The organism is Achromobacter sp. JUb104, from assembly GCF_024806975.1.
Taxonomy (GTDB): domain Bacteria; phylum Pseudomonadota; class Gammaproteobacteria; order Burkholderiales; family Burkholderiaceae_B; genus Achromobacter; species Achromobacter spanius.
Map to the genome: position 1 here is coordinate 1700436 of NZ_JANUEY010000001.1, position 115343 is coordinate 1815778.

Here is a 115343-nt window from a genome sequence, read left to right on the forward strand (position 1 = left end):
TCACGTCCATCCAGAACCCGCTTACCGCCACCTTGTGCGCGGGCATTTCATTGGGTTGCGCCAGCTTGTGGCTGCTGCCCATCAGGAATTCGCGCCCTGGCACCCATGCCATGCCAGGCGGGCCATTCTTGCCGTCGCCCAACACCACCTTGACGGCTTGTGGCTTGCCGTCGTCGGCCATCACCAGAAAAGCCGTGCTTGCCGCCACCCCCAGCACCACGCCGCCCAATAGCAGCGCGCCAACCAGGCGGGATTTGTTTTTCACTTGCTTCGTCGCCATATCGAGTCACCCGAAGTCAAAGAAATTCATAGGGCCGCCCGGAAGAGGCAGGTTCGACCAATGCGGGTCGGGAATACCAACGTGACGGTGCATCGGATCGACGCCGACGACCCTGCGCGCCGCATACCCGGACTTTCGGAAAATCACGAGAAATAAAATGCCTTTCGCAATATTCTCACAGAGTTTTGCATCGCCCAAGCCTGGCGTTATCCGGGGAATCAGGAAAAGCGCCCGGCATTACTCTTGCGTCCCCGGTTGGTTTTCCGGTCGGGCATGCACTTGATGGATGCGCAGGCCGTCGCGGCGCGTGACCTCGAAATTCCAATCATGCAGGCGGATCATGTCGCCGGCGTCGGGCAGTCGGCCCACCGCGCGCAGCAGGCAACCCGCCAGCGTGGCGTCCGGGGTGTCCGCAACCAAGCCGGGCGTGTCCAGCAAACGGGCGGCTTCGCCTACCGACAAACCGCCTTCCAGCAACCATGAACCGTCCGACAACTGCAACGCTTCAGGCTGGTCTTCGCTGTGTTCGGGCAGCTCGCCACCCACGGCGGTCAGCACATCCATTGGTGTAACCAGGCCCTCGCAGACACCGTGTTCGTCCACCACGATCAGCATGTGGTCGCGCGTGGCGCGCAGTTCTTCCAGCACCTTCAACACCGGCGTCGTCTCCATGACGTAGCGCGGTTCGCGCGCCAGGTCCACCAGGTCGATGGGACCAGGGTTGCTCAACAGCGGCAGCACGTCCTTGAAGTGCAACACGCCCAGCACGTTGGACGCATCACCCGCGCAGAGCGGCAAGCGCGAGTGGCCGCTGGCGAACTTGCGCACAACGGCTTCGGACGAATCCGCCACATCCAGCCAGACCATGTCGCCGCGCGGCACCATGATGGAGCGGACGTCGTGCCCGCCCACGGAAAGCACGCGCTCGATCATGGAGCTTTCTTCGGGCGCGAAGGCGGGCTCATCGCCCGCGCTGTCCACCAGCGCCACCATTTCGTCGGCCTGTTGGCCGGGTTGGCCGGCGCGTCCCGTATGCAGCAGGCGCAACACGGCCTGCGCGGTGCGCTGGCGGCGGCCCAGGGCGTGCGTGCCCTTGGCGCGGTTACGACGAGCCAACTGGTTGCACAGCTCGATCAAAATCGAGAAGCCGATCGCGGCATACAGATAACCCTTGGGCACATCGAAGCCCAGGCCTTCGGCAACCAGGCTGAAACCGATCATCAGCAGCAGGCCCAGGCACAGGATCACCACGGTGGGGTGGCGACCCACGAACGCCATCAACGGACGGCTGGCCACCATCATGACGGCCATCGCCACCACCACGGCGATCATCATGATGCTGAGTTCCTGCACCATACCGACCGCGGTGATGACCGAGTCCAGCGAGAACACGGCGTCCAGCACCACGATCTGCAAGATGACCTGCCAGAAGATTGCGTGCTGTGGCTTCTGACCGGACTCGTGGCCGGCGCTGCCTTCCACGCGCTCGTGCAATTCCATCGTGCCCTTGAAGAGCAGGAACATACCCCCCAGGATCAAGATCAGGTCCCGCCCGGATATCTCGCTACCCCAAACGGTAAAGAGCGGCGCCGTCAGCGTCACCACCCAGGCGATACTGGCCAGCAGGCCCAAGCGCATCACCAGCGCCAGGCTCAGGCCGATCATCCGCGCCCGGTTGCGCTGCTCGGGCGGCAGCTTGTCCGCAAGAATCGCGATGAACACCAGGTTGTCGATGCCCAGCACAATTTCAAGAATCACCAGGGTCGCCAGGCCGAGCCAGGCGGTGGGGTGGTACATCCAGTCGAAAATCATTGTGGGTCCGCGAATGTCGGGCGTGCGCGCGCAGCGGCGCCGCCTTGCTGAAGGAGGAAAGCGTGGGGATTCAAGGGGGAATGGTCAAAGCCGGGCGGCGCGCGGCACGCGAGTTGCGGCGGCACAGTGGCGATGCAGATTGAAACCGCGCGTCGTGTTGATGCCACGGCGCGCCGGCGGATAGAGAGAAAAGTTGGGCGCCGGGGCGCCCTGCTAGGAGGGGGGTCTTGAGTCATAAAAGGCCGTGTTCACGGGGTTGCCTTCGCAACCTCAGGACGCAAACACCGCCGGGCTCTCGTTCTTACAGGAAACTGAATAATACCTGAAAGCGATATCGCCCCATTTTGCCGGGGGCCAGGCCTCAGCGCGTATCCGCCCCACCTCCAGAGCCGGACGATGCACCCGACCCAGGCATGCCCGTGTTATCCGGCGCCCCCGTCTTGCTGCCACCACTTTTGCCGCCACCGCGCGTATCCGTATCCGGGGCTTTCTGGCGCGGATTTGCATCGCCCTTGGGCGGAGCATTGGAGTCGACAGGCCGGGGCTTCGACGTCCCGGTCTTTTCTTCAGTGGCAGGCATTTTTTGCTTGTCGGGATTTTGCGTTCCCGGCACGGGCTCGCGAATGACATTGGGCGGCGCCATCTTGTCGTCCGCCGTGGGCATGGGCGTGGAAGGCGGCGGCGCGGCTTGCGCGACCAGCGTGGTCTGGCTGGTCTGCGCCGTGGTCGCATGCCAAGGCAACACCGCCAACATGGCGGATATCAGTAGCAGTTTGTGGCTTTTCATCGTTGTCTCCCAATTAAAAACAGTGACAAACTAATTGCCAGCGGATAACGAGTTGTTGCGGGGTCTCTATCAACTGCGGGGCAAGTAGCGTGCCTGCCCCAAAACTGGAGCGATGCATGGACGATCAATCCTCGAATGACGGTTCCGGATCAGGCCAGCCCGTCGCAGGCCGGCGTGGGCTGCTCAAGGCGCTGGCGGTGGGCGTGCCCGGCGCCGCCTGGGCCGCCCGCGCGGCAGCTGCTCCCTCTGCGCCCGCCCCCGCCGCCGGCAACCCGGAAGGCCAGGCGGCCATAGCGCCCTCCGCCGACCGCACCCTTCGATTCTTCAACGCCCAGGAAGCCCAGGCGATGGACGCCATCGCGGCACGCTTGATTCCCGCCGACGACTTAGGCCCCGGCGCAAAAGAAGCCGGCGTCACCTATTTCCTGGATGGCCAGTTGGCGGGCGCCTGGGGCGCGGGCAGCCAGTTCTATCGACAAGGTCCGTTTGAAAAAGGCACGCCCGAGCAGGGCTACCAGTTGTCATTCACGCCGGCCGAGATGATCCGGCGCGGTTTGGCCGCGCTGGACGCCGCGACCCGCAAGCAAGACGGCAAACCCTTTGCAGAACTAGATGAAGCCAGGCAGGACGCCTGGCTTCATGACTTGCAGGCGGGCAAAGTCGATTTTTCTCCGCTGCCGTCCGACATCTTCTTTCAGGCCTTGCTGGACGGCACGATCGAAGGCTTCTTTTCCGACCCGCTCTACGGTGGCAACGTCGACATGGTGGGATGGAAGCTGGTGGGATTTCCCGGCGCCTATGCGTCCTTCTCCAACGATATCGAACGCCATGGCGTGATTTGGGCGGGCAAGCCCGTGTCCATCGCCAATGCGGTGGGCCACAAGATGAAACCGGGAGACGGACATGGCTAAAACGCTACCCCCCGTGGACGTCGCGATCATCGGCGGCGGCTGGACGGGTTCCATCATCGGCAAGGAGTTGGCTGCGGCCAAGCAACGGGTGGTGGTGCTGGAACGCGGCCAGGCGCGTTGGCCCTCCCCTGATTTCCAGGGCCCTAACGTCCACGACGAATTGAAGTACGCCCGCCGCCACGAACTGCACCAGGACGCGGCCACCGAAACCTTCACGTTTCGCAACAGTACGGACCAGAAGGCGCTGCCCATGCGCCGCTGGCAGTTTGCGTATCCGGGCACGCACCTGGGCGGCGCGGGCAACCACTGGTCGGGCGCGTACTACCGCTTCGATCCCACCGACTTTCGCATCCGCAGCCACTACACCGAGCGCTATGGCGCGAAGATTTTCGACAAGGAACTGAGCTGCCAGGACTGGCCCGTCAGCTATGACGAGCTGGAGCCCTATTTCGACCGGTACGACTATTTGATCGGCGCCTCCGGCCAGGCCGGCAACATCAAGGGGCAAAAGCAGGAAGGTGGCAACCCCTTTGAACCCTGGCGCTCGCGGCCCTATCCGAATCCGCCCATGAAGGTGCCCTACGCGCCCGCGCTGTTCGGCGAAGCCGCGCGCAAACTGGGCTATCACCCCTATGTGCAGCCCTCGGCCCTCTGTACGCGCCCTTATGTGAATTCCGAGGGCCTGCACATGAGCGCCTGTGTGTACTGCGGGTTCTGTTCCAACTTTGGCTGTGAGCATTTCGCCAAGGCCTCGCCGCAGGTCTGCATCTTGCCCGTGGCCATGAAGATGGAGAACTTCGAGATCCGCACGGGCGCGCACGTGCTGCGTGTGGAACTGACGCCGGACAAGAAGCGCGCGCGCGGCGTGACCTATGTGGACGCGGCGGGCGAAGAGGTTTTCCAACCGGCCGAGGTTGTGGTGCTGTGCGCCTTTGGCATCAACAACGTGCGCCTGCTGCTGCTCTCGGGCATCGGCAAGCCTTACGACCCCGCAACCGATACCGGCGTCGTGGGCCGCAACTACACCCACCAGACCACGTCGGGCGTGAACCTGTTTTTCGACGAGTCGATCAATATCAACCCATTCATGGGCGCGGGCGCGGTCGCCGTGACCATGGACGATTTCAGCGCCGACAATTTCGACCACGGGCCACTGGGGTTTGTGGGCGGCGGGTATCTGCAGATCCAGGTGGTCAGCGGCGCGCCCATCGGCTTTCATCCCACGCCCAAAGGCACGCCCACCTGGGGCGCCGACTGGAAGAAGGCCGTCAAGCGTTACTACAACCATTCGGCGTCCATCACCATCACCGGGTCCGCCCAGCCCTGGCGCGGCGGCTATCTGAGCCTGGACCCCACCTACAAGGACGCCTGGGGCCTGCCGCTGCTGCGCATCACCTACGACTTTCCGGACAACGACATCCGCATGTCGGCGTTCCTAACCACCAAGGGTGACGAGATCGGCCGCGCCATGAAGGGCATCGTGCGGACCGAGCCCGGCCCGCGCAAACGGCCTTTTTCGGCAACAGCCTATCAGTCCACCCACCTGACCGGCGGCGCGGCCATGGGCGACAACCCCGACACCAGCGTCGTCAACCGTTACGGGCAAAGCTGGGACGTGCCGAATGTGTTTGTGACCGGCGCGGCCTTATTCCCGCAAAACTCGGGCTACAACCCGACAGGCACCGTGGGCGCCACCGCCTACTGGATCGTCGAAAAAATCAAGGCGGACTATCTGCGTTCGCCGGGACCGCTGGTGTGATCATGATTGAACATCGCAAAGGCATATCCGTCGCCATCCTGCTGATCATGGCGCCGCCGCTGGTCACGTTGATCGCCACGGCGCACCAGATGATCGGCACCGGTGGCGACGGCCTGATCCGCGCCAGGGCCGTCACGGCATCGGCGCCACCCGCGACCGCGTCACCCGCAGCGCCAGCAGCAGCTGGCCCGGCCGCGCCGCCCCAGGCCGCGGCGCCCACGTCCGCGCCACCACCGTCCGCGCCGCCCAAACCCGCCACCCCCGTACCCGGCCGCAGCGCACAGGACTTCAGCGCGTCGCGTCCGGAATGGGAGAACTTCCTGCGCGATGCCGACCCACAAGCCGGCAAGCAGCTTGCCGCCAATGGCAAGCCCGCGGCGGGCGTGCAGGCTTGCGTGGCCTGTCACGGGCAAGCCGGCATCACACCCACTGGCGGCATCTTTCCGAATCTGGCGGGCCTGAGCAGCGAGTATCTGGCCAAGCAACTGGCCGACTTCCGCAGCGGCACGCGCGTTCAACCACTGATGAATACGGTGGCGCGCGCGCTGACCGAGCAGGAAATCGGGCAGCTGGCGGCGTACTACGGCACCCTGGCCGGCCCGCCGATGCATGTGGGCGAATTCGGCGGCGAAGCGGCACGCAAGCTGGATGTGCAAGGCGACGGCACGCGCGCCCTGCCCGCTTGCGCGAATTGCCACGGCCTGCGCGGCATGGGCGAAGGCCCGCTGTTGCCGCGCCTGGCGGGGCAGTCGCGGGAGTACTTCGTCGACCAGATGAATGCCTTTCGCAGCGGCTCGCGGCAGAACGATGACGTCGGCGTCATGCGCGCGTTTGCGCAGCGTCTGACCGATAGCGAGATCCAGGCATTGGCGGCCTACTACGCGGGGCCCGCGCCCAAGCCGCAATAAGCGGCGTCACTGGCTAGGGCTTAGCAAGTCCGACAACGCGTCGCCCAGTTCCTTGACCGCACCGGTCACGCCTTGGGCGGCGCCTTCCGCGCCCACACCGATCGCGCGGCCGAAGCCCTGCGCCACTTGCGCGGCGAAACCGCGCGTGACCGAGAACTTGGGGTTGTCCAGGCTGCCGCGCAACGCGAACTCGAATCGCAGTGCGCCGGTCTTGTCCTTCATGGCGGCCAGCACCGCCTTGCGGGGTAGCGAAAACACCGAACCATCACCGCTGAATTTCAGCCCACGCAGCGCCACAACGCCCGACGCCCGCAAATCTTGCTTGGCGATGGCGGTGCTCATGTCCAGGTCCATCGCGCCGCCCGTCAGCGTGCCGGCGCCGTTTTCCGCCAGGTACGGCGCCGCGTGTCGGATATCCATATTGCGCACCGCGACCTTCATTTCTGAATCGGTGCCGCCGATTTCCACCCAGCCCTGGGCCCGCACCGTCGATTCGCCATTGCGGTTGTCTTCCACGTCGCCGGCGAATTCAATGTTGCTGCGCACGCTATCGCCCGGAATCATCACGGGGCTCAGCCGCGCCCGCACGTTCTTGAAAGGGATACGGTGCGCGGGCGTGGCTACGGCGGCGTCAACAAAGTCCAGCCGCCCGTCGCGCAGCACCAGTTGCGCGATGTCGATTGGCATGCGGCCGCGCGTGCGCCCTTCGCCCGCTTGCAGCGCCGTCTTCAAGGCGGGCGCAATCTGCATATCGCCGTTGTCGGTGCGCACGACGGCAAAGTCAAAGCCCTCGACGGTGACGGTGTTGAACACCGCTTCATGCCGCAGGAAGCCGGACCACTTGGGCTCCAGCACGATCCGCTTGGCGCGCGCCTCCGCCTGACCGGACGCACCCGGTACCACGACGTCGGTCAACACCACTTGCCGGAACCCGACCTGTACGTCGCCGACCTGGCTGCGCGGCCCAAGCAGGCTTGAAACGCGCTGTTCAACAATACGGACGGCGGCAAACGCAAGAATCGCCGCCAGCGCCATCAGCATCAACAGCACCGCCAGGGTCGACCCCAAGGCGGAGCGCTGGCGCGATGCGGGAGCAAGCGAATTCATGAGCAATCCTGGATAGAGCCAACGGGAGCGCATGACCAAAGTGCATGGTCAGAGCGCATGGTCGAAGATACGGCCACATATTTCAATGGCCGGAAAGGATGATGGCAGCAAACCGGGGGCCCAAGCAAATGGCCCCGGCCGCGCCTGTCAGGGGCGAGGCCGGGGCCGTCGGGATACGCGCTGCCGGTATGCGGTCTCAAGGCGCGATCAAGGCGCTAGCGCTGCGTCTTGTTTTGCTGGCCGGGGTTCTGGCCTTGCTGGCCTTGACCCTTGTCGATCTGCTGGCCGGGTTGTTGCCCCGACTGCTGACCAGGTTGTTGGCCCGATTGTTGGTTGCGGTCCTTGGGGTTTTCCTGGGCCTGTTGTTTTTGCGGCTGCTTTTGCTGGTCGGGCTGGTTCTGATTGGACATTACAAGTCTCCTAGAGGGCGGAACAACTCCGCTGGACTTGCTGTCGCAACTGACGTGCCCAAACGCCCTGCGCGTGGGGTTTAGGTGCGGGAGGCGGTCGGGGACGGGACGATTCCGGTAAGAATTACCGCTCCTGCGGGGCTACTGCGTGGTCACACGCACAGGCGGACCGGGCTCGGCATCGGCGCCGTCGAACGCCTCGATCCAGGACGACGCATAGGTAGCGGAGGCGGCCAGCGGCGCTATCCCGTCGCGTTGCGTGCGCAGCCGCAGCATCAACTCGTCCAGCGTCATGGGTCGGCCCAACGCGAAGCCTTGGCCGTAGCGGCAACCCGCTGCCCGCAAGGCGGGGATGTCGGCCACGTTCTCGACCCCCTCGGCCACCACCCGCCACCCCATGCGGGTGGCCAGCTCGGCGGCGCTGCGCAGCACTTCGAACGCCACGGCGCTGCGCCGCATGCGCGTCACGAAATACTGGTCGATCTTGACTTCGGAAAGCGGAATGGCCGACAGCAGCTTCAATGAGGCGTGCCCGGTGCCAAAATCGTCCAGGCTGACCTCGCAGCCCGCGTCCTCCAGCTTCATGAGCGACGCGCGCAAGACGTCAAGGTCCTTGATGGGCTGGTCTTCGGTGAGTTCGACGCGCACCAGCGAGGCCGGCAGTTCCGCCGCGCGGATACGGTCAAGCAGGAAGGCGACCGAGCGGTCGTCGGCAAGCGTCGTGGCCGGCGCGTTGATCGCGATCGGCACCGCGACGCCCATTCGGCGCATGGTCAGCAGCACATCGATCACGCGCAGGCAAACGCGTTCGAACAGTTGCTTGTCCATACCCATGCGATTGACGGCAGGAATGAATTCGGCAGGCATGACCAGCCCAAGCCGGGGATGCTGCCATCGCGCCAGCGCCTCGGCCGACACGATTTTCCCCGTGAGCAAATCCATTTGGGGCTGCAACAACACGCGCAGCCCATCTTTTCCTGCAACCATGGCGGCGATTTCATCATCGCTGACCACCGAGCTGGTTGAAGCCTCGTGATTCGGCGTCATGTCAACGCTCCTCGCATGTCCCTGGATAACGCCTGCGCTGTCCGGGCGCAGATAGGGACACATTGGGACATGAGTTCACTCTTGGCTTGCCGCTATTGCGTCACCCACATAACCGGTGACGCCATCGCAAATGTTTTTTTATGCCATTTCGCGCAATTGTTCCAGGCAAATTTGCGTGTTTCAGTCCATTAATTCACATTAATGTAACCAGCCGTATATGCCAACGCCCTTGTCGACATGCTAGGGTTTGCGTCCTGCGCATTCTCTGCCTGACTTCTGCCGTATTCCCAGCGTGACAAAACTGCTTTCCCTCTGGCGCGCCTCGCTGCGCAACGTGCTGTGGCTGGACGCCCTGCAAGCCGCCGCGATCAGCGCGGCCCCCGTCATCCTGGCCGTGCTGGTTCACGAGCCGCGCCTGGGCTGGACCGCCATCGCCGCCTTCTGGGCCTGCTTCGGCGACCCCGGCGGGCCGCTGCGCCAACGCGCGGGCTCCATGCTCGCGCTGGGACTGATCGGCGCCCTCTTCTGTTTCCTGGCCAGCGCCAGCGCCAGCCACCTTTGGCTGCTGCTGCCGCTGACCTTCGCCTGCTGCACCTTCGGCGGACTGCTGCGGGTGCTGGGGCCGGCCGCCGCCATTGTCGGCACACTGCTGTCGGCTGGCTTCGTGGTGGCGGCGGAATTGCCCGCGCCCACGCTGGCCGAGAGCCTGTCGTACACCCTGTTCTTCCTGGCCGGCGCGGTGTGGGCCATGTTGATGACGGCCCTGGTCTGGCGCCGACGCCCCTGGAAAGACGCGACCCATGCCGTTGCGCACTGCTATCGCGGCCTGGCGGACTTCGCCGATGCCTTGGCGCGCATGTATTCGGGCCTGACGGTGTCGGGCGTGACCCCAGCCGGCGGGCCGCAGGCCTGGACGGCGGTCACCAAACCGCAACGCAGCGCACAGCGGGCGGCGTTGGAAGCCGCCCGCGTGCGTATCCGCGAAGTGCAGGACACCCGCCCGTCGCGCCGTGCACGGGCGCATCAATTGACGTATCTGCTGGACAGCGCCGAAGACAGTTTCATTGCGCTGGTCGCCGCGGCCGACCTGCTGGAATCCAACGCGCCACGCTGGCTGGGCCGCAGCGCCGGCGCGCATCTGTCCCATGCGCTGCACCGCTACGCCAGCGTCTGCAACGCCATCGCCAGCACCTCGGACGTCAGTGACGCCAAGCAGGCGCAATGCCTGCGGGAACGGCTGGCGCACTTCAGCGCCGGCCTGCACGACCTGCGCGGCGGCGCCATGGCGTATGCGCCTGATCTGGCCTCGGTGGTGCCGGTGCTGGACCGCATGCTGCAAACGGCCCAATCGGTCATGCAAGCCATGTTCGACCAAGGCGACGCGCCGACAGCGCCGGTTCAAGTCCCCAGCCTGGCAAGCCGCGCGCGCCAGGCCGCACGCACCCTGCGCCAGAATCTGGGCGTGGAATCGGATGCCTTCCGCCATGCCTTGCGCGTGGGCGTGGGCGCCACCATCGCCGTGGCGCTGTCCAAGACCTTCGCCGTCAATCACGGCTACTGGATGTCGCTGACCCTGGTCTTCATCCTGCAACCCTACTTCGCCACCACCTGGCAGCGCACGCTGGAACGGGTGATCGGCAGCGTGGCGGGCGCCATCGGTGCGTCCTTGCTGGGGCTGTTGCTGAGCACGCCGCTGTCCGTGGCCTTGGCGGTGCTGCCCATCGCCCTGGGCACCTTCGCCGCCCGCACCATCCATTACGCGCTGTTCACCTTTTTCCTGACCTCGCAGTTCGTGCTGGTCAGCCACATCCAGCAACCCGACATCTACGAACCCATGCTGGCCGCGCTGCGCGCCTTCAACAGCGTGCTGGGTGGCATTCTGGCTCTGCTGGTGGGATTTCTGGTGTGGCCGGAAAAAGAGCCGCGCCAATTGGCCGACGCCTTGACCCGCGCGCTGGAACGGCACGCCGCCTATGCCCTGGCGTTGATCCGGCTGAAGAGCAATGCCAAGACGGATACCGCCGCCCTCGACATTGTTGGCCTGCGTCGCCTGGCCTGCCTGTCGGCCGACAACGCCGAAGCATCCTTGCAGCGGCTGCAACAAAACCCCGTGCACCGTGACCGCAAGGTCGACACCGCCGTGAACCTCTTGAACGCGATGCGGCGCATCACCGCCGCCGGCACTGTGCTGGAAATTCAACCGCCCTTGCCGCCCGACGCCTCGACGGCCGCCACGGCGCTGCAAGATTACGGGCTGGTGCTGGCGCATGCCTTGCACCCGCAGGACAACGCACCGGCGGCGTCCCCACGCCAATTCGCGGTACCGGCCGCCGTGCTGTCGGCCGACCCCGCGCTGGCCGGTCCGCTGGACCGCATTGCCCAGCAGGCGCGCCAGGTACGGCAACTGCGCGACCGCGTTGAAAAGGAAGCGCCGCGTTAACAACGCGATCGCGCAGTCGACATAGTTGATACCGGCTTGATGCGCATCAAGGGTCGGCCCGCCGGAACGCGCAACCATGGCGACATGGGACGCTAATCAAGGAGGCCCGCCATGTACCGACGCATTTCCGTCCACCTGGACCACGGATTCGATTGCAACCGCCGCACCGCCTTGGCGCTGGCGCTTGCCAAACAGCATCAGGCGGATCTGGTGGGCATTTATGCCAGCGCCGCGCCGCCGCAGTATTACTACGGCGAATCCGTGCTGATGTCGCGCACGCTGAACGTCATGAAGGAATTGCAGGCGCAGAATCGGGGCGCGGTACAGAACGCCTTTCTGGAGGCGGCCGCCGCCGCCGACGTGCCCGCCTTCGTACGCGCGGGCGACGCCGCGCCCAGCGCCACCGTTGCCCTGCACGCCCGCAGCAGCGACCTGGTCATCGTCAGCCAATACAACCGCGACGACGTCGAAGCCGCGCACGAAACTGAATTCGTGGAACAGATACTGCTGACCGCCGGCCGGCCCGTGCTGGTGTTGCCGTCAAGCGGTGATTTTTCCGGGGTAGGCAGCCGCGTGCTCTATTGCTGGGACGGCAGCCGGGAAGCCGCCCGCGCGCTGGCCGACGCCACGCCCGCCCTGCGCCTGGCGTCGCATCTGGTAGTGCTGACCATGGACGAAGGCGCAAGTGTTGCGAAGCACGAAGGCGTGCCCTTTGAAGATCTGGCTACCTATTGCGTGGCGCACGGCATGCCCGCGCCGGACCATGTGAACCGCGTCATCAAGGGAGTGGGCGTGGGCAGCACCATCCTGAATGCCGCCGCCGACTACAGCGCGGATTTGATCGTGATGGGCGCTTACGGCCACAGCAAGTTCCGCGAATGGGCCATGGGCGGCGCCACCGCGTCCATCCTGAAAAGCATGACCGTGCCGATCATGTTTTCGCACTGAAGCGGGTGCGACGCGGGCGGGGTGCTCAGGCGGGGTGTTCAGGCCGCTTCCGCGTGCGCGTCCAGCACCGGGGTCAACACAGGCTTGCCGCCAAAATGCGCCGTGGCGTTTTCCAAAAACAGCGCCACGGTTGCGGCCACGGCTTCGGGCGAACGCCCCGCGCTATGCGGGGTCAGCACCACGTTGTTCAAGCGCTTGAGCGCATCGGGAATATGCGGCTCGCCGTCCACCACATCCAAGCCCGCGCCGGCGATACCGCCACTGGCCAGCGCGGCGATCAGCGCGTCCGTGTCGACCACGCTGCCGCGTGCAATGTTCACCAGATAGCCCTCCGGCCCCAGGGCTTGCAACACCTGGGCATCCACCAGATGTCGCGTGCCCGCGCCGCCCGGCGTGGCGATGACCAGGAAGTCCGACGCGGCGGCAAGCTCGCGCGGGTTGTCGAAATAGGTGTAGCCCGATTCCGGGCGCGGCCGCCGGTTGTAATAGCCCACGCGCATGCCGAACCCGTTCGCACCCCGGCGTGCGATTTCAAGGCCGATGGTGCCCAGGCCCAGAATACCCAGGCGCTTGCCGGTCACCTGCGGCCCCATGAACCCGTTCCAATTTCCTTGGCGGACCCAGGCATCGGCCTGCGGCAGATGGCGGGCGGCGCCCAACAGCAGCGCCATCGCGTGGTCGGCCACCGACACAGCGTTGGCGCCCGGCCCGTTGGTCACCACGATGCCGCGCGCGGCGGCCGCGGCCAGATCAATGTTCTCGTAGCCCACGCCAAGCGAACAGACCAATTCCAGCTTCGGCATGGCGGCCATTTCGTCGGCGCGCAGGCCGGTGGCGCCGCGCGTCAAGACGACGCGAATGTCGTCGGCGTGGTCCAGGATGGCTTGTTCACGGGCTTTGTCGGTGGGCGCGTAGACGGGCTGAAAGCCGCGCGCCTGGATCTCGGGCAGGTAGTCCTGCACGCTGTCGATCAAAATCAATAAGGGAATGGTCATGTTGCTGCTGCGGGGTGGCGGATCGATGTCGGCGAAATCTTACGCCTGGGGACCCGCACGCGCCACTCGCCGTCCAGGCAGCGGCCATTCCTTGCAAAAGCGGGCGGCCCAGCTCAGCGCGGTGGCGCCGCGCTGGGCCGGGGTAGCCATCAGAACGCTATATGCGCCCCATCAGTAGCATCACGATCAGCACGATCACGACAATGCCAAGCAGGCCGCTGGGGTAGTAGCCCCAGCCTTTACTGTGCGGCCACGCCGGTACAGCGCCGATAAGCAGCAGGATCAGAATGATCAGCAGGATGGTCGACATGATGACTCCTCGTCGTTATTGATTCGAATTCTTGGGTGGCAAGCGGGCATCAGCGCTTAGGCGGCTCAATTTCCCTGACCGGCGGCGATAGCGGCGGCAGATCCACTTCGGGCTGGTCGGTATCCGGGTCCACCGGCAAATCCCCGGGCGGCGAGCCAGGCGGAATCGGCTCGGGCTTGGGCGGCACGTGTAGATACTGTGTGGCTTGCATGGCACTCTCCTGTAGAGATCATTCGCGGATCCCGCAATACGGCACGGATCCGAAACAATCGATTCGCGGACATTTGTCGCTGGCCTTCTTTCAGCAAGCGCCGTGCCCAAACTTTCAGCTTGCCGCAAGCGCCGCCCGGGCACGGCGTTTGCTTGGGTCACACGCCAGTTGCACGCGCCAGTTCCCGGAGACCGCATGGACACCCGCACCCCGCTTGCCGACGCGGCGCCTGCCGCCGTTGATCCCCCCTTGGTCTATGTGGATGACACCCTTCCCGGCTATCGCCGTGTGCGGGTCAACGGCAGCACCTTTCATTACCTGGACGCGGACGGCAAACGCATTACCGATGACGCCGAGATCGCACGCATCAACAAGCTTGCGATACCGCCCGCGTACGAAGACGTTTGGATCTGCCCCCTGCCCCATGGCCATCTGCAAGCCACCGGCCGCGATGCGCGCGGACGCAAGCAATACCGGTATCACCCTTCGTGGGCGGCGTTGCGCGATGCGGGTAAATACCAGAACCTGCTTGCCTTCGGGCAAGCGTTGCCCCGCATCCGGCGGCGCGTGGCGCTTGACATGCAGGCGCGCGGGCTGACGCAGGACAAGGTGGTGGCCACGCTGGTGCGGCTGCTGGAAACGACCTTGATCCGTATTGGCGCGCGCGAATACGCGCGGTCCAACAAATCGTATGGGCTGACCACGCTGACGCGCCGCCACGCCACCGTGGCAGGCAGCAGCTTCCGCTTCCGGTTCGTGGGCAAGAGCGGTGTGCCCCACGACGTCACGGTGCGGGACCGCCGGGTCGCGCGCATCATCAAGCGCTGCCTGGAAATCCCGGGGCAGCAATTGTTCCAATACCTGGACGAAGACGGAGACAAGCATCCGGTGGACTCGGGCGCGGTGAACGCCTATCTGCGCGCGGCGGGCGACGGCGACTTCACCGCCAAGCACTACCGCACCTGGGCCGGTTCAGTCATGGCCTATGCCGCCTTGCAAGACCTGCCCGCCGAAAGCGCAACGCAGGCACGTCAAAACGTGGTTGACGTGATCAAGCAAGTATCCAAGCGGCTGGCCAACACGCCCGCCGTGTGCCGCGCCTGCTACGTGCACCCGGCCCTGCTTGAAGCCTATCTACAGGGGGTGTTGCCGGCAAAGGGACGCGCACCGGACGGCCCGCGCGGCCTGCACGCCGACGAACGGCGGCTGCTGGCATTCCTGCGGGATTTGCCGCCGATGGATGCGCCCGCGCCGCCTCAACCGTCAGAACAAGTGTGAGCGGGCGTTCTTCGCGCGCGGTTGCGGCGCGTCGCCATCCGCCCAATTTGATTCGGTCTGGTTGTCGACCACGGCGCGCTTGTCGCGTGCGGCTTCGTCGGGGGTCGAGGCGTCTGGTTTGACCGGTTGTTTCGGCACATCGACGGGGCCGCGCGGCGGCAGTATCTTTGCGGTGTCATCGGTGCCGGCCGCCTTGCGAGTGGCGGTGGCGGGTTTCGAAGCGGATCGGGATTTCATGACGCTGCCTCCTGTCTGGTTTCGAACTTTCATCCTACGGCCGCCAACGACGCGAAACCGCGGTCAGTATCTTCAAATTGCAAGCGGATGTGCCCGGCGCAGGCCCGGCGCGCCTTTGCCAAGCACCCTGGGCACTCACAAGGAGATGCAATGCGAGACCCAAACTTCGAGCAATGTGTGCAAGCCTGCTACGAATGCGCGGTGGCTTGCGACCAGTGTGCCGCGGGGTGTTTGGAAACCAACGCCACGCGGATGAAGCGCTGCATCAGCCTGGCCACGGATTGCGCCAGCGTTTGCCGTCTTTGCGCGTCCATGTTGGCGCGCAACGGCGAATTTTCTACCGCGCTTTGTACGCTATGCGCTTTGGTTTGCGATGCTTGCGCCCGCGCTTGTGCGCCATACCAGGACGTAGAGCATTGCCAGATCTGCGCCGGGGCTTGCCTGGCGTGCACGCTGGCATGCCAGGACATGCTCGAGGCTTGACGCTTCGACACGCCACGCGGCCGCACGGGCAGGCCAGCGTTGGCGCCTAACCAGCCCGATTGCCAGGAGCTTTTCGATGGCCTCTACGAACACCCCTTTGCCTTCCGACTTTCCCGAGAGCGGCCCGGACAATCGTGGGTCGCGCAGCCGCGCGCGCCATCCGGAAAGTTGGATCGACGAAATCGAAGCGACCTTGCGCGATGCCGACCCGAGCGACCTGGATGCGCTCAAGGCGCGCTTGGCGGATCAGTTGGCGGCCACCCGGCGCAGCCTGCGCGACGCCTCTGACAACGCCGGCGACCTGATGCGCGAAACCATTGACTGCACGGAAGAATATATCCACGCGCGCCCGTGGCAAGCCATCGGGCTGGTGGCCGGCGCGGCGTTCTTGTTCGGCGTCGTTGTCGGACGCCAATAAGAAACCACCCGCACCGCGCCAACAAGGTCCGGGCCGGCTTGTAGCCGGGTCCGGACCTTGCCTTCAAACCCGATTTCAGGCTTTGCCCTTAGCCCGGTCCTCGGCGTTCTCCTTTGCATCGCCGTAAGCCGCTTGCGTCTTGCCGGCAACCTTCTGCGCCGTGCCCTTCGCCTCGGTGGATGCACTGCCCGTGGCCTTCCCGGCTACTTCCTTCACCTTGCCGGTGGCTTCCTCGACTCTGCCCTTCACCTGGTCTTTGTTCATGGCTGTCTCACTTTCATCGCGTTGATGGATTGGATTGCCGGCGCAGGGTCTGCGCCGTATGAGCTGCTTCGCAAGCGACGTGCCCAAACCCGCACAAGGCCGCACAAGGCCGCTAAGCAGTCTCCCCGACGTCTCCTTGACGCCTGCACACAGGAACAAGGTTTGCTCCCTGCCCTGTCAAGGCGCGCGTTCCGCGCCAAGTCACAAGGAGCCTGACCATGAGCCAACCGAAGAACACCGACACGGGCGCCCGCCCGCATCCCACCCCGCCCATGCCCGGCCAGCATCTGGACAAGCCCGGCAATGAATCGGACATGGTGCTCAAGCCGCAGTACCAGGCGCCGGGTTACGCAGGCAGCGGCAAGCTCAAGGGCATGGCCGCCATCGTCACGGGCGGTGATTCCGGCATCGGCCGCGCCGTCAGCGTATTGTTCGCGCGTGAAGGCGCCGACATCGCCGTTGTGTACCTGGACGAGCATGAAGACGCCGACGAAACCCGCCGCGTGGTCGAAGCCGAAGGCCGGCGCTGCGTGCTGATTCCGGGCGACGTGCAAGACCCCGCCTTTTGCAAGAATGTAGTGGCGCAAACCGTCAAAGAATTTGGCAAGCTCGACATCCTGGTGAACAACGCCGCCTATCAGCAGCACACCGAGAAACTTACCGAGATCAGCGACGACAAGTGGGACAAGACCCTGCGCACCAACATCACCGGGTACTTCTACATGGCGCGCGCGGCGCTGCCACACTTGAGGACCGGGGCATCCATCATCAACACCGGTTCCGTGACCGGCCTGCGCGGCAGCGCCAAGCTGCTGGACTATTCATCGACCAAAGGCGCTATCCATGCATTCACGCGCTCGCTGGCAGCCAACCTTGCGGCTGACGGCATACGGGTGAACGCGGTGGCGCCAGGCCCTGTCTGGACGCCGCTGAACCCGGCCGACCAAAGCGCCGAGGCCATCAAGGAATTCGGCAAGAAGACGGACTTGGGCCGGCCCGCGCAACCCGAAGAGATCGCGCCCGCCTACGTGTTCCTGGCGGCGCCGGTCTGCGCCAGCTACATCACCGGCATCGTGCTGCCCATTACCGGCAGCGCGGGCGACTGATCAGGACGGTATCAAGACAGCATCAAGCGACATCAAGGCGTGGGCGTGGGCGCCTCGACGGTTTGGGGCGGTGTCAGCGGATCAAAGTCCTGCCACTTACCGTCACGCCAACGCCCTTGTGCGCGTTCGATGTCATGTCCGCCGGACTCTCGCAGCACACGCCGCGCCCGCGCCTCCTGCTCGGGCGAAACATGCAGCGCCAACATGACGCCGGCCTGTCGAACGGCCGGGTGGGAATCCTGCATCACCGGCGACGCCGCGCTTTTGCGCCGGCCACGACCCACAATCCACATGGCCCCGGCCAATGCGCCGATGTATGCACCCACGCCCGCGGCGGCGATAACGATGAACACCGAGGCCGCTATCTGAGCGGCGATTGCCCCGCCTATCAGCGCAAACAGCAACCCCAAGGCGGATGCGCCAGCCACCGCGCCGATGTGCCCGCCTTTCGCGTCCGGGTCCGCCAGGCGGTCTCCCCCAAGCGGATAGCGGGAATGCCCCCCTGCCGTATTGATATAGAACGTATGGACGTCGTCTTCGGTAAACCCTTCCTTGAATAGATTCTGGGTGGCCACGGAGGCCTGGTCGAAAGTGTCGAACCTTGCGGCAACGATCAAAGACATAGCGCTCTCCCGTATGCGGACACAAGCCAATGCAGCAACTTGCATACCCAAGCGCGTCGGCACGGCGCTTGCTGTAGCACCGGTGCCAGCGCACCGATGCGCAGCGCTGCCCCAGCGCGGCTCTGCCACTGGGCTTGCCTGTTCACGCCATCCCTGGAGACTGCCATGCCCCACACTACACCCCCCGACATTCGCTCCCCTGACGACAGCGGCCGCCCCGATCTGGGCCCCAGTGATTCGTCCGATTCGGCCAGCGACCTGCCGCCCGGACGGGCCCACACCGATAGCGACTCGCAGGCCACCGGCGAACGGGAAAGCGTTGATCCCGACCTGCGCGAGGACGATGGCGACGACATTGCGCCCGACCACGTCACCGACGCGGACGACGCTGGCGTGTCCCATTCGCCGCCCGATCCGGTCCGCAACGGCGGTTGATTCCCCACGGCCATTCGCGGGCAGCGCGCAGAGGCGCCGCCCGAGGCCGGCCATCATTGGAGCGAGCCAATCATGAGCATGTCGGGCGAAAGTGAAAATATTTCAGAACATCAAGAAGATTTTTCCGCGCGTCCCGCACCCCGTGCGCGCGAACTTTCCTGGCTGGATTGGACCGCGCTGATCCTGGTGGTGGCGGGCGGTTTGAATTGCGGCTTGATGGCCGCCGTCAATCTGGACGTCTTCGCCAAGGTGTTTCCCGCGACCGCGGTGCGCGGCATTCAGGGCCTGATCGGCTTGGCCGCCCTGCATTGCGTGGTCATGCTGTTTCGATGGGGCGAGGAGCCGGGCTGAACGCCCGGCCCGGTTCAGTTGTTTGCCTTGCGCGTGCCCGGATACTGGCCGCCCTCTTCGAATTCCGGCCCCTTGGTGTTGGGCTTTTTATCCGCCGGCCGCTTGGCGGGCTGGACGGCCTCTCCATACCCAGGCTTGTCCGCGCCAAACTGCCCGCTGTCGCGCGCGGCTTCCGCTTCGTCCTTGGGTTCGTTTGCCTTGGTTTTGCCTGGATCCTGCTCGCTATTTTGTGTCATCTCGTTCTCCGTATCGCGTCATGCGCGGCCTTGTTGCGCAAGCGCCGTGCCCGACGACATGGGCACGCCACTTGCTTAAGCGGGTGTACGTCCACCGCAGTGTGGGCACTACCCGAGGAGTCAGCCATGAATCTGTCCAGAACCGTTTGCCCCGCTATTGCCTTGTGCTTGTCCGCCCTTGCATTCCAGGCGGGCGCGCAAACGCCCCAAGGTGGCTCCGCACCGTTGCGCACGGATGACCAGATCGACAACCAGTACAAGATGGACAAGAAGGCGTGCGACGCCATGAAGGGCGACCAGAAGGACGTGTGCGTAAAACAGGCCGACGCCACCCGCGACAAGGCGCGCGCCGACGCCCGGGCGGGCAAGGAAAAGGCTGAAGCCAACCATGAAGCGGCCAAGGCCAAGAACGACGCTGATTACAAGGTGGGCAAGGCGAAGTGCGATGCGCTGTCAGGCAACGCAGAAGATGCCTGCATGGCGGACCTGAAGACCCGCCACGGCAAGTAGACCGCTGGCGCGGTCAGGCGGCATTGCGGGAATCGCGCGATCCGGCGTCTTCGCCGGGCAGCACGATTCCGGCGGCCGCGTATTCCTCAAGACGGTTGTAGAGCGTCTTGGGGCTGATGCCGAGCATCAGCGCGGCCTGCTTCTTCACGCCATTGCAACGTTCGAGCGTGGCCAGGATCAAGCGCCGGTCAGCCTCCGCCAGCGTTTCGCCAACCGGCACGCTGACTTCACTGGACGCCGCATCACCGGCCGGCGACACCTGCGGGGCCAACATGTCCACGCCCAGCACATCGCCGTCGGCCATGATGAAGGCGCGGCGCACAAAGTTCTTCAGTTCGCGCACGTTGCCAGGCCATTCATACTGCTTGAGCGCTTCGGCCGCCTCGGGTGAAAAGGCCTTGTTCTTGCCGGACTCCTGGTTTTGCGCCTGCAGGAAACGGCGCGCCAGGAACAGGATGTCGTCGCCGCGTTCACGCAAGGGCGGCAACTCGATCGGGAATACGCTCAGACGGTAATAAAGGTCTTCGCGCAGCTTGCCTTCCTGCACCGCCTGTTCGGGATTGCGGTTGGTGGCCGCCACGATGCGGATGTTGCAGTTGATCTCGCGATTCGTCCCCACGCGCATGAACTGGCCCGTTTCAAGCACGCGCAGCAGCTTGACTTGCAGGTCCAGTGGCATCTCGGTCACTTCGTCCAGGAACAGCGTGCCGCCGTCCGCGCGTTCGAAGTAGCCCTTGTGCTGGCGGTCGGCGCCGGTAAAGCTGCCGCGCTCGTGCCCGAACATTTCGCTTTCAATCAGGTTCGGTGAAATCGCGCCGCAATTGACGGCAATGAACGGGCGCTGGCGGCGCGTGCTGAGTTCGTGAATGGCATGCGCGGCCAGTTCCTTGCCGGTGCCGCTTTCGCCGATCAACAGCGTCGTGACGTTCGTGGGCGCGACCCGCCCGATCTGGCGATAGAGCTCGACCATGCGCGGCGATTCGCCGTACAGCTTGCCGAAGCGGCCAGGTTCCTCGAACGGCATGCCAGGCAGTTCACCGCCGGCATTGGTCACCACGCGCGTCAGAATTTCATTCAGCCGTTCCATGCAGATCGGCTTGACCAGGAAATCGCTCGCGCCCAGGCGCAGGGCCTGAACCGCGTAGTCGACCGTGCCATGGCCGGTCATCACGACAACTTCGGCGCTGGCCACGGCCGCATTCTTGAAGATGTCCAAGCCGTTGCCACCCGGCAAGCGGACATCGGTCAACACCAGATCCGGCGCTTGCCGTTCCAGCTGTATCAGCGCATCTTTGATGCTGCCTGCCACTGCAACCGAAAAACCGCTGTCGCGGCCCATTTCGGCCAGTGTTTCCCGGATCGCGTCGTCGTCATCGACGACAAGCAGATGAGGCATAGCTTCTCCGTGTAGACGTGCGAATTGGTGGTGGATATATCGTCACGCATTTATCGATACGAGGATAGACAGTCTCGCCGCATAATGCGTAAACAATCGATACTGTCCACTAAAGTTTTCGAATACTTGCAACTGGTCGCAATCGCGCGACGGACGCCCCACTACGATTATGCAGTCGCGTTAGGCCCCGGCGGCCCGAGGTAAAAGTATGGCAAATCGCACCACCGCGCGGCGTGACAATGCGCCCGTGTCCCCGGTTACTCGCATGGACGTAACCGGCATGTCTGCCGTCATGCAAAAGTTGGCATCCCAATTACAACTGGCGGCGGCAACCGATGCCAGCGTCTTCATTGTGGGCGAAAGCGGCTCGGGTAAAGAGATCATCGCCCGCGCCATCCATGACGCCAGTGACCGGCGCGGCGCGCCGTTCGTCGCCGTGAACTGCGGCGCAATCAGCGGCACCCTGGCCCATGCCGAACTCTTCGGCCACGAAAAAGGCAGTTTTACCGGCGCGGTCGCGCAGAACGCAGGCTACTTCGAATACGCCAGCGGCGGCACCCTGTTCCTGGACGAAGTCACGGAAATGCCGCCGGACATGCAGGTGCACTTCTTGCGCGTGCTGGAAGTCGGCACCTATCAGCGCGTGGGCGGCACAGACTTGCTGCGCGCCAATGTGCGCATCATCTGCGCCAGCAACCGCGACCCCGCGGCGTCCGTTGCCGACGGCAGGCTGCGCCAGGATTTCCTGCATCGCCTCTTGGTCATTCCCCTGCGTGTGCCGCCGCTGCGCGAGCGCGGCGACGACGCCGTGATCCTGGCGCAGCAGTTCCTGGATACCCTCAACGCACGGCACGACACGCAGAAGACATTCTCCAAGCGCATGCTGGAGGCCATCGCCCAACATGACTGGCCGGGCAATGTACGGGAACTGCGCAACGTCGTGCAGCGCGCCTACATCCTGGCGGATGCGCAGCTGGAGGCCAACCTGCACACCCGTCCCCCGGCCACCCAACATGCCGAGATGCGTGAAGGCGCCATGAGTTTCCCCGTAGGCATGCCGCTGGACCAGGCGCAGCGCGCCTTCATCCTGGCCACCCTGGCGCATCATGGCGGCGACAAGCGGCGCACGGCCGACACCTTGGGCGTCAGCTTGAAAACCTTGTACAACCGCTTGGACGTCTACGAAAAAGAAGGCTTGGCCGGCGGCTGAGCAGTTCTTACATCCCGCTTGTAATACGGTCGCTGTCCCAGGCGGCTGCCCCGTGTCCGCCCGCCCGCAAAACGGGCTGGCACGGATCTTGCATGAGTCTTGAGAGGTACCGCCCTTTGGCGGCTTTCATTCAGGAGACTCGATTGGGCCACCCCTCGCAAGAATTGCGCCTGCGCCAACAAATGACGCTAGCGCCTCGCTTGCAGCAGTCTGTCAAGCTGCTGCAGATGTCGGCGCTTGAGTTCACGACCGCGGTGGAACACGCGCTTGCCACGAACCCTTTTCTTGAAGACGGCGACGAGCAGGACAGCGAACCGTTTTCAAACGGCGATTCCATCAAGCCCGGCAACTATGCCGACGCTACCGAGTCCGCCGCCGAGCCTGCCGCGGCTACGCCCCCGTCGGAAGCCGACGACCCCATCCCCGACGCGCCCGCCTATTCCGGCGACTACCCGACCCAACTGTCCAGCGGTGGCGACGGCAAGGACATGGGGCAATGGGTGTGCGCCACCGTCTCCATGCGGGAAAGGCTCTCGGCGGATCTGGGCAACTACCATCTGGAACCGCGCGACCGCCTGTTGGCCGAATTCATCATCGACGCCCTGGACGACGACGGCTACCTGCGGGCGCCCTTGACCAGCCTGTGCGACCCCGCCCATTCCGCGTTCAGCCCCCCGCCTGATGAAGGCGAATGGCTCGCCGCGCTGCGCCTGGTGCAGCAATTGGACGCGCCGGGCCTGGCGGCGCGCGATTTGACCGAATGCCTGTCGCTGCAATTGGCCGCCGCGCAATCGGTGGAACCGGCGGTGCGTGATCTGGCGCTGCGCATCGTGCGCGAACATCTTGATCGCTTGGGTAAAAACGATTCCGCGGGTCTACGACGCCTGTTGGGCGCTTCCGAGGATGCGATCCGCGAGGCCTGCGCCCTGATCCGCAGCCTGAACCCCAAGCCGGGCTCGCGCTATAGCGCCGAGGCGCCGGTGTATGTGGTGCCGGACGTGTTCGTGGACAAGTGGCATTCGCGCTGGCGCGTCCTGCCCAACCGCAACGCCATGCCGCAAGCGCGGCTGCACCGCACTTACGCAGACCTGTTTCGTCGCGCGCGCCTGGATGACCGCAGCCCGATGGCGCAAGAGCTGCAAGAAGCCCGCTGGCTGGTGCGCAATGTAGAGCAGCGCTATACGACGATCCAGCGCGTGGCGGAAGCCATCGTCAAACGTCAGCAGACTTTCTTTGAATACGGTGAAGTGGCGTTGCGTCCGCTGATGCTGCGTGAAGTGGCTGACGATCTGGACATGCACGAATCGACCGTGTCGCGCGCCACCGTCGGCAAATACATGGTGACCCCGCGCGGCGTGTTCGAGTTTCGCCATTTCTTTTCGCGTGAATTGGCGACGGAATCGGGTGGCTCGTGTTCGGCCGCCGCGGTGCGCGCGCTGATCAAGGAAATGGTCGAAGCCGAAGATCCGACCATGCCCTTGTCGGACGTGGCCCTGACCCAGCAACTGGCGGCCAGCGGCATTCTGCTGGCGCGGCGCACCGTGTCCAAGTATCGCGGGCAATTGCGCGTGCCGCCGGCTGAACTACGCAGGCAGCATTAAAACTGCATCGCGGATGCAACCCTGGCGGCCTGGGTTCCTTTCATGAATCCAGGCACGTAAAAAAGGCTTCCCAAGGGAAGCCTTTTGCTTGGCGCTTACTTCGAGCCGCCCGTGTTCGGATATCCGGGAGGCGGCGTCGCGCCCGATGCAGGCGTGCGCGGCACGTTGTCATTCGCCTCGGGTTTCTTATTCGGCATCTGGCCCGAATGCTTGTCCGTAGACATGGTGCCGCTCTTGTTCATATGAGACGGCGTGGTCCCGCTGGGGGGCGTCTGGTTGGGCGCCGGCGCCATTTGGCCAGCAGGCAACGGGCGATTGGGCGGCGCGGCGGTGGTGTCGTTAGGCGTATTGGACGGCGACGTCGACGGGGCCGTTTGGGCCATTGCCGCGCCAGCGGACAAACCGGCAGCCAATGCGAGAGCGCAAGTCAAAGGACGGAATTTCATAGTCAGACTCCTTAGTGGGAAGTGCACAGATCCATAAGCAATCGCCGTTCCCGGCCTGTGCACTGCCCTCCTTGCGCGATATGCCTGTCTGACATGCTGGGCCGGGTATTTTTTACCTGCCTTTGCAACACCGTCACCCCCCGCCCGTCTACCCCGCGCGGCCGCCGTCCCTTTCCAGCTCGGACTCATCCAGCATGCGCTGCACGCGCTCGCCCAGGACTTCCAGCGAGAACGGCTTCACGATCAGTTCAATCCCGTGTTCCAGAAAGCCCGCTCCACGCGCCGCGCTCTCGGCGTAGCCCGTCATCAGCAGCACCTTCAGGCCAGGGTGAGCGGCCCGAGCCGCATCGGCCAGTTGCCGGCCGTTCAAGGCGGGCAGGCCCACATCGGTGACCAGCAGGTCGATATCGGTCGTGCGCAACACGAGTTCCAAGCCGGCTTCGCCATCGGACGCAGTCAACACCTGCATGCCCAGTTCAGCCAGGCATTCGTTAACCATGTCGCGCACATTGTCGTCATCTTCCACCAGCACGACCACCGACGGCTTCGCATTGTCTTGCGCGCGGTGGGCAGCGGGTTCGGGTCGTTGCGCGGCGTCCGGGGCGCCGTCATAACGCGGCAGCAGCAGCCTGACCGTGGTGCCCTGGCCCACCACGCTTTCCAATACCGCCATGCCGCCCGCCTGCTTGGCGAACCCGTAGATCATCGACAGGCCCAGCCCCGTGCCCTCGCCCAAGGGCTTGGTGGTGAAGAAGGGATCGAAGGCATGGGCCAGCACGTCCGGCGACATCCCGCAGCCCACGTCCGTGACGGAGACTTCAACGAACTCTCCTGGGCTGACGCCGGGATAAGGACGCAGCGTGGTCTCATCCAGTTGCGTATTCAATGCCGCAACGGTCAGCTCGCCGCCATTGGGCATGGCGTCGCAAGCGTTGATGACCAGGTTCAGCAGCGCATTTTCAAACTGGTTGCGGTCGCACCGCACGGTCCACAGGTCCGGCGCCAGCTTGAACTGCAGGCGCACACCCTCGCCCGTGTAGCGATGAAACAGGTCGCCCATGGATTGCAGCGTGGGCGCCACGCTGAACGGCTTTGGGTCGATGGGTTGGCGCCGTGAGAACGTCAGCAGACGTTGGGTCAGATGCGCGGCGCGGTTCGCGGAATCCATGGCGACGTTGATGAAGCGCTGCGCCTGCTCCGGCGCGCCGGCCGCCAGCTTGCGCTGAATCAGGTACAGGGCGCCCGTGATGCCCTGAAGCATATTGTTGAAGTCATGCGCGATGCCGCCCGTCAGCCGACCCACGGCTTCCATTTTTTGCGACTGCCGCAACGCCTGCTCGGTATCGCGCAAGGTCTCGGCCTGGACCTTCAGGTCGGTGTCGTCGCGGCCGGTCATGTACAGATTGTCTTGCGACCAGGACATGCTCCAGGTGATCCAGCGGTAGGCGCCATCATGTGTCAACAACCGGTTTTCCATATGGCGGACGGTCTGCGCCGGATTGCCCTCCGCGGCCAGCGCAATCGTTGCGCGCGTGGCGGCCAGGTCATCGGGATGGATCAGTTCGTTCAGGCCCATCGACAGGAATTGTTCCGGGCTCCAGCCCAGGATCGGCCGCACCGCTGGGTTGACGCTCACAAAGCGGTCCTGGCCGTCGACCACGGCCAACAGTTCCGGCGACAGGCGCCAGATGCGATCGCGTTCCGCAATGGCATCTTCCACCCGCTGTTCCAGCGTGCGGGCATATTGCGAGCGCTCGACGGCATCGCACAAGCGTTCGCAGACCTCTTCCAGAAACGCCACGTCGCCCGCCTTGAGGCGGCTGGTGGCCAGCGGCCGCACCAGCAAGGCGCCGCCCTGCCGGCCCCAGCGGCGCATCGGCACCACGATCGCGGACGGCCGGACCTCACCGCCCTGCTCCGCCACCATGGGTTGCAGATACGCCGTGCGGCCCTTGCGCATCGCGGCGTGAAAATCCTCGCCTAGCTGTTCGGGGACCAGCGCCTGCTGCGTCGCCATGTCGACCTCGGACCGCCAACTGGCCGACAGCGTGGTCGGTTGGCCTTCACCCGGCCAGTCCAGCACCGCGGCCAGCCCCAGGGCAAGATGCTGGCCCAGGCCCGCGCAGGCGGCGTGTTCGATCTCGCTTTGATGATGCAAGGCGCGCATGCGGTCAACCAGCGACAACAGGAAATTCTTGCGATGCTGCCCTTCCCACAATTCCGTCTCGGCCACCTTGCGGGCAGTAACGTCCAGGAACAAGGCCATCATCCGGTCATCGCCGTCTTTGCGGGCGCGGGCCTCGTACCACGCTTCTTTCGGCCCAGGCACCGCGAATTCGAACTGGGTGGGTTCGCCGGTTTCGACCACTTGGGCAAACGCATCCATGATCTGCCCCGGAACGCCGGGGATCATTTCGCGCAGCGTATGGCCCAGCGTGTCGCCCTCTTTCATGCCGCTTTGCCGTTCGAAGGCGGGGTTCACTTCCAGAAAGCGGAAATCCACGATACGGCCATCATCGTCGCGCAAGGCCTCGCTAAGAAAGAAGGCCTCTTGCATGCCGTCGAACATGGCGCGCCAGCGCTCACCGCTCGCGCGCAGCGCGGCATCCGTCAGGTGGCGTTCGATGGCCAAGGCGGCGCTGCGCGTCACCATCGCCAGTGCGTCGATATCGTGGTCGGATGGCGATCGAACGACGCCGTAGTAGTTCGAGAACACGCCCAGCAAGCGGCCGTCGGGCGCTTTGATCGGGGTGGACCAGCAGGCTCGCAAGCCATGCGCCAGCGCCAGGTCGCGCCAGTTCTTCCAGTCGGGGTGCGAGGCAATATCTTCCACATAAACCGGCTTGCCGGTGTAGGCGGCCGTGCCCCAAGAGGCCACGTTGGGTCCGATGGCCGTGCGTTGCAGTGCCGCGCTGAACTCCAGGGGCAGGCTCGGCGCGGCGTTGTGGATAAGATAGTGTCCCGTTTCGTCGATCAGCGCGATCGCCGCGCGCAGCTCAGTACTGGACTGCGCTTCGATGGCGTGCAAGACGTGTTCGAACACGTGCGCCAGCGGCATACCCGCCGCTATGCGCTGCAACATGATCCGTTCTTCCTCCAGACGGGCCAGCGTATCCGTCCACGGATGGGATACGCGATCCTGCTTTTTCAACATGTCTGCCCCTTTTCCTGCGTGTACTGTATTGCGGGGTCTCGTCTCGATGCCGAAACGCAAGGTAACGCGACGCTACCGATCCTGCCCCGTCTCCACCTGCAAGGCGCCACGCGCCTCGGGCTTGTCCACCCGCACGCATTGCTTGCCCGTGCGTGTGCAGTTGGTCCTTGACCCGCCAGTATGCGCCATGGCTGACGCAACCTGTCTGGCAGATGACCTAATGAGCACGCTTCGCTTTTAAGTGGCGAGGGTCCGGCCCCATCGCGCACAGGGAAATCCATTACTGACGTGCCTGCGTCGCTTAAATATGATCCACAAACATATCGGCACGCCAGCCCGTCCCGGGCCTGAAATAGACGTTCCCCCGAGAACGCCGCGCGCCTTTCGCCCCGGTCTCGGCCGGCTGGCGGACTCTACGCAGTGGAGTGCCCGATGCCGAATCCCACCGAACTTCTGCGCGATATCCACGAAGCCAACCTCATGTATTTGCTACTGCTGCAGCGCATCGCGCGCAGCGGCGATGCCGTTGAGCTAAGTCGCCTGCAAATGTCGCCCAAGGCAAGCCAGTGGTTGGCAGACCTGGAACCGGCGGCGTTGACCCGCCTGGCGCGCAGCAGCGTGCTGCTGGCGCAACTGAAGCTGGCGCCTCATGTGCTGTTGTCGGCATTGAGCCAAGGCATGGACGCCACGTTGGCCGAGCGCAACCCGTTAGCGTCGCCCGCGCCGCCATCCCTCGTGCGGCGTTAAGCCGTAGGCGTTTCTTCCGGGCCGTGGCAACACACGCAGATCTTGTTGCCGTCGGCATCCCGGAAATAAGCCCCGTAATAATTCGCGTGGTAATCGGGCCGCAACCCGGGCGGGCCTTCACACGTGCCGCCCAACGACAAGGCCAGCGCGTGGCAGCGGTCCACGGTTGCCCGGTCCTCCGCCAGAAATGCCGTCATCGGCCCGTTGCCCGGTTCAGCGGCTTTTCCGTCATAGGGCGCGGTGATTACGAATAACGGCCGGCCCCCACCTGTGGGTTGCCAGCCCGCCCAGGGCACCTTGCGATCGATAAATCGAAGATCAAGTCCAAGCGCCTCGGCCTGCGCCGCGTAGAAGGAAAACGCGCGGTCGAAGTCTCGGATGCCAATGCAAACATGGGAAAACATGTGGGACTCGCTGTAAGGGATAGAAGCTGAATTATGTCTGGCTTCGGACGTGGTTTGCCAGGCGGCGTTCCGCGCCACGCGCTGGCCCGGGCCAGATTTGGCCCGATCAGGCCAAATTTGACCCACCGCAAGCCATTGATTCTTAAAGGCTTATTTTTAATCGGGTCAGATCTGGCTCGTTTCCTCTGGAAAAACGGCTATTTCTAGGAAATCAGCGTTGGAAAGCCGTATCGGAATCGTCCTATTTTTCTTTCAAGCTATTGATATATATACGTTTATTTTTCAATTTCAATACCTGGCACGGATGTTGCATTAGTCCCTCGTAGCGCTTCCCTCGGGAAGTATCCGGCCGCAACGGCCATGTACTACGACGACTAAGGAAACATCATGCCTACTCCCGCCTATATCAGCATTTCGGGCAAAACCCAGGGCAACATCACTGAAGGCGCCTTCACCGCTGATTCGGTCGGCAACGTATATGTCGAAGGGCACGAAGACCAGATCCTGGTCCAGGAAATTGAGCACCGCGTCAACACCCCGACCGACCCGCAAAGTGGCCAGCCGTCGGGCCAGCGTGTGCACAAGCCCTTCATCTTCACCAGCGCGCTGAACAAGGCTACGCCCTTGCTGTATCACGCGCTGGCCTCCGGTGAAATGCTGCCCGAGGTGGAAGTGAAGTGGTACCGCACGTCTATCGACGGCAAGCAGGAACACTTCTTCACCACCGCGTTGGAAGACGCCACCATTGTGGACATCACCAGCGTGCTGCCGCACGCGCAAGACCCCAGCAAGTCGGACTTCACGCAGCTGATCAAGGTGGCCATGGCCTACCGCAAGATCACGTGGACGCACGAGATCGCGGGCACGGAAGCCTCGGACGACTGGCGTAAACCGCTGGAAAGCTAAGGCACGCCGCCGCGGCTGCGCAGGTAGATGCCTGCGCAACCGCGGTTTTTTCTTGCCCGTCTGCCTAGTGACCCCACCATGCCCCACTCATCCGATCTGCGCTTTACCTTTGTGTCGTCCGCGCGCGGCGTCGAATTCGACGTCATTGAATTCACGCTGGACGAAGCCCTGTCCGAGACCTATCGGCTGGAACTGGACTTGTCCAGCTTCAACCCCGCCATCGACTTCGGCGCCATGCTGGACCAGACGGCGCTCTTCACGCTGTGGCGGGGCGATACGGCGGTACGTCACGTCCATGGCATCGTCACCGCCTTCGAGCAAGGCGACACGGGCTTTCGGCGCACGCGCTACCGCGCCGTGCTGGAACCCTCGCTGTCTCGCCTGGCGCTGTGTTCGGACTGGCGCATCTATCAGCAACTGTCCGTGCCGGAAATCCTGGCCGATGTCTTCAAGCGCCACCACATCACCGACTATGAACAGGTCACCACGAACCCGCACCTGCCGCGCGAATACTGCGTGCAAGCCGGTGAAACCGACCTGGACTTCGTCACCCGGCTGGCGGCCGAGGAAGGCTATTTCCATCGCTATGTGCATACCGAACAAAGCCACGGCCTGATCCACGGCGACCGCATCTACATCCATGGCGAAATCGCCGGCGGCCCGGTCGTCTACCAACCATTAGCCGGCGGCGACCCTGCTCAGCCCGCGCTGCGCCGCTTCACCTACACCGAGCAACTGCGCACCGCGCGCCAAACCCAGCGCGACTACACCTACACCCACCCGCAGTACGACCAGGAACACACGCACGTTGCCAGCGACTTGCAGCATCAAGACCGCCGCTACGAACGCTACGACTATCCCGGCCGCTACAAGCGCGACGAGGCCGGCAAGCCCTTCACACAAAGCCGCTTGCTGGGCCTGCGCCGCGACGCGCGCATGGCGCAGGTGCAGGGTGACGACGCCCGCCTGATTCCCGGCGTGGCCTTCGACCTGACCGGCCACCCGCGCGAAGATTGGAACCAGGGCTGGCGGCCGGTACGCATGCGTCATCACGGCGTGCAGCACACCAGCCAGGAAGAAGACAGCGCGGGCGCGGAACACGGCACGCGCTACAGCTACACCGCCGACATCGTGCCCGACAAGGTCGACTGGAAGCCCGCGCCCAGCCGCAAGCCCGTGGTCGACGGCCCGCAGATCGCCAGCGTGGTCGGCCCGCCCAACGAAGAAATCTATTGCGACGAATACGGCCGCATCAAGGTGCAGTTTCCGTGGGACCGGCTGGGCAGGAACAACGAACACAGCTCGTGCTGGATTCGCGTATCGCAGAACTGGGCGGGCGCCGGCTGGGGCCACATGGCCATTCCGCGCATCGGCCAGGAAGTGATCGTCAGCTTTCTGGACGGTGATAGTTCGCAGCCGATCGTCACGGGTCGAACCCACCGGTCGATCAACCCGCCGCCCTACGAACTGCCGCGCCACAAAACGCGCATGACGATCAAGAGCCAGACGCATAAGGGCGAGGGCTATAACGAACTGCGCTTCGAGGACGAACGCGATCAGGAAGAGATCTACGTCCATGCCCAGAAAGACCAGAACATCCATGTGAACCACAACGAAACCACCTTCGTCGGCAACGACCGTGGTGAACAGGTCGAGCATGATGAAACCATCACCATCGGTCACGACCGCCGTGAAACGGTGGGCAACGACGAACAGGTCAACATCGGGCAAGACCGGCGCCACGCCATCGGGCAAAACGACTTCCTGACCATCGACCGCAACCACACCATTGCCACCGGGCGCGACCGCACGGAAGACGTGGGCAACAATCGCCGCGACAAGACGGCCGCGAATCACTGGATAGAAACCGGCGGTCATGTTGAACACAAGGTGCAAGGCCATTTCCAGGTGCATGCCGGCGAGCGGATCGAAGGCAAGACGGTCACGCTGGTATTGCAGGCGGCGCAAAGCGTGGTGATCAAGGGGCCGGGTGGCACGATCACGATTGATGGGTCCGGTATCACCCTGGACGCCAGCGCAATCGTCTTCAAGGGCCCGCTCAGCCAGCAAGCGGGCGCGGCCAGCGCCCCATCGATGGCGGGTTCCCCTGCCCCCGGGCTTGCCATGGACCTGCTTTGTGCACTGCGCGCGGACGGTACCTGCCCACGTGTGCCCTGCCCCTGTGGCATGCGAGGCGCGTGATGATGTCCGACCTTGAACATGCCGGCTGGCCCCGCCGGACCGTGCGCGTCGTGCAAGCGCCCAGCATGGAGAGCCTGACCGGGCTTGATACCAGTACGGGCATCGGATCCGGCACTGCCTGGCTTTGGCTTGATGGCGCACGTTCCGACACCTTGGAGCTCGAAGTGTCCGCGCTGAAACCCGGATTCGATCATCACTGGTTATGGCGCGGCACTAACTGGGAGTACCAGCCGCCCGGCTTTCGCCATGGTCCGCTGTTGACGCCTGTCACCGCGCCCTTGTTGCAGGCCTTCGTTGACGATTGGGCTCCCCGGCAGTTGGGTGTGCTGTTGTTTGCCGGCGATGACGCGCCGGCCAGCGCGCACCTGAAGCAGCTGCATCGGATGCAAGCACCCGACGGCTTGGCGATGCGCTTCAACCTGACGGCCACCCGCCAGTTGGAAGAGCTTTGCGAAGGTTTATCAACGCATCGCCTGGCGGATTTGATGGGGCCCATCCGGGGGCTGATCTGGCGCAGCGCCGACGAGGCGGGCGCGCAATGGTTGCAAGCGGATATCCCTGCGTCCAGTGACGCGGCGTTCGACCATGAAGGCTTCGCGCTGTCTTCGGATGATGAAGATGCGGTCAACCGCGCCAGCTTCGATTACTTCATGCGAGAGACAGCGCGCCGCCACGTGCCCGCCGATCTGGCGACCCGCAACCCGACAGCCCACGCCAAGCTGCTGCACCAGATCGCGCTGTTTGCCGATGAGGCCGGGCAGATCAACCTGCAACTTGAGCGCGACGTCCGCCACTACATCACGCTGCGCCTGCGCTTTCCCCAATCGCCCTTTGAGAACGATGCCGAATTGCGCGCGAACCTCGCACGCCGCGAGGTCTCCGGACAACTGCGCCTGAATCAAGCCCAGCTCCGGCTGAACAAGATCACCGCCGGCCTCGCATCAGGAAACCGACCATGATTCACCTGCAATGCCCCAAGGCGCTGCAACCGCCCCACCCCAGCGCCAAGCGGCTGGGCAAGGCGATATCCCCGCCACCTTGCCAGCGCGGCATCCCCTTGTATCCCCTGCGCTATGGCATCACGGACGAACCCTTCGATGCGAAGGTGTTCCCCACGCTGAGTACCGCCGCCTATCCGGCGTTGAGCAACGGCAAAGCCTACGGCTTGCGGGTACTGCGGCCGCGCAGCTATGTGTATCTGCTCTCGCGCGAAGAAGGTCGGATGTGGACACGCCATTACCAAGTCACCGACAACATCCGCTTCGCGCCGATCTGGTGGACGGAAGCGGACTACGACGGTGACGTGCCCGGACGCAAAGCCGTGCCCGACGAAGCGGGCGCGGCGCGCTTTCTGCTGGCGCCGCCCGATCTGCAAGACGACACCCTGCACGTGCTGGTCAGCGACACCCTGCTCAGCCACGCCGTGCTATGGGACATCGAGAACGACACATCAAGTTGGCAAACCCTGCTGGCCACCCCGGTCAAACCCATCGGCGGCAAACAACAGCACGCCTTCCCGGCGGCATTGCTTGCGCACGTGCGCGAACTGGCCCCAAGCGCGCTGCGCAACTATGACTGGAGCGAAAGCCAACCCCACACGGACAGCATTCCATCCATCCTGAACGCCATGACCGCCGCCACACGGCCCCGCACCGACGTCGAGCCGCAAGCCGTGGTCGTGCGCGATCTGGCGGGACTGTTAAGCGAACTGAACGTGTTGGTCGGCAGCCGGCTGGCGGACCTGCAAACGTACAGCGCGGACGCGGCGCGCAAGTTGCGGGTGTCGGAAATGATTGACCAGTTGGGCGATTTGGCGGGCCAGGCGGCGGGCAGTCAGGTGGCGCGTAACGATCCAATCGGAAGCGCCATGCCCTCGGGCGCAACGGGGCCTGCCGTAATGGCCGCCAACGAACGTGCCAACCGCGCGCGCTTGGCCGCGCACCGCAAACGTATCGCCCACGCGCGCAACACTGAGCGCGTGGAGTTCATCAAGCAGCATCCGCGACGGCTGCAAGACTACACAGACCAGGTTGTACTGGCCGCCGCCGACCTTTGGACCCTGTTCAACACCCATCAAAAGGTCTACGACGTACTCGTCGAATCGCATGCGCCCGATGCCACGGGCTACCTGGACCTGCGCTGCCTGGCCGGACACACCTTGCCCGGGCTCATCCACTGCAAAGCCGGCCACGATTTCCTGCTCAAGCAAGTGGAACCCAGCGGCCCGATCGGCCTGCTCAAGAAAGCAGTACTGGGCGCACCGGAAGTGCTTGGTTATACCAAGCGAGTCGCGCAAACCATGCTCGACCACACCGAGCTGGGCACAGTCATCGTCGCCAAGGCAGCGGTCGATGCACCATTGGCCGCGCTGCAAAAAGTACTAACGACAATACCGGCCGACGGAGCGTCCCATCAACTGAGCGTGATGCTGGGCGCACTGGTCGCGCACGGGCAATTGACCTCGCCCGGCGCATACTGGACCAGCGTCTACCGGCCCATCATGGAAGTGCTGGACGGCAATCTGGCGCGCGCCCACGAAGTACCGCTGCGCGAGGTAGGCAATTGGATGCGCGCAAGCCTGGGCCTCACAGGCGTCAACGGTTTTCGCCCACAGACAGTGGACCGCGCCGCGCAAACCCTGGTCACCTTGTATGACACCGAAGACGTGCAGGAGCGGCTGGCGCAAGGCCAAAGACTACCGGAGCGCTTGCGCTTCTGGCACAACGCCAGACTGGCACTAGGCGGCGTCGCGGCGTTCGCCACGGTATACAGCGCGGGGGAAGCGTTCAAGGCGCTGGGGCAGGAAGATGGCATGAATTTGGGGAACGCGCTTAATGCCACCGGAAAGGTTCTGGGGGTCGGTGCGGCGGGCGCCACGATGACGAGGTTCCGGTTTGAGAAACAGCGGGATCTGGCGAAGGTGCGGGGGGAGATGGAGCTGGCGCGAGAGCTAAACAGCGCAGCTGGAAAATGGGAGCTGCGAGCGATTGGAGCTGCCGCGGTGGCGGCAATTGCAATTGGGGCGAAGGATTGGTGGGATGCGGCGCAAAAGGACACAGGCGTAGCCGCTCGCATCAGCTTCGCCAGCGGCTCGTTGCAAATGGCGGCGGGCGGAGTGGGCGTGTTGCACTTGCTTGGAAAGCTGAACGCCCGCTTCCTTGAACGATGGGCTGAATCTCCCTTAGCAATAGTTCGCGGCGGCGAAGCCATTGCTCGCATGAGCGCCGGATCAATCGGCTGGATCCTGCTTGCTACCGAAGGCCTTTACCACGTCCTCCGCCTGTTTCATAAAAGTGCCGCCGAGGAAGCCAAAATCACCACATGGATCGCCCGAAGCGTATGGGGCATACGCGGAAACGAGGCGCCGTTTTCCAATGACGAGGAAGAGCTGCGCGAATTCCACCGACTGTTTCAACAACCCAGCATCGAATCCGACGTAGCACTGCTCAAGCTCTTGGACCGTTCACCACAAGTCACGATCGCTGCAGCTGTGGGCATGTCAAACGATCTCCGAACCATTACCGTTCGGCTGCCAGGGTGGCGGCCGGAAGTCAGCCACTATGCGATAAGCCAACAGCAAGCCGCAAGAATTGGAGAGATTTCCGGCACAACCATTTACTACGAAGATCCCGAACTGGTAGCAGTGGAGGACAAGATGGGCGTCGTCCGGATCAGCACGAACACTGTCTTCGGTACCACGAACGTCGAGTATCGACCTAACGGCTTCACTGACGCCGACTTCGTGATGAAGGAGAACCGGCTATGGTGAAAAAGCTCCGCACTATCGACCCCACAACAATCCCGGATGCCGCAGGCGAGTTCAAGCGCCAATGCGAATACCTTGATCAGAAGACGGATCATGGTGCATTGCCCGACATCCGCTACGCAATGGATCCTGAGCAGGTATGGCTATTCGATGATGTATCGGACGTCGACCAGTTCAACGATCGCTACATTGAACCTAGGGTCGAAGGACAGATAACGTTCTTGATGCAGCTATCCACGATGGGCGTTCCTATGTCCTTGATCATCGTATTTATACTAGCTCCGCTATTTGGAGAGTTTCACGTCAAAGGCATATTAATCTGCATCCCGTTCTTTCTATTCGCATCGTTCTTTTTGTGGTTGGGAACCAGCATAGCGCAGTGCCGTATTCGCTTTAATCGGCAGGCGCAGCTAGTACATGTGACCTATGGAGATGCAGTCATGCACGTCCCGTGGCGTGACGTCCGACCCTATACCGTATTCGGCCATGACTATCGTTTGCGGCTTTACTTCCCTGTTCCCTATCTGGAGATAATGCAGCAGCCCTCCGCGGATCCGGAACGCGTTCGAAAGAGAAAGATGCCTTTTATCGTCGAAGGTGACTTCGACATTCATGACCACTTGTTCTTCGACAACAACCTTCAGCGTCTAGAGTTCATACGTCGTTACATGGAGCACGGCCTGGAGGCAATCCAACCTGGCCGCGAGTTCGTCGAAAAGGGCTTAGTCCGCAAACCCACTGGCGACAACACGGTAACCAAAACCGGCAGATTGAGCGATATCTTCAATATCTTCGATATCCTCTTCAACTTCATCAGCCTAAAACCCCTCCTTGACCGCTGGATCAAGCACAAAGCCAACTCCTTCCGCTGGCCGGAAGAAGTCGAACGCCTATGCGCCCCCGGCGCCGATCTATCCGCCTACGACACCCGGCCCGTCAAATCCAGCACCCGCTACTTCTATCGTTATGCCGGCATGGACAAGGGCGTGATCTTTGTTGATCACAAAGGCAAACAGGTTCATCTGCGCAGCAAGCCCGGGTGATTGACATCCGAGCCGCGCACGCCACTCGTCCGCCACGCCAAGCCCGCGCTGATGGCCAGCGCGATCGCCAATAGGCCGCCGGCCATCGCGGCCACGCCTGGCCATTGGCTGGCGGCCCAGAAGTGTCCGCCCCAGGCGCCCAGCACGCTGGACCCCACGTAATACACCAGCAAGTACAGCGATGCGCCCAGCGCCTTGTAGCCGCGAGCCATCTGGCCGACCCAGCCGCTGGCCACCGCGTGTGCGGCGAAGAAGCCGAAGGTGAACACCACGATGCCGGCAATCAGGATGGCCAGCGTGTCCGACAGCGTCAGCAGCAGCCCGGCCAATGCCAAGCCGGTGGCGGCGGTCAGCATGGCGCCTCGGCCGTGGCGGTCGGCCAGGCGGCCGAAGAAGGTGGACGCGAATATGCCCACCAAGTACACGACGAAGATGAAGCCGATGAAGGTTTGGCTTAGCGAAAACGGCGGTAGCAACAGGCGAAAGCCCACGTAGTTGTAGACCGTGACGAAGGCGCCCATCAGCAGTCCGCCCATGGCGAACAGCGCGCACAGTGGGCCGTTTTTCATGTGTGCGCCGACTCCCGCCCGCACGTCGCCCCACACGCCAGCCCAGCCGCGCCCGCGTTGCGGGGTGAAGCGGCGTGAGGCCGGCAACAGCCACATGAACAGCGCGGCGGCAACGATGCCCACGACGCCCAGCGTGCCCAGGGCGGCGCGCCAGCCAAAATGGTCGGACACCAGGCCGGTGATGACGCGGCCGGACAGTCCGCCGAATGCGCTGCCGCTGATGTACAGGCCCATCACAAAGCCCAGCGTGTCGGGTTCTACTTCTTCCGCCAGGTACGCCATGGCGACGGCGGGCACGCCGCCCATCGCCACGCCTTGCAGCGCGCGCAAGGCCAGCAGGCTGTGCCAGTCGGGCGCCACGGCGGCGATGGTGCCTAGTACGGCCGAGGCCAGCAAGGACCAGGCCATGATGCGCTTGCGCGGCAGCGCCTGCGAAAACAGGCCCACAAAGAAGATCGCAATGGCCAAGAGGCCCGTGCATAGCGACAGCACCAGGCTGCTTTGCGCGGGCGATACGCCGAACGCGCCGGTGAACAGGGGCATCAGCGGCTGCACGCAATATAAAAGCGAAAACGTGGAAAAGCCGGCGGCAAACAAGGCCCATTGGGCGCGGCGCAGTTCGGGGGTGCCACGCGCCAGATACTCGGTGGGCGTGGGCGTGGAAGAACTGGCGGAGGGGGTAGACATCTGGAATCTCGAAGGGCAAACGGGCTCGTGACCCGTATAGGAAAAGTAGACTTTTCGCCTTCATATGTCCAATATATGAAACTTGCACCCACCATATTTTTAAACGATGGAACTTCGACACCTGCGCTATTTCACTGCTGTGGCCGAAGAGCTGCATTTCACCCGGGCGGCGGCCCGGTTGGGTATCGGCCAGCCGCCGTTAAGCCAGCAGATTCAACAGCTTGAGCGCGAAATCGGCACGCCGCTTTTTCTACGGCTGCCCCGAGGCGTGGACCTGACCGAGGCCGGCGCCCAGTTCCTGGAAGATGCGCGCGCCATTCTGGCCAGTGCCGACCGCGCCATCGACACGGCTCGTCGGCTGGGGCGCGGCGAGCGCGGCGCCATCACGGTCGGCTTCACGGCGTCCGCCGTCTTCCACCCTTACCTGCCCCGCGCCATCCGCGCTTACCGCGACCGCTACCCCGACGTGCGCGTCACGCTGACCGAAAGCAACACCATTTCCCTGTTGCGCGGCCTGCGGCTGGGCGAGGTGGACGTGGCCTTTGTACGGCCGCCTTATCTGTTGGACCCGGAGTTCGAGTCCGAGCGCGTGCTGGACGAACCCATGCTGGTGGCCCTGCCCCCGGACCACGCGCTGAGCCGCCGCCGCAGCGTGCCGATTGCCGCGCTGGCCGATGAGGACTTTGTGCTGTATCCACGGCCGATTGGCGCGGGCTTGTATGACGCCATCCAATCGGCTTGCCAGCGTGCGGGCTTTGCGCCGCGCGTGATTCAGGAAGCGCCGCAGATGGCGTCCATCGTCAGCTTGGTTGCCGCTGGTGTCGGCATTTCGGTGGTACCGGCCGCCATGCGGCACATGGGCGCGGAAGGCATTGAATATCGGCCCATCAAGGGAGACGCGCCGCACGCGCTGCTGGACATGGCGTATCGCCGCCACGACCGCTCCATTGCCGCCGTCAACGCCGTGGCGATGCTGCGCCAGCTTGCTCATCCGGAGCGCCCGGCCGCCAACGAATAGGCCGACGAATAAGCCGACGAATAAGCCGACAAATAGGCCGACGAATAGGCCGAAGATCAGGCCGCGTATTGCCCTGTCGCGTTTGTCATGTTCTGTTAACCCTGGCCCACGGCAGAAGAGTACATTGCGCTACCGGCGATCCGTCCCTGAGAGATGGATGGATGCTTTGATACCTCCTCTTGATACCCCTGTTAATAGGTGACTCCGTGCGACGTACCCTTCTGGCCTTGGCCCTAGCAACCCTTCCCGGCTTGGGCGCCGCCGCCGCGCTCAGCTCGTCCATCGGCGCGGTCACCGTGTATCAGGACCGCGCGGTGGTGACTCGTTCCGCCAGCAGCGAGCTCGCGGCGGGCGAACATGAACTGGTGCTGGAAAACCTGCCGGCGTCATTGCAGGAAAATTCCCTGCAAGTGTCCGCCAAGAGCACCGGTCAAGCGTCCTTGCTTGACGTCAAGGTGCGCGACGCCTTTCGGGCAGACGCCACCAACGAGCGCGTTCGCACCCTGCAAGAGCAAGTCCGCAAACTGGAAGGCCAGTTGGCCGGGCTGGACGACGAGGCCGCCGTGTTGGAGAACCAGCGCGAACTGGTGCTGATGATGCAGCGAGGCGCCACCGAGCCGTCCAAGGACAGTGCCCGCCTGACGCTGGACGAATTGAAAGCCATCCAGACCCTTAGCGCCGACAGTTTGGGCAAGACGCTGGCGGGGCTGCGCCAGGTTGCCGAACGTAAAGAAGCGCTGGAACGGGAATTGTCCGCGCTGCAAAGCCAAATGAACATCGTGCGAGGCCAATTGAGCCGGCGCAGCAAGACCGTCACGCTGCGCGTGAACCTGGCGCGCGCGGGCAAGGTGGACCTGGCGGTGTCGTATGCAGTAGGCGGCGCGCGTTGGACGCCCGCTTACGACGCACGCTTGCGTCCGTCCGACCGCAGCGTGGACCTGGGTTATTTCGGCGTCGTCCGGCAAAACACGGGCGAAGACTGGAACAACGTGAAGCTGACGCTGTCGACCGCGCGCCCGGCGCTGGGCGGCGGTGCACCGACCTTGACGCCATGGATCATCGATGTGGCGGCGCCCCCGCCACCGCCCCGCCCCGTGGCCGCGCCGGCTCCCGCCGTGAGCAGCGAGATGATGAGAAAGCGTGCCCCGCTCGCAGGCAGCCAGGCGTATGCCGACGCCGCCATGGACGAAGCGGTGCCGGAGCCCATCGACGTGCAGACCGCGCAAGTGCAGAACGACGCCACCAGCGCGTCGTTCCAGATCAAGACCCCGGCCACGCTGGCGTCCGACAACACCTCGCAGCGCGTGGCCATCACCACGGCCAAGCTGCCCGCCACCTTGCAGTACCAGTCCACGCCCGCGCTGCGCGAAGCGGTGTTCCTGACCGCGCTAGCCAGCAACAGCACCGACTTTCCGTTCCTGGCCGGCACGCTCAATACCTTCCTGGATGACGCCTTCGTCGCGTCCGGGTCGCTCAAGGCGGTGATGCCGGGCGAAAAGGTCGAGCTGGCGATGGGCGCCGACGACGGCATCTCGATCAAGCGCCAGTTGGTCAACCGCTTTACCGAAAGCACGGGGTTTTCCGGCAGCGGCAAGCGCGTGACCTACGAATACAAGATCACCGTGAAGAACAACAAGGCCACCAAGGAACAGGTGGTGTTCAAGGACCGGCTGCCGGTGTCTCGCAACGAGAAAATCGTGGTCAAGCTGCTGTCGCCCGCCGACCGCGACATCAAGCGCGAGGAAGACGGCAAGCTGGCCTGGGAATGGGAGCTGGAGCCGGGCAAGTCCCGCGACACCGTGCTGAAGTTCTCGGTGGACTATCCCGGCGACATTGACGTGTCGGGTATTTGAAGCCTTGAAGTGAAGCCTTGAAGTGAAGCCTTGCAGCCGCCGCCGCCCGCTCAATGGCGGCGGCAGAAATCGATGAATGCGTCGGGCTCCAAGGGCATGGACAAGCCATAGCCTTGCGCCACGTCGCAACCCAGTTCGCGCAGCAGTTGCACGTCGCGCTCTTGTTCGACGCCTTCGGCCACCACGCGCCGGCCCAGCACACGGCCCATTTCAATGGCGGCGGCCACCACGGCACGCGACGCGGCTTCGCGGTGCATGTGCACGATGAAGTCGCGGTCGATCTTCAATTCGGTAAACGGCATGGCAGAGAACAGCCGCATCGACGCGATGCCGGCCCCAAAATCGTCCATCGCCAATTCAAAGCCGCGTACCCGCAGCAGGTTCAAGACCGACGACAAGGCCAGCCAATCGTTGACCGGCTCGTCCTCGGTCAGTTCCACCTTCACCAAGCGCGCCGGCAGGCCGGCCCGCGCGACCCGCTTTTCCAGCACGGCGGGCATGTCGCGCGAACACAGCGTGGAAGACGACGCATTGATGGCGATGGGCACGGCGATATCTTCGGCGTGCAAGGTTTGCAGCACTTCCAGCACGCGATCCGTCACCCGCAGGAACAACATCCGGTCCATGCCCAGGCGATGCGCGGCGGGCACGAAATCAGCGGCGGCAATGGACCCAAGCTCGGGATGGTCCCAGCGCGACAAGGCCTCGGCGGCCACCACCTTCCCCGTCGACAGGCTCATCTGCGGCTGCAACACCACGCTCATGCCCTCGCCCGTGATCAGGGCGCGGCCCAATTCGGCTTCGATGACTTCGCGGCGTATCGATTGCTGCTGGGGCGTCGTCATGTCCTCGGCCGCCAGGCCCGCCTTGACGGCCTGATGCATGGACGTGCGCGACACCGGCTTGGACAGCGCCTGCGCCGAGGGGCAGCCCGCCTGCAGCGCCAGCCGCACGTGAGACTCCAGCAATTCGTCGCTTAGGCTGCTGATCCAGATGATGGGCGGCATGCTTTTCAGGCGGCCCGCGTCGACCAGGCGCCGCAGCTCGTTGGGCAGATGCGTGCCGTCGCCGTCGCTCATGACGATGTCGCTGATCACCAGATCGTAGAACTGGCGGCCCAGTGCGCTGATGGCTTCCGTGCTGCTGCCCACGCCGGCAACGCGCCGGTATCCCAACGCCAGCAGCATGTTCTGCAGGTAAGCGCGTTCAACGGGGTGATCTTCGACCAGAAGAATCCGCCGCGCGGCGCCGGCGTCTGTTTTGGGCATTGCGTTCCGTCCTAATTCATAGGGCGTTATTCATAGGGCGGGCCGTTGCCGGCCACCGCTGGTTTTATCGGGGTTCATGCTACGGCATTCGCGCGCGATCTGTCGTTGTGAAGAAAGGGCTACGGCGATTTCCCCGCCGATAGGCGTAGGTTTGGGAACACCTGCCCGGTCCTGCCTCGGTCCGTTGTCGATACGCAACGCGACCGGCTCCGCCAGACGGTGGCAGCCCTCCGGCGGCGGGGCTACGCGGCCAGTGCGATAATGGCGACCATCACGCATCCAGCGCATTGGCGCATCTACGGCACGGAGCCCCCCCTTGACCCGCATTGACGACCCCCAGCACGACCGCGAGGTCGGCACGGCCGACTCCACCCAGGACAACACGCGCACCGACGACACCCGCATCAGCGCCGTGCGTCCGTTGATTTCGCCCGCGCTCCTGCAGGACGAGTTACCCGTATCCCCCACCATTCAGAACCTGGTCGAGCAAAGCCGCGCCGAAATCGCCGACGTGCTGCATGGCCGCGACGACCGCCTGCTGATCGTGGTCGGCCCCTGCTCCATCCACGACCATGGTCAGGCCATGGACTACGCGCGCCAGTTGCGCACGGCGGTTGACCAGCACAAGAAAGACCTGCTGATCGTCATGCGCGTGTACTTCGAAAAGCCGCGCACCACCGTGGGCTGGAAGGGCTACATCAACGACCCCCGCCTTGACGGCAGCTTCCGTATCAACGAAGGCTTGCGCCGCGCCCGCGAATTGTTGCTGGACATCAGCGGCCTGGGCCTGCCCATTGCCACCGAATTCCTGGACCTGCTCAGCCCGCAGTACATCGCGGACCTGATCGCCTGGGGCGCCATCGGCGCGCGCACCACCGAAAGCCCCAGCCACCGCCAACTGAGCTCTGGCCTGAGCTGCCCGCTGGGTTTCAAGAACGGCACCGACGGCGGCGTGCAGATTGCGGCCGACGCCATGGTGGCCGCCAGCGCCAAGCACGCCTTCATGGGCATGACGAAGATGGGCATGGCCGCCATTTTTGAAACGCGCGGCAATCAGGACACGCACGTGATCCTGCGCGGCGGCAAGCAAGGCCCGAACTATGACGCGGCCAGCGTTGACGCCTGTTGCGCCGCCCTGCGCGCCGCCGGCCAGCGCGAGCAGGTCATGATCGATTGCTCGCACGCCAACTCCAACAAGTCGCATCTGCGCCAGATCGACGTGGCCCAGGACATCGCCGCGCAGCTTTCGCGGGGCGACGCCCGCATCACCGGCGTCATGATCGAAAGCCATCTGGAAGAAGGCCGCCAGGACCTGAAGCCCGGCCAGCCCCTGCGCCGTGGTGTATCGATTACCGACGCCTGCCTGGGCTGGACCCAGACGGAACCGGTGCTGGACACCCTGGCGCAGGCCGTGCGTCAGCGCCGCGCCATCGCCGCCAAGCGCTAAGGAAATTTCTTAGCGGTAGAGGGCATACGGCGCCGGATCCACGTCCGGCGCCTGGCCCGTGATCAGGCTGGCAAGCAGCTTGCCGGTCACCGGGCCCAGCGTGAAGCCGTGATGCGCGTGGCCAAACGCCATCCATAATCCGGTATGCCGAGGCGCGGGCCCGATCACCGGCCGCATATCAGGCATGCAGGGGCGGCATCCCATCCAGGGTTCTTTTTCAACCGCCGCGCCCAAGGGCAGCAATTGGCTGGCCAGTGCGCGCGTACGCTGAATCTGAATCGGCGAAGGCGGCGCATCGCGCGCCGCGAATTCCGCCCCGGTGGTCAGCCGCACACCCAACGTCATTGGCGTTACGACAAAGCCGCTGTCGATGTCCGCCACCGGGTGCGTCAGCGTGGCGCCGTCTTCCAGCGCGAAGTGCTGGTGATAGCCGCGCTTGACCGCCATGGGAATGCGGTAGCCCAAGGGCCGCAACACATCGGGTGACCAAGGCCCCATCGCCACGACCACGTCGCGGGCGTCGATGCGGCCGTCATCGCCTTGCACCTGCCATCCCTGGCTGCCGGCCGATTTCAGGGTGCGCGCATCGCCTCGCAGCAATCGCCCCCCGCGCTGCTGGAACAGGGCCGCATACCCCCGCGTCACCGCGCCGGGGTCAGACACGTTGACAGGGTCCAGCCAGTGCACGGCGCCCACCATGCGGTCGGACAGCGACGGCTCAAGCGCCGTCAGCGCCTGCCGGTCCAGCACTCGGTAGTTCAGCCCGTACGGCGCCAGCGACTCGGCTTCCGCAACAGCGCGCGCCAGGCCCGCCTGGGACCGCACGCCATCGATCCAGCCTGTGCGGCGGAACAAGGGCGAGAGGTTCGCATCGTCTTTCAGCGCGTCGTGCTCGGCCACGCTGCGCTCGATCAGCGGCAGCATCGCTTCGGCCGCGCGCGCCAGCCGCGTGGGAGATGAATGCCACCAGTAGCGCAGCAGCCAGGGCGCCACGCGCGGCAGAAAGCGCACGTGATAGCTCACGTCGGGCGTGTTGTTGCGCGCATAGCGCCACAGGCTGCGCCAATCACGCGGAAACGCATAGGGAATGACGCTGGCCCGTTCGATCAGCCCCGCGTTGCCGTAGCTGGTTTCTTCGCCGGGGCCACGGCGGTCAAGCAGCACCACGGAACGTCCGCGCGCCAATAAATGCAGCGCCGTGCTGACGCCGACGATGCCCGCACCCAGAACCACAACGTCTGTTTTCATGCGCCGCATTCTGCGCCTTGCCCCCCGTGTTCGGCAAGGGAGCGCCAGCGTAGAATCGCCGCTCCCGCGGTGTGCTTTCCCGCCCTTGCCCGCCCTTCGGACCCCGCCATGCCCCTACCGCCCTTGCACCCCGTCACGCTCCATGGCGACATCGTTCGCCTGGAACCCATGGCCGCGCAGCATGCCGATGCGCTGGCGCAAGTGGGCCTGCATCCCGAACTCTGGCGTTTGCAGCCGGAACCCATCGCGACGGTCGACGACATGCGGCGCTATGTGACGCGCGCCTTGGAAGACGCGCAGGCGGGCGCCTGCCTGCCCTTTGTCATCGTGCAGCAAAGCACCGGGCAGATCATTGGCGCCACACGCTACATGGACATTGCGCTGGCGCACAAGCGGCTTGAGATCGGCGCTACCTGGTTGACGCCGGCCTGCCAACGTTCGGGCGCCAACAGCGAAGCCAAGTTCTTATTACTTCGGCACGCTTTTGAAACAATTGGTATCATACGCATCGTTTTCAAGACGGAACTGAGCAATGCCCAGTCTCGCGCGGCCATTTTGCGCCTTGGGGCAATCGAGGAAGGCGTGTTTCGCAAGCATCTGATTTCACAGTCGGGGCGCACGCGCGACATGGTCTATTTCGCGATCCTCGACGACGACTGGCCATCGGTCAAATCACGCCTGCTGGCGCGACTGGCCTGGCCGCGCTAGGGCTACGCCCCAAGTTCCTTTTCATCGCCGGACTGCGTTGTCCGGTACGCCCTTTTCAAGTCAGGTATGGATAGCACTCCCCTCATTCCCGCCGCAGTCTCCGCTGCGCGGCACAGCATTTTCATCTACACGGAAGAACAGCGCGGCAACCAACTGGTTGAATCGCCCGTCATTGGCATGCTTTCCGATGTTTCGGGCTCGGACAAGCTTATCGTGGCGCAAGATCCACACAGCGGCTTGAAGTTCATCTATCGGGTGGACCACGAAAGCAGCAACCTGGATGCCGCCGCCATTACCGAGCAGGAACCGGCCGCGTTCGACGGTAAGACCTCGGTCCAGATCAACGCCATGTCTTACCGCCTGGGCAACGCCGAGAATGCGATGAAATTGCTGCGCGGCAAAAAACAATGGATCCAGGACAAGGGCGCGGTGCTGTCGGTGTTGCTGCAAAACGCGGCCGCGCGCAAGACGCGCTTTGCCTCGGCGCGTATCGAACGCGACCGCATGCGCAAGGTGCCGGCCGGCGTGCCCATCGAATATCTGCCTACATAAATCGGATGGAACCAGACGCGGGGGTCTTATCCACAATTTCTGTGGATAAGGCGCGCGACGATGCGCGTCCTGCGGCCCTTGCCAGCACGCTGTACGGCCTGCGCAATGTTTGATCAGGCACAATTTGGCACTGGCCTGGATGGCATCCAGGCGGCATGCTGCACCGCCGCGACATCGATGATGATATTCTCCGCAGGCATCAACGATACGAAACGTTTCATGCGTTCCGCCGCCTGGCTTGTGCCCACGCTAGCGGACGCTGATCTCAAACAGAACCCGTAGCATGTCAGGAGCGAAAAGCGTGTTTGCCCTTGAATCGCGTCGCGTGCAAACGCGAGCGGAGACCGCGCCGTGACGATTATCGTTGTCGATGATCACGGCGACTGGCGCGACACGATCGTCGAGTACATCCAGGATCTGGGGCTGGACAAAGCCATCCTCACGGCCGGATCGCTGGCCGAACTGGATCAACTGATGCTGTCCGTGACGCCGGGCATCCTGGTGCTGGACGCCATGCTGCCCGACGGCGACGCGCTGACCCGCATCTCGCAATTGCGCACCCGCTATCCGTCGATGGGCATCGTGATGCTGACCGGCCGCCTGCTCAGCGAAGACAAGGTCTCGGGCCTGAGCCTGGGCGCCGATCACTACCTGACCAAACCCGTGAATCTGGCCGAATTGGGCGCCACGTTGGTGTCGCTGTCGCGACGACTGCGCGTGGTGCCGGCAGAGGCCGACGACGCCGGTGGCAACACCTGGCGATTCGATCCCGCACGGCGCACGCTGGTGTCGCCCGGGCAAGTGTGCGTGGACATCACCGACACCGAAAGCCGGCTGATCGGCGCGCTGATCCAGGCCGCGCCGCTGCCCTTGTCGCGCGGCCGCCTGGTCGAGGCGCTGGGCGCCAGCATCGACGCCTACGACACGCATCGGCTGGACGCGCACATGCATCGGCTGCGCCGCAAACTGCGCGCGCAGGCTGCGGGCGACCTGGGCATACGCACCGTGTATGGTGTCGGCTATGTGTGCACCACGCCCGTCCAGGTCGTGGGCAGCGCCAAACCCTGATATTTGTTAACAGGCTCTCTCCTTCCATGCGCCCTGCCCTCCGTCCCCGCCGCTCCGTTCTCTACATGCCCGGCGCCAACGCGCGCGCCTTGGACAAGGCCCGTGGGCTGGACGCCGATGCCCTGATTCTTGACCTGGAAGACGCCGTGGCGCCCGAGGCCAAGGCACAGGCCCGCGCGCAGGTCGCCGCGGCCTTGAAGCAAGGCGGCTACGGACGCCGCGAGTGCATCGTGCGCATCAATGCGCTGGACACGCCGTGGGGCCACGACGACGTCGTCGCCATTGCGCAGGCCGGCGCCGACGCCGTGCTGCTGCCCAAGGTGCAATCCGCCGCCCAACTGGGCGCGCTGGCCCAGGCGCTGGACGCCGCCGGCGCGCCGCCCGACCTGCCCTTATGGGCCATGGCGGAAACGCCGCTGGGTTTTCTGCGGCTGGACGCCATTGCGGGCGGCCACCCCCGGCTGGCCGCCATCGTGGTGGGCACGTCCGACCTGGTCAAGGACCTGCACGCGCGCCACACGCCCGGCCGTGAAGAAACCCTGTTAGCGCGATCGCTTGCCGTCATGGCCGCGCGCGCCCACGGCTTGGCGGTCCTGGACGGCGTGCACCTGGACTTGAACGACGACGCGGGCTACGCGGCTGCCTGCGAGCAAGGGCGCGACCAGGGCTTTGACGGCAAGACGCTGATCCATCCCAAGCAGATCGCCGCCGCCAACGCCGCGTTCGCACCCACCGACAGCGAACTGGCCCTGGCGCGCAAGCGTCTGGATGCCTGGCGCCAGGCACAGGCCGCTGGCCAGGGCGTGGCCGTGGTAGACGGCGCGTTGGTCGAAAACCTGCACGCCGAAGAGGCCGAGCGCGTGCTTGCCCTGGCCGCCGCTATCTCGGGCACGGCTTCCCAGGCATAGGCCGCTGCCACTGCGGGCAGCAACCCCGCGCCTACGCCGCCATCTCGCGCACTGCCCCCACGCATAAGCGGCCGTCGCGGCCGCGAAACCCGCTCGAACGCCGCCCCTAAAACGCGCTTCATCTGCGCCGATGCGCGCGGCCCGGTACAATACTGCCCACGATTGGACGACGCCCCTTGCCTGGGGCGTGTCTCTTCACCTTTTCGCGCTGATGTCCGCCTGCTGTGTCATGGCTGAGCGCGCGAACCACCCGGTTCCCTTTTTTGCGCCGCGTCTTGTGGCGGGAGCCTCGCCGCGCGCCTGCCGCGCCACCCCCTGCCCCAAGATTCATGATCCGCTTCCAACAAGTTTCACTCATGCGCGGCGTCAAGCCCTTGCTCGACAAGGTCGACCTGCTCTTGAACCCCGGCGACAAGATCGGCCTCATCGGCGCCAACGGCGCCGGCAAGTCCAGCCTGTTCGGCCTTTTGCGCGGCACGCTGCACGCGGACCAGGGCGACCTTGACTACCCTTCAAGCTGGCGCATGGCCTACGTGGCGCAGGAAACCCCCGCGCTGGACCGCCCCGCCATCGAATACGCGATTGACGGCGACGTCACCTTGCGCAAGCTGGAAGCGGAACTGGCGGCATTGGAAGCCGAACCCGAAAGCGCCGAAAACGGCCTGCGCATGGGCGACATCTACGCCGCGCTGGCCGATGCCGACGCCTACACGGTGCATTCGCGCGCCGAACAATTGCTGACCGGCCTGGGCTTCACGCAAGAGCAGATGCATCTGCCGCTGACCAGCTTTTCCGGCGGCTGGCGCATGCGCCTGAACCTGGCGCAAGCGCTGATGTGCCCGTCCGACCTGCTGCTGCTGGACGAGCCCACCAACCACTTGGACCTGGACGCCATCATCTGGCTGGAAGACTGGCTCAAGCGCTACCCGGGCACGCTCATCGTCATCTCGCACGATCGCGACTTCCTGGATGGCGTGGTCAACGTCATCGTCCATATCGACGAACGCAAGCTCAAGCGTTATTCGGGCAATTACTCGTCGTTCGAACGCCAACGTGCCGCCCAGTTGGAACTGGCGCAAGGCATGATGGAAAAGCAGATGCGGCAACGTTCGCACCTGCAATCGTTCATTGACCGCTTCAAGGCCCAGGCCAGCAAGGCGCGTCAGGCGCAAAGCCGCATCAAGGCGCTGGCCCGCATGGAAGAAGTGGCGCCGCTGCGCGCCGCCGCCGAATTCTCGTTTGAATTTCGCGAGCCCCTGCGCGCGCCCAACCCCTTGCTGACCATGGACAAGGTCAGTGCCGGTTACCGCGTGGAAGACGAAGAGACGCAGGCCGTGTCCGACAAGATCATTGTGTCGGGCATCAATTTTTCGCTTCAGGCCGGCCAGCGCATCGGACTCTTGGGCATCAACGGCGCGGGCAAGTCCACGTTCATCAAGACCATCGCGGGCGACCTGGCTACGTTGGGCGGCGATACGCAGTTCAACAAGGGCCTGTCCATCGGCTACTTTGCCCAGCACCAGGTGGAAATGCTGCGTCACGACGAATCTCCGTTGTGGCACATGATGAAGCTTGCACCCACCGTGCGCGAGCAAGAGTTGCGTAACTTCCTGGGCAGCTTCAACTTCAACGGCAACATGGCCACCAGTTCCATCGCGCCTTTCTCCGGCGGCGAAAAAGCGCGCCTGGCGCTGGCGCTGATTGTCTGGCAGCGCCCCAACCTGCTGTTGCTGGATGAGCCCACCAACCACTTGGACCTGGAAACGCGTGAGGCGCTGACCACGGCGCTGGCGCAGTTCGAAGGCACCTTGATGCTGGTCTCGCACGACCGTCACCTGCTGCGCGCCACCACCGACGAGTTCATCATCGTGGCCGACGGCGTCGTCAAACCGTTCGATGGCGACCTGGACGACTACAAAGACTGGCTCTACAAAACCAAACTGGCCGCCAAAGCCGCCTGATCGCGTTACAATCCCGCGAATTGCCGGCAGGCGCCTTCGATGCGTCGCTTGCACGGCAACCTTCAACCCCGTCCCGCTGTACGCGGGACGAGTTTTTTCAGCGCTCGTAGATGACGATCAAAGACCAACTATTTCTCGCCAGCCAGTATCTTGCGCCGCATCACCTGGTGTCGCGCTTCTTCGGATACGCCTCAGACTGCCGGGAACCCGCGGTCAAGAATTGGATGATTTCGCGCTTTGTCCGCAAGTACGGCGTGGACATGCGCGAGGCCTTGCAAGAAGACCCGTTGGCCTACGACTGCTTCAATGACTTCTTCACCCGCGCGCTGAAAGACGACGCGCGCCCGCTCGACGATGAACCCGGTTCGGTGCTCTGTCCGGCCGACGGCGCCATCAGCCAATTGGGCGCCATCGAGCAAGGGCGCATCTTCCAGGCCAAGGGCCACAGCTACGGCCTGGTTGACCTGCTGGGCGGCGACGTGGAACGTGCCGCGCCGTTCCAGGGTGGCGAATTCGCCACCGTCTACCTGTCGCCCAAGGACTACCACCGCGTCCACATGCCGGTGGCCGGCACGCTGCGCGAAATGGTGCATGTGCCGGGCCGGTTGTTCTCGGTCAACCCGCTGACCGCGCGCAACGTGCCGCGCCTGTTCGCACGCAACGAGCGCGTGGTCTGCATATTCGATACCGAGCTCGGCCCCATGGCGGTGGTGCTGGTGGGCGCGATGATCGTCGCGTCGATTGAAACGGTCTGGGCCGGCCTGGTGACGCCGTTCAAGCGTCGCGTGAAGTCGGTGCGCTATGACGCCACGGCGCGCGCGCCGATCCATCTGGAGAAAGGCGCGGAGATGGGCCGCTTCAAGCTGGGTTCGACCGCGATCGTGCTGTTTGGCCCGGACAAGATCCGCTGGGCCGACACGCCGTCGGTGCTGGGTCCCGTGCGCATGGGCGAACTGCTGGCCTTGCCCACGGCGCGGCCCTGACCGCCTTGGAAGATGCTTGCACGCCGCTTGCACCCCGCTTGTACGCCGCCTGCAAGTTGATTCCAAAAAGCGAATAAACATTTAGCAATCTATTCGCTTTCATCGATAAAGCAGGGTTGTTAGATTACGGGCTTTTAGCGGCCCGCCATGACTTCCAACGCCCTGCCCGTTCCTACGCCTGCCAGCACGCCGACCACCAGCGCAGCCGCCCCCGTGCCGCGCGCGCTTGCCCGCATGCTTAGCCTGGATGACTTTGAAGCCGCCGCGCGCAAGCGCTTGCCCCGGCCTATCTTCGGCTACGTGGCGGGTGCCGCGGAAGACAACCAGTCGCTGCACGACAACCGCCGCGCCTTCGCCCAATACAGCTTCGCGCCCCGCGTGCTGGTCGACGTGTCACGCCGCACGCAAAGCACGGAAATTTTCGGACGCCGCTACGCCTCGCCGTTCGGTATTGCCCCCATGGGCATCAGCGCCTTGTCGGCGTACCGGGGCGACGTGGTGCTGGCCCGCGCCGCGCGAGACGAAGGCATCCCCGCCATCCTCAGCGGCACGTCGCTCATTGCGCTGGAAGACGTGATCCGCGAAGCGCCCGGCACCTGGTTCCAGGCCTATCTGCCGGGCGATCCCGCAAAAATCGACGCCTTGGTCGACCGGGCACGCCGCGCCGGTTATGAAACCTTGGTATTGACCGTCGACATCCCCGTGTCCGCCAATCGCGAAAACAATGTGCGTACCGGCTTTTCAACGCCGCTCAAACCCAGCCTGCGCCTGGCGTGGGACGGCTTGACCCGGCCGCGCTGGCTGGCGGGTACCTTCCTGCGCACCTTGCTGGCCCACGGCATGCCGCATTTTGAAAATTCATTCGCCACGCGCGGCGCGCCCATTGTGTCCGCGTCCGTGCTGCGCGACTTCACCGCGCGCGATCACCTGAACTGGGAACACGTGGCGCGCATACGCCGCCAGTGGCCGGGCGCCTTGATCATCAAGGGCATCCTGCATCCGCAAGACGCGGCGCTGGCGCGCCAGCACGGCGCCGATGGCGTCATCGTGTCCAACCACGGCGGCCGCCAACTGGATGGCGCCATCTCGCCGCTGCGTGCCCTGCCCCGCGTGGTCGACGCGGCGGGCAGCATGACCGTGATGATGGACAGCGGCGTGCGGCGAGGTGGCGACGTCTTGAAGGCGCTGGCGCTGGGCGCGCGCTTTGTGTTCGTGGGCCGGCCGTTCAACTATGCGGCGGCGGTCGGCGGGCAGGCAGGCGTGGCCCACGCCATCCACCTGCTGCGGGCGGAAGTCGACCGCAACATGGCAATGCTGGGCATCAACAGCCTGCGGGAAATGAATGCGGACTTGCTCTGGCGTGACGGGCCCGGCGGCCACTGAACGGCCTGTTGCCGAACCGGACACGGCCAGGCAGCGCGACGCGGCATAGAATGGCGGTTCCCTGGCCTGCCCCCTTCCCGCCGTGTCCCTACGCCAATCCTCGTTCTTCCTGCGCTTTCTGACACTGGGTGCGCTGGCCCACGTCTATGTCGGCGCGCGCTTGATCCCGGACGCGCAGTTGCCCGCCGCTGGTGCGGCCGCCGCCATCATCGCCCTGCTGCTGTCGTGCATCCTGATTCCGATGGGTATGCTGGCCCGTTCCTCGGTGAACCCGCCGTGGGGTGATCGCATCGCGTGGGTCGGCCTGATCGCGATGGGGCTGTTTTCGTCCCTGTTCGTCTTGACCGTCATCCGCGACGCCGCCCTGCTCTTGACGTGGCTGGTCACGCTGCTGGCCAACGCCAGCCTGCCCTGGCTGGACCTGCGCCGCTACAGCGCCTGGGCGGTTGCCGCGCTGGCATTGGCGGGCACGCTGGTCGGCTTCTACAACGCGCGCAGCCGGGCCCGGGTGGTGGATGTGGACGTGCCCATCGCCGGTTTGCCGCAAGATCTGGACGGCTTCACCATCGTGCAGATCAGTGATGTCCACGTCGGCCCGACCATCAAGAAGCAATACGTGCAGGCCATTGTCGATGCCGTGAACGAACTGCTGCCCGACGTCATCGCCATCACCGGCGACGTGGTCGACGGCAGCGTCGAGCATCTGGCCGAGCAAGCCAGCCCGCTGGGTTCGCTGCGCGCGACTTACGGCGTGTACCTGGTGACGGGCAACCATGAATATTATTCAGGCGCCACGCCCTGGATCGCCGAATTCCGCCGCATGGGCCTACGCGTGCTGTTGAACGAGCATGCGGTCATTCACCCGTCGGGCTTGCCGGTGGTGGTGGCGGGCGTCACGGATTTCAGCGCCGGCGCGTTTGATCCGCAGCATCGCAGCAATCCCAAGGCGGCGCTGGCCGGCGCCCCCGCCGACGCCTGCGCCAAGATTCTGCTGGCGCACCAACCGCGCAGCGCGGCGGCGGCGGAACCGCTGGGCTACAGCTTGCAGTTGTCGGGCCATACGCATGGCGGGCAGTTTTTTCCGTGGGGGTTCTTCGTGCGCTTCCAGCAGCCCTTCACGGCGGGCCTGCATCGGCTAGGCAAGATGTGGGTCTATACCAGCCGGGGTACCGGCTACTGGGGGCCGCCCAAGCGCTTGGGCGCGCCGTCTGAAATCACGCGCCTGCGCTTGCGCACGGCGTCGGGGCGCGCCTGAATGGCAACGCGCCGACGCGCTTAGTCCGCCTGCGGCGCGTTGTCGGGCAAGGGGCCGCGCTCCAGGTAGCTGGTCAGCGCGATGTCGCTGGTGGTGTTGGTGATGCCGTCAATCTGGTGGATGCGGGCCAGCAGCAGCTCAAGCGCCTGCGTGTCACGCACCCGCACTTTCAGCAGCATGGCGCTTTTGCCGGTGATGGTGTGAATCTCTTCCACCTCGGTCAGCTCGGCCAGGCCCAGCACCTGTTGCGTGATCGTCCAGTTGGCGGTGTCCACATGCACGAAGGCCAGCAAGGGCCGGCCGATGCGCGCGCCATCCAGCCGGGCGGCAATGCCTTTGATCAGCCCGTCGCGCTTCAAGCGCTTGACCCGTTCATGCACCGCGGGAGCCGACAGGTTCAGTAATTTGCCTAGCTCGGCGTAGCTGGGCGTGGCGTCGTCCGCCAGCAACGTTAATAGTTTTCGGTCGCGATCGTCTAGGTCTGGCATCGGAATCAAGTTCTGCCTTACGGCATTCGGACTTTGATGGAATAAGGAAATATCGGCGTAATCCCTTATTTTATTCCAATAAAATTCGCGGCATGCAGAACCGTAGCAAGCGACAATCCCACCCCGCGTCCGCCGTGCCCGCCTTGATGTTTGCCGTCAGCGTCGTGGGGTCCAATGGCTTGGCGCTAAGCCCCATCTTGACCGACGTAGCGCGCTCGTTTTCAACGTCGGCGCTGACCATCAGCACCGCCATTTCGGCCTACGGCGCAGCCACTGCCGCAAGCGCCTTTTTCCTGGCCGCGCGCATCGACCGCATCGGCATCCGCCGCTCGCTCTTGGGCGCCATGCTGGTGCTGATCGCGGCCCTGGTCCTGTCCGCCACCGCGCCGCACTGGATCGTGCTGACCTTGGCGCAAGCCTTGGCCGGCGCGGCGGCGGGCGTCATCCTGCCCGCGGCCTATGGCTCGGCATCGCTGGTGGCGCCTGCCGGGCAAGAGACGCGCACGCTGGGGCGCGTGATTGCCGGGTGGTCGGTGTCCTTGGTGGCGGGCGTGCCCTTGTCCGCCCTGATCTCGGACGCCGTCGGCTGGCGCGCCACCTACGGCACCCTGGCCCTGTGCGCCGCGATTGCGCTGCTGGGCCTGCGCAAGCTGCCCGAACGCCGCGCGGAAAATCCCGCGCCGCTGCGCCTGTCGCGCTTGCTTGCCCCGCTTTCCTATCGCGACGTGCCCGTGCTGTTGCTGGCGTGCCTGGCATTCTCGTCCGCGTTCTACGGCGTCTACGCCTTCCTGGCCGACCACGTTCGCACGCTGTTGGCGCTAAGCGCCGGCAAGGTGGGCTTTATTGCCTTTGCCTATGGCGCGGGCTTCATGCTGGCGGGGTTTGCCGGCGCGCCGCTGATTGAACGCCTGGGGCCGCGGCGTGCCTTGCCACTGGCCTTGGCGACCATCGCCACGGTGTATCTGGTGTTGTTGCCCGCTACGCACGCCTTGGCGGCGGTGCTCGCCATTGCCGTGCTGTGGGGCGCCGCGTCACAGATCAGCCTGAACCTGCTGGTGTTGCTGCTATCGCGCGCACGGCCCGATGAACGTGGCGCGGTGCTGGGCTTGAATACCTGCACGACGTATCTGGGCGCCAGCGTGGGCACGGCGGTCGCCGGCACGCTGTACACGCATGCGGGCTTTGAAGCCTTGGGCGTGTGCGCGTCGGCCGTCGTGGGCCTGGCCGCGCTGGGCCTGCATTGGCGCTTGAACGGCCGCCGCGCCGAACGGCGCGAGGCGGCGGCGTAACGTCTTCTGACCTACCAGGGGAACGTGATCAGGTCGCCGTACAAACGCTTCAAGGTCGCTTTGACCTCGGGCGAGTTCTGGTAGATGGCAATGAACTTCAGCAAGCGCGGGTCTTGCGCCTTGTCCGGCGTGGTCACCCAGCGGATGGCGTAGCGGCGGATGCTGGCGGGGTCGGTATTGTCGAACGCCAGCCCATCCTTTTCATTCAAGCCCGCCTGCTTGGCAAAGGTGGTGTAGGTGACCGACGCCGTCACGTCATCAAAGGTGCGCGCGGATTGCGAGCCTTCAATCTGCACGAACTTCAGCTTCTTGGGGTTGGACACCACGTCTTGCAGCGTGGCCTGGTGGGCCACGCCGGGCTTCAGTTTGATCAGCCCGATCGATTCCAGCAGCAGCAAGGCGCGGCCCGTGTTGACCGGGTCGTTGGGCACGGCGATGGTCGCGCCGTCCGGCACCGTATCGCCCTTCTTCAGCTTCTTGGAAAACAGGCCGATGGTGGTGGAATAACCATAGGCGATGGGGGTCAGGTTTGCGCCCCGGCGCTGGTTGAACAGTTGCAGAAACGGTTCGTGCTGGAAGAAATTGGCGTCGACCGAGCCATCGGCCACGGCGATGTTGGGCAGCACCCAATCATTGAATTCCACCAGTTGCACCTCCAGGCCCTCTTTCTTGGCTTGGGCAATGGCTTGCTCGGTGGCTTCGTTGGCCACGCTGGCAATCACGCCGATGCGCAAGGGCTTGTCTTGCGCGGTGGCCGTGGCGCAGGCCGCCACGCTCAGGGCCAGCACGGCCGCGCCGCGCGTCAGGGTGGAAAACAACGAATGCAAGTGCATGAAAGCCATCCAAAGGGAATGCAAGCCGGCGCGCGAACGATAGGTGATCAGGGCAAGCGGGTGGGTTGATCGGCGCGCAGCCGCTATTGTGCAGCAGCAGGCTCGCGTGTCCGGCAATAGCCATTGTTGCGCAATGGCGATGATTGACCCAGCACGTAAGCAAACGGCCGGGGTACTATCCGCCCAATGATGAACCCCACCGGAGCCCGCAGCGTGCAGAACCCTGTTGCCTTGCCTACCCAAATCTCCCTGATCGGCGCACCCACGGATATCGGCGCGGGCGCTCGCGGCGCGTCGATGGGCCCGGAAGCCTTGCGCGTGGCGGATCTGGGTCCCGTGATCGAGGCGCAGGGGTTTGAAGTGATAGACCGCGGCAACCTCTACGGCCCCGCCAACCCTTGGCTGCCGCCCCACAACGGCTATCGCCATCTGGCGGAAGTGGCCGCGTGGAACCAGGCCGTGCATGACGCCGTCTACGCCGAACTCAGCCAGGGCCGTCTACCCATCCTGCTGGGCGGCGACCACTGCCTGGGCATCGGCTCCATCAGCGCCGTGGCGCGCCATTGCCGCGAAGCCGGCAAGAAGCTGCGCGTGCTGTGGCTGGACGCGCATGCGGACTTCAACACCCATGCGCTGACCCCCACCGGCAATATCCACGGCATGCCCGTGGCCTGCCTGTGCGGCTACGGCCCGGCCGAGATCACCGGCATGTCTGGCCAGACGCCCGACATCGAACCCGGCTGGGTACGCCAGATCGGCATCCGCAGCGTGGACCAAGGTGAAAAGCAGTTGGTGCACCAGGCCGGCCTGGAAGTGTTCGACATGCGCTATCTGGATGAAATGGGCATGCGCGCCACAATGGACGCCGCGCTGGCGGGCCTGGATGCCGGCACGCACCTGCATGTGAGCTTCGACGTGGACTTCCTGGACCCCGACATCGCGCCCGGCGTCGGCACCACCGTACCCGGCGGCCCCACTTACCGCGAAGCGCAGTTGTGCATGGAAATGATTGCCGACACGGGCTTGATGCGCTCGCTGGACGTGGTGGAACTGAACCCCGCGCTGGACGTGCGCAACAAAACGGCGGAAGTGGCCGTGGACCTGATCGAAAGCCTGTTCGGCAAATCGACGTTGATGCGCCGGGGCAGTTGAGCGCTACAGCGGTTTCACCTTTGCGCTTTCCCCTCTGCCGCCCGCTACCCCTCGCGGGCGCGCCGGATGGCTTGCGCGGCATTCTGCAAATGCGCCAGGTTTCGATCCCGCGCTTCCCACACGCGCGGCGTCGGCCCGGCCATGCATAGCGCGTACCATTCCCCGCCCAAATCCAGCGCCACCGCCAGGCCGGTCAGGTCCGCCACGCTTTCGCCCACGTTCGCCGCCCAACCCCGCGCCTCTACCCGCGCCACCTCGGCCAGCAAGGCCTCGCGCGTCGTCAGCGTGCGCTCGGTATGTCGGGTGTAGTCGGCGGCCGCCAACACGCTATCCCGTTCCGCCGCCGGCAACCGCGCCAGCACCGCCTTGGCCACCGCACTGGTGTGCAAGGGCCGCCGCTCGCCCGGCCGCGCGGCGTAATGCACGGGTTGCGTGGACTCCACCACGTCTAGAAACACCACGGCGCCGTCCTGGATCTTGCCCAGCATGACGGTTTCATTGGCCGCATCGCGCAAGGCCAGCAGATGCGGGCGAACCTGTTCCAGCCAGGGGTCGCCAGACTGGATCAGCGCGCTTAGCGCTTGCAGCCGCGCGGTGGGGTAATAACCGCCGCGCCGCCGCACCTCATACAAATAGCCGCGTGCAACCAGCGTGCGCACCAGCGCCAGGCAACTGGACATGGGCGCGCCCAAGCCCTGGGCCAATTCGGTCAGCGGCATCGGCCGCCGCGCCTGCGCAAAAAGTTCGATCAGATCCAACGTTCGGGCGACGAGCTTCACTTCCATGGTGGCGACCTTTTTCGCGGCGCTACCTGAGCAAAAATGACGAATCTGCTAGGTAATCCACTATGTTGACTTTTCATATGGGCGAACCTAAATTCTTGCACAGGAATTTAATTTCACATACAAGAATTCCACTTCAGCCGGCAGGATTCCGGCTGCCCCCTCGGCGGTTCCGCGTCATCACCAAGAACTCAAACAATCGGCTCGTTTCCGGGCCGGGGAGACAGACAGATGCGTATCAAACCCCTGTTGGCGGCTGCGGCCGCCACGATGGCCGCCTGCGCGGCGCAAGCTCAATCGGATGTGGTGCGCCTGGGCGTATCCAATGACCGATCGGGCATCTACTCGGATTTAGGCGGACAAGGTTCCGAGATGTCGGTGCGCATGGCCGTCGAGGACTTCGGCGGCAAGGTGGCGGGCAAGACCGTGGAAGTGGTGGGCGCCGACAACCAGAACAAGGCGGACGTGGCCTCGGCGCTGGTGCGGCGCTGGTTCGACACGCAAGGCCTGGTTGCCGTGGTGGACGGCGGCGCCAGTTCGGCCGGGCTGGCCGCGCAAGGCGTTGCCCGGGAAAAAGGCGGCACGGCGTTGATCAGCGGCGGCTTTGCGGGCGACTTCAGCGGCAAGCAATGCAGCACGCTCAGCACGCAGTGGGCGCCCGACACCTACGCCTTGTCGAACGCCGTCGTGAAAAGCGTGGTGCAAGCCGGCGGCAAGTCCTGGTACTTCATCACCACCGATTACGTATTCGGCAAATCGCTGGAAAGCAATGCCACCCGTTTCGTGCAAGAAGCGGGCGGCAAGGTGCTGGGCAGCACGCGCCATCCGCTAGGCGCCCTGGACTTCGCCTCGTTCCTGCTGCAAGCACAGGCCTCGAAGGCAGAAGTGGTGGGCCTGGCGAGCGCCGGGGGTGACCTTGTGAATCTGATCAAGCAAGCGCAGGAATTCGGCCTGACCGGCGGCAAGCAGCGCTTGTTGACCTTCCTGACCTTCATCAACGACGTCCAGGCCATGGGCCTGCCCGTGGCGCAGGGCCTGACCTTTCCCACCGGGTTTTACTGGGACGCCGACGAAGACACCCGCGCCTGGACCAAACGCTGGCAACAGAAGATGGGCGTGACGCGCCCGCCGTCCATCGTGCAGGCGCTGAGCTATGTGGCCACCACGCATTACCTGCAAGCCGCGCAGGCGGCCGGCACCTTCGAGGGCGAAGCGGTCAATAAGAAGATGCGTGAATTGCCCATCACCACCAAGCTCATCAAGAATGCCCGCATCCGCCCCGAGGACGGCCGCGTCATCATGGACCTGTATCTGGTCGAAGTGAAAAAACCCGCCGAATCCAAGTACCCGGGCGACTTCTACCGCATCTTGTCCACGGTGCCGGGCGACAAGGTGTTCGTGTCGTTGGCCGACAGCGAATGCCCCCTGATCAAAAAGTGAATATCGCGCCACGGCGCGTGGGTGTAGGCTGCTGGCTATAACAACCCCAAACGGAGACATCCCCATGAAGTGCTATTGCGTCGTCAACTTCCGCGAGCCCTTGCAGGAAATGGAGCAGCCCACGCCTACCCCCCAAGGGACACAGGTGCTGTTGAAAGTGCGCGCCGCGGGCGTCTGCCACAGCGATATCCACTTGTGGGAAGGCGGCTACGACCTGGGCCAGGGCCGCACCCTGGCCCTTAAAGACCGCGGCGTGTCGCTGCCGTTGACGATGGGCCACGAAACGGTAGGCAGCGTGGTGTCGGCCGGGCCGGACGCGCAAGGCCTGTCCAGCGACAAGAACTACCTGGTGTATCCGTGGATCGGCTGCGGCAAATGCACGCCTTGCCTGGCCGGCATGGAAAACCATTGCAGCGCGCCCGCCTGCCTGGGCGTGCACCGCGCGGGCGGCTACGCCGACCACATCGTGGTGCCGCATCCCAAATACCTGATCGACATCGGCGACCTTGACCCCGCGCAGATCGCGCCGTACGCCTGCTCGGGCCTGACCACGTATTCCGCGCTGAAGAAGATCGGCGCGGACATCTACCGCGAACATCCCGTGGTGATCTTCGGCGCGGGTGGCCTGGGGCTGATGAGCCTGACGCTGATCAAGGCATTGGGTGGCGCGGGCGCCATCGTGGTCGACATCGACCCCGCCAAGCGCGCAGCCGCGTTGGAAGCCGGCGCGCTGGCCGCCATCGACGGCGCCGCGCCGGACGCCGCGCAGCAGATCATCAAAGCCGCGGGCGGCAAGCCGGTTCAGGCCGCGATCGACCTGGTCGGCGCGCCCGCCACCACCTCGCTGGCGTTCGACTTCCTGACCAAGGGCGGCAAACTCATCATCGTCGGCCTGTTCGGCGGGGCATCGTCGTGGCCGATCGCGTTGATCCCCATGAAGGCGATGTCCATCATCGGCAGCTACGTCGGCAACCTGGCGGAATTGCAGGAATTGATGGAACTGGTGCGCGCGGGCAAGGTGCCGCCCATGCCGGTACACCGCCACGCGCTGGCCGAGGCCGACAGCGTATTGGCGGCGCTGCGGGCGGGCAAGGTGGTGGGTCGGGCGGTACTGACCACCGCTTGATCCTGGCTAGGCGGTAAAAAGGGGAGCCTTCTCGGGCTCCCCTTTTTTGTTCATGCCGCTTTCAAGCGCGGGTCGTACACAAACCGTTCGCGCCGCACCACCACAATGTGTTCCGCATCCGGATGCGCCGGATTGATCAGCAGGTTGCAGTCGGGCACGCCACGATAAGGCACGATGGCGCTGGGCAATTCAAGTAACGCCGACACGCCGGATTCCACCCAGTTGTCGCCCACCGCCTGCGAGGCTTCGGCAAACGGCACCGCCTCCCAGAACGGGAAATCCCGCTGCAACTGGTTCACCGTCAGCACCTGGCGGGCATCATGGATGGCGCGCGGCACGGCCACCTCGATCAGATAGCGATTGGCCTGTTCGGACGCCCGCACGGCAAAATGCACCACGGTTTCCAGCACCGCCAAGGCCACGCTGGATGACGTGTACACCACCGCCGTACCCGGGCTGTTGTAGCGCCCGCCCACCGCCGCTGCCCCCGCTCCGCTCAAGTCATCCGCGCGGTACGTGCCGGCGGTTGTGCCGATGCGCCACAGGGAAATGAAATCGCTCATGCGTACACGCCGGCCGCCGCCCGGGCCAGGGTGTCTTCCACGATGCGGCTGCTGGCGTCCGAGGTCAGCAAGGACAAGGGCTTGACGTTGCCCAAAGCGGGCACGGGCGTGTTCAGCCACTGCACGGCCTCGTCATCGCTGCCCAGCACCTGACGCGCCACGCGCGCTACCCGGGCCACGCGCGCCAGCCGGTCGGATTCGCCCAGCGGCAGCATCTGCCCTTCCCGGGTCCAGCGCGACAGCGATGCGGCCTTGACCTCGGTGATGGCCATGATTTCGGACTTGGGCACTTGCAGGAAATCGGCCGCGTCGTCCACCATCTGCGCGGGAAGGCCCCGGCGCACGTCGCGCGCCATATCGCTTAGCGGGCTGTCCACCAGCTCCTGGAACAACTGCTTGGCGCGCGCCGTTGCGCGGCGAGGCGGGCGGGTGGCGGCAGCGCCGCGCTTGTCTGCCGATTTTCCGGGAATGGCGATGGTCATCATGCGCTCCTGGGATCCTGAGACCCTATACCAAACAGAATTTATGATATCCCATTTGGAAATCGAGCCGCAAGCTGCAAAGCCGCGTCTGTTCGCCCGGGCGTGCACCGAAATTGGGCATATCATAGGCGGCGTTACACACGATCACTTACAAGGACTGGCAATGACGGACCGGCAGTTGACGATACTTGCGGCGTTGAATCTCATGGTGGCGGTAGGCGCGGGCGCTTTCGGCGCGCATGGGCTCAAGCGCATGCTGACGCCAGAACTGCTGTCCGTCTGGCAGACGGGCGTGCTGTATCACCTGATCCACGCGCTGGGCCTGTTCGTCATCGCACTGCTGGGCGCCCGCTTCGGTTCGCCCTTGCTGTCCGCCGCCGGCGTGGTGATGTTTGTAGGCATCGTGCTGTTCTCAGGCAGCTTGTACACGCTGTCGCTGACGGGCGTGCACTGGCTGGGCGCGGTTACCCCCTTAGGCGGAACCGCCTTCCTGGCCGCCTGGGCCATGGTCGCGCTGGCGGCCTATCGCGCCCAGGGCTGACCCTCACCTCATTCGCGCGTCCCCTTTCCCCACGGCGGCAGGAACCGCCGCCCTTGCAGGTTTCCGATGTCTTCCTCAACTGTATTGCCCGCCGCCCGGGACCACTCCGCCTTCGCAGGCATCGCCTGTGTGGTGGGCGGCATCTTTTTTCTAACGCTTAGCGACGCCAACGCCAAATGGCTGGGCGAGCACTACAACCCGCTTCAAATCCTGTTCCTGCGCGCACTGATCGCGCTGCCTTTCGTGACGGCGCTGGCCTTGTGGCTGGGCGGCCGGCGCGTGCTGCGCACCACGCATCCCGGGCTGCATCTGGTGCGCGGCGCCATCAACGTCGTGTCGGCCTGTTGCTTTTATCTGGGCCTGCGCGCACTGCCCTTGGCTGAAGCCACCGCCATCGCCTTCGCGGCGCCGCTGTTCGTGACGGCGCTATCCGTGCTGATCCTGAAAGAGCGTGTGGACAGCAAGCGCTGGCTGGCCGTGCTGGCCGGTTTTATCGGTGTGCTGATCGTGGTGCGCCCTGGCTCGGCGGCATTCCAGGCCGCCACGCTGTATCCGCTGACCACGGCCCTGCTCTACGCGGTCATGATGATCACCGCGCGCGGCATCAGCCGGGGCGAAGGCATGTTGACGACCACGTTCTACATCGTGTTTGGGCAGTTGCTGTGCAGCGCGGTCGGCTTGCCCTGGGTGTGGCAGACACCCACCGTCGAGCATCTGCCTTACTTCGGCGGCATCGCGCTATTCAGCACGCTGGGGCTGGCGTTGATTACGCAGGGCTTTCGGATCGGCCCTGCGTCGGTCGTGGCGCCGTTCGACTACACCGGCCTGATCTGGGCCACGATACTGGGCTGGATTTTCTGGCGTGAAGCGCCTGACGCCTATGCCTATCTGGGTGCGCTCTTCATTGCGGGCAGCGGCGTGTACATCGCCGTGCGCGAGGCCCGCGCAAAGAGCAAGCGCCGCGGCAAGGCATAAGGCCGCGGTCCGGGCGTTGCGCCCATCTGAAAAGCCTATTCGGTAGGCGCGGGAAAATTGCGGGCCAATACCCGCGCCACATTCGGTTCCAGCGCCGCCTGGCTGGCAACCGCCGCCAAGGCCGGGCATTCCGCCTGGAACCACGCCTGCCCCGGACGCCAGCGCGTCATCACCGTCACATACAGGTCCAGCGCGGAAAATCGCCGGCCCAACATGTGGGGCGACCCGGCCTGCTGTTCAAGTTCCTTCCAGAGCTCCGCGCGCCGGGTATGCACGCGCTCGCGCAATAAGTCCGCCGCCGCGCCCTCGCCCGCCCATTGCGACGGAATATCGCCGTACGTGAACGTGGGGTACACCGCGCCGACCAGACGCAGCAGCACGTTCAGAAAGTACGCCCGTTCAGGCTTGTCGGCTGATGGCGCCAAGCCGGCCTGCGGCGCCACGTCGTTCAGGTGCAGGATCATCGCCGCGCTTTCGGTCATGACCTCGCCTTCCGGGGTGATCAGCGTCGGCACCTGCCCCAAGGGGTTCAGTTGCAGCAGGCGGTCGCGCTCGGGGCCGGGTTTCAGATAGGGCACGTCCGTCAGCGTGTGTGGCACGTTGGCCAGCACCAGCGCCATCTCGACAATGGCCGACCCGCACCCGGCCGATCCGATCAACTCGTAGGTCTTCATCGCTTACCCTCCAGATTGCGCCGGCGCTACCCGCAGCAATTGGCCGGGCGAGGCGTCGGTCAGCACATACACATAGCCGTCCGGCCCTTGCCGCACGTCGCGTATCCGGCTCTTGCGGTCTACCAGCAGCCATTCCTGGCCCACGACACGGTTGCCGTCCAGCGTCAGGCGAATCAGGTTCTGATTACCCAAGGCGCCGATGAACACCGAGTTTTTCCAAGACGGAAAACGGTCGGCATCGTAGAAAGCCATGCCGCTGATGGCGGGCGACTTTGCCCACCAGAACAGCGGCGCTTCCGTGCCCGGCGCGGTTTCGCCCTTGGCCTCGGGAATGCGCAGGCCCGAATAGTTGATGCCATGCGTGGCCAACGGCCAGCCATAGTTCTTGCCCGCCTGAACCAGATTGATTTCGTCGCCGCCACGGGGGCCGTGTTCGTTTTCCCAAAGATCACCCGACCACGGGTTGATCGCCATGCCCTGCGGGTTGCGATGGCCGTAGGACCAGATCTCGGGCCGCGCCCCGGTCTTGCCCACAAAGGGGTTGTCTTCGGGCACCGAGCCGTCCAGCTTCAGGCGCACGACCTTGCCTTGCAGCTTGTCCAGATCCTGCGCGGTGGGACGCTGGTTGTTTTCGCCCAGCGCAATGAAAAGATGGCCCTTGCCGTCGAACACCAGGCGCGAACCGAAATGCAGGCCGGATGACAGCTTCGGCATTTGCCGGAACAGCACCTTGAAATCTTCCAGGCCGCTGGCATCGTCCGACAGCCTGCCCCGGCCAACCGCCGTACCGCTCTTGTCGCCATCGGATTCGGCATACGACAGGTACACGTACCGGTCCTTCGCAAAGTCGGGTGACAGCGCCACATCCAGCAAGCCGCCCTGCCCGCGCGCGGCCACCTTCGGCACCCCGGACAGCGGCTTGGACAAGCCGCCCGGCGTGCGCAGTAAACGCAGCGTGCCGGGCCGTTCCGTGATCAACATCCCACCGTCCGGCAGGAACGCCATGGCCCAGGGATGGTCCAGCCCACCCACCACCGGCGTCACACGCGCGGCAACGGAGGGCGGCTCCTGGCTTGCATGTGCAGGCTTGGCCCACACCATGGCGCCCGCCATGACCAGCGTTGAAACCGAAAAAAATGAGATCGCGCGCGTGCTCGCGGCGGTGCGTGACTGCATGGACATCTCCGGCGGCAAAGGGCTGAATGCGGGTGTGGCGGCTATGACAAACTGGCGCGAAGCGCCCAGCGGGTGGCGTACCATAGCGCCCAGGGACGGGAGCCCCCCGTTCTTCCTTTCCGGAGACCCCATCGCATGAAACTGTACTACATGCCCGGCGCGTGCTCGCTCGCTTCTCACATTGTTCTGGAGTGGGTTGGCCAGCCCTACGAAACGCACGCGCTCAGCCGCGAAGCGCTCAAGGGCCCTGAATTTCTGAAGGTGAATCCGCTGGGCGCCGTGCCCGCGTTGACCGATGGCGACTGGACCCTGACGCAGAACGTCGCCATCCTGGAATACATTGCCGAACAGGCGCCGCAAGGCAAGCTGCTGGGCGACGGCAGCGCCCGCTCGCGCGCCGAAGTCCGCCGCTGGCTGGGCTTCATCAATTCCGACATCCACAAGACGTTCTCGATGATCTTCGGCGCTTCCCGCTTCCTGGGCGACGAAGGCGCGCAGAAGGAACTGGCCGGCTCGGCCTCCAAGCTGTTGACCAAGCTGTTCTCGCAAATCGATGCGCAACTGGCGGGCAAGTCGTACCTGGCGGGCGACGCGCCGTCGATCGCGGACGCCTATCTGTACGTGGTGCTGCGCTGGGCGCGCGCCAAGGAAGTGGACCTGGCCGGCCAAGACAATCTGGCGGCATTCGAAAAGCGCATGGAAGCCGACAAGGGCGTCCAGGCCGCGTTGAAGGCCGAAGGGCTGTAAAGCGGGGTAAGCCAAACGGGGGGAAGCCTACTGGCGGACCAGCCCAGGCTCAGCCCGCCTCTGCTTCCCCTTCCAAGGTTTTCTTCACCGCTGCCAGAAACCTGCGCGCCAACAGCGGCGGCGCGCTCAGGTTCGAATACGTGGCCCATACCTCGACGCTGGCTTCGGGCGCGATGGGCCGCAACACCATATGCGCCGACTGCTCGGTCGACACGCACCAGGTGTCCACCAAGGCCGGCCCCAGGCCTTGCTGCACGAACGAACACGCCGTGACCGGTGAATGCACTTCGATCGCCGCGGCATGGCGCGGCCCCTCGCCAAAAAACGGTTGCAGCGCGCGTCCCAATGGCGTGTCGCGGGGGTAGCCGATCCAGGCGGCGGACGAAAAATCCTCGGGCTGCACCACCTTGTGGCTGGCCAAGGGATGGGCCGGCGGCATCACGCACACCACGGGCACCTGCGCCAGGCGCACCGACGTCAGGTTTGGATGATCGGGCGGCTGCATCGAAATGCCGATATCCGCCTGCCCCGACAGGAAGTACGCCGCCAACTCGTCGAACGTGACGCTGCGGTAGTCCACCCGCGCGCCCGCATTACGGCCGCGAAAGCGCTCAAGCGCCATCGGAATCAGACGCTGCCCGAAGCTGGCGCTGGCCACGATCTTCAACATGCCCGCGCCGGACTGCCCCAGGCTGGCGGCCAGATCGTTCACGCGCTGGATGCCGCCATACACCTGCTCCACCTCGGCATACAGCCGACGCGCTTCCGCCGTGGGCGACAAACGGCTCTTGACCCGTTCGAACAAGCGATAACCCAGGCGGCTTTCCGTCAATGCCAGCACCCGGCTGACAGCGGGCTGCGACACATGCAGCATGCGCCCCGCGCTGCTGATGGACCCCGACATCATGATGGCCCGAAAAACCTCGATCTGACGCAGGTTCAACGGCCGCCCCGCGCTGGGGCCGACCTCATCCGCATAGCCTTCCACATCCATTTTTATTCCCCTTGACCAATAACGGCGGATTATAGGATTGCCACATTTTTCGATGATGCAGTGCCGCAACGCGGGTGTAATCTGCGCCGGTCACCACAACAAAACAAGGGGAATACCACCATGCATCGCACCTTCTTCCGCAGCGTATCCGCGCTGGCGCTCAGCGCCGCCCTGATCGGCACCGCCTCGGCCGCCGGTACCTATCCCGACAAGCCCATCACCTTCGTGGTGCCCTCGGCCGCGGGCGGTTCGCCCGATGTGCTGTCGCGCCTGATCACCACGCAAATCGCCAAAGACACCGGCGCCACGATGGTGATTGAAAACCGCCCGGGCGCGGCCGGCAACATCGGCATCTCGCTGATCAAGCGCGCCGCCGCCGACGGCTACACCGTGGGCTACGGCAACATCAACACGCTGGCCGTGAACCGCTCGCTGTTCAAGCGCCTGCCCTATGACGTGGACCAGGACCTGACCCCGGTCGCGCACATGTTCGACCTGTACAACGCCTTGATCGTGCCGGCCGAATCGCCCGTCAAAAGCGTGCAAGACCTGATCGACCGCGCCAAGAAGGAACCTGGCCGCCTGTCCTACGGCGCATCGGGCGTGGGCACCACCGGCCACATGGGCGGTGAACTCTTCAAGAGCATGGCCAAGGTGGACGTCATGTTCATCCCGTACAACGGCGGCCCCGCCGCCATCCAGGACCTGCTGGGCGGCCGCCTGGACTACCTGTTCGTCAACACCTCGGAAGCCGCGCCGCTGGTTGCCAGCGGCAAGGTGCGCGCCATTGGCGTCAGCAGCCTGAAGCGCCTGGCGCTGATGCCCGACGTGCCCACGCTGGATGAGTCCGGCCTGAAGGGTTATGAAACCGTGGCCTGGGGCGGTGTTGTCGCCCCCAAGGGCACGCCGCCCGAAGTCGTGACCACGCTGAACGCCGCCATCCAGAAAGCACTGCAAGCGCCCGAAGTGCGTACCGGCCTTGCCACGCTGGGCGCTGAACCCGCCACCGGCTCGCCGCAGGAATTCAAGCAATTGATTGATCGCGAAACCGCCAAGTGGAAAAAGATCATCGACACCGCTGGCATCGAAAAGCTGGACTAAGCACTCATGACCTTGCCCACCTTGCAGGCTGACTTCATCGTGGCGGGCGCCACGCTTATCGACGGCTCGGGCGGCCCCGCCCAGCCGGGCGACCTGGCCGTGCTGGGTGATCGCATCGTGGCGGTGGGCAGCTTTGCCCACCCCGCGGGCGTGCCGGTGATAGACGGGCGCGGCCAGGTGCTGGCGCCCGGCTTCATTGATTCCCACACCCACGATGACGGCTATCTGCTGGCGCATCCCGACATGCTGCCCAAGGTGTCGCAAGGCATTACCACTGTCGTCACCGGCAACTGCGGCATCAGCCTCGCGCCGCTTCAGCGCGACAACATTCCGCAGCCCCTGGACCTGCTCGGCCCCGCCGAGCTGTTCCGCTTTGCCACGTTCCGCGCCTGGATGGACGCGCTGCGCAGCACGCCCGCCGCGGTCAACGTGATTCCGCTGGTGGGCCACACCACCTTGCGGGTGGCTGTGATGGACGACACCTCGCGCGCCGCTAACGACAGCGAACGCGCCGCCATGCGTGGCCTGCTGCAAGAAGCGCTGGACGCGGGCGCCTTCGGCGTATCCACCGGCACCTTCTACCCGCCCGCCAGCGCCGCGCCCACAGATGAAATCATCGACGTTTGCCTGCCCTTGAAGGCAGCCAAGCAAGCGGGCCGCCCCGGCCTGTACGCCACCCACCTGCGCGACGAGGCCGATCACATCGTGCCCGCCATGGAAGAGGCGCTGCTGATTGGCCGCGAACTCGATTGCCGCGTGGTGTTCTCGCATCACAAATTGGCCGGCGAACGCAACCACGGCCGCACCCGCGAAACGCTGGACCTGATCAACCGCGCCGCCGCCAGCCAACCCGTCTGCCTGGACTGCCACCCCTACCCCGCCACGTCCACCATGCTGCGGCTGGACCGCGCGCGGCTGGCCAGCCGCACGATGATCACGTGGTCCAAAGGCTACCCCGAGGCCACCGGCCGCGACTTCGCCGAAGTCATGCAGGAACTAGGCCTGGACGACGAAGCCGCCGTCACTCGCCTCGCGCCCGCAGGCGCCATCTACTTTCTGATGGACCCCGCCGACGTCAAACGCATCTTCGCGCATCCGCTGACGATGGTCGGCTCTGACGGACTGCCCTTTGACCCCCACCCGCACCCACGCCAATGGGGCACCTTCACCAATGTGTTGCGCACGATGGTGCGCGAACAGCAACTGCTGTCGTTGGAAGCGGCCATCCACAAGATGACCGGCCTGGCGGCTGACCAATATGGCATCGCCGGGCGCGGCCTGCTGCGCCAGGGTTATCATGCTGACCTGGTGCTGTTCGACCCCGCCACCGTGACGGATACGGCGACGTTTTCAGCTCCCATTCAGGCAAGCCAGGGCATCCACGCGGTGTGGGTCAACGGCAAGCAGATCTGGGACGGGGAACAAACCAGCACGCAACGCCCGGGCCACGTATTGACGCCCGGTGATGCATCAGTTCGGAGTACATAAAGTGAACACGTTTTCCCAGGGCTGCTACCTGGGTGTATTGGGCGGAATGGGGCCCATGGCCGGCGCGGCCTTTGCCCTACGCCTGGCGGCGCTCACGCCCGCCGCGATTGACCAGCAACACATCCCCACCTTGTTGCGCAACGATCCCCGCATTCCCGACCGCTCCAGCGCCTATATGGCCGGCGGCGAAAGCCCCCTGCCCCATATGGTTCAAGGCGTGCGCTTTCTGGAGGAAGCCGGCGCGCAACTGATCGCCATCCCGTGCAACACGGCCCATCTCTGGTACGCCGACATCGCGGCCAGCACGGGCGTGCCGGTGCTGCACATCATTGAAGCGGTCATCGACGACCTGCGCCGCCTTGGGCTGCCGCGTGGCCGCATCGGCCTGATGGGCACGGCCGCCACGCTGAAACTGGGCTTGTACCAACAGCACCTTCAAGCGCAAGGCTACGAGTGCATCGTGCCCGACGACGACGAGGTCGAACGCTACTGCATGGGGTCCATACGCGCCGTCAAGGGCAACCGCCTGGAAGAGGCTTTTGCCCCCGCCGCCGAGTGCATTGCCCGGCTGAAGGCGCGCGGCGCCGACGCCGTGGTGCTGGGCTGCACCGAACTGCCGCTGGCCGTGCCGCATGCGCTGCGCCCAAGCCTGGGCGTGACGCTCACGGATTCGATCGACGCGCTGGCCCGCGCGGCCATCGCGCATTACGAAGCGGACCTGGCCAAGCAACGCATCGCCGCCTGAACGGCAACGCGCAAACTCCACGCGAAGGCGAAAAAAAAGCGCACCTTCCGATGCGCCCGAATTTCCCTTCGCGGGGAAGCTGTCAACGTATGCTTATCCGCCCAGGTAGGCCTTGCGGACTTGATCGTTGACCAGCAAATTGGCGCCCGTGTCTTGCAGCACGACGCGACCGTTTTCCAGCACATAACCGCGATCGGCCACACCCAGCGCCTTGTTCGCGTTCTGTTCCACCAGGAACACCGTTACGCCCTGCTCGCGGATCTCGCGGATGATGTCGAAGATCTGCGCGATCACCAGCGGGGCCAGGCCCAAGGTGGGTTCGTCCAGCAACAACAAGCGCGGCCGCGTCATCAGCGCCCGGCCGATGGCCAGCATCTGCTGTTCGCCGCCCGACATGAGCCCCGCGCGTTGCGCCGCGCGCTCTTTCAAGCGCGGGAACAAGCCATAGACGTGGTCGATGCCCGCGTCGATCTCCGAGCGCTTCGAAAAGAAGCCGCCCATCATCAGGTTTTCGGCAACCGTCAGGTCTTTGAACACCCGCCGGCCTTCAGGCGAAATGGCGATGCCACTGCGCATGATGTGGTGCGTGTCCTTCTGGGTGATGTCTTCGCCATCAAACGTGATCTTGCCTTCACGCGCCCGGGGGTTGCCGCACACCGTCATCAACAGCGTCGTCTTGCCGGCGCCATTGGCGCCGATCAGCGTAACGATTTCGCCCTGGTTCACTTCCACCGACACGCCGTTCAATGCCTGAATGGCGCCGTAGTACGTGTGTATGTTTTCCAGCTTAAGCATTATTCCTCCCCCAGGTACGCTTTAATCACGCGCTCGTCGTTGCGCACCGCATCGGGGGTGCCCGTCGTGATGGGCTTGCCGTGTTCCATGACGAGAATACGGTCGGAAATGCCCATGATCAGGCTCATGTCGTGCTCGATCAGCAGCACGGCAACGCCGAACTCGCGCCGAAGCTGGTCGATAAGCGATTGCAGATCGCGCTTTTCCTGCGGGTTCAGGCCGGCTGCCGGCTCGTCAAGCATCAGCAGGCGCGGCTTGGTGATCATGCAGCGCGCGATTTCCAGGCGGCGCTGGTGCCCGTAGGCCAGGTTGCCCGCCTCGCGGTTGGCAAATTCACGCAGCCCCATGAAATCCAGCCACTGCGCCGCGCGCGCCAGCGCATCGGCTTCCGACTGCCGATAGCCCTTGAGCTTCAGCAGACCCGGCAGCAGCCGGGATTCCACCTGAGTGTGCTGGGCCACCAGCAGGTTTTCCAGCACGGTCAACTGCTTGAACAGGCGCACGTTCTGGAAGGTGCGCACCAGCCCGTGGCGGGCCACCTTGTGGCTGGGCAAACCGTTGATCGGCTTGCCGTCCATGATGATCTCGCCCGCGGTGGGCGCATAGAAGCCGCCCACGCAATTGAACACCGTGGTCTTGCCTGCCCCGTTGGGGCCGATGATGGCGAACACCTCGTCGGATTTGACTTCGAATCCCACGCTGTCCACGGCCAAGAGGCCGCCGAACCGCATGGTGAGTCCGGATACTTTCAGCAATGCCTCGCTCATTTAGACAGCTCCACGTGGGGACGCTTCATGGGCAACAACCCCTGCGGACGCCACATCATCATCAACACCATCACCAGACCGAACATCAGCATCCGGTATTCGGCGAACTCGCGCGCCAGTTCGGGCAAGACGGTCAGCAAGATGGCCGCCAGAATCACGCCCACCTGCGAACCCATGCCGCCCAGCACCACAATGGCCAGAATCAGCGCCGATTCAATGAAGGTAAACGACTCCGGGTTCACCATGCCCTGGCGGGCCGCGAAGAACGCGCCGCCGAAACCGGCGAACGTGGCGCCCAGCGTGAACGCCGACAGCTTGATCCGCGTGGGGTTCAGCCCCAGCGAGCGGCATGCGATTTCGTCTTCGCGCAACGCTTCCCAGGCGCGGCCGACCGGCATGCGGATCAGACGCGTGGACACGGCAAGCGTAATCAGCGCCAACAGCAAGGCCATCAGGTACAGATAGATCACCATGTGCTGGTTGTTGAACGTCAGCCCGAAGAAGTCATGGAACGTCGTGCCGCCTTCCGTGCTGGCGCGGCGCGTCATTTCCAGGCCGAACACCGTGGGCTTCGGAATGCCGGAAATACCGTCCGGGCCACCCGTCAGCGTGTTCAGGTTGATGAGCAGCAGGCGGATCATTTCGCCAAAGCCCAAGGTCACGATAGCCAGGTAGTCGCCGCGCAGCCGCAGCACCGGAAAGCCCAGCACGAAACCGAACAAGGCCGCCATCGCGCCCGAAAACGGCAGCGCTTCCCAAAAGCTCCAGCCGCCCCAGTGATACAGCAGTGCGTACGTATACGCGCCCACGGCATAGAAGCCGACAAAGCCCAAGTCCAGCAAGCCGGCAAAACCCACCACGATGTTCAGGCCCAGGCCCAGCATCACGTAGATCAGCACCAGCGTGGCAATGTCGACCGAACTGCGGCCCGAAAAGAATGGCCACACCACCGCTATCGCCAACAGCAACAGCATCAGCCCTTTGTGGCTCTTGGCGGGCGCCGCCGGCAAGGTCGGCAGCGCCGTCTTCAGCTTGCGGAATGGCGCGGCGATCCAGGGCCGCAGCATCTGGAAGGCGAACACCACGGCCGCGGCAAGCGCCACCAGCCCCCAGTTCGGTTCCATCGATGTGCGCGCGCCCTGACGGATCAGTTGCAGGCCAAACACCGGCGTAACGATCACCGCCGTCAGCACGGCCGCCATCGTGGCGTTTTTAAGATTGTTCTTAGACATCAGACTTTTTCCACCTCAGGTTTGCCCAGCAGCCCGGTGGGACGGAACAGCAGAATCAGGACCAGCAGCGAGAACGCCACGATGTCCTTGTACTGTGACGAGATATACGCGGCCGCGAAGGTCTCGGCCAAGCCCAGCAGCACGCCGCCCAGCATGGCGCCGGGGATGCTGCCGATGCCGCCCAGCACCGCCGCCGTAAAGGCCTTGATGCCGGCCAGGAAGCCGATGAAGGGGTTCAGCTTGCCGATGGTGATGGCGATCAGCACGCCGCCCACCGCCGCCAGGATCGCGCCCATCACGAACGTGAACGAGATCACGCGGTTGGTGTCGATGCCCAGCAGATTGGCCATGTGCATGTCTTGCGAGCAGGCGCGCGAGGCGCGGCCCATGCGGGAATACTTGATGAACAGCGTCAGGCCGATCATCAGCACCACCGTCACGACGATGATCATGATGCGCGAGTACGGCACCGTCACGTCGAAGTCGGATCCCATGTGGAACTGCACGGCGCCGGATACCAGCGAGGGCACGGCCATGTCGCGCGCGCCTTGGCCCAGGGCCACCCAGTTCTGCAGGAAGATCGACATACCGATCGCCGAGATCAGCGCCACCAGGCGGGGGCTGCCTCGCACGGGCCGATAGGCAACCCGCTCGACCGAAAAGCCATACACGCCGGTCACGGCAATGGCGACGAGCAGCATGGAAGCAATGATGAATGGCATCGGCAAGCCGCTATTGGTGCCGATGGCCGTCAAGGTGACCAGGCCGACATAGGCGCCGATCATATAGATTTCGCCGTGGGCGAAGTTGATCATCCCGATGATGCCGTAGACCATTGTGTAGCCGATGGCGATCAACGCGTAGATCGCGCCCAGGGACAATCCGTTGAAGAATTGCTGGGTAAGTTGGGGTATGAGGTCAGACATTATCTATTGCTCCAAATGGTTCCGGCCCCGGTGAAGAGACCCGGAGCCGGAAACCTGGGCGGTTTTTCTAAGGGCCTGTGGTCACCGCCTGCCGGCCGCACAGCGCTTTTGGCGCTTCGCTACGCGGATTACGGCACAACGAAGACAACAGGCCCTACACGCCGGCACCGCGCCGGCGGATCGCGAGTTTACAGCTGGGTCTTTTTGCCGTCCTTATCCCACTTGTAGACGGCGAACTCGAAGTTCTTCAAATCGCCCTTGGCGTCGTATTCGACCTTGCCGATGCCGGTGTTGAAGGTGGTCTTGTGCATGTAGTCAGCGACCTTGGCGGGGTCTTCACCCACGGCGTTGATGCTGTCGACCAGGATTTGCACGGCGGCATACGCCGGCATCTGGAAGGCGCCGTCCGGATCGCGCTTGGCGTCCTTGAAGGCCTTCACAATGCCTTCGTTGCCCGGCAGCTTGGTGAAGTCAGCCGGCAGCGTGACCAGCAGGCCTTCGATGGCCGGGCCAGCGATGGCCACCAGATCCTGGTTGGCCGTGCCTTCCGGACCCATGAACTGCACCTTCAGGCCTTGTTCACGCGATTGGCGCAGCAGCAGGCCCAGTTCGGGGTGGTAGCCGCCGAAGTAAACCAGGTCCACGCCAGCCGACTTCAGCTTGGTGATGATGGCCGAGTAATCGCTGTCGCCAACGTTGATGCCTTCAAACAGCGCCACATTGACGTTCTGCTTGGCCAGCGCGTCCTTGACCTGGGTGGCAACACCCGAGCCGTAGGTTTGCTTGTCATGCAGGATGGCGACCTTCTGCGGCTTGAGCGTCTTGGCGATGTAGTTGGCGGCGTACGGGCCTTGCTGGTCGTCGCGGCCAATGGTGCGGAAGAAGAAATGCGGCTTGATGGTGTCGGTCACCAGCGGCGACGTGGCGCCCGGGGTGATGCCGACAATGCCCTCTTCCTCGTACACCTTCACGGCGGCCACGGTGACGCCCGAGCACGCATGGGCCACGGCGAACTTGGCGCCGGAGTTGACCACGCGGTTGGCGGCCGGAACAGCCTGCTTGGGTTCGCAGCCGTCGTCGATCAGGATCGGCTCAAGCTTCTTGCCCTTGACGCCGCCCTTGGCGTTGATGGTTTCGATCGCGGTCAAGGCGCCGGCCTGGATCTGGTCGCCATATTGGGTGTTGGGGCCGGTCATGGGCTGGGGAATGCCAATCTTGATGGTGTCGGCGGCGTGTGCGGCGCCAGCCAAGGCAAGTGCCCCAAGCGCCATGGCTACCGGGGTAAGGCGATTCAGAAACTTCATGCGGAGTTCTCCAGCGAGGTTTTGAGCGGCTCTGATTGAAACGGGCTGTCGGGTGGATACCCCGCCATCCGTATCGCGCGTCGCCGGCTTCTTGGGCAAAAACACGGTGTGGGCGGTATTCTGGGAGCTAGCCGTCATACTGTCACTGCGTGTAATCCCCAATATTTCCCGGCAAACCTTTAATCGTGACGCATCAGCTTTGCAAGCCCATGAAAATACGGGAAATTTGCTGAATTTGCCTTCGGTTCCGACTGGCGCAACTTAATGATGTGTGCCACGCCCGATATATGAAAAATCATTAATACACTGTTCGAATATGCATTTAAATACAGTGCTTACACCGGACTTACGATTAATGATTATTGGGTTAATGAATTCCGCATAATCCCCTGCCAAAAAAAAACGCGCATCGGGCGATTACGTCGCCACGATGCGCGTCCTTTTCGATGCCCGGCGTCAGGCGTTGGCCGGCTTGGCCAGGTTCCACATCAGCGCCCGGAACGGCGCCAGCATGCTGATGTTGACCACAAGCTTGACCGCCAGATCGCCCAGCATCCAGGTCGTCCAGGGTGCGCCGGTGGCCGCAAAGGCCACGCTGAAGAACACGGCGGTGTCCAACACCGCGCCCAGCACGCCCGATACCAGCGGCGCGCGCCACCAGCGTTGGTCGCGCAGACGGTCAAACACCTGGATATCCACCAATTGCGCGCAGATATAGGCCAGGCCCGAGGCCAGCGCGATACGCGGCGACGCCACCCAGAACGACACCACCAACGCCGCCGCAAAGCCGAACCAGACGACGCGGCGCGCGGCCGACGGGCCGAAGCGCCGGTTCAACACGTCGGTAACCAGGAAGGCGACGGGGTACGACAGGCCGCCCCACGTCAACCAGTCGTTAAGCGGCACCTGCACCAGAATGTTCGAGCCCACCACCACCAGCAACATGCACAGCACGGCAATGCCGAACTGCGCACGGCTCATTGGCGGAAAGAGCTGGCTTGCCTTGGTCATTGCCCGAATTCCTCGGCCAGCTCGCGCGAACGGCGCGCCGCGGCGGCCATGGCGTCTTCCACGATGCCGGCAAACCCTGCCTCGCCAAACGCAGCCAGCGCCGCGGCCGTGGTGCCGCCCTTGGACGTGACCCGCTCGCGCAGCACCGACAAGGGGTCTGACGATTCGGCCGCGAGCTTGGTCGCGCCGGCAAGCGTGCCCAAGGCCAGTTGCTTGGCCTGCGCCTCGGTCAAGCCAACCTTCACGCCGCCCGCCACCAGGGCTTCAAGAAACAGGAACACATACGCCGGGCCGCTGCCGGACAATGCCGTCACGCCATCCAGCGCGGCGTCGTCCGCCACCCACACCACCTGCCCCACGCTTTCCAAGAGGCTTGCGGCCAATGCGCGATCGGCTTCGCTGACGCCATCCAGCGCCGCCAGACCCGTCACGCCCGCGCCCACCAGTGCGGGCGTATTGGGCATGCAACGCACCAGGCGCTTGAACGGCGCGTCGGGGGATCCTAGCCAGCCCGCCAGCGTATCCGCACGGATTCCCGCCGCCACGCTTACCACCAAGGTGTCGTCTTGCAGCCACTGACGCGCGGACGCCACAACATCTTTCATGTTCTGTGGCTTGACCGCGAACACCCAAACGCGGCACCGGGCCAAGGCGTCGTCCGGGGCCACCGCAGTGGTCATGCCACGCGCCTGCCAGGCCGCGTGGCTATCCTTATTAATGTCAATGACATGGATGCTCTTGGCGGGGCATACTTTGCCAGCCAGTCCGGAGGCCAAAGCGGCCGCCATATTGCCGCCGCCAATGAACGCAATCGAAAGTTCGTTTTTCATAGGCCGGCATTGTAGTCGGTCGAATCCGCTGGGGAAAAAAAAGAAAATGTTCGTTCGCGCCTGAAACGCACAATTTGACAGGCGTTTGCAGTGATGTGAAAGTCACGGTTTTGTCACAAACAATTCATAAGGTGTCGTGTTTTCCGTGTCCGGACAACCCGGTCACAACACGCCCATCAGGAGCAACCTCATCATGCGATCCCACCGTATTGCTTTAACCTTCGCCGCCGTCATGGCCGCGTTCGCGGGCGCGTCCGCGCATGCCGCCACCGAGATCCAGTTCTGGCATTCGATGGAAGGCGCCCTGGGCGACCGCGTCAATGGTCTGGTCGAAGATTTCAACAAGAAGAACCCTGACTACCAGGTCAAGGCGATCTACAAAGGCAACTACGGCGAATCCATGAATGCCGGCATCGCCGCGTTCCGCGCCGGCAACGCCCCGGACATCCTGCAAGTGTTCGAAGTGGGCACCGCCACCATGATGTACGCCAAGGGCGCCATCAAGCCGGTGCAGCAGATGTCGGAAGAAGCCGGCAACCCGATCGACCCGAAGGCGTTCATCGGCGCCGTGGCCGGCTACTACTCGTCGCCGGATGGCAAGCTGGTGTCGATGCCCTTCAACAGCTCGACCGTGGTTTTCTACTACAACAAGGACGCCTTCAAGAAGGCAGGCCTGGACGCCGACAATCCGCCCAAGACCTGGGAAGAACTGGCCGCCGCCGGCCAGAAGCTGAAGGCCGCCGGCCAGGAATGTGGCTACACCACCTCGTGGCCGTCGTGGACCCAACTGGAAACGTTCTCGGCCTGGCATAACGTGCCCTACGCCACCAAGGACAACGGTTTCGGTGGCCTGGACGCCCGCATCGCCATCAACACCCCGCTGCACGTGCGCCACCTGGAAAACCTGGCCAAGCTGGGCAAGGAAGGCATCTTCATGTACGGCGGCCGCGGCGACGAGCCGAACTCGCTGTTCATCAGCGGCAAGTGCGCCATGATCACCGGCTCGTCCGGCCTGCGCGCCAACATCGCCAAGAACGCCAAGTTCGAATTCGGCACCTCGACCCTGCCTTACTACGCCGACGTGAAGGGCGCGCCGCAGAACACCATCATCGGTGGCGCATCGCTGTGGGTCTTCGCCAACAAGAAGCCGGAGGTCTACAAGGGCGTGACCGCCTTCTTCCAATTCCTGGCCTCGCCTGAAATCGCCGCCCGCTGGCACCAGCAGACCGGCTACGTGCCGGTCACCAAGGCTGCCTACGAGCTGACCAAGAAAGAAGGCTTCTACGACAAGAACCCGGGCACCGAAGTCGGCGTGAAGCAATTGAACGTGGAAACCACCGCGCAATCGCGTGGCCTGCGCCTGGGCTTCCTGCCGCAGATCCGTGAAATCGAAGACGCTGAAATCGAACGCATCGTGTCCGGCAAGGTTGCGGCCAAGGACGGCGCCGACAACATCGTCAAGCGTGGCAACGAGTTGCTGGAAAAGTTTGAGAAGAGTGTAAAGTAGCGCCCTTTCCGGGACTCCGTCGGGTGATTGCTTCACGGCATTTCTCAAGCGTGACAATGACTTAACGGCCAATCCGGATACGAGCGCAAGGCTTGAAGCCCTGGTTATAAAGGGGCTTCAAGCCTGTCGTATTTTTATGAAGCGGTTTCAAGCGGCGGTTACTCCAACCGCCGCTTTTCTGTACCTTGGGTACCCCCTATGGAAAAACGCGTTGTCTTTGGGCATAAGACCCTGCCCTATCTGCTGCTGTTGCCGCAGCTGATCATTACCGTGGTCTTCTTTTTCCTGCCCGCCGGACAAGCCATGTGGCAGTCCATGCGGCTTGAAGATGCCTTCGGCCTGTCGTCCGAGTTCGTCGGGCTCGACAACTTCATGGAACTGTTCTCGCAACAGGCCTACCTCGATTCCTTCCGCGTCACCGCTGTCTTCTCGATATTGGTGGCTGCCGTGGGTCTGGGCGTGTCCTTGCTGCTGGCCGTCATGGCCGACCGCGTGATTCGCGGCGCAGGGCTGTACAAGACCCTTCTGATCTGGCCCTACGCCGTGGCGCCCGCCGTCGTCGGCGTGCTGTGGCTGTTCATGTTCTCGCCTTCCGTGGGCATCCTGGCCGTGGCGCTGCGCAACTCCGGCGTTGACTGGAACCCGCGCCTGGACGGCAACCAGGCCATGATGCTGGTGCTGGCGGCCGCCGTCTGGAAGCAGATCTCGTACAACTTCCTATTCTTCCTGGCCGGCCTGCAATCGATTCCGCGTTCGCTCATCGAAGCCGCCGCCATCGACGGCGCCAGCCCGGCGCGGCGCTTCTGGACCATTGTGTTCCCGCTGCTGTCGCCCACCTCGTTCTTCCTGCTGGTCGTCAACATCATCTATGCCTTCTTCGACACCTTCGCCATTGTGGACACCACGACGCAAGGCGGTCCGGGCACGGCGACTTCCATCCTGGTCTACAAGGTGTACAGCGACGGCTTCCGTGGGCTGGATCTGGGTTCGTCCGCGGCCCAGTCCGTGATCCTGATGTTCATTGTGGTTGCCTTGACGGTCGTACAGTTCCGGTACGTCGACCGCAAAGTGCAGTATTGATTTTGTTCGAGGCTGATAACAATGGTTGAACGCCGTCCCTGGCTGGATATTCTGGCCCACTTCATTCTGCTTTGCGGCGTGGCGATGGTGGCATTTCCGCTCTACATCACTTTCGTGGCGTCTACCCAGACCGCTCAGGAAGTGGCGCAGGCGCCGATGTCGCTGATCCCCGGTCCGCACTTTGTCGAAAACTACATGCAGGCGCTGTTTGGCGGCTCGTCCGGCGGTTCGTCGGGCGCCCCCGTCGGCCGCATGATGTACGTCAGCCTGATCATGGCGCTGTCGATTTCCATCGGCAAGATCGCGATCTCGCTGCTGTCGGCTTTCGCGGTGGTGTACTTCCGCTTCCCCGGCCGCATGTTCTTTTTCTGGATGATCTTCGTCACGCTCATGCTGCCCGTCGAAGTCCGGATTGCGCCCACCTACAAAGTGGTAGCCGACCTGGGCATGCTCAACAGCTACGCCGGCCTGACCTTGCCGCTGATCGCCTCGGCCACCGCCACCTTCCTGTTCCGCCAGTTCTTCCTGACGGTGCCGGACGAGCTCATCGAGGCCGCGCGCATCGACGGCGCGGGCCCGGTGCGGTTCTTCTTCGACGTGCTGCTGCCGTTGTCCAAGACCAGCATCGCCGCCCTGTTCGTGATCCAGTTCATCTACGGCTGGAACCAATACCTGTGGCCGCTGCTCATTACCACGCAGGAAGACATGTACCCCGTCGTCATCGGCATCAAGCGGATGATCAGCGGCGGCGACAGCGTGACCGAATGGAACATCACCATGGCCACCGCCATGCTGGCCATGATTCCGCCGGCACTGGTCGTCATCCTGATGCAGAAATGGTTCGTCAAGGGTCTGGTCGACACTGAAAAGTGACGCTTGCCCGCCCTCGCCCACCCGAACACGACTCCGAACCCGAATAAACATGGCTACTCTCAGCTTCCGTAACGTCAAGAAAACCTATGCCGGCAACGTGCCGGTCATCCATGGCATCGACATGGATGTCAAAGACGGTGAATTCATCGTCATCGTCGGGCCGTCCGGCTGCGGCAAGTCCACGCTGATGCGCATGGTCGCCGGCCTGGAATCCGTGACCAGCGGCGACATCGTGATCGACGACAAGGTCGTCAACACGCTGGAACCCGCCGAACGCGACATCGCGATGGTGTTCCAGAACTACGCGCTCTACCCGCACATGACCGTGTTTGAAAACATGGCCTATGGCTTGAAGATCCGCAAGTTCTCCAAGGACGAGATCAAAAAGCGCGTGGACATTGCCGCGCAGATCCTGGAACTGGGCCACCTGCTGGACCGTCGCCCGCGCGCGCTGTCCGGCGGCCAGCGCCAGCGTGTGGCCATGGGCCGCGCCATCGTGCGTGAACCCAAGGTGTTCCTGTTCGACGAACCCTTGTCGAACCTGGACGCCAAGCTGCGCGTGGCGATGCGCCTTGAAATCATGAAGTTGCATCGCCGCCTGGGCACCACCAGCCTGTACGTGACGCACGACCAGGTCGAAGCCATGACGCTGGCGCATCGCATGATCGTCATGTACCAAGGCGTGCCCGAGCAGATCGGCACCCCCATGGAAGTCTTTGAAAAGCCCGCTTCGACCTTCGTGGCCGGCTTCATCGGCTCGCCCCCGATGAACCTGATGGAAGTGCAGGTGGCCGGCGACGGCACCGTGCAGACGACCGACGGCATGGCGCTGGAAATCTCGCCGCTGCAAGTGCCGTCCCAGGTGCGTGGCCGCAAGATCATCATGGGCATGCGCCCGGAGCACATGCTGCTGAACACGCAAGGCGTGCCGGCCGAAGTTGAAATGGTCGAAACGCTGGGTTCGGAACAACTGGTGCATTGCCGCTGCGGCAAGACCACGCTGGTGGTGCGCTGCACGACGCGCCAGTTGTCGGAGGCCTCGGCCAAGGTGGGCGATCGCGTCAATGTCGGCCCGGACGGCCGCCATCCGCTGCATTGGTTCGAAGCCGAATCGGGTCGCCGGGTGCAGGGTTTGTAAACCCTAAGCCACCAGCCGCCACGGCGGTCGCCTGGCGCGGCTGCCAGGCAAAAGAATCGGGCCGCAAGCCATGTCATTGGCTTGCGGCCCGATTCACATGCAGAGCCGGCGGCGCGCAAGCGCCACCGTGTCACCGCATTACTGTCACGGCATTACTTATAGACGGTCTTGGAACCGTCCTTGTGCCAGGTGAACACGTCGAACTTGAAGTTCGTCAGGTCGCCCTGCTTGTTCCACGACACTTTGCCGATCGGGGTGTCGAAGGAATTGGCATGCAGGTACTTGGCAACCTTGGTCGGGTCATCGCTGCCCGCGCCCTTGATGCCGTCCGCAATGACCTGGGTGGCCGCATAGGCCGTCATCTGGAAGGCGCCGCTGGCGTTGCGCTTCTTGGCTTCAAAGGCCTTCACGATGTCGGCGTTGGCGGCGTTCTGGGTGAAGTCGGCCGGCAAGGTCAGCAGCATGCCTTCAACGGCGTCGCCGGCAATGGCGTTGATGTCGGGGTTGCCCGTGCCTTCCGGACCCATCCACTTCGCCTTCACGCCCTGCTCGGCCGCCTGGCGCAGCAGCAAGCCCATTTCGGGGTGGTAGCCGCCGTAGTAAACGAAGTCCACGCCTTGCGCCTTCAGCTTGGTGATCACGGCCGAGTAGTCGCTGTCGCCGGCGTTCACGCCTTCGAAGATTGCGACGGGCACGCCGCCCTTTTCCAGGTCATTCTTGACTGCCGTGGCGATGCCCTGGCCGTACGACTGCTTGTCGTGCAGCACGGCGGCCTTCTTCGGCTTGATCTTTTCCAGGATGAACTGGGCGGCGGCGGGGCCTTGCTGGTCGTCGCGGCCGATCGTGCGGAAGATGAACTCGTAGTTCTTGCCGTCGGTGACTGCCGGCGCCGTGGCTGACGGCGTCACCATCACCACGCCTTCGTTGTTGTAGATGTCGGCGGCGGCGATGGTTGCGCCCGAGCACACGTGACCCACCACGAAACCGATCTTGCTGTTGACGACGCGGTTCGCCGCAACCGGGCCTTGCTTGGGCTCGCAGCCGTCGTCGATCACCACCGCTTCCAGCTTCTTGCCGTTCACGCCGCCCGCGGCATTGATGCGCTCAATGGCGGTGTCCACGCCTTCACGGACCATGTCGCCATATTGGGTAACGGCGCCCGTGGTGGGGCCGACCACACCGATCTTGATGGTTTGTGCATGCGCGCCCGAGGCAAACGCCAGGCCGGCGGCAACGCCGAGCGCCGCAATGACCGGGGTCAGACGAAATGTTGGCTTCATGAGTGGACTCCTCTGATTGCTTGTAATCGTTGGTTTTCGTATCGGGCGGACGCCGGAAGTACGTATGATCACGCCCCGCTACGGTGCTTTTGCACGGCAAGCATACACCGAAAGAACGGGGGTTTTGGAGCCCATCCGGCCCGACTTCCGGCGCTTCCCCGCACCGCGGGTGCCACATCGCCGAGCGCGTCGCGTTATATCCCGAGAGGCATATGCAATAGACGATTTATTCGTTTGAGTTACTAACGCCGCGCGGCATCATGGCCGCCATGAGACTCCAACCGATCATCGTCCCCGGATGGAAAAACTCCGGACCCGAACACTGGCAATCGCGCTGGGTCAGCGTGCTGCCTCATGCCGTGCGCATCGAACAGCGCGACTGGGAAAATCCGGAGCCCGCGCAATGGCTATCCACGCTGGCAGGCGAAGTCGACCGGGCGCGCGCTCCGGTGCTGATCGTGGCCCATAGCCTGGGCTGCCTGATCACCGCGAGCCTGCCCGTACCCTTGCGCGCCAAAGTGGCCGGCGCCCTGCTGGTGGCGCCCGCTGACGTCGAACGGCCCGACGCGCCAGCTTGCCTGCGTGGCTTCGCGCCCATCTCCCGCCAATCGCTACCTTTTCAGAGCGTGGTCGTTGCCAGCGATGACGACCCCTACTGCGCCCTGGAGCGCGCCCGAGGCTTTGCCGAAGATTGGGGCAGCCGCATCGTGGTCCTTTCTGGCGCCGGGCACATCAATGCTGACAGCGGTTTGGCTGACTGGCCCGAGGGTTTGAAAATACTAGGTGCGCTGCGACGCCGAGCCGCGTGGCGGATCCCCTGCCCGGCCAAACGGATTCCGCCCGTTCCCGCTTGCGGGATTTCTTGACCCATTTATTAACATTCAATTACAGAACACGATTTGACCGGTCTACGGATCCATTACACTCCCGCAGCGTCGCAAGAACTTAGCCGAACTTAGGCAGTTTGTGCCGTAACTATTGCAAATTATGCGATTAATTGCGGAAGTGGCCAAAGGTTTCCGCAGGCGTGAATCCTTTTGATTAATCTTGCCCAAAACAAGTTACAAATGATTGATATGCTACGGCCCGAGAAGCGCGGGGACAGCGAAATGAAAGCTTGAGAATAGCTGTTCCGCGAGGGGGGCCGGGGGGTTAGAACCCGCGCCCGGGCGGGTCGTAACCTCGGTATCCGGTAAAATCATTCAGTTCCAATCCAAATGTTTCTGCGGCCGAACCGCATACATGCCCCGCCCTTGCCCAAGCGAGCGGTCGAGAAGGCATTGGTTCGGTGAAATAACACTAAACAATGACAACTCAGAGCAATCCCATGGCGCGCCGGCAGCAGCGCCAACGCAGTGTCCACAGCAAGGGGGCCATCCTCGCGATGGCGGTACACCGGAGCATCAGCACGTCGGGCCGTATCGGCGGCGCTTAACGCGCCCGGCCATCTTGGCGTTCCAGCCATGATTGGCCTCTGTTTCCCCTGCGGCGCGACCGCAAATTCATATTCCTTGCCGGTGTACGGCGGGGTAAGAAGGACACTGCATGGCTAAGCGCGTTGCCGTCATCGGACTCTCGTTCCGATTCCCCAGCACTACCACGGACTCTTACTGGCCGGCTCTACTTGACGGCCGCGACCTGGTCACCCAGGTGGCCGAAGACCGTTGGTCCCCCGACGCCTACCTGCACCCCGGCAAAGACCATCCCGGGTCTGCCTACACCTTTGCCGCCGGCTCAATCGGCGACATTTCCGGGTTCGACGCGGGCTTCTTCGGCATTTCTCCGCGCGAAGCCGCGTTGATGGATCCGCAGCAGCGCCTGCTGCTGGAAATGAGCTGGGAAGCCATGGAGCAGGCCGGCGTCCGCCCCTCTACCCTGCGCGGCTCCAACTGCGGTGTCTATATAGGTATTGCCAGTTCGGATTACGCCTACCGCATGGCCGAAGACCTGAACGCCGTCGACGCCTCGATGGCCACGGGCAACACCGCCAGCATCGCCGCCAACCGCCTGTCGTACTTCTTCGACCTGCGCGGCCCCAGCATTGCCATGGACACGGCGTGCTCGTCGTCGCTGGTGGCCTTCCACCAGGCCTGCCGCGCCATCGTCTCCGGCGAATGCAGCCAAGCCTTGGCGGGCGGCGTCAGTCTGCACCTGCATCCTTACGGTTTCATTACCTTTTCCAAAGCATCCATGCTGTCGCCCCGCGGCCGCTGCAATGTCTTTGACGCGGCGGGCGACGGCTATGTGCGGTCTGAAGGCGGCGGCATATTCCTGCTGAAAGACTATGACCAGGCCGTGGCCGATGGCGACAACATCCTGGCGGTTGTCGCCGGGTCCGCCGTCAACACCGACGGCCGCAAGTCCGGCCTGACCGTGCCCAGCGCCGATGCGCAGGCCACGTTGATGCGCCAGGCCTACGAACAGGCCGGCATCTCGCCTTCCGACATTGACTACCTGGAAGCCCACGGCACGGGTACCGCCGTTGGCGATCCCATCGAAACGCGCGCCATCGGCGCGGCCCTGGCCCAGCAACGCAGCAAGGACGCCCCGCTGCCCATCGGTTCCGTCAAAAGCAACCTGGGCCACTTGGAAGCGGCCTCCGGCGTGGCCGGCCTGGTCAAGGCGCTATATGTATTGCGCCACCGCGTCGTGCCGGCCACCATCGGCATCAAAACGCTTAACCCCAAGATCGAATTCCGGGAATGGAATCTGGACGTCGTCACCCAGAACCGCAAGCTGCGCCAGACCGGTAAGCTGGTGGTCGGCGTGAACTCGTTTGGCTTTGGCGGGGCGAACGCCCACGTCATCCTGGAAAGCCCGCCACCGCGCAACCCGGCCGCCGAAGGCAAAATGGCCAAGACCGCGCCGATTCCGGTGCTGGTCTCGGGTAAGTCTCCCCAAGCGCTGAAAGCCGCCGCCCGGCAAATGGCTGATGTATTGCGCGACCAACCCGCCCGCTTCCTCTACAACGCCGCCTACCACGCCGCCATGCGCCGCGACTGGCACGGCGAACGCGCCGTCGTCTTCGGCACGCAATGCAATACCGTGGCCGACTTGCTCCTGCAATTCGCCGACGGCGCGGAATCCAAGCATGACGTCGTCACCGGCAGCGCGCTGAACCAGGCGCGCGGCCCCGTCATGGTCTATTCCGGCAACGGATCGCAATGGGCCAACATGGGCCGCCGGCTGTTGTCCGACCCCATCTTCGCCAGCGCCATCGACGAGGTTGACGCGCTGTTCTCGCAATACGCCGACTTTTCCCTGCACAAGGAACTGGCCGGTGAAAACGGCGACGACCGCTACCAACGCACCGAAATCGCCCAGCCCGCGCTGTTTGCCCTGCAAGTCGGCATCACGCGCATGCTGGCACAGCGTGGCGTCGTGCCCAGCGCCGTCATTGGGCACAGCGTGGGCGAAGTGGCCGCTGCCTGGGCCTGCGGCGCGCTGAGCCTGCCGGACGCCGTGTGCGTCATCTTCCAGCGCAGCCGCCTGCAAGGCCAGACCAAGGGCCAAGGCCGCATGACCGCCGTGGGCATCAGCGGCGAAGCCGCGCAAGCCTTGATTGCCCTGCACAACCTGGGTGGCTCGGTCTGCGTGGCCGGCTACAACAGCGAGCGTGGCGCCACGCTTGCCGGCGCGCCGGAATCGTTGAGCATTCTTGAAGCCGCGTTGGCCGAAGAGTCCCTTTTCTATCGCCGGCTGGACCTGGACTACGCCTTCCACAGCGCCGCCATGGACGGCATTGAAGCTGGTATCCGAAGCGCGCTGGCACACATCCAGCCGCGCGCGAGCGATGTGCCCTTCTATTCCACGGTGACCGGCGCAGTGCTCGATGGTGCCTCGCTGACCGCCGAGTACTGGTGGCGCAACGTGCGCGAACCGGTGCGGTTCGAACAGGCCGCCAACCAGCTCGCCGCGCAAGGCAACAACATTTTTGTTGAAGTAGGCCCGCACCCGCTACTGCGTTCCTACCTGAACGACACGCTCAAGGCGGCGGACATGCAAGGGCGCGTGCTCAGCACGTCTACCCGTGGCGGCGACGACCCCGAGAAAATCTGGATGGCCGCGGGCCAGGTCATCGTCAGTGGTGGCCAAATCGACCTGCAATCGCTCTTCCCCTGGGAAGGCCCCGCCGTCGACCTGCCCACCTACCCGTGGCAGCGCGAACGCCACTGGCACCCCACCACCCCGGAGTCCCTGGGCTTGCTGTCGCGCCGCCTGGTGCACCCGCTGCTGGGTTACCCCATGCAGCAGCACGAGCACACCTGGGAAAACCAACTCGACACCCAATCCCATCCGGCATTGGCTGACCACGTCGTGGGTGATGCCGTCGTCTTCCCCGGCACCGGCTTTGCCGAAATTGCGCTAGCCGCCGCGCTGCATTGGCAGACCAGCGACTACGCCGAACTTGAAGAACTGGAAATCCACGCGCCGCTGCTGCTGAACGCGTCGCCCAGCAAGCTGACCCGCCTGTTGCTGGACGACGCCGACGGGCGCTTCCGCATCACCGCCAAAGACACCAACAGCACCGAGCCCTGGGTCAAGCACGCCAGCGGCCGCTTGCTGCGCGAGCCCGGCCGCGCCCGCCTGACGCAGAGCGAACTCAGCCTGCCCACCCGCGCACCGGACTTCACCGGCCAAACGCACAACGCACTGACGTGCGCGGTGGGGCTGGACTACGGCCCTGCCTTCCGCGCGGTATCCCACGGCTGGATTGAATCCGACACCAGCGTGCTGGCGGTGCTGCAAGCCGACGCCAGCCTGACCGCCGAGCTGGGCGCCACGCACCTGCACCCGGCCCTGCTCGACTGCGCCTTCCAACTGATCATTCAGTTGCTGCGCAACGACCCCGCCATGGGGCAAGGCATTGCCTTCGTGCCCGCCAAGATCGGACGCCTGACGCTGCGCGCCAACGCCGGCCAGCCTGCCGCGGCCCGTGTCCGCCTGGAACGTCGCGCGCCGCATTCGCTGACCGCCAGCTTCGAACTCTATAACGCCGCCGGCGAACAAATTGCCGCCGTCGAACAAGCCCGTTTTCGCAGCATCCGTCTGCGCAAGCCTGCTGCCGACAACCTTAGCTTTCTGGACGCCATTGCCACCCCGCGTCCGCATGCGCCCTTTGGCCCCAATCCCCTAGACCATGCATCGCTGCGCACCGCCCTGGCCGACGCCATTGCCGCCTGCGTGCAAGACGGCGCGCACGACCGCTACGCCCAAGAAGTCGACCCGCTTCTGGACAGCCTGTGCTACGGCTTTGCGCTGGACGCGCTGCGTCAGATTGCACCCGACGGCCTGCTGCTGCCACAGGCGCTGGTGACCGAACTGCGCCGCCATGCGCCCGACACCGCGCTGCTGCTGGACCACACCATTGCCCGCCTGACGTCCGCCGGCTTCGCCGAGGCCAGCGCCGCCGGCATCCACCTGCCTGCACCAGACGACAACGACAGCCGCACGCCTGACATCTGGAACACCCTGCTGCGCGAATATCCGGACTACGCGCAGATCGTCCACGCCGTGGGCCGCGTTGGCCTGCACCTGCCCGCCCTGTTGCGCGGCGAGGCCGCCCTGGACGACGTCTGCCCGCGCGCCAGCACGCCCGCCACCATCAGCCGCAGCGCCTTGGGCGCCGCCAGCGGCCAGCGCCTGGGCACTGCCCTGCGCGGCATCCTGGAACAGGCGCAAGCCAATCGCGTACCTGGCCAACGCCTGGCCATCATTGAAGTGGGCCAAGCCGCGCCCTTGTTCGCGTCCAACTGCTGCGACGCCCTGGACTTCAACGTGGCCGACTACTGCTACGCCTCGAACCAGGCCGACGTGCTGGACCACGTTGCCCATCAGCAGGCCGAACGCTATCCCAACGCGCAAACCGAACTGATCGCTGACAGCAGCGAAGGTGGCGTAAGCCCCACTGCCCGTTGCGACCTGGCCGTTTTCCACTGCGAATTCGATACGCTGGAAGCCGCCCGCGCCGCCCTGCGCCACGCCCGCGCCAGCCTGCGGCCTGGCGGCGTACTGGTGCTTTGCGGCGCGCACCCCACCGCCTGGGGCGACTTCGTTTTTGGTGGCCGCCAAAACTGGTGGCAAACCGGCGAAAACGGCGAACAGCTTTCCACGCAGCAGCCCGCCGATTTCTGGCTGGACGAACTGCAATCGCTGGGCCTGCATTGCGACAGCCCGCTGGCGTTTTCTGAAACCGTCGCCACCGGTGCGTACCTGTTGACGGCGCGCATGGACGACGCTGGCGCCGGTGTCGCCAGTACCGCGAACCCCGTCGCCACCAGCACCGCCATCGAACCCGCCAACTGGCTCATCCTGGCGGACTCCCATCCTGATCACAGCGCCGGCCTGGCCCAGTCGCTGGAAGCTACGCTGACCCGCGCCGGCCACCACGTCCGTGTGGCCGCCGGTGTTGCCGCCGACGCTTTGGACGACTTGCTGCGCAACGGCGCGGTTGGCCCCGTCAACCATGTCGTGCATCTGGATGGGCTGGCCTGGAGCGATCGGCAAGAGGCGAGCCCAGCAGCCGCCCAAGACGCTGCCCAACATCTACTGGACAAACAAACCCGCCGTTGCGCATTGGCCGCCGCCGTCATCCAGGCCTGCGAACGCACGCAAACCAACGCAACGCTTTGGCTGGTCACCGCCGACGCCGCCCAGTACCTGCGTACCGCGCCAGACGCCTCGGCCGGCATGCATGCGCTGAACGACGCCGCGCTGTGGGGCTACGGCCGCACGCTGGCCAACGAAGCGTCCAACTTCCGCATCCGCATGGTCGACCTGCCCCTGGCGCAGGCGCAGACGAACGTGTTGGTGGACGCCCTGGCGCGCGAAGTCACGCACCCCGACAACGAAGACGAAATCATTCTTGACGACACCGGTGCCCGCTACGCGCCGCGCCTGCGCCAAGCCGTGCGCCCGACGCAAGACTCGTCCGACTTGCGCGCGTCGCAAGCCGTGCGCCTGGGCTTTGAATTCCCCGGCCAGTTGCGCAACCTGCGCTGGGAATCCTGCGCGGCGCCCGCGCCGGGCGACGACGAACTTGAAGTCCGCATCGAAGCCACCGGCCTGAACTTCCGCGACGTCATGTACGCGCTGGGCTTGCTGTCCGACGAAGCCATCGAAAACGGCTTCGCCGGCCCCACGCTTGGCCTGGAGTTTTCGGGCACCGTCATCCGCGTGGGCTCGGACGTGGACGACTATGCCGTCGGCGACGCCGTCGTGGGCTTTGGCCCCGCCAGCTTTGGCGACCGCGTGCTGACCAAACCCAGCGCCATCTCGCACATACCCGAAGGCTTCTCGTTTGAAGCCGCCGCCACCATCCCCAGCACCTTCTTCACCGTCTACTACGCGCTGCACCACCTGGCGCGCCTGGAAGAAGGCGAGAAGATCCTGATCCACGGCGCGGCCGGCGGCGTGGGCATTGCCGCCATCCAGTTCGCGCAATGGCTAGGCGCGGAAATCTACGCCACCGCCGGCTCTGACGAAAAGCGCGACCTGCTGCGCCTGCTGGGCGTGCGTCACATCTATGACTCGCGGTCCCTGTCTTACGCCGATGAAATTCTGGCCGACACCGACGGCCGCGGTGTCGACGTGGTGCTGAATTCGCTGGCGGGCGAAGCCATCAACCGCAACCTGCGGGTGCTCAAGCCCTTTGGCCGCTTCCTGGAACTGGGCAAGCGCGACTTCTACGAGAACACCCGCATCGGCCTGCGCCCGTTCCGCAACAACATCAGCTACTTCGGCATCGATGCCGATCAACTGATGAACGAGCGGCCCGACCTGACGCAACGCCTGTTCGCGCAGATGATGGCCTTGTTCCGCCAGGGCGCGCTGCATCCGCTGCCCTACTCCGTGTTTGACGCCAACGACATCGTCGACGCCTTCCGCTACATGCAGCAGGCGCGCCAGATCGGCAAGATCGTCATCACGTATCGCAATGGCATCAGCGGCATCCACACGCCCGCCACCCCGCATCGTGCCGGGCTGACGCTGCCCGCCGACGCCACCTACCTGGTCACCGGCGGCCTGGGCGGCTTTGGCCTGCGCACCGCGCAGTGGCTTGCCGACAAGGGCGCCCGCAACCTTGTTCTGATCAGCCGCAGCGGCCCCACCACCGACGCCGCGCAAGCCGCCATCGCCGCCTTCCAGGCCCAAGGCGTGCGCGTGCACGCCGCCGCCTGCGACGTCACCGACCGCAAGGCGCTGGCCCGCCTGCTTGACGAAACGGCCACCACGCTGCCGCCCCTGAAAGGCGTCGTCCACGCAGCCGTCGTCATCGACGACGGCCTGGCCCGCAGCACCACGCCCGAACAAATTGAACGCACGCTTGCCGCCAAGGTGCTGGGTGCACAACACCTGCACGACCTGACGCGCACGCTGCCGTTGGACCTGTTCATCTTCTATTCGTCGGCCACCACCTTGTTCGGCAACCCCGGACAAAGCAACTACGTCGCCGCCAACACCTGGCTGGAACGCCTGGCCGCGCAACGCCGTGCCGAAGGGCTGCCGGCCACTTGCGTGCGCTGGGGCGCCATCGACGACGTTGGCTTCCTGGCCCGCAACCAGAAGATCAAAGACGCCTTGCAGGGCCGCATGGGCGGCGGCGCGCTGGCGTCCCAGGTCGCCCTGGATGCGCTCGAAGACATGCTGGTAGCCGACGTGTCCGGCCTCGGCGTACTGGAACTGGACTGGCGCGCGCTTAGCCGCTTCCTGCCCAGCGCCGGCCTGCCCAAGTTCTCGGACATCGCCCGCCGCGCCGGCGATGCCGGTGACGATGAAGGCGGCGCCGACGACATCGCGCACATGATCGCCACCCTGGACGACGCCACGCTGCATGAACGATTCACCGACATGCTCAAGACAGAAATCGGTGAAATCCTGCGCGTGTCGCCCGACAAGATCGAAGCCACCCGGTCCGTCTACGACATGGGCCTGGACTCGTTGATGGGCGTTGAACTGGTCGTGGCGCTGGAGAACCGCTTCGGCATCCGCCTGCCCGTGATGGCGCTCAACGAAAGCCCCACGCCCGCCAAGCTGGCGGAACGCCTGGTGCTGCTGCTGCGCGACGAACACAGCGACGCCCAAGGCGATACCGTGGCCGCCAGCGTGCAGCAAGTGGTTGCCAGCCACGCCGCCGAAGTCGGCTCCAGCACCGTGTCTGACTTCGTCGACGAAATCAAGATGAACGGCAGTCTTCCCATGCAACGCATGATCCAGTAGGCCAGAATTAATTGAGCACCGTGAAGAAGCTGCCGGGCCTTGCCGCCGGCATCAAGGACAAAATCATCCAGCAAGCGCTGGAGCGCAAACTGCGCCAGGCCTCCGCACCCGCGGGCCAGGCGCCCGCGCGCCCCGCCGAGAAGAAGGCCGAGATTCCGGAAGAACACTACCGCTTCCACCTGCACCCCGGCTACCAGCAACTGCGCATCATCAACGACGGCGCGCAACGGTTGGGCGTAAAGAACCCCTTCTTCAAACTGCACGAAGGCAAAGCCGGCGCCGACACCCAGATCAACGGCCGCGAGTACGTCAACTACGCCAGCTACAACTACCTGAACATGTCCGGCGACCCGGTCGTGGCCGCCGCCGCCAAAGCCGCCATCGACCGATACGGCACCTCGGTTTCCGCCAGCCGCCTGGTATCGGGCGAACGCCCCATCCACCGCGAACTGGAAATGGAAATTGCCGCGCTGTACGGCGTGGACGACGCCATTTCATTCGTCAGCGGCCACGCCACCAACGTATCCACCATTGGCTACCTGTTCGGCCCGCGCGACCTGGTGCTGCACGACGAACTGATCCACAACAGCGTCCTGCAAGGCATCCAGCTGTCAGGCGCCCGCCGCCTGCCCTTCCCCCACAACGACTGGGAATCGCTGGACACCATCCTGAACGAACAACGCCACCAGTTTGAACGCGTGTTGATCGTGCTGGAAGGCATCTACAGCATGGACGGCGATTTCCCGGATCTGCCTCGCTTCATTGAAATCAAGCAACGTCATCGCGCGTTCTTGATGGTCGATGAGGCGCATTCGCTGGGTGTGATGGGCGCGCGCGGGTATGGCATCCGCGAGCACTTCGGCGTGGATGGGAAAGACGTGGATATCTGGATGGGCACGCTGAGCAAGACGCTGGCGGGCTGCGGGGGGTATATCGCGGGAGAAACGGCGCTGGTGGAGCATTTGAAGTTCCTGGCGCCGGGGTTTCTGTATAGCGTAGGGATGCCGCCTAGTGTGGCGGCGGCGTCGCTGGCAGCGTTGAGGCGGATGAAGGAAGTGCCGGAAAGAGTGACTGCGCTGCAGGCGCGGGGGAAGTTCTTTCTGGAGCAGGCCAAGGCCGCGGGGATTGATACCGGGACGAGCACCGGGCTGGCGGTAGTGCCGGCGATTATGGGGAGCTCGTTGAAGGCGACCCGGATGTCAGCGGCGTTGTTTAAGCAAGGGATTAATGTGCAGCCGATTCTTTATCCGGCTGTGCCGGAGAAGTCGGCCAGGTTGAGGTTTTTTATTTCTTGTATGCATACGGAGGAAGGAATTCAGAGAACGCTCGAAGTATTGGCCAGCGCGCTGCGCTGAGCCCGCGCAAACATGTCTTTCGCCACCTTCTCACGCAAACTCTCTTTCCTGCCCTATCTGGAAGAGTTTCTCGGCCATCGCGTTAATCATCTGCATCTTGGCCAACTTCTCCGACTCCGCCAAACATCGGCTGTGTATGGCTGGGGATACCGGCCGTCGACGACGCTTCCCCGGGGCCTGTCGAGACGCCTGGGCATACCCTTCATCAACCTTGAGGATGGCTTCCTTCGTTCTTACGCGCCAGGAAGAGCTTTTCCCACAGTCTCGTTGGTCGTCGACCATCAAGGTATCTACTACGCCGGTGATCGGCCGTCCGACCTGGAATCGTTGCTTTCATCGGACGTCGACGTCCTGAAGGGCGCGGGAAGCGATTACGCGCTGGCTCGGGAGCGAATACTGGCCGAGGGCCTGAGTAAGTACAACCACGCCCCTGCCATTACCGCCCTGCCCGAACGCGGGCAGGGTCCACGGGTGCTTATCGTGGACCAGACGGTTGGCGACGCAAGCGTGACCTATGGCCTAGCTAACGCCTCGACCTTCATTGAAATGGTCGCAGCGGCTCGTCGGGACAACCCCCATTCCACGCTTTACATCAAGACCCACCCTGAGGTCAGCAGCGGCACCAAGCGCGGGTATCTTTCTGATTTTCCTGTCGATGACAGCATAGTCATGCTGCGCGACAAGGTTTCCCCGTCTAGCCTGCTGCAACATGTCGACAAGGTGTACACCGTCACTTCCCATCTGGGTTTTGAGGCACTACTTCGCGGACTGCCGGTCCATTGCTTCGGTTTGCCGTGGTACTCCGGCTGGGGCAACACCCATGACGCCATCGCCTGCGCCAGGCGAACAAGGCAGCGCAGCATCGACGAGCTGTTCGCGGCGGCGTATCTGCACTATTCCCGCTACCTCGACCCAGAAACTGGCAAGGCCGGGACAATCTTTAACGCGATAGACTGGCTTTGTCGCCAGCGCGATGCACGCTATAACCCACCGGGCCGCACTATTGCGATCGGCTACCGCCGCTGGAAGGCTGACAATGTGCGCCCCTTCCTCCGATCCGCAGGCGGGCAGCCACATTTCGTGCGGGACGCCGCCGCCGCAATCGAACTCAAGCCTACGCCGCAAGACCGCTTGGTCGTGTGGGGAACCGACGTGCCCGCCTCCGTTGAGTCGCTGGCAAGCAGCACCGGCGCGAAACTGATGCGAATGGAAGACGGCTTTATTCGTTCCGTGGGATTGGGATCTGATTTCATCCCCCCTTGCGCCTTGGTGCTCGATCACCAGGGCCTGTATTTCGACCCGCGGCAACCTAGCGATCTGGAACATCTGCTCAACACCTGGACCTTCACAGAAGAAGACCTTACACGAGCGGCAAAAGTCCGAGACTTGATCGTGTCGAACGGACTGACAAAATACAATGTCGAGCCGAACATCGCTCCGCATTGGAAGAGCCCTGGTCGGCACACGATTCTGGTGCCTGGCCAAGTGGAAGACGATGCATCCGTGCGCTACGGCTGCCTGGATGTCCGCAGCAACATGCAATTGCTTCGCGCTACCCGCGCGCACGCCCCTTCTGCCTTCATCGTGTACAAGCCTCATCCCGATGTCATGGCCAATAATCGCATTGGCCATCTGCATCGCAAGGAAGCGCTGGAATTCGCTGACGCGATAGAGAGCCATGCGTCGATTGTCAGTTGCATCGACGCGGCGGATGAAGTTCACACCATGACTTCGCTTAGCGGGTTTGATGCACTGCTACGCGGTAAGTCCGTGACCACCTATGGAAGGCCGTTCTATGCAGGATGGGGTTTGACCACTGACCAAAACCCGCCTTTGCGACGAAATCGGCGCCTCTCCCTGGACGAGCTGACGGCTGGAGCGCTACTCCACTACCCCGTCTATTTCGACGCATCGCTCAACGGATTTACGACTTGCGAGGCCACTCTGCGCGAACTTATCCTTGCCCGCAGCCTACTTCTGTCCAAAGGCATGTTGTCGCCAATTCGGCAAACACAGTGGCAACGCCAATGGAAGAAGGTTTCGCTTTGGGCCAAGGCTGGCTTCGTGGTATCGCGATGACATCAACGCAGCGTTTCCTCTTCCTGCAAGGCGTCTGCTCCCCGTTCTTTCGACGACTGGGGCATGCTCTTAGGGGGGCGGGCCACTATGTCCGTAAAGTGAACTACACCGTAGGCGACCGTATCTATTGGCGAGCCGGAAATACAGTTTCCTATCGCGGTCCAATGAGTCAGCTATCGGATTTTTATCGCCAGGAATTCGACAATCACAGCATCAGTGACATCGTTTTGTTCGGCGACTGCCGGCCGGTTCATCGGCCAGCCATCGAATTAGCGCAGCAGCGCGGTATTCGCGTGCACGTGTACGAAGAGGGGTACTTTCGCCCTTACTGGGTCACACTCGAACGGGACGGAGTCAATGCGAACTCGCGCTTGCCGCGTGACCCCGACTGGTACCGGACCGAGGCCCGTCACCTTCCCCACTTCGAGAACGGCCGATCATTCAAGACGCCTTTTTGGAAGCGCGCCGTGTATGACGTCGGCTACAACTTTTGGGCGGGTCTGAACCCCCTTCTACATCGCGGGGTGAAGAGCCACGTACCTTATTCGCCATTAACGGAATACCTCGGGTATCTCCGTCGCGGCATGAAAGTCAAAGTCCTGGAAAGGCGATCCCGCCGCATTGAATCGAAATTGATCGCGGAAGCCGCCCAGCATCCGTACTTTCTTCTTCCCCTGCAATTGGATTCGGACGCACAGATCGTGCATCACTCGCCATTCAAGAGCATGACTGATGCGATGTACCAAGTTCTGGATTCGTTCGCCAAGGCAACACCTAGCCGGTATCGGTTGGCCGTGAAGATCCATCCTCTGGATCCAGGAATCGTCGACTACGAAACACTACTGAAACAGCGCACCCGCGAATTAGGCATTGCGGATCGAGTCTTCTTCCTGGAAAGCGGAAATCTGCCTGCGCTACTGACTCACACAACCGGCGTTGTCACCGTCAACAGCACCGTTGGCAGCTCCGCGCTAATCCACGGCAGACCCACCATCGCGTTGGGCTGGGCCATATATGCTTTAGCGGGCTTGACATTTCAGGGTGAACTGGACGAGTTCTGGACCGATCACACGTTGCCGGACACAAAGCTGTTTCATAATTTCCGGGATTCCGTGATCTTTCACACCCAGTTGAACGGGGGATTCTATTCCGCCCAATCCATCGAAATGGCGGTAGAAAACAGTCTGAAGCGCCTTATCGTCGATGCCGAGCCTGCTACGATTAACGATCTGCCTCCTGGCGAGATCACGATTTCGATGCAGGCCTCTGCGGCCGGCTCAAGAACTACCTAATGAAAATTGCTTACATTGCTGATGAATTAACCGCCTCGTGTCTCCAAGAGCGCTGGCATGCGATCGCCGTGACACCATTGAACTATCGGTGGGTCCTACGCTTTCAAAAACCAGATTTCTTATTTGTAGAATCGGCTTGGCAAGGCAACGACAAACGCTGGAAGTACAGGATAGCTGACTATCCTGATTATCCTAAGCGGAACAACGCACTTCTGCGTACGGTCGTGGAGTATGCCCAAGACCGAGGAATACCCACGGTTTTCTGGAATAAAGAAGACGGCGCTCATTATGACCGATTCATCGCAACCGCCAAACTATTCCAATACATATTCACGGTCGACCAAAATTGCGTACCCCGCTATATCGAAGCGACGAGTGGATTGGCCACGGTGAACACGCTTCCTTTTTCGGTCGAAAGCAACTTCCATCATTTCACTGGATTCAATTTCAAGAACCGGAGTGCAAACTTCGTCGGAAGCTATAGCAAGCACATCCACGAACGCCGCCGGGGCTGGCAAGAAATGATGTTCCAGGCATGTGCAGACACGGGCATGCCACTTCATGTCTACGACCGCAATTCGGCGAGAAAATCCGAAAATTACCGCTACCCAGCGTTGCCAGGCCTGACTGTCAAGCCTGCAGTCCCCTACCGCCACACAGGACAAATATACCGGGACCACGTCGTCTCGCTGAACGTCAATACCGTCGAAGACTCCCCTACCATGTACTCCCGTAGGCTGGTCGAAATAATCGCCTGCGGAGGCATCGCCGTAACCAATCCTACGCCATCGGTTGAAAGATACTTCTCCGATTATTGCCACATTGTAGAGAACGAGTACGAATGTCGCGACGTGATTAAGCGCCTGCTTACATACGGCCCGTCTAAACAAGATCTCGCACGTGCCGAAGCAGGGGCGGAGTACATCAGCAAAGAACATTCGTGGACAAAACGGATGGACTACATTCGAAGCACGCTCAAGCTGTAACTGCCGCTATTCATCTCTTCATAATCAATGAAGGCAGTCACCTACCAAAACTTCAGCTGCGTAACCCAACCTCCATCTCCATAATACGGCCGAGCGCAAAATCCTGCGAGGCTCGGCTGAAATGAAACGGCGCCTTTCCCCACTGGTGATCATCGGGGCAAGTGAGTAAATTGCCATATTCGAGAAACTGCGAAGTCGGCAGACTTTTTCTCAGGATGTCGTACATCTTGCTCAGCGTTTCATTACACCGTCCCACCCAGTTCGCACTGAACCCTTCGCCACTTTCCGTGGCAGGTTGATAGAAGACGGTATTGACCAACACCCTGCTCAACAGGCCCCGATCTTTGAGCAGCTGTAGCAACCGCACCCAGCCATTCTCCCAGAACATCATGAACTCGGGAGAACCCGATGGAACAATCGTGGCCCCTGGATGTTCGCTCCCACCTGCAGCAATAAGCTCCGAAGAAAGTGTGCAACGGCTCTGGTCCGGCATCACGAGCAAATTGAAGCGCTCATCTACTAGATCGACGAGGATTACATCCGCATCGATCGTCGCGAGCACAGACGTGAGCCGCTTCTCGATATCCATTGCAACTAGGCGTGCTTGAAACGCGGAAGTTAGATTTTTGCTGTAGACGTCATCAAACGGTTGCGACGAAAAGATGGATCCGATCGACGTTCGCGCAGCATAGAGCACTATATCGATCGTTTCTTTCGATTTCTCACTGAATATATCCCTAGAGACGCAACTCCCCAAGATGCATACTCGCATTTTCTTCCTTTCTGGCTCGGCGAGTTCGCACAAAGCCTCAATGGCAACGACGTGAATAAAAAGAAATAATCCACAGGTATTTCGAAATCGCTTCCCTAAACGAGGAAAGCCTCTTGACCCTGCGGAGTCATATAAAGAGGTTCAGATATAAGAAACCGCCGACTCTCGGTGCCTAGACCTCATTGCAATCCAGAATAGTCCGTTCGATTGACGAGTCCTGCCCGAAGGAAGAAGGAAAGCAAGCCTTCCTGCATTTCTCCTTACCAGAACTTGAAGCCGCAATAGAAGGAAAAACAATCAGATTTCTGGGCGGGGAATTCCATTGACAAAAAATGCAACCCCGCTCTTACAAAGAGGCTAAAGGCCGCTCGCCGAGCGCCTCTGCCACCGCATTATCTAACAAAGCGATTTTCTAAGAATCCTCGTAAGAATATCTGCGCAAGGCTTAACGATACTCTCCCAGTTTTTTGACTTGGCAATACTCAACCTGTCTTGCACATGTGCGTCGGCATTATTTATAGCGGCTCGAATAGCCTTAACCCACTCGCTCGCCCCGCGTGACTTATATAGACCTGGAATTTCATCCTTAATGGCATCCATAGGTGTCATTACCACCGGTCGTCCCGTCGCGAGGTACTCCCACAGCTTGAGTGGATTGACGGCATGCATTGCCTCATTCACCACAAATGGAATAACAAGCACATCATATCGATTGCATGCAGCAGCACCTGCGGACCGGCTTACTCTGCCTGAAAAATGCGTATTAGGTAGCGCATGCAGACGGTCGACGAACTCCTCCATTTTTTCCAATCTATGGCGCTCTACCTGCCCATGGAAGAAAAAATCCACCTCGGGTAGTTCTTCTACGACTTCGCACATTGTCTCCCAATCGAAGAAATCGGAGAGATTTCCAAGATAACCGACTGAGTGGCGAAGCCCTTCAGTATTGGGTTGACTGTCGACCCGATAGGACTCGAAAATTTCAAACGCAACGCCATTACTGCAGATACTAGACGAACGGCAATGGCGTTGCTTCCGAGATGCCAACGGTTGGGAAGTGAAAAAGACATGTTCCGCCTCATGGAGAACCAGCGGCTCCAGGTCCTGCATCTTCCCTATCGACGTTCCGTCGCTGAAGTTCATCGTATATTCGTCATAGACCTCATAGACGAATCGCTCCCCTGCCGCGATGTGAGTCCGCTGGTCAGGCTTGTAGATCCAATGAAGAATCTCTTTGTCTTGCCCAAAAATGCCATGCACAGCAGCCTTGACCGCATCACCAAAACTCGCTGCATTCGCCAACGCAGAATGCAGCACAACATCCTTGGGCGCATTGTGCCCAAATATCAAATGCATTTTGTATATGTTTCCATACACTTGGGCAGGACGTAATTGCGTATAGCTATCGAGCGTTTCCTTATCGCAAATGCCGCGATCGATAATGGTCTTGTAATGCGTGCCAGGCTCGATTACAAGAATATCCAAATAACTCTCCACATTTTTCGCCAGCCCCTCCAACATCTCCCGCCGGTGAAAAATGCTCCAGCTATCTATTGAATAAACAACCAAAACACCTTTCTTACGCGATTCCGAAACCTGTATGGCATCGCTTGACTTCTGCCCGCAGATGCTCAAAACATCAAGCCATTTTTCGGTAACGACCGCAGCATCGTAGTTCTCTTGCACAAATTGGCTGGCCTGACTATTGAGCCTCGGGCGTGCATTCGACCGATTCAGGCGTGCGATCTGGCTTGCAGCGTTCTGAGCGCTATCCACCAACTCTGCAAACGGATAGACGGAATCCGCGCCCGGCCACTTCCATACGATAGGAGTCACATTCGAACTGATGCCTTCGGCAACCGCCATGTGAAAACTCTCAGCGTCCGAAGGTGACAAGATATAGCCGATTTTCTGAAGCCACCTGTGAACGTCATTGCCAGCTGGGTCAAATATCACCTTATAGCGTAGCGAACCAGAATTAATCCGCTCGAATATATTCTCATAGTATTCGCGTTCTTTGGTTCGTGCCCATAGCCATTTATAGCTTTGAGGCGATGGACCTTTCACATGCAGGGTATATCTATCGTCTTCGGCCAGCAATAATTCCAGCGTATCAAGAGCCAAGTCGAAGCGTTTGCTTGCAGGGGAAACGCCGATCATTCCAAGATTAAATTCCGACCCACCAAACTTTTGCAGCTGGAATTTCTTGACGTCAACAAAATTCCCGATTACGCAGGTCTTTTCGCTCGGTATGGAGAATTTTTTTACACATTCTAAGCGAACATGCTCGCCGACAAAAACCATGACGTCGACGTTCTTATAGTCAATCTGCGCCGGAAAATCCGTCCTGCGCTCTTGGGCATGGAGCCTAACAACCAACCGTTGATTCGGCCGCTTGTATTGAGCTGCGAACACGGCATTACCCAATGCCCACTCGGCGATGATGATATCCGCCCATTCGATTCCCAAACGGGTCTTCGCCGGATCGTGTTGGTGATGGCCCGCCCACTCGTCGATACGGAATTCATAGCGCCCACTCTTCTCCAATTGGGCTTGGAGAGGGTGCCAGAATTTCAAATCATGACCGGTTACAAGGACTTTCTTCGCGCTGCTGTTGTTCATACGTCAATGAGCTTAGAAATCTGCGCCGCGTTTCCGATCAACGCGGCGGCGGAATGATCCATGAAGTTTGCGGTGTCCGAAGCGAACACCTTATCAACGGCGACGAGCCTGAGGCTAGCCTGGATAAAGTCCTCTAAAGTCTGCAATGACCCGTTTACGCGGTCTGCAACCGAACGTTCGATCAAGAGACTTCCTTTCGCTAACGACTTGGAATAACTATAGCAATCTGTTGAGTTTATTGGTTTACCGACTACGTTCCCGCTGGAATATTCGAAAGCGTTTAGCATGTCTTGAAAGTAATGTGCTCCATAGTGCGCTTTTCCATCAAGTACAGCGAGGTGCGAGGCGTTCCACTCCAGCATGCTGTCGGCTATATTTTTCCTCAAATTACCGGAATTACGAACCACCTTTACCGCGCCATCTTGGGCTAGCAATCCGGGAGAGTTCGTAACCACAACCAACCGAGTTTGAGTTCTGAGCAGCTTCTGTGCTTGCAGTACTGACCTCAAAGCGACCAGCTCGGCTGAGGTGTCTGCTTCCGCTATGCACAAAACACGTCTTTCAGGAAGCAGTTCATGACGTAAGCCGACCGTGTCGAGCACCTGCTGAAAGCGATGCGCGAATGTATGCTCGGCAAAAATCGCGCGGATTCCACGCAGGCTGCGCCGCCGCCATTCCGCATCGTCATTCAAGAGATGTCCAATCGCCTCCTTGGCCTCGTGCTCGTTCTGTACAAGCCACACAAGCTCGTTGCCGAACATCCGGTCAATACCGACGGATGGGGTACTAACGATCGGCGTCCCGCACGCCAACAATTCGAATACGCGCCGGGAGAACATGGTGTTGGAATCGATTACCGAGTTAACGTTTAGGAATACTCGATAACTCCTATACGCCAGGTTCATTTCTGCATAAGGAAGCTTCCCGCGCACGAATGGCGAGTATCTTTCCGGGAAGCAAAAGTCCTTAGCCACAGCACCGGCATTTCTATCGAAAATATCGAAATCGAAGTTAGTCGCTGCATTCAACAGCATCAGTTGGTCGTCACGACGCTCTTTAAACCGGTTTGCATAGTAGCTACCGGCAAAGCAGACTTTCGAATTTCTATCACTCGAACCGATAGGATTGTGCAAGCTAGCTTCCGCAGCGAATGGCAGCGCATTTATCTTGGCATTGGTTCGCTTCTTGTAGAGCGGAATCGCCTCTTCCGCCGTTGTGAAAATATAGTCAAATCCGCTAGCTGAGTCGATGAAATTGTCAAAATGAACGGGATCTTCCTTGTTCCAAAAAACGGAGGGAACGCCCCTCTTCTTAGATTCAGCAAGCAGCGCGGCCAATTCCGTACCAGGCGGGTGCGCATATTTAGACACCCTATATTGCCATGTCGACTTATTTCCCCGCCAAGCCGACTCGACAAAGATCAATTCCGGCTTGTCCCGTTCCAGCAACGGAATAGCATTGTCCGGCCTGGGTTCGATCAAAGTCGCCTGCGGCGCAAAGCACTCCCGGCTGAACTCGTCAAATATCGACATAACTCGCACCCGGCCATCATCAAGTGGCAGCGGCCAGCCCAGCATCGAAACGTCATGAGTATCGACCTTGCCAAGAGCAGCCTGTGCAGTCGACGGGCCATCCGTTGTTGCTCGGAGCTGAGTGCCGCATAAGACTTTCGCGCCCTCGGGTATATGGAATCCGACAAAGCCCATTACTGCTTCCACGGCGTTGCTAGGTGGCGAAAGACTGAACAGCCTGGTCTCGACACCTTTGCTATCCATAAGATAGCAATAATCGTCATACTTTTCGGATTTGCTCATACCAGGAAATGGCCCTGGAATCTTCCTACCTTCAGCATCCAGATATTCTACGAAGGCCAAGGCCTTTGGATGCTTGGCATTGTCTACATTGGAATAACTGATTTTTCCATGGAATCCTACACGCTTATTCGGCGGTAGTTTTACACGGAAGTATAAAGGCCTGGAATTATTTAGTTCGATATTATCAGTATCAACGTCAAGCAATCTTATGCTTGAAATTCGAGCATCGCACCCGGGCCTATCGGCACCGCCCGAAGGTGCAGCCGAAAACAATTCGGGCAACCGTTTCAGGCATAATTTAACGTTCACCTTGAAGTAATCAGGGTTCAGGTCAGCCGAGAGTTTTCTAAACAGATCCAAGGCAGTTGAAAAATTGCCTCGCATATATTCATCATATGCTTGACGAGTTATTGACATATTATCGAAATCCACCCATTTTCATTATTACATATCGACCATCATGATACTTATGATGGCACATCACCTCATGCCAGCAACCCCACGGCATCAATGATGTTAGGGCAAAGCTTGATATCGTCAACCGAAACTAGAAAAGCCGAATGCTTTACAAGAACGCAGACAACATCTGCTTGCTCCAACGCCGAACCCAAGGAGGAGAGCTTCGTTGTTCTGGAACTTAGTTTCGCAGGCAGTTCTTCGATATTTGGTTCTACAGAAAGCACTTTGCATCCGAGCTGACCGAGTTGTAAGCAGATCTCGACAGCCGGGCTTTCCCTCAAATCGTCAATATCAGGTTTGAAAGCCAAGCCGAGGCATGCAACCGTTACATCGCCGATCGTACGATTCGGATTTTTCGCCAGCACATCGGCTACGGCTGCCTTGGTCTTGAGCAACACCCATTCTGGCTTGTGATCATTCACTTGACGCGCCATATGGATAAGGCGTGCTTCGTCGGGCGCCGAGTCGACGATGAACCAAGGGTCTACCGCAATGCAATGCCCGCCTACCCCCGCACCGGGTTGAAGAATATTCACGCGGGGATGCCGATTAGCCAATGCAATCAATTCCCAGACGTTTATGTTCAACTTTCCGCAGATCATTGAAAGTTCGTTTGCGAATGCAATATTGACGTCGCGGAAGCTGTTCTCTGTCAGCTTGCACATTTCCGCGGTGCGCGCGTCCGTGATGATGCATTCGCCTTGTACAAATGTCTTATAGAGAGCGCAAGCCATTTCGCTGGCCTTGCGCGTCATACCACCGATCACACGATCGTTAACGACCAGTTCGTGTACTACCTTTCCAGGGAGCACACGTTCAGGACAATGAGCGATCTGAATATCTGCGCCTTCGCCCTCTTGCTGGGGGAACGTCAGGTCGGGGCGCTGGGCCGCCAGCCAAGTCGCCATCTGCTCGGTAGCCCCGACGGGCGAAGTCGACTCCAGGATCACTAGGTTGCCCTTTTTCAAGACCGGGGCGATCGACTTAGCGGCTGCCTCGATATAACTGAGATCTGGCTTGAAACCGTCGACGAACGGAGTTGGAACCGCTATGAGAAATGCGTCCGCAGGCTCCGGCTCCAGCGTGGCGCGCAAGTACCCCTCGTGCACAGTGGCTTGCACCAAAATATCCAACTCTGGTTCGACAATGTGGATATTGCCGCTGTTTATAGTGTTTACCGCGTGCTCGGACACATCGACGCCGATGACTCTCTTCTTGCGTGAGGCAAACAGCGTAGCCGTGGGCAAGCCGATATAGCCGAGCCCGATCATGGAAATCGTATTGAACATGTTGGGATATTTTCTAATTTATATAAAAACGCCGGATATCGTTACTATGCGTTGGCGGCACGTGCAGTTACCGCCTCCAGAATCCGCACAGATGCTTTGCCATCACCGTATGGATTGAGCGCGCGAGCCATGGCTTGGTAAGCACTTTCATCGTCTAGCAAGGTCAGTACGCCGGTAATGATCTTGTCGATATCTGTGCTGACCAACTTCACCGTGCCCGCCTCAACCGCTTCAGGTCGTTCTGTTGTGTCTCTCATCACCAACACTGGCTTGCCCAACGAAGGAGCCTCTTCCTGCACGCCACCTGAATCAGTGACGATCAGGTAGGCGCGAGACATCAAATACACAAAAGGCAAATAATCCTGAGGCTCGATAAGGAACACATTCTTGACGTCACCCAAAATACGGTGGACAGGTTCTTGCACTGACGGATTCAGGTGGACAGGATAAACAATCTGTATATCTTCGCGCGCGCTAAGCGTTCGAAGCGCAGAGCAAATGCGTTCAAACCCCTCACCGAAATTTTCACGACGATGACCAGTGACGAGTACAAGACGCTTGCCCGGATCCAGGAACTGGAAGCGTTCCGACAAGCCCCCGGCCAGGTCTTTGTCATCTCTTAGCTTTTCTACCACCAGTTGCAGAGCATCGATAACCGTGTTGCCAGTGACGTGAATCACATTGTCGTCGACTCCTTCGCGCAGTAGGCTCTGCCGCGCACGTTCGGTAGGTGCAAAGTGCAGTGACGCCATGCGGCCGACAAGGCTACGGTTCATTTCCTCTGGCCACGGGGCATAAATATCACCGGTACGCAGTCCGGCCTCAACGTGGCCGACGGGCACCTTCTCGTAGAAGGCAGCCAAGCTCGCCGCCATGGTGGTCGTGGTATCTCCATGGACCAGCAACAGGTCGTACTTCTTCCGTTTCAGAACGTCTCGCATGCCGAGCAAAATGTTGCTTGTGATATCCGTCAGATCCTGACCTGCCTTCATCACGTTCAGATCATGGTCGGGACGAATGCCGAACAATTCCAGTACTTGATCGAGCATCTGCCGGTGTTGCGCAGTTACGCACACTTCGGCCTGAACACCCGGTGCCGCGGCTAATACTCTTACAAGTGGGGCCATTTTTATGGCCTCGGGCCGAGTACCAAAAACGGTGAGAATATTCATGCTTTCTTCCTTAATAACAGGCACGTTAATTGGTGCTTCTTATCCTGCGATACTTTGACCGGCGGTATTATCTGTTGGCCCACGGTCCAACAGTCTCCAGTCCAGTAGTCCCAATAGTCTTGCTCCAGAATTTCTAGTCCAAATCTCGATAACCAACGATTAATATCCGCACGACAATAGGCTTGGGTCACATATTTCGCGGTCTGCCCGTAAGCAGACCCTGGCAATTTATAGACATTGTCCACGTATCGGTTTTCGTTGTAAGGAAATGTCATGACAAGAAGCCCGTTCCGCGCCATAAGGCCGCTCATTGACTCGACAGCTTTATCACACTCTTCTATGTGCTCGAGCACACTGATACAAGTGACAAGATCAAATTGATCTGAAGTTTTGGCTTGAGTAATATCGTCATTCACAACGTGATAGTGCCGATTAACAATATCCTCAGCCCAATAGTCCTTAATATTGTCTATAGCGGTAACCAGTGGCCCGCTATTTCTCATCAAATGAGGCAATGCTGTTGTACCCGTACCGACATCCAAAATTCTCTTCGGATAATATTTGGCAATAACAGCGAACAGAAACGCGAACTCCACCGCCCTTTCGTTGAAGCGCGAAAAAACCTGGCTCTTGTACTCTTGTTCGCACACCTCTCGCACCCAAGACGCCCCGATATTCGCAATCGGAAGCGTACTCCTTATCACCTTGAACTTGGTATGGTGAAGATTTAATTCCCCCGTGCCCATTAACCTTATCCCTACCGCAAAACTATCCGCACCAGCATTTGAAGTAAACCTAAGGAAGAACGAGCCAAAATTTGGAATCATATGGCGGGAGGCGATCCGCTTGCCATTTTTGTATTCAAAAATCCATATTATTGGGTTATGCCCACCAGAGTTGGATATAAACCCATCGATCACATACTCCCGATTCCCCTCCAATGGAAACTGAGCCTCCATTGGATGATCTAAGCTCCCTGCCGCCGAGGTGGTGAAATAAATAGGAATAGCAGCTTCCGTCTTATACCTCAGCACAGCCCCAGCGCGTTCAAACTCCCCTCTAGAGTCAGAATTGAAGCAACCTGAGAACTTCTCAGAATCAATTTCGACATCGCATGAAAATACTGCCGGAAAAGTCTTAACCACTCCCGCCGCTTCAACCGGAGTGACGCTCACCGCTTCAGAGTTAGACCGTTCGCGAAATCTGGCTTTTAGTCTGCTCGCTTCTACCTGCAGTCGCACCGGCAACAGAAGTCCCGTATCTCCCAGCCCGGCGACATCCAAAGCGGCTTCAAGATATACAGCCGCCTTCTTAGAATCTCCAAGAAGCATGGCCGCTCGCGCCAAGGTGCTTTGCAAGCTCGCAACCGCGATGCGTGCGACTTGCTGCATTGTGCAACCCCAAACGCGGGCTTCAAGAAAAAGAGACTTTGCAGATTCGAAATTTGCGAGTTGCTGATGCGCGGCTCCGACGAGAAGGGCCAAAATGGCGCGCGTCCGCAGAGGTCTCAAGTCTTCCAAGCTCACTTGAACTAGTTTTTCCCACTCGCCAAACTGCCACTGTGTCAGACACCTAGAAAATATTGCGTCGCCCGCCAGTAACTCCTCCTGCGCTTGAGCGGTGTCATTGGACGTTAAGGACGCACGTTCGATCACCGCAGGGCCTTTCGCTCCGGCGTGAAATGGTGAACGATTCTGACGATTCTTTCGCATAGCGCGGCGAACCTTCCTCAAGACTCGCGACCGCTGAGCAGCAGATCCTTGATGAAATTCATCTGTGCTTCGGCCATTAAAAGTTCCTGTCGCAGCAATTGAGTTTTTTGATCGGAATCGATTATTTCATTTTCGAACCGTTTGATAATTTCTTTGGCTTCTCGAGAATTCTGCTTTGCCTCGTCTGCACTTTTTTGTGCTGACAAAGCCTCCGCCGACAATGACGAAACTTGCTTTTCAAGTGAAAGCTGAACTTGTTGCTGCTGCATCGCCTGACCGGACAGCCTGCCTATCTCAGCCTCCAACTGAATTTTCTCGTTAGTCAGGCCGTCGATTCGAGCCTCATATTCGACGAGCTTCTGGCTTTCCGCCTCTCGAACCACTCCTGGCCCAGACTGCACTTCGAGGTTGGAAGTCAACTCTGCATTGTTCTGACGCAGGACGCCAAGTTCGGATGTCTGCTTGCCAATGAGTTCGTTCGCGACACTCAACTCGGCCTGCACTCCCTGTATGGTGCTCTCCAACTCACGAGCTAGACGCCGCCAATCTCGAACAAAGAAGGCCCTCACGATGCCAGGTGTAGGCTCTTCACATTGGACTCGCTCTATGAAGCCTGCCCTGCTCAGCAGCTGCCTGCACGTCTCTAAGCGCATTCCGTCCACGAACGGCCCAGTCTCGTCACTCGCATTCAACGCCCTTACCTCAATGACGTCGAAATCCCGAAGTTCACCCTCCGAGCCCTTGAGTATGTCCGCAGCTGGAAAGCAATCGATCGTCATCCAATTAAACCGCCCTTGGCACCGATCTTGTTGCTCTTGGATAATGTCCACGAGAGATTGGGATTCGAGCAATTCGCTGTCGCGCGATTCCAAGTTACGCCATAGGAAACGCAGTTGCTCAGCGGGAACGAGAGAACTCTCCTTGGCGTTCGATGCGTGATAGAAGACGCTCTCTCCCGAATCGGGGGCCACGAGCACCCTTCGACAAATCCATTCCGAATTTCCATAGAGCTTCTTCTCCAGATGGGCAAAAGGCTCCTGCGAAGCCTCAATGGCCAGCAAATGTGTGACATCGCTGGCAAGGCACCTTTCAAGATCTGTTCCCACTCCTGCACCGACGTAAATCCAGCCAACTATTGGATGCGTCATCTGCAGCTGGTCGCGAACTTGTGAGAGTTCCATCCTATTTCCCACTATCACCCCTAAAACTGATGCGATGTCCCAGCCCAAAACAAAGGCGCTTAAATTTCGAGCATGTTTTTATTTTTTTTTGTGGCACGCGAGGCCTGGAATTCCCGAACACTTCGCCGCATAGCCGCCGGCAGACGAAACCAGCCAATTGGAGATCCAATGTTCTGTAACAATGCCTTGCCTAGGCGATACGACAAGTGCTGTTTGACCTTTTCCGCTTCTTGCGCATCACGATACTGAGAGATTGGCGGTAACTTAACATTAGCGGAAGCTCTGCGCGCTCTTTTAAAATTCCGGGTCGTTTGAATCAAGGCCGCCGGCATACAAACCCAACCGGACAATGATTTGGAAGAATCTAAAATCGTCGCACCCAACCTATAGGTCAGTTGCTGTTTAATTCGGTCAGCAGCGCCGTACAAAGGCGGATTTCTAAGAATTTCTCTCTTCCTGAGTTCCCGATTATCGCGATAAAGCAATTCGAGCTCTTCGTGCACTATCCTCAGCTGCGCGAATAACTGCTCATATTCTGACCTGAGTTCGGCTTTGTCTTTATCTACCGCCTTCAAGCGTTCGTCGAACGCCCGCGCATTGGCGGCGGCCTCCACTTGGGCATTCACCAATTGAATATTTATGCGCTCGGACGCCAATTTCTCCGTGGCTGCCGCGGCAGATCGCCGCTCTAGATCTTCTTGCACGGTCAGCAGTTGACTCAGCAGTTCGTTTCGCTCTGCCAAAGCGTCACGATTCGCAGCCTCTGCTAGGCCATGGGCCACATGAAGCTCGTCCTTTATCGCGGCATTGACCAAGCTTAGGGAATTGATTTGTTCATTGAGGCCACGATTTACGTCTTCAAGCAACTCCAGCTTTTGTATAGATGCTGCTTTTTCAGCCGCAGTATTGGCCATGTACTCGGAGAGGGCCTGTTCCTTGTCCGCTAACGATTGCTCCAGTGACCGAAAGTCCAACCAAGCGGACAGAATCGGAAGCGAAGTTTGCTCCGAACGCCGCTCCGGCAACGTGGCAACGGATTGCAGGTCCTCATAAAGCTGACCGGCCTCTGGGAACTGCGCCACTAACTGTTCAGCCAAGAAATGCTTCAATGCGCCCTTTGACGTTAACGATTCGCTAGGGTTCTGCTCGTGATTTAAGTCGACGTATCGCGCGAGCCCCCCTATAGCAGAATCGGACCTGTCCCAATGGGCCAAATTTCGCGAGAAGTCACTGGCCTGATTCTCCAGGAGATACGCGGGCGGCTCGGCCAATGGAGCATCCAAGCGCGTGCGCAGGTGTTGAAGGTACGTCTTAACGGACGACGTTGCTTCTTCCACATGTACGAGCACGCTGCGCTCGGGATTGCGGTTGAAGAAATGCAGCATCTCCGAGTTGAAGGCGCGCCAACCCCGTAGGAGTTGATCCAGTACCTTAGGATCGCCAATATGCGCGTCGTTTTCGGCCGGAATCAAAGCCGCCGCAGGCTTCGAATATATAAAGACAAACTTGAGAGCCGGATCCAGGCGTTTCCAGTAGTCAAGCAAATGTATGGCATTCGAATCCGACCAACCCCAAAAATGTTGATCGATGTTGCCTAGCATCAAGTCTAAAACTAGACTCTGCCAAATCGGGCCGGGCTCCAATTGGTTCAACGTGCCGGGCCCTAGCGTCAAAGCATCACTCGGAACGCCATGTGCCTTCAACAGGGTCGCACCCAACTCAGCGGGAGTAAAACCCTCTTTCCTAGATGGCAACGCACCGGCCATGCCGCACTCACGCAGCAGCTTTTCTATATCTAGGAGGGGAGTAGATGGATGGCCAACGATAATAATTTTATTCATGATGCTTGAAAATCCGTATTGGCCGTCTCTAGATTATTATTGCTAGTCCTGGACGAATAACTTTCATTCACCGCCCGCCAAGTAAACAGGAAACGCCGCGAACTGTTCCGCATTCTGCAAACCCGGTTTCCTGCCTTAACCGCATATCTTCCTGCCATGAAGTGACTCTGCCTCCTACAGCGACGTATAGGCGGCAATCCCCTCTTCCACATCATCGAACCGTTGGATCTTGCCACTATTCAATAGCAACACCATGTCGCAAAAAGATCGTACTTGGCTCATCCCGTGCGTGACTAGCAGGATGTTCGCCTTGCCGACGCGTTGCTCAAATGCTTCAGTTGCCTTTTTCTTGAAGTGCGTATCACCAACCGACATGGCTTCATCGACGAGATAATAATCGAAGTCAAAGGCGAAACTAAGGCCGAATGCGACTCGACCACGCATGCCCGACGAGTAAGTGTTCACCGGTTGATCGAAATAATCGCCAATTTCCGCAAACTCCTCTACGTAATTAACAACCTCTTTCATTCGCTCGCCTTCCGCGCCATAGACCCGGGCGACGAATTTGACGTTCTGTCTTCCCGTCATTGAGCCCTGGAATCCGCCACTCAAACCAACGGGCCACGAAATCGTCTTTCCAGAGATAATCTTTCCAGAATCCGGAGTGTCTTGACCGCCCAACAACCGCATCAAGGTAGATTTTCCGGCACCATTTCGACCAATAATCGCTACATTTCGATTTGAAGGTATTTCAAAGGACAGATCGCGAAAGATGTATTTCCGCCCATGGTTTGTGCGATACGACTTAGTAATAGAACGCAGTTCGATCATATTGCCACCAACTGCTCGCGGCGAACTCGGTAAAGCACCACGCCAATGAATAGGGTTACCAATGAGACCGCAGCGGCATACCCGATGCTTATGCCGTTGACTTTCGGATATTGAAGAAACGTGGCTTCTCGAATCCCGTCGATGAGATGAAGAAAGGGATTCCACCACATCCATTCTCTGAAATGGGGAGGTACAAACCAAATGGGAAGAACGACCCCGGACACAAAATAAAGCGGCATGAACAAAAGCCTGATGAAACCCTTCAATTCAGGCATCGCTTCGCCAATGACGCAGAATACCAACGCCAAGCCAATCGAAAAAGCAATGCCTATGGACATCACCATAATCCACTTCAACGGATCATGGATGGCCACGTCATACCCGCCCCAGAATCCCAGTGCAAAAATTATCGCCACGTAGACGCACGCCATCAAGGCGCACTCCACAATCGTGCGCGCCAGAATCGTATCTATAGGCTTTATCTGCCGATAAGCGAACAGAGCTTTATTAGCCGAAATCGATTCCATGCCTTTCATGATAATGTTTCTGAAAAGCAGGTAAGGAATAAGCCCGGTGATCAAGAACATCGGAAAAGGCGGACCATATTGGAACTGACCGCGCATCAATGAAAAAATCGCAGTTAACGCAACGATGTGCGCCAACGGTTCAAATATGAACCAAAATGCGCCCAGGCGGTCCGCACCGAATCGCCCCCGGACCTCTCGGACGACGAGGGCGAACAGCACCGCCTTAATTATGGTTAACGAATTTCTTTTCTTCATTGCATTCAGGAGAAAATGGGCGAGACGAAGGCGACACTATTGATCAAAGGTCTCAATCGTCCGCCCCAGCACCAGCACCTGAACGATTGGAGAAATAATCTTCTGCAATTCATACACGACTGCATTCGTCACGTAGATCGCATCTTCGGGCTGCACCAGGAACTGGCGGGCCAAAAACATAGCTGCCGGTTCTTTCATATTCAGACGGAACACCTCCGCCATTGACTTCACCTCGCCCGTAGTCGCATCAGTCTGATCCACCAACCGGAAGATGAAGACGCCCGCTGCATCCGCCTTCCCTTCATTCAAACCCTTGACAGTGCCAAGGACCTCAAGGAGGCTCGCATTATTTGACGGCAAGTCATGCAACCCCGGCAGCCCGACCGCCCCCATAGCGACGAATCGTTGCCGCGCCCGCTCGAGAATCACCTCCGCCCCGGGTGGAACGATTTGATTTTTCCCCGAAAGCAGGTCCTGATAATTGAACTGGTAAGACTGCTTTCCGGTCCGAACGACAACCCGAATCAAATGAGGTTCCAATAATGGCCCACCCGCGCGATTGATCGCGTCCAGTAAAGTCAGGGGGCCTTGCAACGCAGAGAACCTACCAGGACTTTTCACCGCACCCGCCACTAGGACGGATCCAGATAAATCGCCGGTTAAGCCGACCTGTACTTGCACATCGGTCGTGATTCCTTTCAGCCTTTTTCTGATTAGGGCTTCAAGCTCGCTCAACGTCATATCAGCGACGACCTGACGACCCACGTAAGGCAGCGATATCGTGCCCTTGCTATCCACGCGGACACTATCAAATACAGTGCCGCCCAAGGCGAGCGGCGCAAAAACCGCACCTTCGGTGGCACTATCTGCAATCATCACCCGAATGACGTCCCCGGGCACCAGTTTTACTTCCGGAACGCTTGGCATTGCAACTGAAACACCGGGGGCCTGCTCGCGAGGCCGCATATACGGCGCAATAGTTTGAGCGCTCAGCTCAATCAGCTTGTAATCCTGCGACTCGTCATTGCTGACGACCGCATTGCGCGAAGGGCCGGCCGCAGACAATAGGCTGCCGCAACCCGTCAGTAACAGCGGCACACATAAAACTGCAAGTCGACATGCAGATTGGGGAATTATCGATTTCATGGATTTAGAAGCGCAGTTTCAATCACGATGGTCTTCGATCGTAGCGATGACGAAGCGGGCAATGCCGTAGAACAAAAGCAGTCCAATGAAGAGAGTGATCAGGTTATAGATACGCTCGGGGTAGATGGCCTTGTCAGGGGCATTAGGGGAAACGACCGTAACCAGGCTGCGCAACTTCTTGCTGGCTTCAATTCTCGTGGACTCCACTGAGCTGACCGCATACTTATAAGCCTCTTCAGCGATAACCGCATCGATCGTCAAATTCCGGTACTGCGCCGCCACGACATTAAGCTTGTCGCCGCCCTTTTCAGACAAAAGACGATTTGACTCCGACTTCAACTGCGTTTCCAGGGCGCGTATTCGGTTCCTTTGCTGGCGGACCTGAGGGGTATTACTGTCGAGCGTAGCCAGCAGACCATTCAACGCGGTGCGCTCCTTAGTAAGGCTAGCCTCCAACTCCACGATAACGCCAGCCCTGGCTTTTGCTGTCGCTTCAGCGTCAAGCAGGTTGCTTTCGTTTTGGAAAGTCAACATTGCGTCGCGCCTCTCTTCATACGTCTTACGTGCGCTAGCGAGCTCGCTTTGCGCAAATGCCATCTGGTCACGTGCCATCCGATGGGAGAGTTCATTCACGAAGCGTTCGCTTTCGCCAAGCATGACTTTAAGAGTTTGCTCGGCAAACGCAGAGTCAAACGCCTGCACATTTACGCCCAACAGCCCTGTCTGTTCGTCGAATACTGTTGTCACAACGCGCCTATAAAACTCCAGCAAATCCTCTTGCGGCGAATCCGCGGGCAACCAATAAAGCGGGTCCCGCCACCGTCCCGCATAATGCTGGGACCAGTTTAATTCGCGCTCGAGCACATTCAACATATCTTGAGAAACAACAAATTCGCGAAGATACAAGGTTTCTTCTCGCGAAGTCGGATTCAAACCGGTAAGCATTACGGCCAACCCCGGAATCTGCGGCGCCTCGTTATTACCCACTTGGCGAACAGCGACCTGTGCCCCGCTAACATAGCGATCTAACGCAAAGAAACTGTAATAAACAACCGCAGCCAACATCGGAATGGCGACAAGCCACACCATAAGATGCTTGGACTTGAATTTATCGAAATTTATCATTTTACATTTTGTTATCTATATCGAATGCTGAACTGTTACGGCATTCGTTCGACTGTCAGCTTTTTCTTTACGTTTTTACATAGGAGGAGCCGCAGCATTGTACTAGCATTGACGCAGGGATCTGTTACGTTCAATATCAAATTTAAGACAAATTATTTACATACACGTCATTCTGTGCGAGACCATCGAAACGCGATGTAACACAGCAACCAACTAACGCCGAGGTGCTATCGGGTTATACAGCTGCGCGGCCGTTAAAAACGCAATCGCAAGATCTGCAATGTCGCACGATTTCGCTCTGATTTTGATATCCGAAATATTAATTGCCGCGTCGGAGCGCCACAGCAGATAATCGGAGTCTCCTTCTGGCGCACCGAGCTGCCGATAAACGCCGGGCATGATCGGCACATGGTCACCATATATACATAACGACGACGGGCGTTCGCGGCTCTTCAACGCATCTCTAAGCATGCCGAACATCGCATCGGCATTTCGCAAATGCCGTGCGTAGGTCACGAGATCGTCGCAATCGTCCGGAAGCTGGCACTTTAATAATTCTCTCCTGTCGCGGTCCGAAACCGTTTCCCAATGAAGGGGCCCATGATTTTCCATCGTTATTACATGGATATAAACGGGGGCATCGTTCTCGCGGGGCAACATCTGAGCCACTTTTTCCGC

General features: G+C 62.0%; 100 protein-coding genes and 1 pseudogene (2 of these 101 cut by a window edge). 50 read left to right on the forward strand and 51 right to left on the reverse strand.

From position 1 onward, the window contains the following. From M2361_RS07650 to M2361_RS07660, 3 genes are all read right to left on the reverse strand, one after another. On the reverse strand, positions 1-181 hold the 5' portion of the coding sequence (locus M2361_RS07650) for a formylglycine-generating enzyme family protein (protein WP_404976352.1). 887 nt of this gene lie to the left of the window's left edge; the window shows 181 of its 1068 coding nt (coding positions 1-181); it begins with the start codon at positions 179-181; the stop codon falls past the left edge of the window. A 336-nt stretch (positions 182-517) separates the two neighbouring features. After that, positions 518-2092, reverse strand: a complete 1575-nt coding sequence (locus tag M2361_RS07655) for a TerC family protein (RefSeq protein ID WP_259247499.1) — start codon at positions 2090-2092, stop codon at positions 518-520. 361 nt (positions 2093-2453) lie between these two features. Further along, complete coding sequence (locus M2361_RS07660; protein WP_259247500.1) at positions 2454-2879, reverse strand: hypothetical protein; 426 nt, start codon at positions 2877-2879, stop codon at positions 2454-2456. 116 nt (positions 2880-2995) lie between these two features. Between M2361_RS07660 and M2361_RS07665 the strand changes: the two genes are divergently transcribed. The 3 genes from M2361_RS07665 to M2361_RS07675 are packed head-to-tail and all read left to right on the forward strand — an operon-like array spanning position 2996 to position 6457. Continuing rightward, positions 2996-3790 (forward strand): gluconate 2-dehydrogenase subunit 3 family protein, encoded by a 795-nt coding sequence (locus M2361_RS07665; RefSeq protein WP_259247501.1) that lies wholly within the window; start codon positions 2996-2998, stop codon positions 3788-3790. Further along, positions 3783-5549 carry a GMC family oxidoreductase gene (locus tag M2361_RS07670; RefSeq protein WP_259247502.1) on the forward strand — a complete coding sequence of 589 codons (1767 nt, stop codon included), beginning with the start codon at positions 3783-3785 and terminating at the stop codon, positions 5547-5549. Before M2361_RS07665 ends, M2361_RS07670 begins: the two co-directional genes overlap by 8 nt. A 2-nt stretch (positions 5550-5551) precedes the next feature. Further along, positions 5552-6457, forward strand: coding sequence for a c-type cytochrome (locus tag M2361_RS07675; RefSeq protein WP_259247503.1), 906 nt, complete (start codon positions 5552-5554; stop codon positions 6455-6457). Positions 6458-6463: 6 nt separating this feature from the next. On the opposite strand, the gene M2361_RS07680 is transcribed toward M2361_RS07675, so the two are convergent. From M2361_RS07680 to M2361_RS07690, 3 genes are all read right to left on the reverse strand, one after another. Then, entirely contained in the window at positions 6464-7564 is a 1101-nt protein-coding gene (locus M2361_RS07680) for a DUF748 domain-containing protein (protein WP_259247504.1), read from the reverse strand. A gap of 215 nt (positions 7565-7779) precedes the next feature. Further along, a complete protein-coding gene (locus M2361_RS07685; protein WP_050444732.1) occupies positions 7780-7974 on the reverse strand; it encodes a hypothetical protein in 195 nt (64 codons plus the stop codon). Positions 7975-8115: 141 nt separating this feature from the next. Next, positions 8116-9021, reverse strand: coding sequence for an EAL domain-containing protein (locus tag M2361_RS07690; RefSeq protein WP_259247505.1), 906 nt, complete (start codon positions 9019-9021; stop codon positions 8116-8118). Positions 9022-9313: 292 nt separating this feature from the next. Between M2361_RS07690 and M2361_RS07695 the strand changes: the two genes are divergently transcribed. Together M2361_RS07695 and M2361_RS07700 are read left to right on the forward strand one after the other, a co-directional pair. Then, positions 9314-11461: an FUSC family protein gene (locus M2361_RS07695; protein ID WP_259247506.1), complete on the forward strand. Its 2148-nt coding sequence runs from the start codon at positions 9314-9316 to the stop codon at positions 11459-11461. Positions 11462-11572: 111 nt separating this feature from the next. Next, positions 11573-12409, forward strand: coding sequence for a universal stress protein (locus M2361_RS07700; protein ID WP_259247507.1), 837 nt, complete (start codon positions 11573-11575; stop codon positions 12407-12409). Between the two features lie 38 nt (positions 12410-12447). On the opposite strand, the gene M2361_RS07705 is transcribed toward M2361_RS07700, so the two are convergent. The 3 genes from M2361_RS07705 to M2361_RS07715 all read right to left on the reverse strand — a co-directional run bounded on the left by M2361_RS07705 (position 12448) and on the right by M2361_RS07715 (position 13925). Then, positions 12448-13404: a 2-hydroxyacid dehydrogenase gene (locus M2361_RS07705; RefSeq protein ID WP_259247508.1), complete on the reverse strand. Its 957-nt coding sequence runs from the start codon at positions 13402-13404 to the stop codon at positions 12448-12450. Positions 13405-13561: 157 nt separating this feature from the next. Further along, positions 13562-13714 carry a DUF3309 domain-containing protein gene (locus tag M2361_RS07710; RefSeq protein WP_006222114.1) on the reverse strand — a complete coding sequence of 51 codons (153 nt, stop codon included), beginning with the start codon at positions 13712-13714 and terminating at the stop codon, positions 13562-13564. A 49-nt stretch (positions 13715-13763) separates the two neighbouring features. After that, positions 13764-13925, reverse strand: coding sequence for a hypothetical protein (locus tag M2361_RS07715; RefSeq protein WP_259247509.1), 162 nt, complete (start codon positions 13923-13925; stop codon positions 13764-13766). Positions 13926-14120: 195 nt separating this feature from the next. Between M2361_RS07715 and M2361_RS07720 the strand changes: the two genes are divergently transcribed. After that, positions 14121-15203, forward strand: coding sequence for a DNA topoisomerase IB (locus M2361_RS07720; RefSeq protein ID WP_259247510.1), 1083 nt, complete (start codon positions 14121-14123; stop codon positions 15201-15203). On the opposite strand, the gene M2361_RS07725 is transcribed toward M2361_RS07720, so the two are convergent. Together M2361_RS07725 and M2361_RS29060 are read right to left on the reverse strand one after the other, a co-directional pair. Next, positions 15189-15440, reverse strand: coding sequence for a hypothetical protein (locus tag M2361_RS07725; RefSeq protein WP_259247511.1), 252 nt, complete (start codon positions 15438-15440; stop codon positions 15189-15191). The two genes, M2361_RS07720 and M2361_RS07725, sit on opposite strands and share 15 nt — an antisense overlap. Before the next feature lie 188 nt (positions 15441-15628). Beyond that, the gene (locus tag M2361_RS29060) at positions 15629-15910 is read right to left on the reverse strand and encodes a hypothetical protein (protein WP_404976290.1); all 282 of its coding nucleotides are present in this window, start codon (positions 15908-15910) and stop codon (positions 15629-15631) included. An 89-nt stretch (positions 15911-15999) separates the two neighbouring features. Here M2361_RS29060 and M2361_RS07735 point away from each other — a divergent pair, with 89 nt between their 5' ends. Further along, positions 16000-16341 (forward strand): YqjD family protein, encoded by a 342-nt coding sequence (locus M2361_RS07735; protein ID WP_259247513.1) that lies wholly within the window; start codon positions 16000-16002, stop codon positions 16339-16341. Between the two features lie 75 nt (positions 16342-16416). Here the strand turns inward: M2361_RS07735 and M2361_RS07740 are convergent, their stop codons facing one another. After that, positions 16417-16605 (reverse strand): CsbD family protein, encoded by a 189-nt coding sequence (locus tag M2361_RS07740; RefSeq protein ID WP_259247514.1) that lies wholly within the window; start codon positions 16603-16605, stop codon positions 16417-16419. Between the two features lie 218 nt (positions 16606-16823). Between M2361_RS07740 and M2361_RS07745 the strand changes: the two genes are divergently transcribed. Continuing rightward, positions 16824-17711, forward strand: a complete 888-nt coding sequence (locus M2361_RS07745) for an SDR family oxidoreductase (protein ID WP_259247515.1) — start codon at positions 16824-16826, stop codon at positions 17709-17711. A gap of 32 nt (positions 17712-17743) precedes the next feature. On the opposite strand, the gene M2361_RS07750 is transcribed toward M2361_RS07745, so the two are convergent. Further along, positions 17744-18334, reverse strand: a complete 591-nt coding sequence (locus M2361_RS07750) for a hypothetical protein (protein ID WP_259247516.1) — start codon at positions 18332-18334, stop codon at positions 17744-17746. A gap of 165 nt (positions 18335-18499) precedes the next feature. Here M2361_RS07750 and M2361_RS07755 point away from each other — a divergent pair, with 165 nt between their 5' ends. Next, a complete protein-coding gene (locus M2361_RS07755) occupies positions 18500-18769 on the forward strand; it encodes a hypothetical protein (protein ID WP_259247517.1) in 270 nt (89 codons plus the stop codon). Between the two features lie 72 nt (positions 18770-18841). Next, positions 18842-19120, forward strand: coding sequence for a DUF378 domain-containing protein (locus M2361_RS07760; protein WP_259247518.1), 279 nt, complete (start codon positions 18842-18844; stop codon positions 19118-19120). A gap of 14 nt (positions 19121-19134) precedes the next feature. On the opposite strand, the gene M2361_RS07765 is transcribed toward M2361_RS07760, so the two are convergent. Beyond that, on the reverse strand, positions 19135-19356 hold the full coding sequence (locus M2361_RS07765; RefSeq protein WP_259247519.1) for a hypothetical protein: 222 nt from the start codon (positions 19354-19356) through the stop codon (positions 19135-19137). A gap of 126 nt (positions 19357-19482) precedes the next feature. Here M2361_RS07765 and M2361_RS07770 point away from each other — a divergent pair, with 126 nt between their 5' ends. Beyond that, positions 19483-19866 carry a hypothetical protein gene (locus tag M2361_RS07770; RefSeq protein ID WP_259247520.1) on the forward strand — a complete coding sequence of 128 codons (384 nt, stop codon included), beginning with the start codon at positions 19483-19485 and terminating at the stop codon, positions 19864-19866. A gap of 13 nt (positions 19867-19879) precedes the next feature. Here M2361_RS07770 and M2361_RS07775 read toward each other — a convergent pair whose 3' ends face one another. Next, positions 19880-21262 (reverse strand): sigma-54 dependent transcriptional regulator, encoded by a 1383-nt coding sequence (locus tag M2361_RS07775; RefSeq protein WP_259247521.1) that lies wholly within the window; start codon positions 21260-21262, stop codon positions 19880-19882. Positions 21263-21527: 265 nt separating this feature from the next. Here M2361_RS07775 and M2361_RS07780 point away from each other — a divergent pair, with 265 nt between their 5' ends. Together M2361_RS07780 and M2361_RS07785 are read left to right on the forward strand one after the other, a co-directional pair. Beyond that, entirely contained in the window at positions 21528-22472 is a 945-nt protein-coding gene (locus tag M2361_RS07780) for a sigma-54-dependent Fis family transcriptional regulator (protein ID WP_259249259.1), read from the forward strand. 182 nt (positions 22473-22654) lie between these two features. Further along, the gene (locus M2361_RS07785) at positions 22655-24073 is read left to right on the forward strand and encodes an RNA polymerase factor sigma-54 (protein ID WP_404976292.1); all 1419 of its coding nucleotides are present in this window, start codon (positions 22655-22657) and stop codon (positions 24071-24073) included. Positions 24074-24168: 95 nt separating this feature from the next. Here the strand turns inward: M2361_RS07785 and M2361_RS07790 are convergent, their stop codons facing one another. The 3 genes and pseudogenes from M2361_RS07790 to M2361_RS07800 form a co-directional block, all read right to left on the reverse strand. Beyond that, positions 24169-24456 carry a hypothetical protein gene (locus tag M2361_RS07790; RefSeq protein ID WP_310508895.1) on the reverse strand — a complete coding sequence of 96 codons (288 nt, stop codon included), beginning with the start codon at positions 24454-24456 and terminating at the stop codon, positions 24169-24171. 211 nt (positions 24457-24667) lie between these two features. After that, complete coding sequence (locus tag M2361_RS07795) at positions 24668-27673, reverse strand: PAS domain S-box protein (protein ID WP_259247526.1); 3006 nt, start codon at positions 27671-27673, stop codon at positions 24668-24670. 72 nt (positions 27674-27745) lie between these two features. After that, a pseudogene (locus tag M2361_RS07800) lies at positions 27746-27890 on the reverse strand (DUF2325 domain-containing protein); the annotation flags it as partial. A gap of 215 nt (positions 27891-28105) precedes the next feature. Between M2361_RS07800 and M2361_RS07805 the strand changes: the two are divergent. After that, positions 28106-28420 (forward strand): flagellar transcriptional regulator FlhD, encoded by a 315-nt coding sequence (locus M2361_RS07805; protein ID WP_259247528.1) that lies wholly within the window; start codon positions 28106-28108, stop codon positions 28418-28420. Here M2361_RS07805 and M2361_RS07810 read toward each other — a convergent pair. Next, on the reverse strand, positions 28417-28824 hold the full coding sequence (locus tag M2361_RS07810) for a VOC family protein (RefSeq protein ID WP_259247531.1): 408 nt from the start codon (positions 28822-28824) through the stop codon (positions 28417-28419). The two genes, M2361_RS07805 and M2361_RS07810, sit on opposite strands and share 4 nt — an antisense overlap. A gap of 387 nt (positions 28825-29211) precedes the next feature. Between M2361_RS07810 and M2361_RS07815 the strand changes: the two genes are divergently transcribed. The 5 genes from M2361_RS07815 (at position 29212) to M2361_RS07835 (ending at position 36741) form a co-directional block, all read left to right on the forward strand. After that, entirely contained in the window at positions 29212-29730 is a 519-nt protein-coding gene (locus tag M2361_RS07815) for an Hcp family type VI secretion system effector (RefSeq protein ID WP_046803329.1), read from the forward strand. Positions 29731-29808: 78 nt separating this feature from the next. Continuing rightward, the gene (locus M2361_RS07820; RefSeq protein ID WP_259247541.1) at positions 29809-31932 is read left to right on the forward strand and encodes a type VI secretion system Vgr family protein; all 2124 of its coding nucleotides are present in this window, start codon (positions 29809-29811) and stop codon (positions 31930-31932) included. A gap of 2 nt (positions 31933-31934) precedes the next feature. Continuing rightward, positions 31935-32891, forward strand: a complete 957-nt coding sequence (locus M2361_RS07825; RefSeq protein ID WP_259247542.1) for a DUF4123 domain-containing protein — start codon at positions 31935-31937, stop codon at positions 32889-32891. After that, the gene (locus M2361_RS07830; RefSeq protein WP_259247544.1) at positions 32888-35701 is read left to right on the forward strand and encodes a toxin VasX; all 2814 of its coding nucleotides are present in this window, start codon (positions 32888-32890) and stop codon (positions 35699-35701) included. Before M2361_RS07825 ends, M2361_RS07830 begins: the two co-directional genes overlap by 4 nt. After that, on the forward strand, positions 35695-36741 hold the full coding sequence (locus M2361_RS07835; protein WP_259247546.1) for a hypothetical protein: 1047 nt from the start codon (positions 35695-35697) through the stop codon (positions 36739-36741). Before M2361_RS07830 ends, M2361_RS07835 begins: the two co-directional genes overlap by 7 nt. Here the strand turns inward: M2361_RS07835 and M2361_RS07840 are convergent. Next, the gene (locus tag M2361_RS07840; RefSeq protein ID WP_259247547.1) at positions 36717-37997 is read right to left on the reverse strand and encodes an MFS transporter; all 1281 of its coding nucleotides are present in this window, start codon (positions 37995-37997) and stop codon (positions 36717-36719) included. The two genes, M2361_RS07835 and M2361_RS07840, sit on opposite strands and share 25 nt — an antisense overlap. A 106-nt stretch (positions 37998-38103) precedes the next feature. Here M2361_RS07840 and M2361_RS07845 point away from each other — a divergent pair, with 106 nt between their 5' ends. After that, entirely contained in the window at positions 38104-39015 is a 912-nt protein-coding gene (locus tag M2361_RS07845) for a LysR family transcriptional regulator (RefSeq protein ID WP_259247549.1), read from the forward strand. A 206-nt stretch (positions 39016-39221) separates the two neighbouring features. Beyond that, entirely contained in the window at positions 39222-40868 is a 1647-nt protein-coding gene (locus M2361_RS07850) for a mucoidy inhibitor MuiA family protein (protein ID WP_259247552.1), read from the forward strand. A 50-nt stretch (positions 40869-40918) separates the two neighbouring features. On the opposite strand, the gene M2361_RS07855 is transcribed toward M2361_RS07850, so the two are convergent. After that, positions 40919-42136 carry an EAL domain-containing protein gene (locus M2361_RS07855; RefSeq protein WP_259247554.1) on the reverse strand — a complete coding sequence of 406 codons (1218 nt, stop codon included), beginning with the start codon at positions 42134-42136 and terminating at the stop codon, positions 40919-40921. Between the two features lie 316 nt (positions 42137-42452). Here M2361_RS07855 and M2361_RS07860 point away from each other — a divergent pair, with 316 nt between their 5' ends. Beyond that, positions 42453-43583 (forward strand): 3-deoxy-7-phosphoheptulonate synthase, encoded by a 1131-nt coding sequence (locus M2361_RS07860; protein WP_279997651.1) that lies wholly within the window; start codon positions 42453-42455, stop codon positions 43581-43583. A 9-nt stretch (positions 43584-43592) separates the two neighbouring features. Here M2361_RS07860 and M2361_RS07865 read toward each other — a convergent pair whose 3' ends face one another. Next, entirely contained in the window at positions 43593-44831 is a 1239-nt protein-coding gene (locus M2361_RS07865; RefSeq protein ID WP_259247556.1) for an FAD-binding oxidoreductase, read from the reverse strand. 108 nt (positions 44832-44939) lie between these two features. Between M2361_RS07865 and M2361_RS07870 the strand changes: the two genes are divergently transcribed. The 8 genes from M2361_RS07870 (at position 44940) to M2361_RS07905 (ending at position 53649) form a co-directional block, all read left to right on the forward strand. Next, positions 44940-45539 carry a GNAT family N-acetyltransferase gene (locus M2361_RS07870; protein ID WP_259247558.1) on the forward strand — a complete coding sequence of 200 codons (600 nt, stop codon included), beginning with the start codon at positions 44940-44942 and terminating at the stop codon, positions 45537-45539. Positions 45540-45605: 66 nt separating this feature from the next. Next, a complete protein-coding gene (locus M2361_RS07875; RefSeq protein ID WP_259247561.1) occupies positions 45606-46091 on the forward strand; it encodes a hypothetical protein in 486 nt (161 codons plus the stop codon). A gap of 351 nt (positions 46092-46442) precedes the next feature. Next, positions 46443-47159: a response regulator transcription factor gene (locus tag M2361_RS07880; protein WP_259247563.1), complete on the forward strand. Its 717-nt coding sequence runs from the start codon at positions 46443-46445 to the stop codon at positions 47157-47159. A 26-nt stretch (positions 47160-47185) separates the two neighbouring features. Continuing rightward, entirely contained in the window at positions 47186-48067 is an 882-nt protein-coding gene (locus M2361_RS07885; RefSeq protein WP_259247565.1) for a CoA ester lyase, read from the forward strand. A 329-nt stretch (positions 48068-48396) separates the two neighbouring features. After that, positions 48397-50028 carry an ATP-binding cassette domain-containing protein gene (locus M2361_RS07890; protein WP_259247574.1) on the forward strand — a complete coding sequence of 544 codons (1632 nt, stop codon included), beginning with the start codon at positions 48397-48399 and terminating at the stop codon, positions 50026-50028. Positions 50029-50138: 110 nt separating this feature from the next. Then, positions 50139-51011 carry an archaetidylserine decarboxylase gene (gene asd, locus M2361_RS07895; protein WP_259247582.1) on the forward strand — a complete coding sequence of 291 codons (873 nt, stop codon included), beginning with the start codon at positions 50139-50141 and terminating at the stop codon, positions 51009-51011. Positions 51012-51158: 147 nt separating this feature from the next. Then, a complete protein-coding gene (locus M2361_RS07900; protein WP_259247584.1) occupies positions 51159-52394 on the forward strand; it encodes an alpha-hydroxy acid oxidase in 1236 nt (411 codons plus the stop codon). 82 nt (positions 52395-52476) lie between these two features. Next, entirely contained in the window at positions 52477-53649 is a 1173-nt protein-coding gene (locus tag M2361_RS07905) for a metallophosphoesterase (protein ID WP_259247586.1), read from the forward strand. 20 nt (positions 53650-53669) lie between these two features. Here M2361_RS07905 and M2361_RS07910 read toward each other — a convergent pair whose 3' ends face one another. Next, positions 53670-54137 (reverse strand): Lrp/AsnC family transcriptional regulator, encoded by a 468-nt coding sequence (locus tag M2361_RS07910; protein WP_100855828.1) that lies wholly within the window; start codon positions 54135-54137, stop codon positions 53670-53672. Positions 54138-54229: 92 nt separating this feature from the next. Here M2361_RS07910 and M2361_RS07915 point away from each other — a divergent pair, with 92 nt between their 5' ends. After that, complete coding sequence (locus M2361_RS07915; protein ID WP_259247588.1) at positions 54230-55426, forward strand: MFS transporter; 1197 nt, start codon at positions 54230-54232, stop codon at positions 55424-55426. Positions 55427-55437: 11 nt separating this feature from the next. On the opposite strand, the gene M2361_RS07920 is transcribed toward M2361_RS07915, so the two are convergent. Beyond that, positions 55438-56259 (reverse strand): MetQ/NlpA family ABC transporter substrate-binding protein, encoded by an 822-nt coding sequence (locus M2361_RS07920; RefSeq protein WP_259247595.1) that lies wholly within the window; start codon positions 56257-56259, stop codon positions 55438-55440. Positions 56260-56448: 189 nt separating this feature from the next. Between M2361_RS07920 and rocF the strand changes: the two genes are divergently transcribed. Continuing rightward, positions 56449-57411: an arginase gene (rocF, locus tag M2361_RS07925; RefSeq protein ID WP_259249261.1), complete on the forward strand. Its 963-nt coding sequence runs from the start codon at positions 56449-56451 to the stop codon at positions 57409-57411. Positions 57412-57455: 44 nt separating this feature from the next. Here rocF and M2361_RS07930 read toward each other — a convergent pair whose 3' ends face one another. Continuing rightward, on the reverse strand, positions 57456-58196 hold the full coding sequence (locus M2361_RS07930; protein WP_259247597.1) for an IclR family transcriptional regulator: 741 nt from the start codon (positions 58194-58196) through the stop codon (positions 57456-57458). A 228-nt stretch (positions 58197-58424) separates the two neighbouring features. On the opposite strand from M2361_RS07930, the gene M2361_RS07935 reads away from it, so the two are divergent. Beyond that, a complete protein-coding gene (locus tag M2361_RS07935) occupies positions 58425-59633 on the forward strand; it encodes an ABC transporter substrate-binding protein (protein ID WP_259247600.1) in 1209 nt (402 codons plus the stop codon). A 64-nt stretch (positions 59634-59697) separates the two neighbouring features. Next, on the forward strand, positions 59698-60759 hold the full coding sequence (locus M2361_RS07940) for an alcohol dehydrogenase (RefSeq protein WP_259247601.1): 1062 nt from the start codon (positions 59698-59700) through the stop codon (positions 60757-60759). 50 nt (positions 60760-60809) lie between these two features. On the opposite strand, the gene M2361_RS07945 is transcribed toward M2361_RS07940, so the two are convergent. Together M2361_RS07945 and M2361_RS07950 are read right to left on the reverse strand one after the other, a co-directional pair. Beyond that, positions 60810-61322: an RES family NAD+ phosphorylase gene (locus M2361_RS07945; protein ID WP_050444690.1), complete on the reverse strand. Its 513-nt coding sequence runs from the start codon at positions 61320-61322 to the stop codon at positions 60810-60812. After that, a complete protein-coding gene (locus M2361_RS07950) occupies positions 61319-61804 on the reverse strand; it encodes an antitoxin Xre/MbcA/ParS toxin-binding domain-containing protein (protein WP_100855834.1) in 486 nt (161 codons plus the stop codon). Before M2361_RS07950 ends, M2361_RS07945 begins: the two co-directional genes overlap by 4 nt. Before the next feature lie 163 nt (positions 61805-61967). Here M2361_RS07950 and M2361_RS07955 point away from each other — a divergent pair, with 163 nt between their 5' ends. Both M2361_RS07955 and M2361_RS07960 read left to right on the forward strand, forming a co-directional pair. Then, positions 61968-62345 carry a DUF423 domain-containing protein gene (locus tag M2361_RS07955; RefSeq protein WP_050444688.1) on the forward strand — a complete coding sequence of 126 codons (378 nt, stop codon included), beginning with the start codon at positions 61968-61970 and terminating at the stop codon, positions 62343-62345. A 66-nt stretch (positions 62346-62411) separates the two neighbouring features. Further along, the gene (locus M2361_RS07960) at positions 62412-63320 is read left to right on the forward strand and encodes a DMT family transporter (protein ID WP_259247606.1); all 909 of its coding nucleotides are present in this window, start codon (positions 62412-62414) and stop codon (positions 63318-63320) included. Positions 63321-63355: 35 nt separating this feature from the next. On the opposite strand, the gene M2361_RS07965 is transcribed toward M2361_RS07960, so the two are convergent. Then, positions 63356-63994: a glutathione S-transferase family protein gene (locus M2361_RS07965; RefSeq protein WP_259247607.1), complete on the reverse strand. Its 639-nt coding sequence runs from the start codon at positions 63992-63994 to the stop codon at positions 63356-63358. Positions 63995-63997: 3 nt separating this feature from the next. After that, positions 63998-65095 (reverse strand): PQQ-dependent sugar dehydrogenase, encoded by a 1098-nt coding sequence (locus tag M2361_RS07970; RefSeq protein ID WP_279996203.1) that lies wholly within the window; start codon positions 65093-65095, stop codon positions 63998-64000. A gap of 210 nt (positions 65096-65305) precedes the next feature. Between M2361_RS07970 and M2361_RS07975 the strand changes: the two genes are divergently transcribed. Next, positions 65306-65917 (forward strand): glutathione S-transferase family protein, encoded by a 612-nt coding sequence (locus M2361_RS07975; RefSeq protein ID WP_259247610.1) that lies wholly within the window; start codon positions 65306-65308, stop codon positions 65915-65917. A 49-nt stretch (positions 65918-65966) separates the two neighbouring features. Here M2361_RS07975 and M2361_RS07980 read toward each other — a convergent pair whose 3' ends face one another. Beyond that, a complete protein-coding gene (locus M2361_RS07980; RefSeq protein WP_259247618.1) occupies positions 65967-66911 on the reverse strand; it encodes a LysR family transcriptional regulator in 945 nt (314 codons plus the stop codon). 120 nt (positions 66912-67031) lie between these two features. On the opposite strand from M2361_RS07980, the gene M2361_RS07985 reads away from it, so the two are divergent. From M2361_RS07985 to M2361_RS07995, 3 genes are read left to right on the forward strand one after another with little or no spacing between them, the layout of a single operon-like run. Then, on the forward strand, positions 67032-68012 hold the full coding sequence (locus tag M2361_RS07985; protein ID WP_100855839.1) for a tripartite tricarboxylate transporter substrate binding protein: 981 nt from the start codon (positions 67032-67034) through the stop codon (positions 68010-68012). A gap of 6 nt (positions 68013-68018) precedes the next feature. After that, a complete protein-coding gene (locus tag M2361_RS07990; protein WP_259247624.1) occupies positions 68019-69500 on the forward strand; it encodes an amidohydrolase family protein in 1482 nt (493 codons plus the stop codon). Position 69501: 1 nt separating this feature from the next. Continuing rightward, positions 69502-70245, forward strand: a complete 744-nt coding sequence (locus tag M2361_RS07995; RefSeq protein WP_259247633.1) for an aspartate/glutamate racemase family protein — start codon at positions 69502-69504, stop codon at positions 70243-70245. A 93-nt stretch (positions 70246-70338) separates the two neighbouring features. Here the strand turns inward: M2361_RS07995 and M2361_RS08000 are convergent, their stop codons facing one another. The 7 genes from M2361_RS08000 to proC all read right to left on the reverse strand — a co-directional run bounded on the left by M2361_RS08000 (position 70339) and on the right by proC (position 77110). Next, on the reverse strand, positions 70339-71040 hold the full coding sequence (locus tag M2361_RS08000) for an ABC transporter ATP-binding protein (protein ID WP_259247634.1): 702 nt from the start codon (positions 71038-71040) through the stop codon (positions 70339-70341). Continuing rightward, positions 71040-71807, reverse strand: coding sequence for a high-affinity branched-chain amino acid ABC transporter ATP-binding protein LivG (gene livG, locus M2361_RS08005; protein WP_259247636.1), 768 nt, complete (start codon positions 71805-71807; stop codon positions 71040-71042). Before livG ends, M2361_RS08000 begins: the two co-directional genes overlap by 1 nt. After that, positions 71804-73039 (reverse strand): high-affinity branched-chain amino acid ABC transporter permease LivM, encoded by a 1236-nt coding sequence (locus M2361_RS08010; RefSeq protein WP_259247638.1) that lies wholly within the window; start codon positions 73037-73039, stop codon positions 71804-71806. Before M2361_RS08010 ends, livG begins: the two co-directional genes overlap by 4 nt. Further along, a complete protein-coding gene (gene livH / locus M2361_RS08015) occupies positions 73039-73965 on the reverse strand; it encodes a high-affinity branched-chain amino acid ABC transporter permease LivH (RefSeq protein ID WP_100855845.1) in 927 nt (308 codons plus the stop codon). Before livH ends, M2361_RS08010 begins: the two co-directional genes overlap by 1 nt. 188 nt (positions 73966-74153) lie before the next feature. Continuing rightward, a complete protein-coding gene (locus M2361_RS08020; protein WP_259247643.1) occupies positions 74154-75269 on the reverse strand; it encodes a high-affinity branched-chain amino acid ABC transporter substrate-binding protein in 1116 nt (371 codons plus the stop codon). A gap of 456 nt (positions 75270-75725) precedes the next feature. After that, positions 75726-76280: a queuosine precursor transporter gene (locus M2361_RS08025; protein WP_259247647.1), complete on the reverse strand. Its 555-nt coding sequence runs from the start codon at positions 76278-76280 to the stop codon at positions 75726-75728. Then, on the reverse strand, positions 76277-77110 hold the full coding sequence (gene proC, locus M2361_RS08030) for a pyrroline-5-carboxylate reductase (protein ID WP_259247654.1): 834 nt from the start codon (positions 77108-77110) through the stop codon (positions 76277-76279). Before proC ends, M2361_RS08025 begins: the two co-directional genes overlap by 4 nt. A gap of 193 nt (positions 77111-77303) precedes the next feature. On the opposite strand from proC, the gene ugpB reads away from it, so the two are divergent. The 4 genes from ugpB (at position 77304) to M2361_RS08050 (ending at position 81708) form a co-directional block, all read left to right on the forward strand. After that, positions 77304-78617: a sn-glycerol-3-phosphate ABC transporter substrate-binding protein UgpB gene (gene ugpB / locus M2361_RS08035; protein ID WP_100855849.1), complete on the forward strand. Its 1314-nt coding sequence runs from the start codon at positions 77304-77306 to the stop codon at positions 78615-78617. A gap of 198 nt (positions 78618-78815) precedes the next feature. Next, entirely contained in the window at positions 78816-79697 is an 882-nt protein-coding gene (gene ugpA, locus M2361_RS08040; protein ID WP_050444673.1) for a sn-glycerol-3-phosphate ABC transporter permease UgpA, read from the forward strand. A gap of 21 nt (positions 79698-79718) precedes the next feature. Then, positions 79719-80570, forward strand: coding sequence for a sn-glycerol-3-phosphate ABC transporter permease UgpE (gene ugpE, locus M2361_RS08045; RefSeq protein ID WP_259247658.1), 852 nt, complete (start codon positions 79719-79721; stop codon positions 80568-80570). A 49-nt stretch (positions 80571-80619) separates the two neighbouring features. Continuing rightward, positions 80620-81708, forward strand: coding sequence for a sn-glycerol-3-phosphate import ATP-binding protein UgpC (locus M2361_RS08050; RefSeq protein ID WP_259247659.1), 1089 nt, complete (start codon positions 80620-80622; stop codon positions 81706-81708). A 152-nt stretch (positions 81709-81860) separates the two neighbouring features. On the opposite strand, the gene M2361_RS08055 is transcribed toward M2361_RS08050, so the two are convergent. After that, positions 81861-82988: a branched-chain amino acid ABC transporter substrate-binding protein gene (locus tag M2361_RS08055; RefSeq protein WP_259247660.1), complete on the reverse strand. Its 1128-nt coding sequence runs from the start codon at positions 82986-82988 to the stop codon at positions 81861-81863. Positions 82989-83257: 269 nt separating this feature from the next. On the opposite strand from M2361_RS08055, the gene M2361_RS08060 reads away from it, so the two are divergent. The 6 genes from M2361_RS08060 to M2361_RS08085 all read left to right on the forward strand — a co-directional run bounded on the left by M2361_RS08060 (position 83258) and on the right by M2361_RS08085 (position 97919). Beyond that, positions 83258-83854, forward strand: coding sequence for an alpha/beta hydrolase (locus tag M2361_RS08060; RefSeq protein WP_259247662.1), 597 nt, complete (start codon positions 83258-83260; stop codon positions 83852-83854). Positions 83855-84533: 679 nt separating this feature from the next. After that, positions 84534-92207, forward strand: a complete 7674-nt coding sequence (locus M2361_RS08065; protein WP_259247669.1) for a type I polyketide synthase — start codon at positions 84534-84536, stop codon at positions 92205-92207. Positions 92208-92227: 20 nt separating this feature from the next. Beyond that, positions 92228-93562, forward strand: a complete 1335-nt coding sequence (locus M2361_RS08070) for an aminotransferase class I/II-fold pyridoxal phosphate-dependent enzyme (RefSeq protein WP_404976353.1) — start codon at positions 92228-92230, stop codon at positions 93560-93562. Between the two features lie 12 nt (positions 93563-93574). After that, positions 93575-95641: a capsular polysaccharide biosynthesis protein gene (locus tag M2361_RS08075; protein ID WP_259247671.1), complete on the forward strand. Its 2067-nt coding sequence runs from the start codon at positions 93575-93577 to the stop codon at positions 95639-95641. Then, positions 95590-96933: a capsule biosynthesis protein gene (locus tag M2361_RS08080; protein WP_259247672.1), complete on the forward strand. Its 1344-nt coding sequence runs from the start codon at positions 95590-95592 to the stop codon at positions 96931-96933. The genes M2361_RS08075 and M2361_RS08080 overlap by 52 nt, the downstream gene beginning before the upstream one ends. Further along, positions 96933-97919, forward strand: coding sequence for a glycosyltransferase (locus tag M2361_RS08085; protein WP_259247673.1), 987 nt, complete (start codon positions 96933-96935; stop codon positions 97917-97919). The genes M2361_RS08080 and M2361_RS08085 overlap by 1 nt, the downstream gene beginning before the upstream one ends. 52 nt (positions 97920-97971) lie before the next feature. On the opposite strand, the gene M2361_RS08090 is transcribed toward M2361_RS08085, so the two are convergent. From M2361_RS08090 to M2361_RS08150, 13 genes are all read right to left on the reverse strand, one after another. Continuing rightward, complete coding sequence (locus M2361_RS08090; RefSeq protein WP_259247674.1) at positions 97972-98691, reverse strand: DUF6270 domain-containing protein; 720 nt, start codon at positions 98689-98691, stop codon at positions 97972-97974. 396 nt (positions 98692-99087) lie between these two features. Next, entirely contained in the window at positions 99088-101313 is a 2226-nt protein-coding gene (locus tag M2361_RS08095; RefSeq protein WP_259247675.1) for a glycosyltransferase, read from the reverse strand. Beyond that, on the reverse strand, positions 101310-103559 hold the full coding sequence (locus tag M2361_RS08100; protein ID WP_259247677.1) for a glycosyltransferase: 2250 nt from the start codon (positions 103557-103559) through the stop codon (positions 101310-101312). The genes M2361_RS08095 and M2361_RS08100 overlap by 4 nt, the downstream gene beginning before the upstream one ends. Before the next feature lie 53 nt (positions 103560-103612). After that, a complete protein-coding gene (gene wecC, locus M2361_RS08105; RefSeq protein WP_259247679.1) occupies positions 103613-104875 on the reverse strand; it encodes a UDP-N-acetyl-D-mannosamine dehydrogenase in 1263 nt (420 codons plus the stop codon). 44 nt (positions 104876-104919) lie between these two features. After that, a complete protein-coding gene (gene wecB / locus M2361_RS08110) occupies positions 104920-106047 on the reverse strand; it encodes a non-hydrolyzing UDP-N-acetylglucosamine 2-epimerase (RefSeq protein WP_259247689.1) in 1128 nt (375 codons plus the stop codon). Then, positions 106044-107759: a bifunctional 2-polyprenyl-6-hydroxyphenol methylase/3-demethylubiquinol 3-O-methyltransferase UbiG gene (locus M2361_RS08115; protein ID WP_259247690.1), complete on the reverse strand. Its 1716-nt coding sequence runs from the start codon at positions 107757-107759 to the stop codon at positions 106044-106046. The genes wecB and M2361_RS08115 overlap by 4 nt, the downstream gene beginning before the upstream one ends. 17 nt (positions 107760-107776) lie before the next feature. Continuing rightward, positions 107777-108940: a hypothetical protein gene (locus M2361_RS08120; RefSeq protein WP_259247692.1), complete on the reverse strand. Its 1164-nt coding sequence runs from the start codon at positions 108938-108940 to the stop codon at positions 107777-107779. Between the two features lie 59 nt (positions 108941-108999). Then, positions 109000-110781 (reverse strand): hypothetical protein, encoded by a 1782-nt coding sequence (locus M2361_RS08125; protein ID WP_259247693.1) that lies wholly within the window; start codon positions 110779-110781, stop codon positions 109000-109002. Between the two features lie 174 nt (positions 110782-110955). After that, positions 110956-111612 (reverse strand): ABC transporter ATP-binding protein, encoded by a 657-nt coding sequence (locus tag M2361_RS08130; RefSeq protein ID WP_259247694.1) that lies wholly within the window; start codon positions 111610-111612, stop codon positions 110956-110958. After that, positions 111609-112394, reverse strand: coding sequence for an ABC transporter permease (locus M2361_RS08135; protein WP_259247696.1), 786 nt, complete (start codon positions 112392-112394; stop codon positions 111609-111611). The genes M2361_RS08130 and M2361_RS08135 overlap by 4 nt, the downstream gene beginning before the upstream one ends. Positions 112395-112430: 36 nt before the next feature. Next, a complete protein-coding gene (locus M2361_RS08140) occupies positions 112431-113492 on the reverse strand; it encodes a polysaccharide biosynthesis/export family protein (protein ID WP_259247703.1) in 1062 nt (353 codons plus the stop codon). Between the two features lie 66 nt (positions 113493-113558). Then, positions 113559-114665, reverse strand: a complete 1107-nt coding sequence (locus M2361_RS08145; protein WP_259247705.1) for an ABC transporter permease — start codon at positions 114663-114665, stop codon at positions 113559-113561. A gap of 213 nt (positions 114666-114878) precedes the next feature. Beyond that, positions 114879-115343: the end of an LTA synthase family protein gene (locus M2361_RS08150; protein ID WP_259247707.1), read on the reverse strand. 1008 nt of this gene lie beyond the right edge of the window; 465 of the gene's 1473 nt are visible here — the last part of the coding sequence; its start codon lies beyond the right edge, outside the window; it ends in the stop codon at positions 114879-114881.

What these genes read in the sequence shown, in the direction of transcription:
- M2361_RS07655 (WP_259247499.1), bottom strand. Translation starts at nt 2,092, where the DNA reads ATGATTTTCGACTGGATGTACCACCCCACCGCCTGGCTCGGCCTGGCG.
- M2361_RS07660 (WP_259247500.1), bottom strand. Translation starts at nt 2,879, where the DNA reads ATGAAAAGCCACAAACTGCTACTGATATCCGCCATGTTGGCGGTGTTG.
- M2361_RS07665 (WP_259247501.1), top strand. Translation starts at nt 2,996, where the DNA reads ATGGACGATCAATCCTCGAATGACGGTTCCGGATCAGGCCAGCCCGTC.
- M2361_RS07670 (WP_259247502.1), top strand. Translation starts at nt 3,783, where the DNA reads ATGGCTAAAACGCTACCCCCCGTGGACGTCGCGATCATCGGCGGCGGC.
- M2361_RS07675 (WP_259247503.1), top strand. Translation starts at nt 5,552, where the DNA reads ATGATTGAACATCGCAAAGGCATATCCGTCGCCATCCTGCTGATCATG.
- M2361_RS07680 (WP_259247504.1), bottom strand. Translation starts at nt 7,564, where the DNA reads ATGAATTCGCTTGCTCCCGCATCGCGCCAGCGCTCCGCCTTGGGGTCG.
- M2361_RS07685 (WP_050444732.1), bottom strand. Translation starts at nt 7,974, where the DNA reads ATGTCCAATCAGAACCAGCCCGACCAGCAAAAGCAGCCGCAAAAACAA.
- M2361_RS07690 (WP_259247505.1), bottom strand. Translation starts at nt 9,021, where the DNA reads ATGACGCCGAATCACGAGGCTTCAACCAGCTCGGTGGTCAGCGATGAT.
- M2361_RS07700 (WP_259247507.1), top strand. Translation starts at nt 11,573, where the DNA reads ATGTACCGACGCATTTCCGTCCACCTGGACCACGGATTCGATTGCAAC.
- M2361_RS07705 (WP_259247508.1), bottom strand. Translation starts at nt 13,404, where the DNA reads ATGACCATTCCCTTATTGATTTTGATCGACAGCGTGCAGGACTACCTG.
- M2361_RS07710 (WP_006222114.1), bottom strand. Translation starts at nt 13,714, where the DNA reads ATGTCGACCATCCTGCTGATCATTCTGATCCTGCTGCTTATCGGCGCT.
- M2361_RS07715 (WP_259247509.1), bottom strand. Translation starts at nt 13,925, where the DNA reads ATGCAAGCCACACAGTATCTACACGTGCCGCCCAAGCCCGAGCCGATT.
- M2361_RS07720 (WP_259247510.1), top strand. Translation starts at nt 14,121, where the DNA reads ATGGACACCCGCACCCCGCTTGCCGACGCGGCGCCTGCCGCCGTTGAT.
- M2361_RS07725 (WP_259247511.1), bottom strand. Translation starts at nt 15,440, where the DNA reads ATGAAATCCCGATCCGCTTCGAAACCCGCCACCGCCACTCGCAAGGCG.
- M2361_RS29060 (WP_404976290.1), bottom strand. Translation starts at nt 15,910, where the DNA reads ATGTCCTGGCATGCCAGCGTGCACGCCAGGCAAGCCCCGGCGCAGATC.
- M2361_RS07735 (WP_259247513.1), top strand. Translation starts at nt 16,000, where the DNA reads ATGGCCTCTACGAACACCCCTTTGCCTTCCGACTTTCCCGAGAGCGGC.
- M2361_RS07740 (WP_259247514.1), bottom strand. Translation starts at nt 16,605, where the DNA reads ATGAACAAAGACCAGGTGAAGGGCAGAGTCGAGGAAGCCACCGGCAAG.
- M2361_RS07745 (WP_259247515.1), top strand. Translation starts at nt 16,824, where the DNA reads ATGAGCCAACCGAAGAACACCGACACGGGCGCCCGCCCGCATCCCACC.
- M2361_RS07750 (WP_259247516.1), bottom strand. Translation starts at nt 18,334, where the DNA reads ATGTCTTTGATCGTTGCCGCAAGGTTCGACACTTTCGACCAGGCCTCC.
- M2361_RS07755 (WP_259247517.1), top strand. Translation starts at nt 18,500, where the DNA reads ATGCCCCACACTACACCCCCCGACATTCGCTCCCCTGACGACAGCGGC.
- M2361_RS07760 (WP_259247518.1), top strand. Translation starts at nt 18,842, where the DNA reads ATGAGCATGTCGGGCGAAAGTGAAAATATTTCAGAACATCAAGAAGAT.
- M2361_RS07765 (WP_259247519.1), bottom strand. Translation starts at nt 19,356, where the DNA reads ATGACACAAAATAGCGAGCAGGATCCAGGCAAAACCAAGGCAAACGAA.
- M2361_RS07770 (WP_259247520.1), top strand. Translation starts at nt 19,483, where the DNA reads ATGAATCTGTCCAGAACCGTTTGCCCCGCTATTGCCTTGTGCTTGTCC.
- M2361_RS07775 (WP_259247521.1), bottom strand. Translation starts at nt 21,262, where the DNA reads ATGCCTCATCTGCTTGTCGTCGATGACGACGACGCGATCCGGGAAACA.
- M2361_RS07780 (WP_259249259.1), top strand. Translation starts at nt 21,528, where the DNA reads ATGGACGTAACCGGCATGTCTGCCGTCATGCAAAAGTTGGCATCCCAA.
- M2361_RS07785 (WP_404976292.1), top strand. Translation starts at nt 22,655, where the DNA reads ATGACGCTAGCGCCTCGCTTGCAGCAGTCTGTCAAGCTGCTGCAGATG.
- M2361_RS07790 (WP_310508895.1), bottom strand. Translation starts at nt 24,456, where the DNA reads ATGGCCCAAACGGCCCCGTCGACGTCGCCGTCCAATACGCCTAACGAC.
- M2361_RS07795 (WP_259247526.1), bottom strand. Translation starts at nt 27,673, where the DNA reads ATGTTGAAAAAGCAGGATCGCGTATCCCATCCGTGGACGGATACGCTG.
- M2361_RS07805 (WP_259247528.1), top strand. Translation starts at nt 28,106, where the DNA reads ATGCCGAATCCCACCGAACTTCTGCGCGATATCCACGAAGCCAACCTC.
- M2361_RS07810 (WP_259247531.1), bottom strand. Translation starts at nt 28,824, where the DNA reads ATGTTTTCCCATGTTTGCATTGGCATCCGAGACTTCGACCGCGCGTTT.
- M2361_RS07815 (WP_046803329.1), top strand. Translation starts at nt 29,212, where the DNA reads ATGCCTACTCCCGCCTATATCAGCATTTCGGGCAAAACCCAGGGCAAC.
- M2361_RS07820 (WP_259247541.1), top strand. Translation starts at nt 29,809, where the DNA reads ATGCCCCACTCATCCGATCTGCGCTTTACCTTTGTGTCGTCCGCGCGC.
- M2361_RS07825 (WP_259247542.1), top strand. Translation starts at nt 31,935, where the DNA reads ATGTCCGACCTTGAACATGCCGGCTGGCCCCGCCGGACCGTGCGCGTC.
- M2361_RS07830 (WP_259247544.1), top strand. Translation starts at nt 32,888, where the DNA reads ATGATTCACCTGCAATGCCCCAAGGCGCTGCAACCGCCCCACCCCAGC.
- M2361_RS07835 (WP_259247546.1), top strand. Translation starts at nt 35,695, where the DNA reads ATGGTGAAAAAGCTCCGCACTATCGACCCCACAACAATCCCGGATGCC.
- M2361_RS07840 (WP_259247547.1), bottom strand. Translation starts at nt 37,997, where the DNA reads ATGTCTACCCCCTCCGCCAGTTCTTCCACGCCCACGCCCACCGAGTAT.
- M2361_RS07845 (WP_259247549.1), top strand. Translation starts at nt 38,104, where the DNA reads ATGGAACTTCGACACCTGCGCTATTTCACTGCTGTGGCCGAAGAGCTG.
- M2361_RS07855 (WP_259247554.1), bottom strand. Translation starts at nt 42,136, where the DNA reads ATGCCCAAAACAGACGCCGGCGCCGCGCGGCGGATTCTTCTGGTCGAA.
- M2361_RS07865 (WP_259247556.1), bottom strand. Translation starts at nt 44,831, where the DNA reads ATGAAAACAGACGTTGTGGTTCTGGGTGCGGGCATCGTCGGCGTCAGC.
- M2361_RS07870 (WP_259247558.1), top strand. Translation starts at nt 44,940, where the DNA reads ATGCCCCTACCGCCCTTGCACCCCGTCACGCTCCATGGCGACATCGTT.
- M2361_RS07875 (WP_259247561.1), top strand. Translation starts at nt 45,606, where the DNA reads ATGGATAGCACTCCCCTCATTCCCGCCGCAGTCTCCGCTGCGCGGCAC.
- M2361_RS07885 (WP_259247565.1), top strand. Translation starts at nt 47,186, where the DNA reads ATGCGCCCTGCCCTCCGTCCCCGCCGCTCCGTTCTCTACATGCCCGGC.
- M2361_RS07890 (WP_259247574.1), top strand. Translation starts at nt 48,397, where the DNA reads ATGATCCGCTTCCAACAAGTTTCACTCATGCGCGGCGTCAAGCCCTTG.
- asd (WP_259247582.1), top strand. Translation starts at nt 50,139, where the DNA reads ATGACGATCAAAGACCAACTATTTCTCGCCAGCCAGTATCTTGCGCCG.
- M2361_RS07900 (WP_259247584.1), top strand. Translation starts at nt 51,159, where the DNA reads ATGACTTCCAACGCCCTGCCCGTTCCTACGCCTGCCAGCACGCCGACC.
- M2361_RS07910 (WP_100855828.1), bottom strand. Translation starts at nt 54,137, where the DNA reads ATGCCAGACCTAGACGATCGCGACCGAAAACTATTAACGTTGCTGGCG.
- M2361_RS07915 (WP_259247588.1), top strand. Translation starts at nt 54,230, where the DNA reads ATGCAGAACCGTAGCAAGCGACAATCCCACCCCGCGTCCGCCGTGCCC.
- M2361_RS07920 (WP_259247595.1), bottom strand. Translation starts at nt 56,259, where the DNA reads ATGCACTTGCATTCGTTGTTTTCCACCCTGACGCGCGGCGCGGCCGTG.
- rocF (WP_259249261.1), top strand. Translation starts at nt 56,449, where the DNA reads ATGAACCCCACCGGAGCCCGCAGCGTGCAGAACCCTGTTGCCTTGCCT.
- M2361_RS07930 (WP_259247597.1), bottom strand. Translation starts at nt 58,196, where the DNA reads ATGGAAGTGAAGCTCGTCGCCCGAACGTTGGATCTGATCGAACTTTTT.
- M2361_RS07935 (WP_259247600.1), top strand. Translation starts at nt 58,425, where the DNA reads ATGCGTATCAAACCCCTGTTGGCGGCTGCGGCCGCCACGATGGCCGCC.
- M2361_RS07940 (WP_259247601.1), top strand. Translation starts at nt 59,698, where the DNA reads ATGAAGTGCTATTGCGTCGTCAACTTCCGCGAGCCCTTGCAGGAAATG.
- M2361_RS07945 (WP_050444690.1), bottom strand. Translation starts at nt 61,322, where the DNA reads ATGAGCGATTTCATTTCCCTGTGGCGCATCGGCACAACCGCCGGCACG.
- M2361_RS07950 (WP_100855834.1), bottom strand. Translation starts at nt 61,804, where the DNA reads ATGACCATCGCCATTCCCGGAAAATCGGCAGACAAGCGCGGCGCTGCC.
- M2361_RS07955 (WP_050444688.1), top strand. Translation starts at nt 61,968, where the DNA reads ATGACGGACCGGCAGTTGACGATACTTGCGGCGTTGAATCTCATGGTG.
- M2361_RS07960 (WP_259247606.1), top strand. Translation starts at nt 62,412, where the DNA reads ATGTCTTCCTCAACTGTATTGCCCGCCGCCCGGGACCACTCCGCCTTC.
- M2361_RS07965 (WP_259247607.1), bottom strand. Translation starts at nt 63,994, where the DNA reads ATGAAGACCTACGAGTTGATCGGATCGGCCGGGTGCGGGTCGGCCATT.
- M2361_RS07970 (WP_279996203.1), bottom strand. Translation starts at nt 65,095, where the DNA reads ATGGTGTGGGCCAAGCCTGCACATGCAAGCCAGGAGCCGCCCTCCGTT.
- M2361_RS07975 (WP_259247610.1), top strand. Translation starts at nt 65,306, where the DNA reads ATGAAACTGTACTACATGCCCGGCGCGTGCTCGCTCGCTTCTCACATT.
- M2361_RS07980 (WP_259247618.1), bottom strand. Translation starts at nt 66,911, where the DNA reads ATGGATGTGGAAGGCTATGCGGATGAGGTCGGCCCCAGCGCGGGGCGG.
- M2361_RS07985 (WP_100855839.1), top strand. Translation starts at nt 67,032, where the DNA reads ATGCATCGCACCTTCTTCCGCAGCGTATCCGCGCTGGCGCTCAGCGCC.
- M2361_RS07990 (WP_259247624.1), top strand. Translation starts at nt 68,019, where the DNA reads ATGACCTTGCCCACCTTGCAGGCTGACTTCATCGTGGCGGGCGCCACG.
- M2361_RS08000 (WP_259247634.1), bottom strand. Translation starts at nt 71,040, where the DNA reads ATGCTTAAGCTGGAAAACATACACACGTACTACGGCGCCATTCAGGCA.
- livG (WP_259247636.1), bottom strand. Translation starts at nt 71,807, where the DNA reads ATGAGCGAGGCATTGCTGAAAGTATCCGGACTCACCATGCGGTTCGGC.
- M2361_RS08010 (WP_259247638.1), bottom strand. Translation starts at nt 73,039, where the DNA reads ATGTCTAAGAACAATCTTAAAAACGCCACGATGGCGGCCGTGCTGACG.
- livH (WP_100855845.1), bottom strand. Translation starts at nt 73,965, where the DNA reads ATGTCTGACCTCATACCCCAACTTACCCAGCAATTCTTCAACGGATTG.
- M2361_RS08020 (WP_259247643.1), bottom strand. Translation starts at nt 75,269, where the DNA reads ATGAAGTTTCTGAATCGCCTTACCCCGGTAGCCATGGCGCTTGGGGCA.
- M2361_RS08025 (WP_259247647.1), bottom strand. Translation starts at nt 76,280, where the DNA reads ATGACCAAGGCAAGCCAGCTCTTTCCGCCAATGAGCCGTGCGCAGTTC.
- proC (WP_259247654.1), bottom strand. Translation starts at nt 77,110, where the DNA reads ATGAAAAACGAACTTTCGATTGCGTTCATTGGCGGCGGCAATATGGCG.
- ugpB (WP_100855849.1), top strand. Translation starts at nt 77,304, where the DNA reads ATGCGATCCCACCGTATTGCTTTAACCTTCGCCGCCGTCATGGCCGCG.
- ugpA (WP_050444673.1), top strand. Translation starts at nt 78,816, where the DNA reads ATGGAAAAACGCGTTGTCTTTGGGCATAAGACCCTGCCCTATCTGCTG.
- ugpE (WP_259247658.1), top strand. Translation starts at nt 79,719, where the DNA reads ATGGTTGAACGCCGTCCCTGGCTGGATATTCTGGCCCACTTCATTCTG.
- M2361_RS08050 (WP_259247659.1), top strand. Translation starts at nt 80,620, where the DNA reads ATGGCTACTCTCAGCTTCCGTAACGTCAAGAAAACCTATGCCGGCAAC.
- M2361_RS08055 (WP_259247660.1), bottom strand. Translation starts at nt 82,988, where the DNA reads ATGAAGCCAACATTTCGTCTGACCCCGGTCATTGCGGCGCTCGGCGTT.
- M2361_RS08060 (WP_259247662.1), top strand. Translation starts at nt 83,258, where the DNA reads ATGAGACTCCAACCGATCATCGTCCCCGGATGGAAAAACTCCGGACCC.
- M2361_RS08065 (WP_259247669.1), top strand. Translation starts at nt 84,534, where the DNA reads ATGGCTAAGCGCGTTGCCGTCATCGGACTCTCGTTCCGATTCCCCAGC.
- M2361_RS08075 (WP_259247671.1), top strand. Translation starts at nt 93,575, where the DNA reads ATGTCTTTCGCCACCTTCTCACGCAAACTCTCTTTCCTGCCCTATCTG.
- M2361_RS08080 (WP_259247672.1), top strand. Translation starts at nt 95,590, where the DNA reads ATGGAAGAAGGTTTCGCTTTGGGCCAAGGCTGGCTTCGTGGTATCGCG.
- M2361_RS08085 (WP_259247673.1), top strand. Translation starts at nt 96,933, where the DNA reads ATGAAAATTGCTTACATTGCTGATGAATTAACCGCCTCGTGTCTCCAA.
- M2361_RS08090 (WP_259247674.1), bottom strand. Translation starts at nt 98,691, where the DNA reads ATGCGAGTATGCATCTTGGGGAGTTGCGTCTCTAGGGATATATTCAGT.
- M2361_RS08095 (WP_259247675.1), bottom strand. Translation starts at nt 101,313, where the DNA reads ATGAACAACAGCAGCGCGAAGAAAGTCCTTGTAACCGGTCATGATTTG.
- wecC (WP_259247679.1), bottom strand. Translation starts at nt 104,875, where the DNA reads ATGTTCAATACGATTTCCATGATCGGGCTCGGCTATATCGGCTTGCCC.
- wecB (WP_259247689.1), bottom strand. Translation starts at nt 106,047, where the DNA reads ATGAATATTCTCACCGTTTTTGGTACTCGGCCCGAGGCCATAAAAATG.
- M2361_RS08115 (WP_259247690.1), bottom strand. Translation starts at nt 107,759, where the DNA reads ATGCGAAAGAATCGTCAGAATCGTTCACCATTTCACGCCGGAGCGAAA.
- M2361_RS08120 (WP_259247692.1), bottom strand. Translation starts at nt 108,940, where the DNA reads ATGGAACTCTCACAAGTTCGCGACCAGCTGCAGATGACGCATCCAATA.
- M2361_RS08125 (WP_259247693.1), bottom strand. Translation starts at nt 110,781, where the DNA reads ATGAATAAAATTATTATCGTTGGCCATCCATCTACTCCCCTCCTAGAT.
- M2361_RS08130 (WP_259247694.1), bottom strand. Translation starts at nt 111,612, where the DNA reads ATGATCGAACTGCGTTCTATTACTAAGTCGTATCGCACAAACCATGGG.
- M2361_RS08135 (WP_259247696.1), bottom strand. Translation starts at nt 112,394, where the DNA reads ATGAAGAAAAGAAATTCGTTAACCATAATTAAGGCGGTGCTGTTCGCC.
- M2361_RS08145 (WP_259247705.1), bottom strand. Translation starts at nt 114,665, where the DNA reads ATGATAAATTTCGATAAATTCAAGTCCAAGCATCTTATGGTGTGGCTT.